Source organism: Heyndrickxia faecalis (assembly GCF_040267745.1).
In the GTDB taxonomy this organism is placed as follows: Bacteria; Bacillota; Bacilli; order Bacillales; family Bacillaceae_C; genus Weizmannia; species Weizmannia faecalis.
This window is the reverse complement of record NZ_CP158453.1, coordinates 2,421,531-2,536,873: the sequence shown is the minus strand read 5'-3', so window position 1 is coordinate 2,536,873 and position 115,343 is coordinate 2,421,531. Positions and strand designations below refer to the sequence as shown.

Below are 115,343 nucleotides of genomic sequence, written 5' to 3'. Positions count from 1 at the left end.
GTGATATCACTAATAAAATTGTTTATGGGAAGGAAAATGTAAACAAATTAGTAAAGGTAAATTGGGATGTGATTAACAAAAAACGTGCTGAATGGACAGAAAGAGCTAATAAAGAAATCGAGATCGCAAAATAACAATCTTTTACCTGCTGGCAGATGGAGGGCATCTAAAATAATTGAAACCTCCGTCTGCTAATGATTTAGCTGGTTTTCAATTTGTAACGGAAATAGGAAGGGGATGGAAAAGAAATTATGAGCTTTTTAAAGCTAGATGGGATCAGCAAAAAATTTAAAGATGTAGAAGTAGTAAAGGAACTTTCGTTGGATCTCGAAAAGGGAGAACTCGTTTCTTTCCTAGGACCCTCAGGCTGCGGCAAAACGACAACCTTAAACATGATTGCAGGGTTTTTGGAAATTGACAGCGGCGATATTCTGGTTGAAGGGAATTCTATAGGACATTTGCCACCAAATAAAAGAAATATGGGCATGGTTTTTCAGAGCTATGCACTTTTTCCTCATATGACTGTTTTTGAAAATGTTGCCTATGGTTTGAAACTGAGAAAAGTAAAAAAAGCGGAGATCAAAAAGAGAGTAGAAGAAGCGCTGAAATTGACGCAATTAATAGGTTTTGAACAAAGATATCCAAAAGAATTGTCAGGTGGACAACAGCAGCGCGTGTCAATTGCAAGAGCGATTGTGATACAACCTAAAGTGTTACTTTTAGACGAACCACTAAGTAATCTGGATGCAAAATTACGTAAACAAATGAGAGAAGATATTGTGCAAATTCAGAAAAGCATTGGCATTACGACAATTTTTGTGACCCATGATCAGGAAGAAGCATTGGCTATTTCCGATCGAATTGCTGTGATGAACAAAGGTAAAATTGAGCAAATAGGTTCTCCGTTTGAAATTTATAACCATCCAAAAACGGACTTTGTATCTGAATTTATTGGGGAAGTGAACGAGTTTAAAGGGAAAGTGATGAGGAGAACGGAAGATTTCTGTACAGTGGATATTCATGGCTTAGAATTTGCGATTCCGAATGAATTTGCAACCGGCACTGAAATATCTTTTTTTGTACGGCCTGAAAATATTCGTATTACAAAAGAAAAGCCATTGAGTCAACCATCACTTATTTCAAAGGTTGAAAGAAAAATGTTTCTTGGTTCTAAAACGAGATACACACTTTTTATTAAGGGGCAAAAAGTCATTGCCGATGTTCCCAGCAACGAAAAAGATGCGGTGGATTTAGGTAAAGGCAGTGAAGCGTATATTTACTGGAAAAATGATGAACTTTTAAATATTCGGGGGTGACAGAAATGAAACAAAATCTAACGGTAGAAATTCCGAGTCAGCCAACTTTGGTAAGAACGAAGAAACAAACCAGTAAAAAATTAGGTTTTGTCGTACTTTTACTTCCGGTTTTGTTTTTATTTCTCCTGTTCTTTTTTGCACCGATGATTGTTTTATTTATTACAAGTTTCCGGACATTTAACCAATCAATAGGAGTAGAAAATCAATGGACCATCCACAACTATGCACAGTTCATAAGCGATTCTTCCTACCTGCTTATATTATGGAGAACGTTGAGAATCGGTTTTATTACAACAATAATTTGTTTAATACTAGCTTATCCGTTTGCTTATCAGTTAGTAAAAATGCCGGATAAATTAAAACGCCTTGTAATTTTATTCGTATTATCTCCCTTGCTGATTAGTATGGTAATCAGAAGTTATGGCTGGGGCATACTCCTCGGCAATAATGGCTTTATTAATCACCTGCTTGTAAACTTAGGAATCACTCGTACGCCGCTCACTCTTATGTACACAGAGTTTAGTGTAATTTTGGGAATGGTTCATGTAGTTTTTCCTTATATGGTATTGAGCATTATGGGATCGTTGGAAAGGATTGATGACAGTTTAATCAGAGCCTCTAAAATTCTTGGTGCCGGATCTATGAGGGCGTTTTTTGGTGTAACGTTGCCATTAAGTCTGCCGGGCATTTTTGCTGGATCTGTGATGGTTTTCAGTTTAACGGTCAGTTCTTTTGTAACGCCATCTATTTTAGGAGGAGCAAAAGTGAAAGTAATGTCTTATTTAACCTATGAACAATTTACAAATACGCTGAATTGGCCATACGGAGCAGCTATCGGCTTCATTCTTGTATTCATTTCCGTTATTACATTAGTTGTTTACAGTAGAATATTAAGTTTTTCAAAAAAAGGGGTGACCATTCAGTGAAATTAAAACTTGGAAGCATTTTGCTGGCTATCTACTCGGTCGTTATTCTCTTATTTCTTTTAACGCCAATCATCGTGATTGTTTTATCATCGTTTACTGAAACAAATTTTATTGCTTTTCCTCCAGAAGGCTTCTCTTTAAAATGGTATCGGGCGATATTGGATCATCCTGAATTTATTCAATCTCTAACCTTAAGTATATATGTGGCGCTTGGAACGGCTCTCATTGCCACTTTGTTTGGAACACTTGCTGCTTTGGCACTCGTGCGTTACGAGTTTAAAGGGAAAGAAGCAATTATACAGTTGATTCAATCTCCTTTGCTGATCCCTTCCATTGTAATTGGAATTGCGTTATTACAATTTTATACATGGATTGGTATAGCTGCCAGCCCGGTTGCATTGATTATCGGCCATGTAATCCTTGCGATTCCTTTTGTTGTGAGGCTTGTAACAGCCAACCTGGTTAATTTTAATCGAACCATTGAAGATGCGGCCTACATTCTGGGCGCATCGAAAATAAATGTCTTTTTTCAAATTACGCTTCCGATCATAAAGTCGGGTGTTATTGCCGGCGGTATTTTTGCTTTTATTACTTCCTTTGACGATTTGACCGTGTCACTATTTATTGTCAGCACAGATATCGTAACACTTCCGGTGAGAATCTATACGTATATGCAATATCAATATGATCCAATTATTACATCAATTTCAACGATCATGATTGTATTAACAGTCATTCTTATTGTCGTAATTGAACGGATTATTGGAGTGGGTAAACTATTTTCTGCAAAATAGATTGTTTACTCAACTTTCGCAGAATGAAAGTTGAGACTAAACCTTACCCTTCTTTATGTTATGGCTCTTTAGATAGGTTCCTTGGCAACAGACATAATCCCAAATTACGAAAGTGTAACGATTTGGTAGGTAGAATTCGACAATCTGGAACAAAATGTAAAAATTGGAATAGTGTCGTAGGGCAATGACTGTTTGAAGGCATACTTTCCCCCTCCCCATTTTTACGGGCTTTTTAATTTCAAGTATTCAGTTCCTGTTTGTCAATCAATCATTCGCACACTTTTGATCATTTTCTCGAATGCCCTTTTATGGGCATATGTTTCGCAAATGTTAAGTGAAACGCTGCGGCTGTGATGTGTCAAAACTCCGGCTGAATAAATGATTTCTCTCCGGAATCTTCTGATGGTATAGGATTTAAATGCTGGCGGACAATGCTCTTTTTTAAAGATCTCAAATAAATTGTACGCCAGTAATTTAATCAGGAGATCCATATGGTTGGCACCAAAGGAATCCGTTGGAATCTTGTCGATGGAAAAACCATATTTAGACTCTTTGATATAGTTCTCCAGACAGGCTCTTTGATTATAGAATCTCCAAATATCCATTGGTTCCCAGTCCATAGTTGTCACAATAGCTTCATAGTCCCAAAGAAAATCAAACAATTGAAGTTGGTCTTCCTCATACTTGTCGGCTTTCCGGATCACTGCAACCCTTCTTGGCTTTTCCCAGGAAGTGGCCTGATAAAGGACTGTTTTTCCCTCTATCACAATCATTTCATCATCAACATAACGAGTCCACGGAGAATCATCGCTTTGAACAAATTTTTTCAGTCTCGAAGTCCATCTCAGTTTGCCGGCATAATCAATTTTGTGCTTTTCCCAGTGGCTGTAAAACTTTTCTCCACCAAAACCCTTATCAAAACGGGCATACCGGATAAAGTACTGTGAGGAAAGCAACCGGTAGGTTTCATCGGCAAATTCGATTACATGATCAGAGGAGTGTACATTACCCGGCCTTAGTACGCCGTTTAAACAAAAATGTGATTTCCCTTCAAATACAAGAAGGGGATGGTAACTTTTTCTTCCTGGCTTATGAGGATTTGCCCCTACTTTAGCACCTTCCTGATTTCCATAGACTGTTTCTACGCTTGAATCAAAATCCAGAATGAGGTCGGAATCCAGCCAGGGTTCAATGATGTCCATTCCCCGTTCTTTAAATTCTATGGCAGCATCTTTAACATTCTCTAGCCTTAATAAATCTTTGCTTAAAAGCGTGTAGTGCGGGCATTTTCCTCCTAGGAAAGCAGTGATCAGAGGATCTTTCTGTAAAGATTGGAAATGGAACATATGGGAACAATCTGCCATCCAACCCGTAATCAGATACAAAAATACTTTGCTTAAAGGGTATTTTGCATTGTCTTTCTTTAAACAGTCAAAATCCCGGAAAGTTTGTTCAATCTTCATCCGTTCCAGAAACTGGAGTAGTGGGAGAAGCCCACTATAATTTGTACTATTCTTTAAATTGAATGCATATTTAGGGCTTGCTGAATAAACAAAAATTCCAGATTTGACAAGGATTTTGGCCACTTTTGTCGAATATAAAGTGTAAGGATTTTATAGGAAACGTGTAAAAAACCTTGCACTTGGAGGCCGTTACGATGTACAAAAAGACCGAACATCAATTAACTTTTGTAGAAGATTTTTTTCTACCATTCGGTGGAAAATTAAATAAAGAAAATCGCTGGGTCCGTCTTGCTGAATTAATCCCTTGGTGGAAGGCTGAAGAAAAGTATGCCAAGTCCTTCAAGAAAAAATTCAAAGGCGAAAAGGCTTATTCTGTCAGAGTTGCTCTTGGGGCTCTCTATATCAAAGAACGGTATAATGGACCCATAAAACTAGACACGAAATGAGGAGATGTTAAAGTAGGTTTATGAGAAAACAATATACGCCAGAATTCAAAACTCAAGTCGTGCTAGAGGTCCTGAAAGAAGAAAAAACGATGAGCGAAATTGCTTCTGCTCATGGAATTCATGTAAACCAAATCCGCCAGTGGCGAAATGCTTTTCTTGAACAGATGCCTAAAGTCTTTGAAAAAGACAACAAAAAAGTTGATAAAATGAAAGCTGAATATGAACAGACGATTGAAAATCTCTATGCCGAAGTCGGCCGCCTAACCACGCAGCTGTCGTGGCTTAAAAAAAAATCTGGCATTAAGGAGTAGGGCTGAACGTATTGAAATGATTGACTGGCATGATGCAGAACTGCCAATAACGTCTCAAGCTGAGCTGCTGAGCCTAAACCGTTCAAGCTTGTATTACAAGCCTGTTGACCCTTCTCCCGAAGAAGTGTCGATCAAGCACCAGATTGATGAGATCTACACCAAATATCCTTTTTTTGGCTCAAGGCGTATTACGGAATGGCTAAATGCCAAAGGTGAGGCTATTAACCGGAAAGCTGTACAACGCCATATGAGGGAAATGGGAATCGCCGGAATTGCGCCCGGGCCAAACCTGAGTAAACGCAATCTTAAACACCGAATCTACCCGTATCTTCTCAGAAACTTGGCGATTACCCATCCCAATCATGTGTGGGGAATTGACATTACTTATATTCGCCTTCAAAAAAGCTGGATGTACCTCGTGGCGCTCATTGATTGGTATTCCCGCTGCGTTGTGAGCTGGGAAATGGACCAGACCCTTGAGATTGATTTTGTGTTAGAAGCAGTAAAAAGAGCAGTATCAGTTGCCAGGCCAGAGATTCTAAACAGTGATCAAGGCAGCCATTTTACAAGCCCGAAATACACGGATCTCGTGCTTCAAAATGAAATTAAAATCAGCATGGACGGCAAAAAGAGAGCCCTTGATAACATCATTACCGAAAGGCTTTGGCGGACAATTAAATACGAAGAAGTGTATTTAAAAGAATACAATTCTCCTAGAGAAGCCCGGAGAGAAATTGGAAACTTTATTCAATTTTATAATCACGAAAGACCTCATCAGTCCTTAGGCTATAAAACTCCCGCCTCCGTTTATGGCCTCTGAGTGACTCATCCTTTGGCGAGGATACTTCTCTGGGGCTGGTGTGTCAAGGGCGAGTGAAGCGAGGGCTTGCCGTACCCTTGACACACCAGCCCCAGAGAAGCAAAAATAAATCAGGATGAATCACTCCAAAAAAATATGCACCCTCCACTAAACCGCCTCCAATGAGCATCCTCACGCTCTGCCAGGTCGTGTCCATATTTGGGATCTGACCTACCTTAAAAATTTAAAATTAGTGTCTTGACGATGGGGTCCACTTTACGGCTTGGGCTATCTGACCGGGAAACAGTCGAACAGATCACGGAAAACCCGTATCTTCAGTATTTTATCGGGTTGCCTGAATTCCAGGAAAAAGCCCCATTCGATCATTCTCTGATGACTCGTTTTAGAAAACGTTTGGGTGCAAACATCATCAATGAACTGAATGAATGGATTGTTCTGGAAGAACAAGAACGCCAATCGGAAGAAGCATCTAAGGAAAATGACAACGATGATGATCACCATGATGATGACGATCATAGTAGTGGTGATCATCAACCTTCCGGTCCTGCTTCGGAAGAGAATTCAACTGGATCGGCTTCTCCTAAAACGAAGAACAAAGGAAAGCTCATTCTGGACGCAACCTGTGCACCGGCTGATATTGCTTACCCTACTGATCTGGGGCTTTTGAACGAAGCCCGTGAGAAACTGGAACATATCATTGATGTACTGCATGAACCGCACAAAGGAAAATTACCAAAGCCACGGACCTACAGAAAAAGAGCCCGCAGGGACTATCTTTCTGTCGCTAAGCAACGCAAAGCTGGAGCCCGGAAAATCCGGAAAGCTGTCGGCAAACAACTTGGATATGTGAAACGGAATCTGGAGATCATTGGAAATCTCATTTCCCAAAGCTCCCTGTCTCTTTTGAGCAAAGATGAATACCGACAACTCCTCGTGATTCATGAACTTTACCGCCAACAGGCAGAAATGTACAAAAAGAAAACACATCGGATTGACCACCGGATTGTGAGCATTTCCCAGCCGCATGTCCGTCCAATTGTGCGTGGCAAGGCAAAAGCGAACGTGGAATTCGGCTCAAAAGTCGCCCTTAGCGTTGTAGATGGCTATGCCTTGATCGAGCAACTCGACTGGGAAAATTACAATGAAGGGATCACCCTTAGAGAATCTATTGAGAACTACTACAACCGGTTCGGATTTTATCCAGAAGCGATTTTAGCAGATAAAATCTACCGAAACCGTCACAACCTGGCATACTGCAAATCTCTTGGCATTCGTCTGAGTGGGCCAAGGTTGGGACGCCCATCCAAAACGGAAGACAAAACCTTAGAACGCGTGGCAAGGCAGGATGCCTCCGAACGTAATGCCGTTGAAAGCAAATTTGGCGAAGGCAAGCGCAAGTATGGGCTAGGCCTTATTCGAGCACGCCTTCAGGAGACCAGTGAAACAGTAGTAGCCCTTCAATTCCTTATAATGAATCTGGAGCGGAAGCTCAGGGTTCTTTTTTTGAAATTTTTACACAACACTATTTTATATTTTTTTAACCGTAATTTGGCTTGTATCTGACAGAATCGGATTCGTTCAGCAAGCCCTAGATAATACGCATATTCCGCACGTAAATTTTTCCATTTTATGATTTTTTTAAAGGAATTTTCCCCTTCTTTGTAGAATTGAATGATTATCTAAACTAGGGGAAGACGAGGGAATTTTTATGTCAGATCAAATTTTAACCTTACATGTGGGGCCGTCTCAACTTTTATCTAAACTGTGTGATGAAATAGAACTCGAAAAGACCATTAATGATTTAGTTAAATGGGATTCTGTCCGTTGTCATATCTCACCTGGAACAAGGATTAAAGCCCTTGTCTTAAACATTTTATGCAGCGGCAAGCCCCTTTATAAGGTTCATGAATTCTATCAAAACCTAGATTCTGAGATGCTTTTCGATACATCGATTTCACCCGATCAATTAAATGATGATGCATTAGGAAGAGCATTAGATTACTTGTATAAAGCCGAAGCATGGAAAGTATATTCCACCCTTGCATTAAAAGCATTAAAAAAATTGAATCTTCCTATTGGTGTACTCCATAACGATACAACATCAATTTCTGTTTACGGTGAATATAAACAACCGAAGGAAGATGGACTGCAAATTACGTACGGGTATAGTAAGGCCCATAGGCCTGACTTAAAACAAATCGTTCTGGGGATGGGGGTCACACCTGAACGAATTCCTATTCTTGCAAAAGTAGAAAATGGGAATACTTCGGATAAATCTTGGAATGTGGAATTCATTCAAAAGATGAGAAAAATCCTTTCCCATGAAGATTGGAAAAATCTCATTTATCAAGCCGATTCTGCATTAATCACAACGGAAAATCTAGCGGAAATTCAACAACAAAATTTATCGTTTATTTCCCGTTTACCTGATACATTCGGTTTAAGCACAGAACTAAAGAAAGAGGCATGGTTGCTCAATAACTGGGAAAGGGTAGGCTCACTTAGCAATAAAAAAGACGCAGCTATTTACCAAATTCAAGCTTTTGAAAGACAAATTCAAAACCTTCCTTACCGGTTTCTTGTTGTCCACTCAAACAATTTAGATCAACGAAAAGAGAAAACCCTAAATCGGGCGATCGAAAAGGAAGAAATAAAATTAAAAAAAGAGATAGAAAAACTAAGTAAAGTTATCTTTCATTGTAAAGAGGACGCACTAGAAGCAATTCAATCTTTTAAGAAAAAACAAAAGGCTTCATATTTCTGTTATAAACTAAACGTCCAGATGAGTGATCAACCTATCAAACGAAAAAAGAGAGGAAGACCTAAAAAGGACGAACAGACAAAACGAGAACAAATCTATCAGATACAACTGGAATCGTTTGAAAAAGATCATGATTTTATCGAAAATAAGAAAAGAATGCTCAGCACTTTTGTTTTAATCACAAATAAATTAGACGAGGAGACACTATCCAATCAAGAAGTTTTGAGGGTTTATAAAGGACAGTCGGCCGTTGAGACCCGTTTCCGATTAATCAAAGATTCACAAATGATTGATGCCATTTACTTGAAAACCCCGGAAAGGGTTGAGGCCTTAGGGATTGTGTATGTGATGGCTTTATTAATCAAAGAACTGAAAGAAAAGAACCTATCTCTAATCTTGAAAGGAAAAAGGAAACTCTATCAACCCACAGGTCAAGCATTGTTAGAGCAATTAGAAGATATCACCGTGATCCTTATAAATCAAAATCGACAAAAATTAAGGCTCTTACCCGATAATATTGATTCACAAGCCAAAAAAATCATTGAATTATGCGGGTATGATCTATCAATATACGTGTCAAAAAATGTCGAAAACAAAGGCGAATAACACACAACAGGAGGAATTCATGAAAAGAATGTCGAATTCAATAGAACTTTATCGAAAATTCCTCAAAAATAAGAAGATATCATCCCACCAAACCATTTAAATATAGTTCATTCAAAAATTAGAATGAATTTTATTTAAGACATGCGAAATGTGGGCTATTTATTGTTTTTATGGCGTTCTTTTAGCATTTTCAAAAATTCTTTTCGAATCTTCTTACCTTCTTCGATATCTCTTTGTCTTTCTTCTTCTGATGCATAATGTTTGGTTCCTATGGAAATAGCGCTGATTTCCCCATCTTCTGTTATTCCAATTGGATCCGTCCAACGACGGTCGGAATATGGTTTATTATTTTTATCCATAGGATTTCCTCCAATTCGAATATAACTCTACCATTCATAAATTGACTGGATAAGATTTTATAAGCTGTATTACGTTTAAATAATACTTCTTGCTCCTCGTCATTAAATCCTTCTAAATCATGACCATTTTTGCTTTTTATTATAAGGTGAGATTGACCATTTACGTCGTGATCATTCTTCTGCTTTTTGATTGCAGGTACCTTTTATCTCATGATTGTTTTTTAACGCTTTCAATCATAGGCAAAAGAAAAAGTACCCAGCACAAGGTACTTAAAAATTTTTATTGTTTTCCTCCATTCTTTATTTCAGCATTTCACGTATATATCTTGTCGTTTCGATATCTTTCTGTCGTTCTTCTTCTGTTTCATAGTGCTTTGTCCCACTACTAATTGCACTTGGAGATCCATCAGATTTTAGTCCTATAGGTTCAGTCCAACGAGGAGCAGAAAATAATTTTTCTTTTTTTCCCATATTAAAATGTCTCCATTTCAAAAATAATTTTTCTATCCTTAACAGTTTGGATCGAAATTTTAAATTTGGAATTCCTAACAAATAATACTTCTTGCTCCTCGTCATTAAATCCTTCTAAATCATGACCATTTTTATAAGGTGAGATTGACCGATTACGTTATAATCATTCCTCTGCTTTTTGGTTGCAGCACCTTTTATTTCACGATTGTTTTTTAACGCCTTCAAACATAAAGACTCTTTTTAACGCCTTGCTCAGGGCGAGATAAAGAGAGTCCGCATCCCCATTCCGCCAAAATAAAAAGCAACCTGATTAGAGGAAATATCTTGCTGTCAATTCGGTTTATTTAGGGGACACATCAGTTATTTTTTCAATGTCACTTTTTCTAACGGGTATCGTCCATCATTTTCTGGTATTCCACCCTCAATAAGATAAAATCTTTTTGAGCCGTTTTTAAAAACTTCAAAAATCCATCTTTTAACCCCCACATCCAATTTTTGGGGACTCATTTATCAACCCCCCTTGCTACAGCGACGTTAGGCATGGCTGCGGGGACAATACAGGAGTTGTGCGTCCACTTGGTCTGTCAAATCCATAAAATGCCAAATTCTAATTCGTTCAGCAAGCCCTATTTAGCTGCAGGAATATGTAATACCCGGCCGCATGCTGAGGAGAATCCTCCAAAAAGCCAGGGACGCTGTTTTCCACAAAAAATGGAAACGGCAATCCGGCGCGCATTTTTTTCGGAAGCGGACGCATATTAAAAGAAAGGAGGCGATCCGTGTGAAATGGAATGAACAAGCGGCACCCAATAACCATCAGGCGTCCGCTGATTTGCTTGCGGCTCAAAGTGATGAGACAGAATTTCAATACGAAGAACTTTCAGACGGCGGTGAGCGGAATAAAGTGATACAAGAACAGAAAAAACGCCGTACGCACTTGTAATAGAGGTGGGGCGCCATGGAAATCAAAATCGGACAAGTATATAAAGAAAAGCAGCATGAAACACTTGCCATGGTGGTCGCAGTCCAAAACGAAAGCATTATGCTCGGCACCGGCAATCTGGTATCGCCGAAAACGATTGAAGACCGCTAAGTTCTTGTCCGGGATACCGAATAACGGTGCCCCGGACTATTTTTTTGCAGAAATCTTAAAAATATAGCCTACAATGGCATATCCGGTTAACAGACAAAATGAAAAAATCAGAGTCGGGATAAAGATCGCAACAGCCCCTTTTTCTGGAAGATAGTAGGCAAATATGTGGGAGATCAATTGATTAATAAAATAAGCCAGTACGAGCTCCCTTCGTTTTATTTTATATAGCGGACATGAAGACAAGGTCATCCATTTGTATGATAATGAGCCGACAACAAAGTAGCAAAAAATAAAAAAACCGGCAAAAGCCGGTTTTTAAGGGGGTATTGCTAGACAACAAAAAGGGGGGGTTGTCTAGTTGGTATAGGGTTTTGTAACTTGTCCTTGCTACAGGTATAATAGTACGGGTTTTTTCCTAAAAGATCATGAAAGAAAAATAAGTTTTTGATGAGAATTGTCGATTTTTGTTGAAACTCTACTTCTTGTCTTGATCGGCAGCATCGTTGCTGTCTGCAGCCCGCGCCTTGTATTTTTCCACGATCTGCGCGATTTCTCCTTTATCTCCTTTTGCATTCATCATTTCAAACCATCCGTTTAACCCTTCAGAAATTCTTTTATCATCGTTTTTCATGGCTTGCCTTCTTTCCTCTTTTCCAAATATTTTTTGATTTCGGGCCGGCAAATCAGGGCTGCGATGGCGGGCGGCACAGCAAACATAAAAAATACAAAGTATAACGTGTTCATCACATGGAGATAAAACCAGGTTTCCAAATCGTCCACCCCCGGGTTTGCTTCTATGTATATTTTTTCGCCCGGCCTTTTTCTTATACCGTATAAATTGGTTTTAACCTGTAAATCCTATAAGGAAAAAGAAGGGAGACGCCACAAATGTTCAAGCGCCTGTTAGATTTGTTCAAACTGGACACAACAGGGGACTGGGAAGATTGGGACCTGGACGATGAAAATTTGGAAGACGACTGGGATGAAGAGGACGATGAGGAGATGTAAAGCAGACTTACGGGCCGGGGCATCAAGATTGCGCCGGCTTTAATGCGAAAAAAAACCGGCACAATGCCGGTTGGTAAGGGGAGTTTTTTCTAGACATTAAGGGGGGTATCTAGAAACTTAAGGGTTTGTTGCTTTTTCCTTGCTACACCTAAAATATAACCCTCTTACACTAAAAAGTCATGAAGAAAAAATGAGAAAAAAATGAGAAACAAATTTGTCACATTTTATGCGGGTTCCGATATATAAACACTTAACTCAATTGAAGAAAACGGTATACTAGAATGAGAGATATTTACCTCTCCATTATGAACGGAGAGGCCATTCAAACCAATTTTATTGAGGGGGAATCACCATGCTTTTTGGCGGAGTGGAAGCAGGCGGTACAAAATTTGTTTGTGCAACGGGAGATGAAACAGGAAAAATTCAGGAAAGAGTTGAGTTCCCGACGCGCGATCCGGAAGAAACGGTGAAAGATGTAATCGCGTTTTTTTCACAGTTCGAGACAAAAGCAATCGGCATTGCCTCATTTGGTCCGATTGACGTCAATCCGGAAAGTGATACATATGGATACATTACAACAACACCGAAAACAGCCTGGCAAAATTATCCCATTAAGCAAACGATAGAGAAAGCATTGGGCGTTCCGGCCGGTTTTACGACAGATGTGAACGGGGCGGCGCTCGGGGAGTCGGTGCTTGGCGCGGCGAAAGGGCTAGACAGCTGCCTGTACATCACGGTCGGTACAGGTATCGGAGCTGGAGCCGTTGTAAAAGGCAATCTCCTTGAAGGATGGTCGCACCCGGAAATGGGGCATATTCTTTTGCGCCGCCACCCGGATGATCATTTTGAAGGGGCATGCCCTTTCCATCATGACTGCCTCGAAGGACTCGCAGCCGGGCCGGCAATCGAAGCGCGGTGGGGGCAGAAAGGAAAAGAACTCTCGGACCGTCCGGAAGTCTGGGAAATGGAGGCAGATTATCTGGCACAGGCGCTCATGCAATACATTCTAATTGTGTCGCCGAAAAAAATCATCATGGGCGGCGGCGTGATGCACCAACAGCAATTGTTCCCGCTGATACACAAAAAACTGACCGAGCTGATCAACGGTTATATCAAGCTGCCTGAACCGCTGTCCGAATATATTACGTCCCCGGGCCTTGGCAACGACGCCGGCATTACAGGGGCGATTTTGCTCGGAAAACAGGCATATGAAACAGGCAAATTATAAAACAAAATTTAGCTGAGTGCTGGCTGCTTCTCCGATTTTTCGATTTAAATCGGCATAAATCGAGGGAGTGGCTGGCGTTTTTTTATGTATATTTTCTTCATAAAGACGATGAAGTTTTATTTGGAGCCTGCATAAAGACTGAATCAAAAACTTTTGCCAGGTCCCTGTTCTGTTCGTGCCGCGCTACCAAAAAATAAATCTGAAAACCTAACAATACGGTGAGGTAGCTGAAACCTAGAGTTTTTCGACCGGAAAGAATGAATAAGTTATAATAAATATGATTCTGAATTTTCGTCTAATACAGGGGGGAGTCTTTTTGATAAAGAAACGGAAATATGTGTTAACTTTTGTTTTACTGCTATTGCTGGCTGCAGGGATCTATGCCTTTGCTTTCCGGCAATCTGCAAAGTTTTTTGGTTTTCCTATTCCTGTAAGCGCAAAGCTTGTAAAGGATAAACAGTCCGTAGAAATGTATAAATGGTGGGAAGCAAGTGAAGTGAACGGGCTCCCCTATGTTTATCGGAAGGAAATCCAGTGGTGCGGATGGAAGCAAATTGACCGGGAAGGTGCTATGACCATCTATGAAAAAAAGGGGAAAAAAGTGTCTGTCATTTCATTCGATAATACTTTTTCTGTCGCAGAAGAAGACTAATCGAAGCTGCCTTCTAGTCTTTCTGCAAGGCAAGAGAAGCACCTTGGTTCTTACCCGATATTACCCGACGTTTGGGGCAATTTTTCAATTTTGACTTCTATTTAACTTTTACAACTGAGGTTCGTCTTTAAAAAGTTTGGAAGATGAATAGTGATAGGATATAATATTTATGAGCGCATTCACGAATACTTGAAAGCGCATTCAGAAAGGAGAGGGGATTATGGCAAAACTGGATGGAAAAGTTGCGGTTGTAACAGGCGCTGCCTCTGGTATGGGCAAGGCGATTGCAGCGCTTTACGCAAAAGAAGGAGCAAAAGTGGTGGCATCCGACCTCAATTTGGAAGGTGTGCAGCAGACGGTTGCTGAAATAGAAGCTGCAGGAGGCAAAGCTCTGGCAGTCCAGGCCAATGTGGCGAGCGAAGAAGATGTGCAACATTTGATTGATACCGCCGTGAAAGAGTATGGAACACTCGATATTCTTGTCAATAATGCAGGGATCATGGATAATATGGTGCCGGCTGGGGATCTGACAGACGCCCTGTGGGAAAAAGTGTTTGCTGTCAACACAACCGGGCCGATGCGCACGATCCGGAAGTCACTCCCGATCTTTATTGAAAAAGGAAACGGCGTCATTGTCAATGTTGCTTCTGTCGGCGGGCTGAACGGATCGCGGGCTGGCGCCGCTTATACGGCGTCCAAACATGCGGTGATCGGGTTGACAAAAAACGTCGGTTTTCAATATGTACTGAAAGGCATCCGCTGCAATGCGATTGCGCCAGGCGGGGTGGAAACGAATATCGGCACAACCATGAGCGAGCCAAATGCTTTCGGGCTTGAGCGGGCAATGTCCGGGTCGGCAATCAACCCGAGGAGCGGAAAACCCGAAGAAATTGCGACTATCGCCCTGTTCCTTGCTTCAGACGATGCTTCCTTCGTAAATGGTGCCGTGATTACGGCAGATGCTGGGTGGACGGCTTATTAATTTCAAAAAAGCGGCGGGAAAATATAGAAAAACCCGCTGCTTTTTTTGAAAACACTGTTTGGCAAATGTACAAAGCCAGCTATATAACCCACATTTCGCACGTCTTAAATATAGTTCATTCTAATTTTTGAATGAACTATATTTAAATGGCTTGGTGGGATGATATCTTCTTATTTTTGAGGAATTTTCGATAAAATTCTTTTCAATTCGACATTCTTTTCATGAATTCCTCCTATTGTGTGTTATTCTCCTTTGTTTTCGACATTTTTTGACACGTATATTGATACATCATACCCGCATAATTCAATGATTTTTTTGGCTTGTGAATCAATATTATCGGGTAAGAGCCTTATTTTTTGTTGATTTTGATTTATAAGGATCACGGTAATATCTTCTAATTGCTCTAACAATGCTTGGCCTGTGGGTTGATAGAGTTTCCTTTTTCCTTTCAAGATTAGAGATAGGTTCTTTTCTTTCAGTTCTTTTCTAACTCGATATTCTAAAATTCCATAGATTAATAAAGCCATCACATACACAATACCTAAGGCCTCAACCCTTTCCGGGGTTTTTAAGTAAATGGCATCAATCATTTGTGAATCTTTGATTAATCGGAAACGGGTCTCAGCGGCCGACTGTCCTTTATAAACCCTCAAAACTTCTTGATTGGATAGTGTCTCCTCATCTAATTTATTTGTGATTAAAACAAAAGTGCTGAGCATTTTTTTCTTATTTTCGATAAAATCATGATCTTTTTCAAACGATTCCAGTTGTATTTGATAGATTTGTTCTTGTTTTGTCTGTTCGTCCTTTTTAGGTCTTCCTCTCTTTTTTCGTTTGATAGGTTGATCACTCATCTGGACGTTTAGTTTATAACAGAAATATGAAGCCTTTTGTTTTTTCTTAAAAGATTGAATTGCTTCTAGTGCGTCCTCTTTACAATGAAAGATAACTTTACTCAGTTTTTCTATCTCTTTTTTTAATTGTATTTCTTCCTTTTCGATCGCCCGATTTAGGGTTTTCTCTTTTCGTTGATCTAAATTGTTTGAGTGGACAACAAGAAACCGGTAAGGAAGGTTTTGAATTTGTCTTTCAAAAGCTTGAATTTGGTAAATAGCTGCGTCTTTTTTATTGCTAAGTGAGCCTACCCTTTCCCAGTTATTGAGCAACCATGCCTCTTTCTTTAGTTCTGTGCTTAAACCGAATGTATCAGGTAAACGGGAAATAAACGATAAATTTTGTTGTTGAATTTCCGCTAGATTTTCCGTTGTGATTAATGCAGAATCGGCTTGATAAATGAGATTTTTCCAATCTTCATGGGAAAGGATTTTTCTCATCTTTTGAATGAATTCCACATTCCAAGATTTATCCGAAGTATTCCCATTTTCTACTTTTGCAAGGATAGGAATTCGTTCAGGTGTGACCCCCATCCCCAGAACGATTTGTTTTAAGTCAGGCCTATGGGCCTTACTATACCCGTACGTAATTTGCAGTCCATCTTCCTTCGGTTGCTTATATTCTCCGTAAACAGAAATTGAGGTTGTATCGTTATGCAGTACACCAATAGGAAGATTCAATTTTTTTAGTGCTTTTAATGCAATGGTGGAATAGACTTTCCATGCTTCGGCTTCATACAAGTAATCTAATGCTCTTCCTAATGCATCATCATTTAATTGATCGGGTGAAACCGATGTATCGAAAAGCATCTCAGAATCTAGGTTTTGATAGAATTCATGAACCTTATAAAGGGGCTTGCCACTGCATAAAATGTTTAAGACAAGGGCTTTAATCCTTGTTCCGGGTGAGACATGACAACGGACAGAATCCCATTTGACTAAATCATTAATGGTCTTTTCGAGTTCTATTTCATCACACAGTTTAGATAAAAGTTGAGACGGCCCCACATGTAAGGTTAAAATTTGATCTGACATAAAAATTTCCTCATCTTCCCGTAATTAGATAATCATTCAATTCTACAAAGAAGGAGAAAATTCCTTTAAAAAAATCATAAAATGGAAAAATTTACGTGCGGAATATGCGATATAAAAATGAACTTAAATTTTTCGCACCAAAATCAGCTGAACATTGCTTCTGGCTATACATAAAGAAGTAGTAATATTAGTTCAACTTATATATAAAATGAACTTCAGTTTGCATCAAGCCCGGGCACCAATTTGCATGATGATGAGCGGTAATTTTTCTTTATATGACTGAAAATTTATAAAAACTCATCCATCAAATGGGTAGTAACAAGTCATTGAAAAAGCTGCTTTTTTAAAATGTATGGATCATCAGGGGAAATTTCCTGCAGACTTTTGAAACTTTTCCTGCCGGTTTGCGTAAGTACGAACAAAGGAGGGGAAACCATGTCCTTGGTGTTGGAACATGTAACGAAAAAATTTGGCACGTTTACAGCGGTAAACGATTTGTCGTTAATGATCCCGGAAAAGGAGCTGTTCGGGTTCTTAGGGGCAAACGGAGCAGGAAAAACGACGACTTTCCGGATGATCCTTGGTCTATTAAAGCCGAATGAAGGAAACATCACCTGGAACGGGCGCAAAATGGATTACACATTGAGCCCGGAAATCGGGTATCTGCCGGAAGAACGCGGGCTGTATCCAAAATTGAAAGTAAAAGACCAGCTTGTTTATCTTGCACGGCTGCGCGGAATGGGTAAGCAGGATGCGGTGAAAGAACTAAAATACTGGCTTGGCCGTTTTCATGTCGAAGAATATTTGGATAAACGGGTGGAAGAACTGTCAAAAGGAAACCAGCAGAAGATCCAGTTTATCGCTGCTGTTCTACATAAGCCGAAGCTGCTGATTTTAGATGAGCCCTTCAGCGGCCTTGACCCGGTCAATGTGGAAACGTTAAAAACAGCGGTCGCAGAACTGCGGGATCAGGGCGCGACCATTGTGTTTTCAAGCCACCGGATGGAACATGTTGAAGAACTTTGCGAGCATTTGTGCATTATGCATCATGGCAGCCCGGTTGTGCATGGTGAACTGAGAGCGGTCAAACGTGCATTTGGGAAACAAAATGTCGTGATCCATGCTGATTTTGATCTGGCATTTTTACGTGCCTTCCCGGGGGTCGTCCGATTTAAGAAAACGGCGCTCGGGGCGGAGCTGCAAATTGACCGGATGGAAGCGGCGCAAAAAATTTTAGATGAAATCAACGGAAAAGGTTTCATCCGTAAGTTTGCGCTTGAAGAACCATCTCTAAACGATATTTTCATAGAAAAGGTGGGGGCTTCCTATGAATAGGTTCGGCATTTTAATCGGCCATGCCTACATGTCAAAACTAAAAACAAAATCCTTCGTGATCACGACGGCTATTTTGCTCGTTGCTGTCCTGCTGATGGGAAACATAAACCGGATGATCGATATGTTTGCCGGCAGCAAGCAGAAAAAGTTTGCGGTTTTGGATGAGACGAACACGCTGTACGGGCCGCTTAAGCAGCAATTAAAAACCGTTGATAAAGATATCCGGCTTGTGCAGGCCGAAAAAAGCGAAAGTGCGTTGCGGAAAGAAGTATTAAAGGAAAAATATGAAGGGTATGTTGTTTTATCGCTTGACGCAGCTGGCATGCCGAAAGCAGTCTATAAAGCCCCGAATCTTGCCGATACCGGGACTACGGATAGTTTGGAGCAGGCGCTGCAGGCTGTAAAAAGCAATATGGCGGCAGGAAAACTGAAGCTTTCTTCTGCAGAGCTTTCACTTTTAAATAGCCCCGCATCCTTTAAGAGCATCAATCTGGAGCAAGATGCAAAATCCGAAGCAGAACTGGCGCAGGCGAGGGGGCTTGTCTATATTTTGCTGTTTGCGATTTATTTTGCGGTCATTTTTTACGCCAGTGCGGTCGGAATGGAAGTGGCGACTGAAAAAGCTTCACGGGTAATGGAAATCTTAATTTCAAGCGTCCCGCCAGTGCAGCAGATGTTTGCGAAAATCATCAGCGGCGCCCTGCTCGGTTTGACACAGATGGCGGTGCTCCTTGCCGCAGCATATGCAACCATCAAACAAAATATCGATCACTTGACGGGCGGCTTTTTTTCTGTATTTGGATTTTCGGATATAAAGGTGTCAACGATTGTGTACGCTGTGGTGTTTTTCCTGCTCGGGTATTTGCTGTATGCCACTTTGGCGGCTTTTCTCGGCTCGCTTGTCAGCCGGATTGAAGATGCCCAGCAGATGATGATGCCGATGACGTTTCTTGTCATGATCGGGTTCTTCCTTGCGATGGCCGGGCTTGGAAATCCTTCTGCCAGCTATATTACCGTTCTGTCGTACATTCCGTTTTTTACACCGATGCTCATGTTTTTGCGGGTGGGCATGCTCGACTTGCCGGTGTGGGCAGGGCTTTCGGGTGTGGCTGTCATGGTTGTCACGATTGTGTTCATGGCGATAGCAGGTGCGCGCATCTACCGCGGCGGCGTGCTGCTTTACGGCAAAAGCAATTCGTTGAAAAACATTCTGAAGGCGCTGCAAATGTCAAAAGAAGGCTAAGCCTGCCGTTTGAATTCTCCCCTTGATGGGTATACTGAATGTAACTGAAAGTCCGTGCAGAGGGGAGCGTTTTATTTTGAAATCAAAAAGAGTCGTCTTTGGTACCATTGTGCTTTTTCTTGTCGTCGTGGTGCTTGCCGGTTACTTTATTTGGTTCAGCAAATAAAGCCGTATTACATAGATGAGCAATAAAGGTCCGGGCTGCTCAAGATTTTTTATGACCCGGTGGCAAGGCTTGCGCGCGGATTGTTTGAAAGACATGATACGCACCGGAACGAACAGGCGCTTCTGCTTGTGCTAAGGCCTCATCCGGATGTGTATGCAACACTTTAAATACGCACGGAAACGGCCGCAAATTTGGGCGAATTTTCCGGAAACAGAACGCTCACAGCCGTGCTGCGAAATATGAAGACGGATGCGGTTTATCTCGTTGTAAATGGCGATTTTGATGCAGCTGGATTTGCGTAAATCATTTCGACTGCCCCGGATGCTAAATTGAAGAAAGCGGATTTCCCATTTGCAGGAAGTCCGCTTTTGCCTGTTAAATGCTCTTTTTCATCCCGCATCTCCGGCATTCACGCAAAAACACGCCATGTTTGACCGATGACTTGAAGTGGCTGTAACCACAATTATCACAGCGGCCCGGATGGACGTCGGGCATTTCTTTATAATCATAAACAATACTTGTATCATAACCTTTTGTTTCATAATCCTTTTCTTCACTCATCTGCCATCACCCCGTTTGAGTCTTTCTCGTAAAACAGCATACCATAATTTAAAAAAACTTGGGAAATGAACGGACGAAAAAACCTTCCTTACCGAACAGCGGAAAATGCAAAGGAAAAATCGCTGAACCGTGTTCCGTTTCAGAAAGGCATGCTTTTCCAAAACGCAAAATTGTCTTATCTGATTGAAAAAGGCGTATAATAAAAAAGAACTTACTGGAAAGGAAGATTTAAATGGCAAAAGAAATTACACGGGAAATGGCGGAGCGGTTTTCCCAGCAAATCCGCGAACTGCCGCAAAACAAAGTGATTCAAAATGCAATGATGAAAAACGGATTGAAGGCCGCGACAATCAACAATGATGCTGTGGTTTCTATGAATCACGTATTCTCCCACGAAATTGAAACGGGAAAAGTGTCAAATCAGAAACAAAGCGGGCGCTGCTGGATGTTTGCTGCCTTAAATACGTTTACGCATAAGTTAAATGCAAAATTCAGATTGAAAGACTTTGAGCTTTCGCAAAACTATACGAATTTCTGGGATAAATTTGAAAAATCCAATTACTTCCTGGAAACGATGATTGAAACCGCAGACGAACCTGTAGAAGGACGGCTCATTTCCTGGCTGCTTGAAACCCCGCAGCAGGACGGCGGACAGTGGGATATGCTCGTCGCGCTCATTAAAAAATACGGCGTTGTGCCAAAACAGGTTATGCCGGAAACCTTTAACAGCAGCAACTCGCGCGAACTCAATTCGCTTTTAAATGCCAAGCTCCGCGAAGATGCGGTGAAACTGAGAAAAATGCACGCAGCAGGACAGCCGGAAGAAGAATTGCGGCAGGCGAAAGAAGGCATGCTTGCAGAAGTTTACAAATTGCTGGCCTTTGCACTCGGTGAGCCGCCGAAGACATTTGATTTTGAATTCCGCGATACCGACAAACTGTTCCATCGCGAGCAAAACATTACACCACAGGCATTTTTTGAGAAATACGTCGGATTTGATCTCGACCAATACATCAGCATTATCAATGCGCCAACAAGCGACAAACCATACGGCAAAACGTATACAGTGCAGTATTTGGGCAATGTGGTTGGCGGCAAACCGGTTAAATATTTAAATGTTGATATCGAAACCTTTAAATCGCTGGCCGTAAAACAGCTGAAGGATAACCGCAGTGTCTGGTTCGGCTGTGATGTTGCCGCATCCTCAGACCGGAATAAAGGCATCATGGATACCAGCCTCTTCGATTTGGAAAAAGCTTTCGGATTTTCGTTCGGCATGACCAAAGCGGAACGGCTCGATTATAAAGACAGCGTGATGACGCACGCAATGGTATTGACCGGTGTCAACCTCGTTGACGGCAAACCGGACAGATGGAAAGTGGAAAACAGCTGGGGTGAAAAAGTGGGCAAAGACGGTTATTTTGTCATGAGTGACGCCTGGATGGATGAATATACGTACCAAATCGTCATTGACAAAAAATATTTGCCAGAGGATTTGCAAAAAGCATGGGAACAAGATCCGATTGTCCTGAAACCTTGGGATCCGATGGGGTCTCTTGCCTGGATGCATTAAACAAAAGGCGCGGTTGACATCAGCCGCGCTTTTTAAGTAGGGCTTGCTGAGGTTTCTTAACATAGACGCCCTCTATGTTAAGGAAGGCCGTCAATTTTCCGTGCTTTCTTAACGTAGACGGGCTCTATGTTAAGAAAGGCCGTCAATTTTGCGCGCTTCCTTAACGTAGACGGGCTCTATGTGAAGGAAGGGCCACATTTTTTCGTGCTTTCTTAACATAGACGGGCTCTAAGTTAAGGAAGGCCGTCAATTTTGCTTGCTTTCTTAACATAGGCGAGCTCTAAGTTAAGGAAGGCCGTCAATTTTTCGTGCTTCCTTAACGTAGACGGGCTCTAAGTTAAGGAAGGCCGTCAATTTTTCGCACTTTCTTAACGTAGACAGATCCTAAGTTAAGGAAGGCCGTCAATTTTGCTTGCTTTCTTAACATAGGCGAGCTCTAAGTTAAGGAAGGCCGTCAATTTTGCCTGCTTTCTTAACATAGACGGGCCCTAAGTTAAGGAAGGCCGTCAATTTTGCTTGCTTCCTTAACGTAGACGGGCTCTATGTGAAGGAAGGGCCACATTTTTTCGTGCTTTCTTAACATAGACGAGCTCCAAGTTAAGGAAGACCCTCAATTTTCCACGCTTCCTTAACATAGACGGGCTCAATCTGAAGGAAGAACCCAAAGTATGTAAAATGCCCCGGAAACGGACCCGTCCCACAATGAAGGCGGCATCTTCAAAATTTTAAAAATACAAATATTTCCTAGAAAGCTCCTGAAATCTGCTGTTCTAATATTGAAAAATTTTCCCCAGCCTTGTAAAATGGAAAAAAGGAGTTGTAATTGTATGAAATATAAGAATCATACGGACTTGATCAGGCGATGAAAAAAAACAATGATATTATACGAGTGTTAAAGCATTCGCCCGACTATAGAAAGTTATTGGCAACGACTACCGTTACAGGATTAACAACCTGGGGTTCCTTTATTTCAATGCTCGTCCTTTTAGGGAAAATAACGGACAACGGATTGCAGTTAGGGACGCTGTGGGCTGTAAGCGGTTTAGTGCCGATTGCGATGAGTTTTCTATTAGGCGGGCTTATTGACAGAATGGATACCAAGAAAATCATTGTAGTATCTGAACTGCTGAAATCGCCGCTATATGCCCTTTTTATACTTGTGCCCGTGTTCGACGGTTGGGCAGCTTGGATTTTTTTCTTTGTGATCAGGTTTTTTATCGGCGTTCTCTCATCTTTGACTACCGTTGCGAGACAAACCATTATTCCGGAAATCATGAAAGAAGAAGACTTGATCATCGCGAATTCATTGAACTTTTCTTTGACCAGTTTGATTCGCTTAATCGGTGCGGCATCCGGCGGGGTTTTGGTAACATTGCTCAATCTAAATGTTTTTTGGATTTTAACGTCTTTATCTTTTATTTATGCCGGCATCACCATGTGGACATTGAATTTAAAAAATTCCAAAATAAAGTCAAAGGAAAGAAACTTTCTAAGCGAACTAAAGATTGGCTTATCCGTGGTAAAAAAGCAAATTTACATCAGATATGTATTGTTTTTTGCCTTAACAGGGGGCTTAGTTATCGGGTCTTTTAACCTGATGATTCAACAAATGGTAAACCATATTTATCATGTTCCCCCTATTGGCATTAGCATGTTATACGTTGCTGAAGGTTTGACTTCTGTCATTCTGGGTCTTTGGATTGCCAATAATAAAATTTTTTTCAAAAATATTCACCGGTATGGCTATAGCTATATCTTAATGGGATTAAGCTGGGCTGTGTTTGGGCTTTCCAATAATTTGTTTGAAGGCATTGTCATTATGGTCTTCTATGCATTTGTCGGCGGATTCATTGTCCCATTCGAACGGCATGTGATGCAAACACATGTTGAAAGCAATCTTAGAGGGAGAGTTTTTGGGCTTTGGAATACTTGCAGCATGGTTTCCATGCAATTTGGCGCTTTTTTGACAGGGATTATCATTCAGTATCTTGGATTGAGGTCTGTAACGCCACTAGCTGCTTTACTGGAGATCGTGCTCGGGGTTGTGTTTTTCTTTCGATTTAGAGGGAAAAAATTAGCATTTACGAATCAAGAAAGCTTCACTTCTTCATCCTAAACACCAGCCGGAAAAATAACGGAACAGCCCGGTTATAAAACTGGTGTGATGGCGCACGCAATGGTGCTCAGTAAGTCCCATTAACGGCAACCGGCAAAAAACTGCCAGGTGAAAAAGGGGAGAGGAAGCGGTGCAGTTAACATGTTTAATTTCAATCCCGATTTTTAAAAGGCGAAACATTTCCCCGGAAAGGATTCGATCCTGAAATTTTTTACCGAGATTGTAAATATATTGGTATTTTGTGCGGCACCCTGTAAAATGGAAGAAAGAAAGGAGTTGCAAATATGAAATATAAGAATACTTGGGATCTGGATGCCGTGATTCCGGGCGGCACAAAATCGTCGGAACTGCAGGAAAAACTGCGCGGGCTGAAAGAAGAAATCGGGCAATATAAAAGCCAGCTCGACGGATGGGCATTTTCAAAAGACCCGTCTCCGGAGCCGTTTAAGGGCATCCTGAAAAAACAGGAAGAGATCGAAAAGGGGCTCAGCCAGTCTGCGACATTTGTGCAAATGTGGCATGATGCCTACATGGATGATGACTATGCAAATGTCGTGATGGGACAAATCATGGATTTGTACAGCGAGATGCAAAAACTCGGGACCACTTTCCAGAAAAAACTGGTGGCCATCCCAGACGAAGACTGGAAAAAGTTTTTACAGGACAAGGAATTGAGCGAAGTCTCCTTTGCCCTCAATGAAACGCGTGATGAAGGAAAACGGCTCTTGTCGGAAGAAGAGGAAAAGCTGATTGCCGACCTCAACCAGGACGGGCTGGCCGGCTGGAGCAGACTGTATGACACAGCCGTTTCGACCATGACCATCCCGTTTACAGATAAAGAAGGCAAGACGGTATCCTTATCCGTCGGTCAGGCGATGAACCGGATGTATGCCGATCCGGATCCGGAAGTGCGCAAACAGCTGTTTGAAAACTGGGAAGCGGCATGGGAAAAATATGCACCGGTTTTTGCCGATACGCTTAACCACTTGGACGGTTACCGGATTACGCTGCAAAAAGCTCATGGCAGGAAGTCTTTTCTGGAAGAGCCGCTTGAATACAACCGGATGTCTGAAGAAACGCTTCAAGCGATGTGGAAAGCTGTTTCTGAAAACAAGCAGCCGTTTGTCGACTTTCTCAATCAAAAAGCAAAAATTTTCGGGATGGAAAAACTCGGCTGGCAGGATGTTGATGCGCCGGTTGCACTCGGCAATATGAAACCGGCCCGATTTACATATGATGAAGCGTGCGATTTTGTCATCCAGCATTTTGCTTCTTTCGGGCCGAAACTGTCTGCATTTGCGAAACACGCCCTTGAAAACCGCTGGGTAGAGGCGGAAGACCGGCCGAATAAACGCCCGGGCGGCTATTGTACCAGTCTGCCGGAGTTTGAAGAGTCGCGGATTTTTATGACATTTACCGGCTCCACAAACGATGCAAGCACGTTGGCGCACGAACTCGGCCACGCATTTCACAGCCATGTCATGCGCGATTTGCCGCGTTTGAACCGCGAATATGCGATGAACGTGGCCGAAACTGCGAGCACCTTTGCAGAAACGATCATTGGCAATGCGACGGTTGCCAATGCAAAGTCAAAGGAAGAAAAGGTTTCTTTATTAAATGCAAAGCTTGAAAATGCAACGGCCATGTTTTTAAACATCCATGCCCGTTTCCTATTTGAAAAAAGTTTTTACGAAGAGCGTTCAAAAGGCATTGTGTCCGAACAAAGGCTCAATGAACTGATGGAAAAGGCGCAAAAAGAAGCGTATGCTGACAGCTTGTCCGGCTATCACCCGCATTTCTGGTGCAGCAAGCTTCACTTCTTTATTGACGATGTGCCGTTCTACAATTTTCCATACACATTCGGTTATTTATTCAGCCTTGGCATTTACGCCGAATTTTTGAAAAATCCGGATGGCTTTGAAGACAAATATATTGCCCTTTTGCGCGATACCGGACGAATGAAAGTGGAGGATCTTGCTAAAAAACATCTTGGCGTTGACCTGACAAAACCGGACTTCTGGGCAGCTGGCATTGACATTATGGCAGAAGATGCCCGGGAATTTATCCGGCTTTCGGACGAATTGCTCGGCAAGTAAAGGCGCAAGCCAAGAAAAACCGTACAGTTGGAAAAACTGTGCGGTTTTTCAATACAGGACATGGTATCATATATCCAAAAAAGCGGAGGGGATTTTATGGACGAAATGCAGCAGCAAATACTGGCTGAACTGAAAAGCCTGAAAACCGATGTTGCCGGTCTCAAAGAAGGCCAGGATCGGCTGGAAACAAAAATGGACAATCTTGCTCTCGAACTGCGCAATAGCTATAAATATACAAATGAAAAGATGGAAGAACACAGAAATGTTCTTGATAACGTCGCAAGAGAATTGAAAATTGCTAAAATTGATATCGACTATCTCAGCAGTAAAACTGGGATACATGATACAAAAATCAACCGGATTCTCAGCAACATCAAAGCATAAAAAAGTATCCGTCGAATCGTGCGGATGCTTTTTTTAATGGGAAAAAGGCGATTTTTCACAGAACCCGCTGCAGCCGGGGAAAAAACATGTTTTTTCTAAAATGAGATGGGTACGATAAAAAAGAGGGAGGTGTTAACCATGGCAGTAATCGGTGTAGAAGAGGCTTTGACAAATGTCCAAGAAGCCCTGCGCGATAAGGGATATGAAGTGAAAACCATTCAGAACGAATCAGATGTACAGGGTTGTGACTGCTGTGTTGTAACCGGCAGCGAGATGAACGCAATGGGAATCAATGACACGATGACGAAGGCGCCTGTCATTGATGCAAAAGGCATGTCTGCTGAAGATATTGTAAAAGAAGTGGCGAGCAGAATGTAAAAGGCCGGGGTTGTCCCGGCCTTTTACACGTGCAAAAAGCGTCCGCTTCCCGGCACTTTTTATTTTTTATTGTTCTGCGATCCATTCGTCACATTGTTCACTGCATTTGAAGTTGCATCCACAGCGTTCATCGCCACATCTTCCGTCGTTTCCAGCCCTTTATGGACAGCGTGAAAAGCGGCACCTGCCGTATTTTTTACATCTTCCGCAATGTTATTTTTGTTTTGCTGGTTGTTGTTCTTCTGATTTGCCATAAAATCACCTCCTGTACAGCCAATAGCATATGTATCCGGGAAGGTTTTATACAGCCGCTTGTCCAAATGGTGGCGGCCGACCTTTTTCTGTAAAAGGAAAAGCGAAGTGTCAAGAACATTGCGGTGTGCGCCTAAACGAGACAAGGAGCGCATCGGGCTTTCCCCCATCTTCTCCGAACCGCCTTTTCATTCGTTGACGAAATATTTCATGTCTTGGTAAAATAGTAAAAGATAACGCTTACAAAATACATCACGCAGATGGGGAGGAACTCGAGTGAAGACGGTCACAGAAGGGGCATTATTATGGCAGCCGTCAGGGGAGCGGATTGAAAAAGCAGGGGTTACCCGTTACCGTAAATGGTTGGAAAAAGAATACGGTTTGACATTTCAGCACCACCAGGATCTTTGGAAATGGTCCGTGGATCAGCTGGAACCGTTTTGGAAAAGCATTTGGGAATACTGTGGTGTCATATCCCATACGCCGTATGAACAAGTCTTGAAATCGAGGACAATGCCTGGCGCCGAATGGTTCACCGGGTCTACGCTCAACTACGCCGAGCACGTTTTCCGCAACAGCAGAAAGCACAAGCCTGCGCTCATTTTCCAATCGGAAACCGTCCGGCAAAGGGAAGTCAGCTGGCAGGAATTGAAGGAAAAAACAGCACAGACGGCGCAGTACCTGAAAAAACTTGGTGTCCAAAAAGGGGACCGGGTGGTGGCATATATGCCAAGTATGCCGGAAACGGTGATCGCTTTCCTGGCATGTGCCTCCATTGGCGCGGTCTGGTCATCGTGTTCCCCGGACTTTGGCAATGAGAGCGTCATTGAGCGGTTTAAACAAATCGAACCGGCTGTTTTATTTGCGGTTGATGGCTATTCCTATAACGGAAAAATTTTTGACAAACGAAAAAACATCACGGAACTTCAGGCGGCCCTTCCAACGTTAAAGAAAACAATCGTGGTGCCTTATATCGATTTTGACGAGATAAAACCGGACAGCAGCACGGTCTCCTTTAAGGAAGTGCTGAAAGAAGAAGCTGAACTCGCGTTTGAACCTGTACCGTTTGATCACCCGCTGTGGATTTTATTTTCATCCGGCACAACCGGTCTGCCGAAACCGATCGTCCAGGGACAGGGTGGCATCCTTCTGGAACACTTGAAAATTTTAAAAGTCGAACAAGGGGTGGAGCCAGATGATGTGTATTTTTGGTTCACCACAACCGGTTGGATGATGTGGAATCTTGTAATCGGCAACTTGCTGGCCGGGGCGACGGTTGTTCTGTACGATGGCAGCCCGGCATACCCAACTATGGATGCATTATGGGACTTGGCTGAAAAAACCGGCATGACCCACTTCGGTACAAGTGCCGGGTACATTAGTGTGTGCATGAAATCCGGCATCAAGCCGAAGGAAAAACACGATTTATCCCATCTCAAGGCAATTTTGTCAACGGGATCCCCGCTTACGGCGGAAGGTTTCATTTGGTGTTATGAAAATGTCAAGGAGGATTTATGGGTCGTTTCGACAAGCGGGGGGACGGACCTTTGCACCGCATTTGTCGGCGGCTCGCCTGTTTTGCCGGTTCATGCCGGCGAAATCCAGACGCGTGGGCTGGGTGCAAATATTCAGGCATTTGACGAGGAAGGCAAACCGGTTGTGAATGAAGTCGGGGAACTGGTAATTTGCGATCCGATGCCGTCAATGCCGCTGTATTTTTGGGGGGATGAAGGCAACAAACGTTACTTCGAAAGTTATTTTGATGTCTATCCTGGGGTATGGCGGCATGGGGACTGGATCAAAATCGACGAAAAAGGCAGCTGTGTTATTTACGGCCGCTCCGATTCCACGATTAATCGCCAGGGCGTTCGCATGGGCACGAGCGAAATTTACCGGGCGGTCGAAGGCATTGATGAAATTATCGAGAGCCTTGTCATCGACCTTGAACATCTCGGCAGGCAGTCATTCATGCCGCTATTTGTCGTCCTGAAGCAGGGTCGGCATTTAGATGAGACGTTAAAAAACCGCATCAAAACCGAAATCCGGGCGAAAGTTTCGCCACGCTTTGTCCCGGATGAAATTTATGAAGTTGAACAAATCCCAAAAACATTGAGTGGAAAGAAACTGGAAGTGCCGATCCGTAAAATTTTGCTCGGCTTTCCGGTTGATAAAGTCGTGAACAGGGGTTCAATGGCCAATCCGGAAGCACTTGACTTCTTTATTGAACTCGCCCAAACGCTAAACGATCAGAAAACTGAAACAGAGTAAAAAACCTGGATGCCTGCTTCATCAGGCATCCAGGTTTTATGTGGCGCATCTTCTCCTTATCCCGTTACACAATATGCTGAAGCACGATGCCACCATAGAGAAATGCCGCGCAAATCACAAGGGCGGGGTGGATCTTCCGGATATGCATGGCCCAGAAAGCGACGGCGGCGATGCCAAGCGACTGCCAGATGCCGATCTGGCCGAAGGAACTTTTTGCCATCTGCCATGTCAGCACCACCATCATAATGGTGATGACCGGCTGCACAAGCAGAGACATCCCTTTCACAACCGGAGACTGGCGGTATTTGTGCAATACTTTCAGCAACACAATCAATGCCACGGCAGACGGCAATATCGTTCCGGCAAGAGCCGCTAACAGTCCTGTCCACCCGCCTGCTCCATAGCCGACGAATGCGGCAATTTTTGTCGCGATCGGGCCCGGGAGTGCATTGCCGAGTGCCAGCATATTGGAAAATTCGCTGTCGTTCAGCCATCCGTAATGCGTCACAATTTCATGGTACATCAATGGAATGGAGGAAGGCCCCCCGCCGTAGCCAAGGATATTTGCAATGAAAAAACCGAGCATCAATTGGAACCAGATCATCCCGCTTCATCCCTTTTCTTCTTTTTTTCATCTCTCCTCCATTTTGCAATGAGTCGAAAGTGGATACTTCCGTACGCAAGAAAAATCAGAATGACAATAGCTGGGTGGAGATGGATCGTTTGAAGTAGGAGAAAGGAAATAACAAACATTGCGATTCCGAAAACCTTCCCAAGGCCCTTGACCGTTTTTTCCCCGAAATCGTAAGCCATTTGGCCAAGCATAACAGCAACAACCGGCATGACCCCTGCGATCATTCCGGCCACAATCTTTGAATGGCTTAATACCGATACAAGCGACAGCAACGCAATCATGGCGATGCTGCTCGGAAGAATATGGAATAAAATGGCGAACACGGCGCCGGTTGTCTTTTTCAACTTGTAACCGAGGTAAGCGGCCATTTTTGTTGCAATCGGGCCGGGGAGCGCGTTTGCGATTGCCAATGTTTCCCCGAATTCGTCGTCATCCAGCCATTTGTACCTTGTCACCGCCTCATACCGGAAAAGCGGCATGACAGACGGGCCGCCGCCATAGCCGAGAATGCCGGTCCGCAGCATCGCCATGGCAAGCTGGGCATAAGCATTTTGCTGTTTTTCCATCGTGCAACCCCCTTACAGTTTCATTCCTATTCGGCTTTTATAACGTTTGAGTAAAATCTGGCAATCGACACTCATAATGCCAGGCAAGGGATATAACCGTTCTTTAAGAAACAGTTCCATTTCCTCGTTGTCTTTAAATAAGCCGTGCATATGAAGTTTGCTGGGGCCTGACATATGATAAAGGCTTGAAACCGCCGGATCTTTGGCCAATGTTTCGGCCACTTCCTGTAAATGTTTCGGTTCTACTTCAACATTAAAAAAAGCGGACTGGTGAAGGCCGATTTTTTCAGGGTTCACGACAGCGGTAAAACATTCAATCACACCATTTTCAACGAGGGAATGGACGCGTGATTGAACAGCCACACGGGAAAGTTTGATTTCTTTTGCCAAATCTGTAAACGAAACTCTGCCATTTCCGTTTAAAAGCTGAATGATTTGGCGGTCAATTTCATCCAGCTGAACGGCAGCACCATCATATTGCCTGGGCATAGACTCCTCTCCTTTATTTCAAAATGTAAGCAAATTCTAATCTGTAAGTATCTATATATATTAATATACTGAAAAAGCGAACGAAATACAATCAATTTTGCAAAATAAGTGACAGAACGTAAAAAAGTAGTTTTGAAATTTTTACAAATTTCCATTGGTTGCGATTACAAATAAGGCTTTTCTTTCTAAACGAAATAGAATGGGGTGCGTTCCCTTCTTTTTGAAGGAAAAAAGACGGAAACATCGCGTGAGCAGAAAAAGTGAAATATTGACAAAATTTTTCATGTTATGTTTAATAACATCATAAGAAATAAAAAGAAACATAGCGAAATCTATGTAAGAAAACATTACAATACTAAAGAAAAAGGGGAGGCAGTTCATTTGAAAAAGAGGCATCCTGTTGTTTACGTTGTGTTATTTGCTTTAGGCTGGGCTTTTATGTATGCGGATCGGAATATATTGTCGCCGGTGATGGGAGTTATTCAGGATGATTGGGGTTTATCTAAAAGTGAACTGGGTTTAATGTCAACCATATTTTTTCTGGCTTATGCTGCCATGCAGCTCCCTGCAGGATTTTTAGCAGACCGTATCGGCAGGGTAAAAGTATTGGTTTCAGGCTATATTCTGTTTGGTGTTGGGACCATAATGAGCGGCGTTGCGCCGGGGCTGCTTGCTTTTCTAATGATTAGATTTGTCACCGGCTTGGGCGAAGGCACCTACTATGGGCCCCAGTACGCGATTTCATCCGTTGCCATTTCTCAAAAATACCGGGGAATCTCTTCGGCATTGATAAACAGCGGGATGGCTGTTGGGATATCGCTCGGATTTATGGCTTCCAGCTACTTTACGTTTACTCTAAAAAAAGATTGGCAGTTTTCTTTTTATGTATTTGGTATTTTGACGGTGCTCGTCGCCGTCCTAATGGGGCTGTTGATTAAAGATCCTCATCACCGTTCCAGGATCAAACCAACGGGAACAGGTGTCACGGAACCCGAAAATGTAAGGGAACTGTTTAGCAAAAATCATCTCATCACCTATGTACTCATTTTCTGTTCATTATACGGATTTTTCAGCATGATGACCTGGCTTCCTTATTATTTGCAAACAGAACGGGGGGTTCCAGGATCGCGGACAGGCGTGATCGCTTCTTTGGTTCCGTGGTCCTCGATTCCGGGTGCGCTGTTTTTCGGATATCTGTCGGACAAAATCAAAAACAAGAAAATAATGGTTTTCACACTGGCAGTCTTAGGGACGATTTGCCAATTTGTTGTTCCGTATTCCGACAGTTTTTCTTTCATGATTGCCGGATTGGTTGTTTACGGATTAATTGGAAAGCTGGCGCTTGATCCGGTTTTAATTTCTTTTATCGCAGATCATACTTCATCTGCTATGTATGCAAGGGTTTTTGGAATTTTTAATTTTGCAGGCATGTTATCTTCTATTTTCGCACCATATATAACAGGCTATTTAGCTGAAGTCACTGGAAACATGGAAATTGGTTTCTATCTGTCAGGGATATTATTGCTATTTGGCGGCTTTCTTTTCTTATTTTCTGATGGACAACCTTTTAAAGCAGCGGTTAAAAAGCAAAGACGGGCACAACGATATGAAGCCAAATTTGTTCCAGGGAGGGAAAATCCATGAAATTAAACGACTCGAAAATCGGTACAAAAACAATGATTGTCAGCCCCCACTACCTTGCCTCGGCTGCAGGTGCAAGAATCCTGGAAAAAGGAGGAAATGCCTTTGATGCAGCCGTCGCCGTTAGTGCATGTCTGGCTGTTGTTTATCCGCATATGACAGGGTTGGGCGGGGATTCCTTTTGGCTCACATGGCACCATTCTGATCGTGTGATCCGGGCATATAATGGAAGCGGCCGATCAGGCTATTGTGTCACACGGGAAAAGTATGCTAATGAGGACAAGATTCCTTTAAGAGGCGCCAGAAGTGCCATTACTGTTCCTGGAATGGTAGACAGTTGGGACGCCATTTTAAAAGAATACGGCAAGTTTACACTCAAGGAAGTGCTGGAACCGGCAATTGAATATGCATTGAACGGTTTTCCGCTGTCCCCTGACCAGTACAAAAATACAGTGATGGCCCATGACATTTTAATGAAAACAAAACGCACTTCCGACATCTATCTTCCCAATGGAAAAGTGCCGCATATCGGGCAGAAATTTGTTCAAAAAGAGTTGGGCCGCACGCTTATGAAAATAGTAGAAAAAGGGAGAGATGCTTTTTATAAAGGGCCGATTGCAAAAGAGATTGTTGCGGCAATGAAAGCGGAAGGCGGTTACTTGCTGGTTGACGATTTTGCTAGCCATTATGGAAATTGGACCGATCCGATTTTTACTCCATATCATGATTACAAAATTTATCAAGCTCCGCCAAATTCTCAAGGATTTTCAGCGTTAATGGCGCTCAATATATTGGAAAATTTTGATTTCACTATGATCGAACATGGATCTTATGAATATTACCATATTTTGATCGAAACCTTGAAAAAAGTATTTCAAGATCGGAATGAAGTTTTGACGGACCCGGAATTTTCCCCTGTTCCGCTGGAAAAATTACTCAGCAAAACATATGCAGCAAAGCTTGCAGAAGAAATCCATTGGGATCGTGCGATGGAATATAACGCGGAACCGTTAGGGAGGGACACAGCCTACGCAGCAGTAGTGGATGATGAAGGGAATGCGGTTTCTTTTATTCAAAGCCTCTATTTCGAATTCGGTTCAGCATTTGTAGCGGGTTCAACCGGTATTTTAATGCAAAACAGAGGGTCGTTTTTCTCTTTGGATGCAGGCCATGTGAATACTTTGGAACCACATAAGCGCACTTTCCATACATTAATGCCTGCGATGGCGTTTTTGGATGGGAAACCAAGCATTTTATATGGCACACAGGGAGGAGAAGGCCAGCCGCAGACCCAAACGGCCCTGATCACAAGAGTTGTTCACTATGGCATGAACCCTCAGCAGGCCGTATCTGCACCACGATGGGTTTGGGGGAGGACTTGGGGAGAACCAACGGAAGAATTAAAAATGGAAGAAAGAGTGGGCAGTGAGGTATGCAATGCGCTTTCAAAAGCCGGGCATGTGGTCCGAAAAGTTTCTGCATATGATGGCGTAATGGGGCATGCCCATATGATCCAAATTAACGAACACGGCTTTAGAATCGGCGGAACAGACCCACGCTGTGACGGGGCTGCCATTGGCTGGTAGTATATGGTTTCTGCCTTGACTTCGATAGCCGGTGCCACAATAAAACAAGGAGAAGTGCTAAAATATGGAAGATAAATGGAATGCTTTTATTGACCCGGCAGTGACATTATGGCCAAAAAGAAATGGCTTATTGGACGGCTATACTTTTGCTGTTAAAGACGTTTTTGCTGTAAAAGGCCACAGAAATGCTGCCGGAAATCCCGATTGGTATGACTTCCACCCTGCAGCCGGGGAAAATGCCCCTGTCATTGAATGGCTCTTAAATGAAGGCGCACGGCTAACTGGAATGACACATACAGACGAATTAATGTACAGCCTGAATGGAGAAAATTTTCACTACGGGACACCCGTCAATCCTGTTCTAAAAGATCGTATTCCTGGAGGATCATCCAGCGGTTCCGCAGTCGCTGTAGCAGCCGGGTGTACAGATTTTGCGATTGGGACAGACACAGGCGGGTCTGTTCGGATTCCTTCCGCCTATTGCGGGATCTTTGGTTTCCGCCCCTCTCATGGAGTGATCAAAATGAAAGGTGTTATTCCGCTGGCGCCCTCGTTTGATACAATCGGCTGGATGTCCAAGGATCCCGGTATTTTGTATAAGGTCGGGCAGGTGCTCTTCAAGCCCGATCAGGACATCCGTCCGCAATTTGAGTCTATATTTTTTGCGGAGGATGCGTGGGAGCTGGCAGGGGAAGAGACGCGAAAGCTACTTGAAAGTAAATGGCACCACTTGCTAAAAAATCGTGTACAACATGTTGTCAGAACGGCCATTGCGGATCAGACGTTAAAGTCGTGGAGCCATGCTTTCCGCCTGCTGCAAGGAAGAGAAGTTTGGAAAACACATGGTGCTTGGATTGAACATGCCCGCCCACAATTCGGCCCGGATATTGCCGAAAGATTCAAATGGGCGTCTACGATCACGGAAGACAGCCATTGGGAAAAAGCAAATCAACTTCGACTGAATATTCGAGATAAACTAAGGGGATTACTGGGTTCTTCAGGACTTCTTGTACTGCCGACAACCCCCGGCCCGGCGCCCGCAACCGGGAGATCCATGGAAGAGATAGAAAAAACGCGGGAACATACAATGCAGCTCAGCTGTATAGCTGGATTGGCCGGCCTGCCGCAACTTACAATCCCTTTTCTCACCGCAACAGGAGAACCCATCGGCCTGTCGGTAGTTGCCGGATACAGACAAGATGTAAAACTTTTGGCTTGGGTAGAAGAGCTGATGTTATCAGCGGACTGATTCTTGCAAAACGAGGATATTAAGCTACAGCTGTTAAGGTCGGAGAAAGGAGTGTGCCCCGGCCAATCAATTTCAAATATATTTAACACTTGCATTCATGGGAATTTTATGACATTATAACAATATTATAAATTTCGGTCTGCTAAACAAAAAATCTTTGGCCGAACGCTCATACAGGGATTCCTCGATAAAAAACAGAAAAAAACCAGGCACAAAAAAGCTATTTTAATGGCAGTGGGTGCCAAAATCACCGCCATTTCCAAAAACCGCTTCCCCAGACAAAAAATGCCCACAGATGTGGGGGAGAAGCTGGATTTTTAGTGTTATGTGCAGTTTTTTTTACATAAAATGATGGATATTGCATATCAAGGGTTTATCAATTGGATTAAAAATGGGGGCAATTGGTAAAGGTGAGATCACTTTTTTCCAAAAATCATTCGGTTTTTTTCTTATGGACGGGTCAGGGGATTTCCAGTATAGGATCGATCGTATACTCCATGGCACTTTCATGGTACGTTATAAATGAAACAAAGTCACCATTTGTTATGGGAACTGTTTTGTTAGTTGGGTTATTACCGAGAATTGTATTTTCAATTATTTCCGGAGTGTTTGGTGACAGAATATCCAAAAAGAAATTCATTTTATCAATAGACCTGCTTAGATTTATTATCACATTTGTTTGGGGAGTTTCTTTATTTTATCATTCTTTCAATATTGTAGAAGTATATATTTATACTTTTGTTTTGTCTCTAATTGATGCGGTATTCAATCCTATTTATAACGCCATCCTGCCCGAGGTCGCGAATACAGACAATTTATCCCGGCTGGTCTCGATTAACCAAATGGTTTTTAAAATTGCTTCCATCTTAGCGCCAACGTTTGCTGGCATAGCCATCATAAAATTGCAATTCAACCAATTTATCATCCTGAATAGCATTACTTTTTTAATTGCGGCGCTGTTTACTTTACCTATAAAATATGAGAACAAAAATCAAACGATACAAAAAAAGGCCAGCCCATTTGATCATTTGAAAAGCGGATTGAAATATTTTTGGGGAAATAAGATTATTTTTTGGTCGGTTGTTTTGATTTCTTTCGCAAATATTGCAGTAGTTAGTTATAACGTTAACCTCGTTAACATGATCCAAAATGACTTGAATTTAAGCGCAAATGTATACGGCGTAGTCCTTACTTTTTATTCAGCAGGATCTTTTTTAATCAATTTATTATTGAGCGTTTATAAAATAAAAAAGTTCCGAGGATATATTTATTTAACGAGTTTGTGTGTAGCAGGGCTGCTTTATACAACCGTATTTTTTGTTAAAACGCTTTTGCTTTATATTATCTTCTTTTTAGTAGGGAGTTCGTTTACTATTACAAGTTATATATCAACATTGATTTTGTATGAACTTTCATTGGAAGAATATAGAAGCAGGGTACTCGGAATTGCAAGCATATCCACATTTTTATCACCTGTTGGATTTTTAGTATGGGGAATAGTGGGGGATGTCATGAAGTCTTCATCGGCAATAGGATTAGCAGGCTGTATCATTATGCTGATCGCGTTTTTCGGATTTACAACTTCCATAAAAGAATATTGAAAAATACGGTCGACGAAAGGGCGAATGTTACTTTTTTTAGAGCGCAGCAGGAAGCAGGTTTTAAAATCGTAAAGGAAGGCCGTCAATTTTCCGCGTTTCCTTAACGTAGGCGCCCTCTATGTGAAGGAATGGCCACGCTTCTGCATGCTTCCTTAACATAGACGGATTAAGTCCGTATAATTGTGTAAAAAGAAGGAGTCATTTTATCAACTCTTGGCAACACTGTTTTCAACAACAATAAACAATGAAAAGAGGAGATAAAATGACTCACTTACAGTTTAACCTAAATTTGGATGTTTTAAAAGAAGCCATCATGACTTCAGATCTTGACGCGGTAATTAAATCAGCGGTTGTCCTCGTGTTAAACGAGTTTATGGAAAAGGAAAGGGATGACTATTTAAAAACGAGCCCTTATGAACGCGCTGTTGAACGCCGGGATTACCGGAACGGTTACTATGAACGCGAGCTGTTGATGAGCATCGGCAATGTTACATTAAAAGTTCCCCGGACACGTAATGGCGAATTCTCAACTACCTTATTTGAAAAGTATGCCAGATGTGACCAAGCTTTCGTCCTTTCAATGTTGGAGATGGTCATCAATGGCGTCTCTACCCGTAAGGTCACAAATGTCGTAGAACAGCTTTGCGGTAAGAATGTATCCAAGTCGTTTGTCTCTTCCCTTACGCAAAAACTGGATCCCATTGTGAATGCTTGGGCCGAGAGACCGTTGAATACAACCTACTACCCTTATGTGTTTGTGGACGCCATGTATATAAAAGTACGGGAGCACCATAAGGTCATATCAAAGGCTGTTTATATTGCGACTGCCATTACAGAGAAGAATACACGTGAAATACTGGGTTTAAGCGTTGACCATGCAGAAAGTTTGGAGAGTTGGAGTTCATTTTTTAAACAACTTAAATCACGTGGACTCCAATCACCAAAACTCGTTATTTCCGATGCTCACACGGGCCTTCAGAAAGCAATACAACGGGAATTCATTGGCACTGCTTGGCAAAGGTGCAATGTTCATTTTAAACGCAATATCATTGAAAAACTGCCCAAAAAAGATACTGCAGAAATCCGGGTGATGATTAAGCGCGTGTTTGAGGCCGTTACGATTGAGGACATACGCAAGTTTAAAGATGAATTAATAAACAAATTTGGTACAGAAGCAAGATTTGAAAAAGCCCTGGCCATTTTAGATGAAGGTTTTGAAGATACTATCCAATACATGAACTTTCCTGAGAATATCCGTATGCACATACGGAGTACTAATTCCCTCGAGCGGCTTAACCAAGAGGTTCGTAGAAGGGAAAGGGTCATTCGCATTTTTCCTAATACCCAATCTGCTTTTCGTTTGGTTGGTGCCGTTTTAATGCAGTATCAAGATACAGAATACTCGAAGAGGAAGTCACTTATGGGAAAGAATAGTTAGCAGCATTTTCAGCTTAACTTCCATCATGGATGATTTCATCTCCGGGAAGGGATGTCAAATTAAAAGGCATTTGACATCCCTTCCCGGAGATGAAGAAAAAAATCCATGGAAGTTAAGCCGAAAAAATGAAAGGGTGGTTGAAAACATTTGCCCATAAATTTACACAATAACCTGGACTTGACTCATAGACGGGTTCTATGTTAAGGAAGACCATCAATTTTCCGCACTTCCTTAACGTAGACAGGCTCTATGTGAAGGAAGGCCTTCAATTTTCTGCGTTTTCTTCACATTGACGGGCTCTATGTGAAGGAAGGTCCTTATTTTTCTGCGTTTTCTTAACGTAGCCGCCCCCTATGTGAAGGAAGACCATCATTTTCCCATGCTTCCTTAACGTAGACGGGTTCTATGTGAAGGAATACCCTCAATTTTCCGCGTTTCCTTAACGTAGACGCTCTCTATGTAAAGGAAGGCCTTCAATTTTCCACGCTTTCTTAACGTAGACGTGCCCTATGTGAAGGAATACCCTCAATTTTCCGCGCTTCCTTAACGTAGACAGGCTCTATGTGAAGGAATACCCTCAATTTTCAGCACTTCCTTAACGTAGACAGGCTCTATGTGAAGGAAGGCCTTCAATTTTCCGCGCTTCCTAACGTAGACGCCCTCTATGTGAAGGAAGGCCGTCATTTTCCCGCGCTTCCTTAACGTAGACAGGCTCTATGTGAAGGAATACCCTCAATTTTCCGCACTTCCTTAACGTAGACAGGCTCTATGTGAAGGAAGGCCTTCAATTTTCCGCGCTTCCTAACGTAGACGCCCTCTATGTGAAGGAAGGCCGTCATTTTCCCGCGCTTTCTTAACGTAGACAAGCTCTATGTGAAGGAAGGTCCTCATTTTTCCGTGATTTCTTAACGTATACGGGCTCTATGTAAAGGAATGGTCAAGTTTTAGCATGCTTTCTTAACGTAGACGCCCCCTATGTAAAGGAAGGCCTTCGTTTTTCCACGCTTCATTAACATAAGGCTTGCTGAATAAGCAAAATTCCTAGATTTGCAAGGTTGCTGACAAATTGGGTACAAACTCAGAATCGGATCCGTTCAGCAAGCCCCAGGTATGAATAATATTTGGGCAACAAATTCGTCAACAGCTTGCCTTTTTATTCAATTTGGAAAAAATAAGAAAACCCCTGAACCGTTGCGGCTCAAGGGTTTCAAGGATGATTCCGACTGGTCTCGAACCAGCGACCTCCACCCTGTCAAGGTGGCGCTCTCCCAGCTGAGCTACGGAATCGTATTCATCTCTGTCGGACAATACTTAGTATATAAGGAATGGGGTGCCTTGTCAATCAGTTTTTTAAAAAAAAGAATAGAAATCCTATCTCGAAAAAAGGGGGTTCTCCTTCATGAGGCGCACGATCATCCTTTCTTACGGGACATCGCCCTGTAGCTGGTCGGGGTGGCTTTGTAATACCTTTTGAATACTTTGCTGAAATAACTAATCTCCCGAAAGCCCAGGCTGTGCGCAATATAAGAAACCGGCAAGTCATCGTTGGCAAGCATGTCTTTTGCCAGATTCATTTTTTGACGGTTAACAAAAGAAACAAAAGTTTCGCCGGTTTCCTTTTTGAAAAGTTTGCTGAAATAGTATGGGCTTAAATACACATGGCCGGCGACTTCTTCCAAAGTGACAGGCTGGTGAATGTGTTTCTGAATATATTTAAGGGCTTGCTTTATTTCTTTCTTGGACCGTGCATGTTTTTTCGCTTGAGCGGCTGGTTCTTTCTCTGGTTTTGCTTCTTCTTCATTTAAAATGGATGACAAATAGTATTCTGCCAAAGTAGCCAGCACTTCAGCAGAAGCAGCTAATTTTTCTAAAGAAAAAACCGGAAGTTTGCTATAGGCGGCCGCAAAATCACGGTGGGAAGACAGATCAAGCGGTTTTTGCTGCAAAAACTCTTTCACTTGATTTTCATCATCTTCCAGGCGTACCTGCCCGCTAATGATAAAACCATAAAGCGTGTTTTCCCGACTTTTTACCGGAACCGCAAAATCCGCGAGGCCCGCATGGCACCTGTAAATACACGGCTGCCCGTTTTTCATTGTTTCAAAGCCGCCGCATTTCGCGCATGTTTGGCAGTGTTTCCGGAGATGCGGAACTTGCCGCATGATTTGGCAGACAGGCGGGAATTGATCATCATCCGAAATTTCTTTTCCGTCAATATCCACATAAACCGCTGTGAGGCCGGTCGCAGAAGAAAACATTTCCATTACTTTTTCGATCTGTTGTTTGTTTGTCATTTCACAAAACCCCCGTTTTCAAAAAAGCAATCATTTAAGCGGTTGCAAAATTTTGTTCAAAGCTGAACAAAAAAATACAAATGAATCATTTGCCATGCAAAAAGGCGGGAAAGCGCAAACATTGGTTTCTAGCCTCATTATAAATGAAAGCGCAACAAAAAAATATCATTTTCCGTATTTTCAACAGAATTGAATGCCGGAATAGGCAAATTTGTGACAAAGGGTTTCTTTATACTTGTATTATAAGGAAACGCATATAAATATTTGTGAAATAAATCACATGAATGATAAGTTTGTTATTTCGGAGGGATATAATATGAAAAAAATAATGGCCATTAATGCAGGCAGTTCTTCATTAAAACCTGAATCCGTGACGAAATTTCCGCTTAAAGGCAAACAAATCGCATAAAATTTAGTATAATTGGTATATCAGACAAATTAAATTCATTCCACATTCAGGTGATCTCATGAAAAAGTTTGTGATAGAACCCACAAAAGAACGAATTGTTGCCCAAGCTGGCTTAGCGATAGTAGGAAATTTACTAAATCAAACGAATTTAGTTTCCAGGTTGAATGCCTATAAACTCCCTGATATCTCCCGGTATCCGGCTTGTTCCAATGGCGATGTGGCTAAATCTTATATCGGCTTGCTTTGCCAGGGAAAAAGTGATTATGACAATATTGAAACCTTCCGTGATGATGCTTTTTTTGCACTGGCTTTGGATATCCAGAGGGTTCCTTCCAGCCCGACTCTCAGGCAACGATTGGACCAGGCCGCCTTGGTGGAAAAATGGAAAACGATCTTGCACGAAGAATCGCTGGATCTGATTCGCCATACAAATGCGGAAATCAGCCCGGTTTACGCCAAAGACAAGCCGTATATCCCGGTTGATCTGGATGTCTCCCCTTTCGATAACTCCAAGACAAAAAAGGAAGGGGTAGAAAGAACCTATAAAGGCTGTGACGGTTATGCCCCTATGTTCGCTTACATGGGACAGGAAGGTTACTGCCTGCATGTTGAGATGCGAAAGGGAAGTGTCCACTGCCAAAAAGGTACACCAAATTTCATCCAGGAAACCATTCAATCTGCCCGGAAACTAACAGATCAGCCATTGCTTTTCAGGCTTGATTCCGGAAATGACAGCCGGGATAATCTCATTATTCTCCTAGAAAACCATGCAAGCTTTATTATCAAACGCAATCCCCGTAAGGAAAAAGCTGAGGACTGGCTGAACATTGCCCGAAAATATGGGATCTGTTGTGAAGAACGGGAAGGAAAGAAGGTTTACCTTGGATCCATCCCCGAAACCATTCAAATTAAGGACCAGGAGCGAAACATCCGAAAAGTTTTTAAAGTGACCGAAAGAACCATCTCAAGAGACGGACAAATTTTTTTAATTCCCGAGTATGAATTTGAAACCTACTGGACGGACCTTGAAGTGCCGCCTCATGTGGTGATCTCTCTTTATCATAACCATGGCACTTGCGAACAGTTCCATAGTGAAATTAAATCAGAACTGGATCTCGAACGGCTGCCGTCAGGCAAATATGAAACGAATGGCCTTGTGCTCCATTTCGGTGTATTTGCGTATAACCTGCTTCGCTTGATTGGACAAGAAAGCTTGAAAAAACAAGATACGCCATTGAAAAAGAAAACAACAAGAAGAAGAATCCGAACCGTCATCCAGAATATGATCACACTGGCCTCAAAGCTGGTTTTCCGTGGCCGGCAATGGAAATTAAAAGTCGCGGAGACCAACAAATGGTTACCGGTCTTTACTCGTTTGTATCAAGCCTTTTACTAAACATCCCGATCAATAGACTACTAGGAAAAAAGAAATAAAAAAACGAAAACTTGAAAAAATGGAAATTTGCAGATTTATTTGGCGTGCACAAAAACGAATGAAACAGGGAAATTTTTACATACTGAATCACTAAAAGTGCATTTATCGAATAGTCGGACACCACTATATCCTTACTCTTGGGAAATCTACCTATTAACGGCGTTTGTTATATTTTCGTCACGGATTCAGGTAAAATTTAAAGTTTTCAATATGCCGGATGAAAGTATTTTAATTGAAGGGGTGTTTGAACGAATCGGATTCGACGCGCCTGAGGTTTCATATAAAATCAACGGTTTCCGCCAAAAAGAAAAACCGCCGATCCACGACCACCGTGACGCTGCGGATTATTTGATTGAAATTCTTTTAAAAAATCGTATTGTCGATGATTTAAATGAAATTTCAGCTGTCGGCCACCGGATCACACATGGCGGTTCTGACTTTTCGGATTCTGCCGTACTGGACCGTACAGTGATTCAAAAAATTGAAAATCTGTGCGAACTGGCGCCTTTGCATAATCCGGCTGGGTTGCTCGGAATCAGGGCCTTTATGAAAAGGCTTCCGAAAGCTTGTGCCGTAGCCGTGTTCGATACCGCTTTCCATCAAACGCTTGCACCTGAAACGTATTTGTATCCGGTGCCTTTGAAATTATACAACCAATATCATATCCGGAAATACGGCTTCCATGGAACCAATCATCAGTATGTTGCCAGTGAAGCGGCCCTGCTTCTTGAAAAACCATTGAAAGATTTGAAAATCATTTCTTGCCATTTAGGGAACGGTTCCAGCATTTGCGCAATTCAAGGCGGAAAGTCTGTCAATACTTCAATGGGCTTTACCCCGCTGGCCGGATTGATGATGGGAACGCGTTCCGGTACAATTGATCCTTCCATCCTTCCATTTATCATGAAAAAATCAGGGCACACCATTGATGAAATGATGGATATGTTCAATAGAGAGTCCGGCTTGCTCGGCATTTCCGGGATTTCAAATGATTTCCGCGACGTGGAGCTGGCAGCAAAAGCTCATAATGAGCAGGCGGAATTGGCAATCAAAATGTTTGTGAATCGTGTGACAGAATGTGTCGGCGGTTATGTTGCATTGATGGGCGGGGTGGATGCCATTGTGTTCACGGCAGGGATCGGGGAACATTCTGCCTCCGTCCGGCAAGCAGTGGTGTCCAATTTAGCCTATCTTGGGGCAAAATTGGATTTCCGGTCAAACGAAGAAAACGGGCCGTATATTCATACCCCTGATTCAAAAGTGTCTTTACTTGTCATTCCGGCAAACGAAGAATTGATGATTGCACGGGATACCTGGCGCTTAAGTGAAGGGCAAGCCGCGCGTTTGCCCGAAAAACAAACAGTGAGGGTCTGAAAAAGCAGTGATTCAAAAAGGACGATGCGGGAAATCGATCGGCGCATCGTCCTTTTTTTGCCGGAAAATAGCCTGGGCCTGCTGCCTATCCCCAAACTTCCCCGGCAATCTTCACTACATGCGATAGTTTTGCCCATTGTTCTTCCTCAGTGAGCAGATTGCCTTCTTCTGTGGAGGCGAAACCGCATTGCGGGCTGAGACAAAGCTGTTCAAGCGGGACATACTTGGAAGCTTCGCCAATTCGGCGCTTCACATCGTCCGCATTTTCAAGCTCACCGAATTTGGAAGTGACAAGGCCGAGCACAATTTGCAGGTCTTTCCTTTGCACATGGCGCAAGGGTTCGAATCCGCCGGCACGGTCACTGTCATATTCCAGGAAAAAGCCGTCGATATTGAGGCCGTTAAATAGCGTTTCGGCGACCGGTTCATAGCCGCCAGAAGCAATCCATGTCGAGCGGAAATTACCCCGGCAAATGTGCATCGTAACTGTCAAATCTTCGGGTCGTCCGCTGACTGCTTCATTGATAGTGCGTGCATAAAGTTTTTCCAGATGGTCCGGATTCAGCCCGCGGGATTTCAGCTGTTCCTTCTGTTCATCGGAGCAAAGGTATGCCCATGCTGTATCATCGAGCTGCAAATAGCGGCAGCCGGCATCGTAAAAAGCGGCAATCGCTTTTTTATAAGCTTTTCCAAGATCGTGGAAAAACAAATCTTCATCCGCCTGGTAACGCCCGTATGCAATCTTGCCGCGGAAATGCAGCATGCTAGGACTTGGAATGGTCATTTTAGGCATGTGGTCCCCGGCAATGCTATGTAAAAATTTATAATCATCAATCATCGGATGGCCGGAAAAATCCAGATCTCCGATTATCCGGATGGAATGCGATTTAGTCTGCTTTTCTTTAAATTGGATGCCGCCCCCGGATTCGTATCCTTGCACACCAGTAAGATTTTCGAGAAAATCAAAATGCCAGTAAGCCCGGCGGAATTCCCCGTCCGTTACCGACTGCAGGCCGATTTCTTTCTGCTTTGCCACAATCCTTTTGATTTCCTCATTTTCTATTTCACGCAGCGCTTCTTTTGTGATTTCGCCTGATTCTTGCCGGCGGCGGGCCTGTTTCAACTTTTCCGGCCTGAGCAGACTCCCGACATGATCGGCGCGGAATGGCGGTATTGTCTTTTTAGCCAATTGTATCCTCCCCTTTTCTTGTAAATATTTAGAATGATAGCAAAAAAAGGAAGAAAAGTAAACTGCTTTATTTTCTCTGGGATTATGAAGCCATTGTGACAACGATGGACTGGGAACCTATGGATATTTGGAGATTTTACAATCAGAGAGCCTGTCTGGAAAACTATATCAAAGAGTCTAAATATGGTTTTTCGATGGACAAGATTCCAACAGATTCTTTCGGGGCAAATCATATGGATCTTCTGATTAAATTACTGGCGTACAATTTATTCGAGATCTTTAAAAAGGACCATTGCCCGGCTGCGTTCAAGTCCTATACCATCAGGCGGTTTCGAAGAGAGTTTATTTATTCGGCCGGCGTGCTGACGTCTCACAGCCGGAGGGTCTCATTGAACATTTGTGAGACATATGCCCACAAATGGGCATTCCGGAAAATGATTCAAAGTGTGCGCATGATTGATTGAGAGACAGGAACTGAATACTGGAAATTAAAAAGCCCGCAAAGGTGGGGAGGGGGAAAGTATACCTTCAACCACCTGAAATTATAGATTTGGATTCCATATTTTACATTTACTTCCACGTGTGTGGATTTTAGCTATCAAATCGCTGCACTTTCGTAATTTGGGTTTATTTTATATATGAGGAAAGTTGTTGCCTATGAGACGAGGGCGGATGAGTTCCCCTTATTTCAAAAATTCGCGAGAAAATTTGATTTGGACATCAAGTATATTGATGATGTGTTAACCCCTGAAACGGCAATGGAAGCAAAAGGCGCTGAAGCGTGACGATCCTTGGGAATTATCCGGTCGGCTCCGGGACTTTCAAGGCTTTAAGGGATGTCGGCGTGAAGTATATCGGCCTGAGGACTGCAGGATATAATCATATCGATCAGGAAGCCGCAAAAGCATATGGCATCCGTTTTTCGAATGTGGCGTATTCGCCTTATTGCGTGGCCGATTTTGCAACGATGCTGATTTTGATGTGTGTGCGGAAAGCAAAACAGATCTTAAGCCGTGTCGAGGCACAGGATTTTTCTGTGGAAGGGATTCAGGGCAGGGAAATGCGCAACTTAACGATCGGGATTATTGGCGTCGGCAGAATCGGCAGCATTGTTGCAAAAAATTTGTCCGGTTTTGGCTGCAACCTCATTGCACACGATACTGTTGAAAGGGATGAATTGCGCGGCATCCTGAAATATGTATCTTTGGATGAACTGCTGGAGGAAAGCGATGTGATTACCATCCACACACCCTTGTTTGAAAGTACATACCATATGATTAACCAAGAACGTATTGCAAAAATAAAGGACGGCGTATGCATCATCAATTGTTCCCATGGTGCTGAAGTGGATACGGATGCGCTCATCGCCGGGATTGAGGCGGGGAAAGCCGGCGCTGCCGGGATTGATGTGCTGGAGGATGAGGAAGGAATTTTTCATTATGACCGCCGCACGGATATTTTGGCCCACCGCCAGCTGGCCGTTCTGAGATCTTTTCCCAATGTGATCGTCACGCCGCACACTGCGTTTTACACCGATCAGGCGGTTAGCGATATGGTGGAGATGGCGCTTACATCGCTTGTATCCTTTATGGAGATGGGGAAGAGCAGGTGGGAGATAAAATCATGAAGAGGATAAGCAGCTTTTTTATCATTGCAGGACAAACATAGAGATATTTAAGCACAGATTGAATGACCATTTTACAGCATTGCTGTTGGCCTGATCCGTTGAAATAATGGGGTGGAAGCTGATTTTTTGCGTTAACACTTCGATTATGGTAAACTAACCAATGAACCGTTCAAAAAAGCTGTTGAGCGTTGTCCGATTGTTCATCTGTAATGCGTTCCGTCTTTAACGGCATATAACCCGCTTTCACTATTTGAGGTATAAAGAAGATAGGTGGGGAACCAGCTGCCCGTAAAAATCTTTAGAGGCGCCTTAAGCCTCCGTTTCCTGTCCGCCTCCGCCCATTTTAAGCCCTTTTTCACTTTGCTAACTTGCACTCTTGCCCGCTATCTTCGAGTAGTTGATCAATTCTTGCACTACATATGCCTGCCATCTATTCGGTGGTTTTTCTGGAAATATTAGCAGAAATGCTGAAGTATCAACGAGTGGTTTTTAATTTCAATGATTCCCATTTCCATTCGCCTGCGGGTTTTTGAAAAAGAAAGCCAAAACAAATGACGGCTGATGAAAAAATCTTTTATCAATGTAGGTATTAAAAATGAATCTTTATAGAAGGGAAGACAGGTGCCGAAAACTATCAAATAAGGAGTAGATTTGAAAAATGGTATTTAATAAGAAAAAAATTAACATCGTTAATATTCGACAAACGAAAAAAAGCGTGTTTGCTACAGGAGTAGGAAACGCGATGGAATGGTTTGATTTTGGCTTGTATTCTTATTTAGCTGTCATTATCAGCCGGAACTTTTTTAGTGCCGTGGAGAATGACGAGCTGAAATTAATGTTTACATTTGCCACATTTGCGATTGCCTTTTTAATGCGCCCTTTAGGCGGTGTTATATTCGGCAGAATCGGAGATAAATATGGGAGAAAAGTCGTTTTAACCATCACGATTATTTTAATGGCTTTTTCCACACTCCTAATCGGTTTATTACCTACGTATGACCAAATTGGAATATGGGCCCCGGTGCTCTTATTAGTAGCCAGAATTATTCAAGGATTTTCAACTGGCGGCGAATATGCCGGCGCCATGGTCTATATTGCAGAATCTTCCCCGGACAATAAGCGTAATGTGCTTGGAAGCGGACTGGAAATTGGTACGCTTGCCGGCTATATATTAGCTTCACTCCTTGCCAGTACGCTCTTCATCACGCTAACTGACCAGCAGATGGCCACATGGGGTTGGCGAATTCCATTTTTGCTTGGCTTGCCTTTAGGGCTGGTAGGGTTTTATTTAAGAGCCCATTTAGAGGAAACCCCCATTTTCGAAAATGAACTTTCTGTGGAGGGTGTCCAGGAGGAAAGCTTCCTTTCGATTTTAAAAAACCATAAAAAAGACATTCTAGTATGTTTCGTATCTGTCGCATTCTTTAATGTTACAAACTATATGTTATTATCCTACATGCCATCGTATTTGGATGAGGTGATTGGTTTATCCAGTACGGCAGGGACGGTATTAATTACGCTGATTATGGTGATTATGGTGCCGCTCGCTTTATTGTTTGGGAAGCTCAGCGACCAAATTGGAAACAAGACGGTTTTAATCATGGGTTTAGGCGGATTAACCTTATTATCTGTCCTTGCATTTTACTTCATCCATTTGAATACAATTGCATTCGTATTTTTAGGTATTCTCATTTTAGGTATTTTGCTTTCAACTTATGAAGGCACGATGCCTGGTACTTTGCCAACCATGTTTTACACGGATATTCGGTACAGAACACTGGCTGTGACTTTTAATGTTTCTGTTTCATTATTTGGCGGCACTACCCCGCTCATCTCAACATGGCTGGTTCACCAAACCGGGAATGCCCTGGCGCCTGCTTTTTATCTGACATTCTTCAGCCTTATTGGCTTTTTCGTCATCTTGTTCTTGTTCACCAGTACTTCCGGAAAGTCTCTAAAGGGTTCGTACCCAACAGTGGCGACGAAGACGGAGTATAAGGAAGCTATAGAAAATCCAAGACATTCATTATGGTGGCTGATGGAAAAACAAGAGGAAAATAAGCGTCTGTACAATTAAACGGCTGTGCAAAATTTGTGCCGGGGATGGCAGGCTTGCCGGCCTTTCCGGATCCCAGCTCAGCCTTTAAACAGAAAAAGCGCCAAAAGATTTGGCGCTTTTTCTGTTGATAAAGTGAAAGTTTCCGCTGCTTATGGTTTTGAAAATGCCTGCAGTGCCTGGTAGCAGGCAGCGACGGGATGGTAGTCGGTTTTCGGCGGGGAGCTTTTCGGGCCGGAAACACGTTCATTTTTCCGGTTGAGCAGTTTATACCAGCCGCCGTATTGGTGGTCGATCAAGTAGTTGGAAGCATAAGAAAACAGCTGATTGTACCGCTCGGAGTAGATACTTTTTCCGGTTTTTGCGGCAAGAAGCGCAGAGGCTGCGATCGCTTCCGATATCACCCAGTAGTTTTTATCCGTATCAATGACTTCGCCTTGTGGAGAGAGTGCAAAAAAGATGCCGCCGAATGTTTCATCAGCGCCTTTCTCCCAGGCTTTTCCGTAAAGTTCTTCAGCTGTCTCAACTATCCACGGTTCAGAGAGATGGCGGTCAAGCCACATCAGCAGTTTGCAGCTCTGAAGAGTAAATTCATCAATTTTTAGATGTTTTATGATAAAATGACTTATCCACATTTAGAAAATTTTTCCATCTATTTTTTCTGCTTTCAAAGTCAAAAAGAGCCGAATTTGCAAATTTCTTTTTTAAAATTGTGGATAACTTCAAAAAAACCTTTTTTTACATCACATCCTTTGCTATAATATAACCATTAAGTAAACCTTACTTGTATTGGCTTACTTAAATGGGTGAAATCCTCGTCTGTTAAAATGCGTGTCCGAAACGATTCCAACAGATTTGAGGATTTTTCTTTTGCCGTTTTTTTGAGTGCTTTTAAGATTGACGAACCTTTTTCAAACAGCTGTCTAATAATATCTGTTATTTGAACTAATAAATAATGATTTTTCATGGCTGTGTAGTTTTGGCTATTGGCATGTTCTATATTGTAACGATTATTTTTTTGTTCGTTAAATCCTTGATTTTCAATCTTCCAGCGGCTTCTTCCTGCAGCGATGAGTCGTTCCACGTTCTTTTTCGTGATTTTAATATCCGTTATAAATACATACTCTTTCGATTTCCCATCCTCTGTTTTCATTGTGGCCTCCATCAGATTGACCGTTCTGTCTTTGTAGGCAATATCATTCACCCAAACTAATGAATTCTGATCCTTACTTTGTTCCAGCTCTTTTATTGCCTTAAACTCCGTCGAGATACTTTTAATTCTCCCTTCCTTAAATCTGCATATATATTTCCATTTGTGCGCCCTGCACAGATTAAATACCGTTTCACATGCATAGAGACTATCTCCCAAGATACAAATCGGTAGTCTTTTAAATATTTTTTTTATTTTCTTTGCCAGCCTGTCGAAGGCTTTTAATTCACAATCTTGCTTAGAAACATTTTCTGATTCATTTTCGATAAATTCGGAGGCAATACTGAAGACCATATCCCCCACGACAAGCTTGGCTTCAAGTACATGGTGCATATAAAGTACGTTCGTTTCTCCTGTTTCTTTATTTGTATATGCCCGTCTCAGGCAGTGTTTACAATGTTTCTCATGAAAGGTGTGTAATCCAGTTCCATCAATGATGACACCCCAGTACTTTCCTTCAATTCGATAAGACTCGAGAGACCTTTTTTTCAATAATTCTTTAATCATATACGTTCTAATTTTTTCTAATTCATTTACATCTAAGCCAGATAAAAAGTCGTTAATTGTATCATAATGTGGAAGTTCTTCAAGAGAATCTAAGCCTAACACCTTCCCTACATTTTTAATACATTCTTCTTTATTAAAACTCTCACTCATGTTTCTCATGGATTTTAGGCCGGTCATATTTTTCAACATCATCGTAAATAAAAGGACCTCTGGACCATAAGTGATATAGCTTTGATGTCGGTGGTCTGCTACCTTTTTTAGGTTATTCATCAGGTCTTTGAAAAAATGCTTCTGAATTTTAAGGAACTCGAAAAAATAATTTGCTTCTTTTTCACGATTTCTTTTTTCTTTTCTAGTAACCAAAATAAAAACCCCCTCAAAACAGCCAAGTTTAATTAGGGCTTGCTGAACGAATCAAATTTTAGCTTGTATTCGACTTGTCACTAAGCCATGCCAAAATATTCGTCCAGCAAGCTCTAATTATTTAAATTATTACATATTTGGCCGTATTTTTGGGGGGGATACTTAAATTATCACGAAAAATTTTTACTCCTCAGAGCTGAGCAGTTTGCTTCATTCCAGCTGATGGCCGGGAATAAAGCCGTATGGGCGGAACTCATCTTTTGTTTGGTGAAGATGATAGGTCCAATCCGGCTGCCAGTCAGGTGTGTAGTTTTCCCAGATCATTCCGCCGGATCTCTCTTTTAATGTGCGGCAGACGCTTTCTGCTAGTTTATATGCCCGGTTTAAGTATTTCTTTTCGCCGGTTGCTTCGTATGCCGTAAGCATGGCTTCACACATATGCATATTTGCGTTTTGCCCGCGGTAGGAAGAAAGTGTTGACCAGGATGCATCCCATTCATCCCGGTAGAGCCCGTCGTCCGGATCCCAGAAATGCTGCTCTGTAACATGGTACAGATCCTCGATCAGTTCCTTCGCACCCCGGATGCCGGCTTGATCAGCAATGGCGGCTGCCAACAGGGCGAATGCATGGCCGTATGTCATTTTTGCGGGATCTTTTACACTCTGCCCTTTTAATTCAAAAAAGTAGCCGCCGTATTTTTTATCACGATGGCGATTTTTCAGAAATTCAATACCGTGGGCAGCGGCCTGTGCACACCACTCCGGCCCGCCAATCAGGGAGCCAATGCTGAAATTGTAAATAAACCGGCTTGTACCGACCAGATGCTTTGTTTCCCGGTCATTGATGGAGCCATTATCGAGAAAACCGTTTATATACCCGCCGTTTTCCGTATCTATGCAGGCAGGATAATAAAATTCAAGAATTTGAATGATTTGCTGTTTTAAAACGTGAGGGTCTTTAAAGTCCATATCATCGCATCCATTTGTTCATTTGGGTGGAAGAGTTAAAAAAACTGCAGAAAAGATTTTCTGCAGTTTTTTTCCATCAGATGACATTGCCATGCCGCCGTTAACATGGATGCACTGACCGGTAATATAAGCCCCTTCATCAGAAGCTAAAAGCACATATGCCCCTGCATGGTCGGCCGGCTGTCCCGGGCGTCCGAGCGGGGTTTTAAGCCCAAAGCTTTCCACTGTCTTTTCGTCAAAAGTGGAAGGAATAAGCGGTGTCCAAATCGGTCCTGGTGCTACCATATTGACGCGTATCCCTTTTGAGGCGAGATTTTGTGCAAGGCTGCGCGTAAATCCGACAATGGCCCCTTTTGTAGCAGTATAGTCTAGGAGTTTCGGATTGCCTACATAGGGATTAATAGATGCCGTTGAAATGATGGCACTGCCTTGTTTTAAGTGCGGGACGGCATATTTGCACATATAAAAGACGGAATAAATGTTGGTACGGAAGGTTTTGTCCCATTGTTCATGGGTAATATCTTCAATCTTTTCAGTAGGGAACTGCACGCCTGCATTATTGACCAAAATATCGAGTTTTCCAAACTCTGCTACCGTTTTTTCAACGAGCTGTTTACATGTTGCTTCTTGGGAGACATCCCCCGGTAGCAGCAGACATTGGACGCCTTCTGCTTCAACAAGGCTCTTCGTTTCTTCAGCATCGTTTTGTTCATTTAAATAGTTTATGGCTACGTTCGCGCCTTCTTTTGCATAAGCGATCGCAACAGCACGTCCGATACCGCTGTCTCCACCAGTAATGAGCGCCACCCGTCCTTTTAATTTTTCACTGCCTTTATAATTCAGCGGTTGGACAGGCCGCGGATTCATCAGCGATTCAATGCCCGGTTGTTCCGGCTGGGTTTGGGCAGGTTGTCCGTTTTTTTGCTGTTCATAAATATTCATCGATGCATCCTCCTCCTTCATATTGCATACAGTATTTGTATATCCCGCAAAAAAACCAATAAACCTCAAAACAAAAACGGCAACGGTTTCAAATTTTGATGGCCAATGGACGGCAACGGTTTCTGATTTGGCCGTGTATTCGTGCCCCGGCCCGGCAGCGTGGTATTCTTTGCAAGATGCCGACTTGCCGCGCCCGCAAAAAAACATGCCGGCAGCAAAAGAGAAGAACAACTGCTGCAATTATTTTCCAATCCAGTAAAAATGACGGCATGGGCTGCAACGGAAGCGGACAAAGCCATTACCGCCTCGTAATTGTTGACCTGCTTAGAACACCTAAATACCGCGTTGAAAGAATGGCGGTATTTAGGTGAATGAAAACCAAGCAATAGGGCAAAACAATTTTATCAATCAATCGGCTTGGGAGTGTTCGTGATGCACATCGAAGGGAATGTGATTAAAGGAGAATTTGATAAGAACCGGAATGAATTTTCACTGCAGCATGTCAAACAATTTGTTACAGTATCGACCATTAATGCAAACCAGTTCAGATCCTTATATGATTATTTGAAGAAGCACCGGGATGACCATGAAGGCCAAATCTTGACCTTATATGATCAAATGCCGGTTCATTTATCCGCTGAAGATATTCATCTGTTCATTGAAGATCTTGAAAAACTGCAACCATTGTACCGTCCGGAAGGAATATAATCTTTGTAAAACCATGGATCAACTGGCCGGTTATATGATCCCTTTCTCTTTTTGAAAACCCATTTTGCCTGTCTGGTGCGGCATGGACTGGGAACCCCGGCCGATTTTGAAAGCCATCCATTTTAAGTGCCGGGGGAAATCTGCAAACGCGGTTAATTTTAAACACGTGCCTGTATGTCCGCAAAAAAACATCTCCTGTTGGCATTGCCGGAGATGTTTTTTGCCGTTCATTATCTGTGCGGGTGCTTCATTCCTATTCTGTGACCGCCAACTTCACCGTGCCAATTCCTTCAAATTTTCCGCTGTATGTTCCGGCTTCCAGCGGCTTCGGCAGGACAAATGTGCCGGATGAGACAAACATGCCCGGTTCAAGCGCTGCCTGGTGTTCGCCCAGTTTTTTCAGCAGCCATTTTACGGCATGAAGCGGATGCCCCATGACAGCTGAAGATTTGCCTTCATCGAGCACTTTACCGTTAAGGAGCAATTGGCCATGGATATCATCAATATCGCGATATGTATAATCTTTGGCTTCCCCAAAAGCCACTTTTCCGCCGACAGCCCCGTCTGCGCAAACTTGTTCTTTTGGCATTTTAGGGAACCAGTCCTTGAATCGGGAATCAGGAATTTCCAATCCCGGCGCAACTTGTGTCTTTTGGATGATTTCTGCTTCAGACGCATCTGCCGTAAGCCGCTCCTTTACAAGAAAAACCAATTCCAATTCGATCAATGGATGAAGCGTATCTTTGCTCAGGGATATATGGTTTGCCACTTGTTGATCTGTCAACTCGCCGTACAATGGTTCGCGCGCATCGAATAATGCCTGTGTTTCAGGGCTTGTCATGCTGATCTTATATCCTTTTAACGTTTCATGGTTTTCTTTTTTTGCTGCAGTAAAAGCATGCTGCATCCGGTAAGCCTCATCTAAATCGATGCCTGACGGAAAAACATCCTTGTTCAGCGCTTTTCCATTTTTGTAAGCATCATACAAAGTATTTAAAAAAGCTTCCTTTAACATCGCCAAACCACCTTCACCAAAATTTTTATATTTATATAGGGCTTGCTGAACGAATCAAATTTGGTCAGATACAAGCCAAATTCCGATTATCAAAATATAAAATAGTGTTGTGTAAAAATTTAAAAAAAAGAACCCTGAGCTTACGCTCCAGATTCAGTATGAAGAATTGAAGGGCTACTACTGTTTCGCTGGTCTCCTGAAGGCGTGCTCGAATAAGGCCCAGCCCATACTTGCGCTTGCCTTCGCCAAATTTGCCTTCAACGGCATTACGTTCAGAGGCATCCTGCCTTGCGACGCGTTCCAAGGTTTTGTCTTCCGTTCTGGATGGGCGTCCTAACCTTGGCCCACTCAGACGAATGCCAAGAGATTTGCAGTATGCCAGATTATTACGGTTTCGGTAAATTTTATCTGCCAAGATCGCTTCCGGATAAAATCCGAACCGGTTGTAGTAGTTTTCAACAGATTCCTTGAGAGTGGTCCCTTCATTGTAATTTTCCCAGTCGAGGTGCTCAATCAAGGCATAACCATCTACGACACTGATGGCGACTTTTGAACCGAACTCCACGTTCGCTTTTGCCTTGCCGCGCACAATTGGACGGACATGTGGCTGGGAAATGCTTACAATCCGGTGGTCAACCCGGTGTGTTTTCTTTTTGTACATTTCTGCCTGTTGGCGGTAAAGTTCATGAATCACGAGAAGTTGCCTGTATTCATCTTTGCTTAAAAGAGACAGAGAGCTTTGGGAAACAAGATTTTTAATGATCTCCAGATCTCGTTTCACATATCCGAGCTGTTTGCCTACAGCTTTCCGGATTTTCCGGGCGCCAGCTTTACGTTGCTTAGCGACAGAAAGATAGTCCTTGCGGGCTCTTTTTCTGTAGGTCCGTGGCTTACGTAATTTCCCTTTGTGTGGTTCATGCAGGACATCAATGATATGTTCCAATTTCTCACGGGCTTCGTTCAACAACCCGAGGTCTGTAGGGTAAGCAATATCAGCCGGTGCACAGGTTGCGTCCAAAATGAGCTTTCCTCTGTTCTTCGTTTTGGGAGAAGCCGATTCAGTTGAATGCTTTTCTGAATCGGAACCGGAAGGCTGAAGATCGCCACGATCATGATCATGATCATTACGATCTTCATCATCATGATCGTCATCGTCGTGATCCTGATCATCATTGTTGTCGTTTTCCTTAGATGCTTCTTCCAATTGGCGTTTTTGTTCTTCCAGAACGATCCATTCATTCAGTTCGTTGATGATATTTGCGCCCAAACGTTTTCTAAAACGAGTCATCAGAGAATGGTCGAATGGGGCTTTTTCCTGGAATTCAGGCAAGCCGATAAAATACTGAAGATACGGGTTTTCTGTGATCTGTTCGACTGTTTCCCGGTCAGACAGCCCAAGCCGTTCTTTGATATAAAGAGCCCCAAGAGCGATTCTGACAGAATAAGCCTTTTCGCCTTTGAATTTCTTCTTGAAGGACTTGGCATACTTTTCTTCGGCCATCCACCAAGGAATCATTTCAGCAAGACGGACCCAGCGATTTTCTTTATTTCATTTCCCACCGAATGGTAGAAAAAAATCATCTACAAAAGTTAATTGATGTTCGGTCTTTTTGTACATCGTAACAGCCTCCAAGTGCAAGGTTTTTTACGTGTTTCCTTTGAAATCCTTACACTTTATATTCGACAAAAGTAGCCAAAATCCTTGTCAAATCTGGAATTTTTGCTTATTCAGCAAGCCCTATATAATTTATCTATCATTTTAACACTTTTTGGGAGCGATAGACAAAATTTTTTTGGAATGGGCATTTTTCGGAATAAAAGGGAAATAAAGAGGGAGAGGGGGGACTTAAGCATAATAGTGGGGAAGGAAACGTTAAAAATTCCGGTTTAACCAGGGCCGGGCATTTCAAAAGTGCGGCCCTGGTTGTTAGTGTGCAAGCAGCTGCCGGTAGGACAGGGGGTCTTTTACTAAATCTTCCAGTGTATATTTGTCGAGCACGCGGAGATAAGCGATGAGGGCTTCGTTTAAAACATGCTTTAATCCGCAAACGGGGGAGATGATACAGGCGGAAGCCCCATCTTCCATACATTCGACTAATTTAAAATCATCTTCTGTTATGCGAATCAGTTTTCCGACATTAATTTCGCGGGGATGCTTGTTCAGGCATATGCCGCCTCTCCTTCCGCGCACTGTTTTGATCAGCCCGAGTTTGCTTAACTCGTATGTGATTTTCATTAAATGATTTTTTGAGATGTTGTAGGCATCCGCAATTTCTTTGATGCTGGCTAATTTTCCTTCTTCCATTGAAGCAAGATAGATTAATTCACGCAAAGCATAATCAGAGTAATGGGTTAAACGCATTTGTATCACCTGCCAACCCCATTATACCCGTTCCCATCGAAAATGGCGCTCATTTTTTCCTTTTCGGAAAATGTGACAACTTTATTAAAGATGTATTTAAAATATTGCTTTAAAAACAAAGGAGCACTATCTTAAAGATATATTTTAAATATTACTATTTGGAGAGTGGAAATCATGTTATCGCAGAAAACCATTGAGATCGTAAAATCAACTGTGCCCGTATTAAAAACACAAGGGACGGACATTACTACATACTTTTATAAAACGATGTTTGCAGCACATCCCGAGCTGCTGAATATTTTTAATCAAACGAATCAATCACGAGGAAGGCAGCAAACAGCACTCGCCAATGCCGTACTTGCGGCGGCTTCTTATATTGACCATTTGGAAACCATCTTGCCGGTTGTGGAACAAATTTCACAAAAACACCGTGGCCTGGGCGTTAAACCGGAGCATTATCCGATTGTCGGGGAATTTTTACTAAAAGCCATTAAAGAAGTATTAGGAGATGTGGCCACGGAAGAGGTTTTACAGGCTTGGGCTGAAGCATACGGGGCCATTGCTGATGTTTTCATTCAAGTCGAGAAAAAAATGTATCAAGAAGCTGAAACCCAAAGAGGGGGATGGGACGGTTTTAAACCGTTTAGAGTTGTAAAAAAGGTAAAAGAGAGCAATGTTATTACTTCCTTTTATTTAAAACCTACGGACGGGGGCCCGGTGCCATCCTATCTTCCGGGGCAGTACCTTACACTAAGAGTGAAAATTCCAGGCGAAACATATCTGTTTAACCGCCAGTACAGCCTTTCATGCGGGCCGGGGCATGAGTATTTCCGGATTTCGGTGAAACGGGAAGCAGATCATGAACCGAACGGGAAGGTGTCAACATATTTACATGATCAAGTAAAAGTGGGGGACGAGCTGGAGATCAGCGTACCGGCCGGCGTCTTCACACTTGACGATGAGGCTGCACCGATTGCCCTGATTAGTGGCGGGGTTGGCTTGACACCAATGATGAGTATGCTGGAAGCTTTAGCGGATGCCAGCTCTAAACGTGAAGTCCATTTTATTCATGCTGCCCGCAATGAAGAATTCCATGCTTTTAAAGAGGAAGCAAAGCACCATATTGAAAAGCTTGAAAACGGGCATTATTATTTTGGGTACGGGCATCCCCTTCACGAAAACAGCGGCTGCGATTTCACAGGCCATCTTTCCACAGCATTTTTGGAAAAGATTGTAACCACGCAAACGGTTTGTTATATTTGCGGACCGGTTCCGTTTTTGAGAAATGCAGTGCAGATTTTAACGGAACTTGGCGTTGCCAAAGAAAATATCCGCTATGAATTTTTTGGGCCGGCAATGGAACTGGCGCCGGCTGCAGCCGTTTAACCGAGCGGGGGAAAGAAAACTCCGTGATGAAACGCTCATTTTTTCATGCCGGCACATCGTTTGCGGCCTGAACCAGTCCCTTTTTCCCGTGATTTTAAAGCGGGAAGGGGCAGTCCCATTTTGGCTCATGCAATGAAGATCGCGAAATGCTTTTGGAAATAGTGACTTCACGATCAACCAACTGTATCGTCCTTACAAAAATAAGGGGCTCCCATCAGCCGTCTAACGACTTTTGGGACAGCCCCTTTTTCATAAAATCAGCAGCAAGCTTGCGACAATTGGAACGGCAATCATCGAAGACTTTAGCAGCGAGACGGGGGCGCGGTTTGTAAATTTGGCACCGATGTATGCGCCGGACATTGTGCCGATGACGACTTCCACAAGGAGCCCAAGATCGAGTGTCCCTTGCTGGAAGCTGGCGAGTCCGCCGCCTATTGCAATTGGGATAATGACCATCATGGTTGTGCCGGCAGCCTGGCGGACGGATAAGCCGAGAAGGATCATTAAGCCAAGCTGGATAAATGGTGTCGAGCCGATCCCGAACATCCCTGAGAGCGCGCCGGTTACGATGCCGAGCAACAGCGAGCGGGTCACAAAACGGGGCCCGAACGGAAGGGTTTTTGCCTGGATGGATTGCTTTTGCAGCAAAAACATTCTGAGCCAGAGCAGAAAGGCTGAGAACATGAGCATGCCGGCGGTGAGCCATTTTAGTTCGCCGCTTGCAATATGCGCGGAGACATGGGATCCGGCCCAGGCTCCGGCAGCGCCTATGATGCCGGTTGTAATGCCTGCTTTAATGGAGACATTGCCTTCTCGGTAATGGCTTACCGCCCCGGAAAATGAAGAAAAGATCATGGCTGTTAAAGCAGTCGCAAGCGCGGTATGGATCGAAACGCCGAATAAAATTGTCAGCAGGGAAATGATAAAGCCCGCGCCGCCTGCGCCGATAAAGCCTAAAATAAGCCCGGTTAAAAACATCGTAATCAAGATGGAAACATGCATGGGAAAAGCCTTCTTTCGCATTGTGCTACTTCCATTTTATCCGGAACCGCAGGCCTTGTCACGCTGCCGGTTTTTGAAACGGCGTGGCCCCATCCGGAAGATTCGTGCCCGCATCATATGCGGCTGGCTTTACCATATATGAACGGAATATTGCTGCTCTTTTGCCTGTAAAGCCGCCATCATGCAATGGGTGCCGGGGCTTCATGTATTAAATCAGACAATGAAAAGGCGGTTATCAGCATTCTAAAGGCCAGATCGAAAAAGCGGCGCCCATTTTGCAGCATGAAAAAAACGGCTCCATTCTTGAAGAACAGGGCCGTTTTGGGGGTTTATTGCGTAACCGGTACAGCGAGCAGCGCGCTCAGCATCCAGATGGTTTTTTCAACGTTTTCCACGAGCGTTGTCGCCATGTCAGCCGTGCCATAATCCTGATTGTCTTCGGCAAGTGCGATCAATTTTTTCAGTTCGACGGCGATCTGTTTGTAGTCTTTTACAAGAGATTCCACCATTTGTTCAGCGGTTAAGCCGGATTTTGCTTCTTCAATGGTTGCAAGTTCAAGGAATTCTTTGAAAGAAGCAGCCGGTTTTCCGCCGATCGCAAGGATGCGTTCTGCAAAATCATCGACCACCGTAGCAGCTTCGTTGTACAGTTCTTCAAATTTTACGTGCAGCGTGAAAAACAGCGGGCCTTTTACATACCAGTGGTAGTGGTGCAGTTTTGTATACAGGACGCTCCAGTTTGCAACTTGCACGTTTAACGCTGTTTCAATATACATTTTCATTCCTCCCCGGTTTTGGTCTTGCTATACTCTTATTATAATATATGTCATTTAAAAGTCAATATTAAACAATAATAATTATAAACAAGTTGCGAATGGTGGTAACTTTCCCGGCTTTATCTGGTTTAATAACGATAGCACCAGGCGGCATTCCCCCCGGCCGTCCCGGTTTTCTCCGGTTTTAAAAACGCAAAGGCAGGGACAAGGAGATTCGCTTCTTGCCCCTGCCGTCTGTTTTCAAAATTTCCCCGGGTCTATTGCCCGGTTTTTGCGCTTAAACGGCACGGTACGATCCAGAATCAGATTTTTTCCTGGAACGGTTTTTAGTTTCTGTCGGTTTTAAAGACAATCCCGTTTTGTTTCCGCGATTTTTCAATAACCGAAAGGACTTCATAACTGGACTGGCGCAAGGTTTCATACGTTTTTCTGTCATTTTGCGCGATGATATCGGCAAAATCATTGATTTCATACATCATATTTTGCGCTTCCTGCTTCCGCGAGAAGAGGACCGGCTCCTTTGTCCGCACATCGGCAAACTTCATCTTTTCCAATTCTGAGATGCCTTCAATAATAATGCTGCCTTTTTCGCCGTGGATTTCGCTCGGAATATAAGAATGGGAAATTTTTGAGCAGATCACGGTAATATTGAACCCTTCGTATTGCAGGACAAGGGTGCCAGCCCCGTCAATGCCGTTCCGCAAAAGGACCGGGAAGTACCGGCTGTCTTTCGGTGCGCCGAATAACCAGACCGCAAGCGAAAGCGGATAGACGCCAAGATCCATTAATGCCCCACCGGAGAAGTTCCGCGAGAATACGTTTGGCTCTTCACCGGCAAGGAATTTATCGTAGCGGGAAGAGTATTGTACATATTGGAAAATTCCGGTTCTGATTTGGCCAACATCCTTTAATTTTTCTTTTAAAAGGGCAGTATTCGGATAATGGATATTCCGGATTGCCTCAAATAAAAATACACCGTTCTGATCGGCAACACGAAAAGCTTCCTTAAATTCTTCCGTATTCGAAAAAATCGGTTTTTCGCAAATGACATGTTTTTTGTTTTTCAGAAAAACGAGCACTTGTTCAAAATGGAGCGCATTTGGTGACGCGATATAAATAGCATCAATGTTCTCGTTTTTTGCCATTTCTTCAAGATCCGTAAACATATTCGGTGCGCCATGTTTTTCCGCCATTTGTTCAGCGCTTTCTTTTTTGCGCGAGTAAACGGCTTCAAGGGTTAATTTTCCGGATAATTTTGCTGCTTCAATAAAAGCAGAGGTAATCCAGCTTGTTCCAACGGTTGCAAAACGCATAGCATCGCTTCCTTTTCTCATTTTATCTTGATACGTTCATTGTATCACATGTCGAAACGGTTGATAAACAGTGAGGATTCGACATAAAATTTTATAAATAAATGGATATTTTTGTTGAAAAAGATATATAGTTGAAATATATATACATAATCACAGGAATGCCCGGTCTTCATCAGACATATATTGAGCATGAAAGTTCATTTCAAAAAAAGCTTGAAATACGGATTGATAGAAAGATAGGCAGGTGCAAAAATATGGGTGTCGGAAAAATACATTATGAATTTATGGATCTCCCGCTCCGCTTTCATCTTTTTTCTGCTGTTGTCGGAATGGACGGTATTTTAAAAAGCATTTCCTCTGATATGCAGACGGTAACGGGTTTTGATGCCGGCGACTGGGTAGGAAGGCCTTTTTCTGCTTTGATGCACCACGATGACCACAACAAATGGGCAGGCATTCTAAATGGAGAGAAAGAAGAAATGGGCCTTTTCATGTACAGGATGAAATCGAAAAACGGCGATTACAAATGGGTGGAGTCGACTTATGCCATCTTTAAAGATTTAAAGTATGGCGAAAAGCCTCATATCCATTTGCTGACGAAGGATATGACGGTCGTCAAGGAATTATACGATTATCTTGTTTCATCTGAACAACTGTCCATGGTCGGACAACTTGCTGCGGGCATTGCACATGAAATCCGGAATCCGCTCACTTCGATTAAAGGTTTTTTGCAGCTGATGCAGGCTGGTGTGATTGATACAGGCAATTACCTTGATATTATGCAAAATGAAATTGAACGGATTGAAATGATTTCAAGCGAGCTGCTTTTTCTCGGCAGGCCGAAAGCATCGGATATGAAAGTTTGCTGCCTGCAAACATTGCTTGATGAAGTGCTTGTTTTAATGGAGACGCAATCGTACGGAAAAAACATCCAAATTGAGACGGTTTTTCCGTCGCAGCCCATTTTTATTTCTTGTGACGATTCAAAAATGAAGCAGGTATTTGTGAATTTAATCAAAAACGGCCTGGAGGCGATGGAAGAAGGGGGAACGCTGACCGTTGAACTTTCGGTGGCCGAGGAACGTGCAGCCGTTGCGATCCGGGATGAGGGAATCGGGATCCCACCGGAAAAATTGGAAAAAATCGGCCAGCCTTTTTATACGACAAAAGAGCGCGGCAACGGGCTTGGTTTAATGGTTTGTTACCAGATTGTAAGAGAGCATAACGGAGACATTTCCATTGATAGCAAACCCGGGGAAGGCACTGTTTTCACCGTGGTACTGCCTTGGGCGGGGCCGGACGGGGAGCAGAATGCATCCGGCAGTTTTTGATGCGCGCCTGAAGGCATCCGGCAATCCATGAAGGCAAGAAGAACCCGGCCTTTCCGGCAGATTTCTTCCATTGAGAATAAGGAAAAACTGTTGTATGCTTATGTACAGTCTCCAATGGCCGGATGATTTGTGCATTGTTTAACTGTTCATTAGAAAGGTGAGGGCCGATGTAAAAAAACGATGCAAAAATAAACCTACTCTACATGATTGAAAGGAACTGACATATGGCAGGATTTAAAGATGAAGTGTTATCAAGAAGGACTTTTGCGATTATTTCCCACCCGGACGCCGGGAAAACAACATTGACAGAGAAGCTGCTTCTGTTTGGCGGGGCCATCCGCGCTGCCGGGACGGTCAAAGGTAAAAAAACCGGGAAATTTGCGACTTCCGACTGGATGGAAATCGAGAAGCAGCGGGGCATTTCCGTTACTTCTTCCGTTATGCAGTTTGAATATGCGGGAAAACGGATCAATATTTTGGATACGCCTGGCCACCAAGATTTCAGTGAAGACACATACCGGACACTGATGGCCGTCGACAGCGCTGTGATGATCATTGATGCTGCAAAAGGGATTGAGGCACAGACGATTAAACTGTTTAAAGTGTGCCGGATGCGGGGGATTCCGATTTTTACGTTTATCAATAAACTGGATCGCCAAGGGAGGCCGCCGCTTGAGCTGTTGGCTGAACTGGAAGAAATCCTCGGCATTGAATCGTATCCGATGAACTGGCCGATCGGCATGGGCAAAGAATTTCTCGGCATTTATGACCGTTATCACCGCCGCATCGAGCAGTTCCGCGTGGAAGAAGGGGACCGGTTTCTCACGTTAAATGAAGCGGGCGAAGTGGAAGGGGATGCCCCGATCAAAGAAAACGCGCTGTATGGCCAGGCGTTGGAAGAAATCATGCTCCTCGATGAAGCGGGCAATGAATTTTCGGAGGAACGGATTGCAAACGGCACGCTGACGCCGGTCTTTTTCGGCAGTGCCCTGACAAATTTCGGCGTGCAGACATTTCTGGAAACGTATCTTCAATTTGCGCCGCCACCGCAAGGAAGAAAGACGGAAGAAGGGGTGGTGGATCCGTTAAGCGAACAGTTTTCGGGTTTTGTGTTCAAAATCCAGGCGAATATGAATCCTGCCCACCGCGATCGGATTGCGTTTATCCGCATTTGTTCGGGAAAATTTGAACGCGGCATGTCCGTCACGCTTGCAAGGACCGGAAAACAAATGAAACTGTCCCAGTCAACCCAGTTTCTTGCGGATGACAGGAGCACGGTTGAAGAAGCGGTTAGCGGCGATATTCTCGGCCTGTATGATACCGGCACATACCAGATTGGCGACACAATCTTCTCCGGGAAACAGCCGGTCCAATTTGAAAAGCTGCCGCAATTTACACCGGAACTGTTTGTAAAAGTATCGGCGAAAAACGTGATGAAACAAAAAAGTTTCCATAAAGGGATCAACCAGCTCGTTCAGGAAGGCGCGATCCAGCTGTACCGCACATGGCATACGGAAGATTATATTTTAGGGGCGGTCGGGCAGCTGCAGTTTGAAGTGTTCGAACACCGCATGAAAAATGAATATAACTCCGATGTCGTAATGGAATCGATCGGTTCCAAAATTCCGCGCTGGGTTGAGGGGGATACGGTGGACGAATCCCTTTCCAGTTCGCGCAGTCTGCTTGTGAAAGACCGTTTCGGGAAACCGTTGTTTTTATTTGAAAATGATTTTGCATTGCGCTGGTTCACGGACAAGCATCCCGACATTAAACTGTATAATCCGATGAATTAAAAAACACTGTGCGGCTTTGCCGTACAGTGTTTTTTGCATTTTTCCGGGGCATGATAAGAACACGTAAAAACGGGAGGATTATGACTAGCCAACTTCAGCTTTAAAGGGGCATGTGCATGAAAAAATTAGCACCGCTTGAGGCGATTGTTTGGAACATTGCCTTGCCAGGGTTTGCCCAGCTTTTGGCGGGCCGTTATGTGAAGGGCATCATGTTTCTTTTTATGGAGTTTCTGATTAATGTGAACAGCCGTTTTAATGAAGCGATCATGCTCAGTTTTCTCGGAAGAACAAGGGAAGCCGGCAACATTGTCGATTACGGATGGCTGATGTTTTATCCTTGTCTATACTTTTTTGCCATGTGGGATGCATATAAAATGGCCCGCGGCAATCTTCAGCCGTATAGTTATCTGCCTTTTGTGTTTGCTGCTTACTTTGTAACGCTCGGATTAATGCTCTCCCCTGCGGTTATCGTCCGGCAAAAGATGCTCGGGCCTGTTTTTTTCCCGATGCTTTGCACCATCCCTGGACTTTTGGCCGGCGGGCTGCTCCGCACAATTTTAACGCGAAAATCGCATAAAAATAGTTGACGGAAATGGACGGATCCCATATAATTAAAATAACAGAATACTTTTGACAATTGTCAAAGGGGAGTAGCGTTAAGTGTGCATGGCACACTTAAAACAAAGTCGTCATTACATGATCCGTTTCGGCGGTCATCGGCTTTGTTGGCACCATTCGGATGTCTAGCAAGACCTTTGCCTGTACAGGCAAAGGTCTTGCTTTTTGTCTTTACAGGAAATTGTCAAAAGTGGCACTTCACTTATCACGCCGGGATGCGCCTTGGGCCGGAATGCCACTTTTGATCCGTAAGGGCAATGGTTCCGGGTGCCGGCAAAGGAGGACTATGTGGAATGGATTTTACAATGCTGCTTGAATATGCATGGGTGTTATGCGTATTGGTCGGACTGGAAGGGATTTTAGCTGCAGATAATGCAGTCGTGATGGCGGTAATGGTCAAGCACTTGCCGCACGCCCAGCAGAAAAAAGCGCTCTTTTACGGGCTTCTGGGCGCGTTTGTATTCCGGTTTACTGCCCTGTTTCTCATTTCGTTTCTTGCAAACATATGGCAGATTCAGGCTGTCGGGGCCGCTTACTTGTTTTTTATTATGATCCACCATTTTGTAAAAAAGCACCGGGAAAATGGCCCGAAACTTGCCGAAGCCGCATCGAAGCCGGTTTCTTTCTGGATGACCGTTTTTAAAGTGGAACTCGCCGACATTGCGTTTGCCATTGATTCTATGCTTGCAGCTGTGGCCATGGCTGTGACGCTGTCCCCGGCCGGCTCGTTTCAAATCGGGGGAATTAACGGCGGACAGTTCAGCGTTATGTTTTTAGGCGGGGTGATCGGGCTGGTGCTAATTCGCTTTGCTGCTAACCGGTTTGTCCGCCTGCTGGAAAAATATCCGGGCCTTGAAGATGCCGCTTTTCTAATTGTCGGCTGGGTCGGGGTGAAATTACTCGTTTTCACGCTTTCACACCCGGGCGTCGGGCTGATTGATGAACATTTCCCGGAGTCCGCTTTGTGGAAACTGATTTTCTGGGCGGTGATGCTTGCGATCGCAGCGGGCGGCTATTTTTTCTCCGTCCGCAAAAAAAATCGCAATAAAGAGGCGCAATCCGCCGGGAAATCGGGTAAAAAGCAGCAACAGATGTAAAAAAACCGGCAAAGCAGGCGAATCCCGCTTTGCCGGTTTTTGTTTTATTCCGGATTTTGCCCCAAAAGGCGGGATTGTGCCTCGCGCACGAGCCGTTTTGTCATTTCTCCGCCTACCGATCCGTTTGCCCGTGATACGGTATCCGATCCGAGCTGCACGCCAAATTCTTGGGCAATTTCATACTTTACTTGGTCCATGTATGCATCAATCCCCGGTACCAACAATTTATTGCTGTTTCTCGCCATCATCATTCTCCTTTTTTTAAAAAATTGGCTCCTCTTTCTGCCGCCCGTATTGCGGCTTCAGCCTTTATGAATAGTATCGGCTTGCAGGAAAGAATTATGTTTGGAAACAGTTGTATTTGCATGCACCCTGAGCCGGTTTTGACAGATATTGCAGCCATAAGGGCGGTGGTGCGCGGGCATGCTAATGATGCAGGCAACCTGAAATGGAGGGGACGGCATGGCGAAACGAAAAGCGGAATTTGATGCAGCCGCGAAAAATAACAAAACCCCGAAAGAGAATCTGGCTGAAACAGCTTTCTCCACGGAATTTGCCCGCGGGGAAGAAGCGGTGAAAGGGGCAAACCGGAATTCAAAAAAAGGCAGGAAAGGGCGTTCATGAACCGCAGGAAACAAAATGTCCGGGAAGAAGCGGGGCTGGAATTCGGGGACATCAATGCCGGGAAGATATATGAAATCATGGCTGAAAGCGGAACCGGCAAAAAAAGAAAAAATGCAAAAAAAAATAAAAAATGAGGATGGCAGCCGCCATCCTTTTTTGCGGAAATGGCAGCAGGAATTCCCCCGTTGGACCACGAATTATCACCATATCATCCATCTTGCCAATTTCATTTGACATATCTTCTCAAAAAGAATATGTTCTTAAATAGCAGCTGGAAACCCTTATGCAGCAGACTTTTCCAGACATTTGTTGTGAACAGAAATATCATAAATTCAGGGGCATGCTTCTTATGAAGAAGGGGAGAACAAATTTGGGAACAGATCAGTTTATGAGCCAAAAGAAAAGGGGACTTGTATTAAGAGATCATGAGCAGCTTTACCGAACCCTTTTTTTGGAAGCAATGGATGCAATTGTATTTTGGGATCAAAACGGCCAGATCCTGTTGGCGAACGAAGCCGCTTTAAAAATTTTCGAGTGTACAATGGAAGAGTTTGTCGGGAAAAAGCTGAGCGATTTTGTTTATGTCGAAAACGGTGGGAATTGCCGGAAGTTCGACAGGCTAAACCAAATCCCGGCGGCCCGCGAAGAACTGCTGTTTAAAATGCCGAACGGGCAGCTGAAGCATCTCGAGTTTACATCCCGGTATATTAGCGCGGAAAATTACCATATGACCATTTTTCGCAACGTGAGCAGCCGTTACAAGATGGAACAGACGCTGCGGGACAGTGAGGAACGGTTCCGGAAAGTGTTCGAAGGATCGATCGACGGGATGGTCTTATGGAACTGGGATTTGAAAATTGTCGATATCAACCCTGCAGCTGCAAACTATTTCGACTGCAGCCGGGAAGATGCGATCGGGAAGAGAATCCAGAATTTATTGCTTACCAATGACGAAAAAATGCAAAAAGATTTTCTCCGCCATCTTTTTCAGTTAAAAGAGAACGGGACGGCAGATTATTTGTTTACTGCTTCAAAAGCCAATGAAACGAAATATTATGAGATTACGTCAAAAGGGAACCTGACGTCAAATATGAATTTAACGGTCATCCGGGATATTACTGAAAGAAGGGCGATGCAGGAGCAGCTTCGCAAATCGGATACCCTGAATATTGTCGGGGAGCTCGCGGCCGGCATTGCCCACGAAATCCGCAATCCAATGACAGCTTTGAAAGGTTTTATCCAGCTGCTGCAAAACAGCATGAAAGAGGAAGAGCATTCATTATATTTTAACGTGATTACATCGGAACTGGCGCGAATTGAAACAATTATTACCGACTTTCTGGTGCTGGCAAAGCCGCAGGCAATCCAGTTCCAAAATCATGATATCCGGAAAATCATGCGCGATACGATTGGTTTGCTGAATGCGCAAGCGCTGATGCACAATATCCAGATTTCCTGCCGCTTTGACGATGGGCTTCCGGATGTTTATTGCGAAGGCAACCAGCTTAAGCAGGTCTTTATCAATATCATTAAAAATGCAATAGAAGTCATGCCGGACGGAGGAAAAATAGATATCAAGATTTGTTACGAAAAGGAAAGAGGGCTGGTCCATACAAGCATTCGCGATGAAGGGGAAGGCATCCCGGACGATAAAATTGAAAAGCTGGGCGAGCCGTTCTATACGACAAAAGAAAGAGGAACCGGACTTGGTTTGATGATCAGTTATAAAATCATAAAGGAGCATAAAGGCTTCATTCAAGTCCAAAGCAAAGTACGGGAAGGCACAACTTTTCATATCTTTCTTCCCGTGCAGCAGGAAGCAGGTGATGAAAATGGCTTTTATTTGGCTGGAAAGCCCAATCGGACCTTTAACAGTAAGGGCTGATGAAAAAGGCATTACGGCCGTTTCTTTCGGCAAAACAGATGAAGAGGGTATGCCGGAACCCCGCCACCCGCTGCTTTTGCGCGCAGCCAGTGAACTGGAAGCGTATTTTGCAAAGAAAAGAACCCGTTTTGATGTGCCGGTTTCTGTCTCCGGCACTCCCTTTCAAATGGCGGTTTGGGAAGCGCTGAAAAAAATTCCGTATGGGGAAACGTGCTCGTATAAAGACATCGCTGAGGCTGTCGGGAACCCGAAAGCCGTGCGGGCCGTCGGGCAGGCGAACCGGAAAAATCCTGTTCCGATCCTGATCCCCTGCCACCGCGTGATTGGAAAAGACAAGTCGTTAACAGGCTATGCCGGGAGCCGGATTGATCAAAAGGCATTCCTGCTCTATCTTGAAGGGGCGATTGTCTAAAAGGGGAACGGTTGTCAAAATCCTGCGCGGCCCCGGGTTCAACTTTTATCTCTTTTGTTTTTCCATTGTAAAAATTTTTCCAAATCCGGGGTCACTTGCGTCAGAAGAAATGCAAGCACAGCGGTGTCGTCAACAAGGCCCGCGCCGGCAAGAAAATCAGGGATGATGTCAATGGGAGATACGAAATAAATAAGGCCGATTACGATCATGAGAATCGTCCGGTACGGAACGGTGCGGTATTCGCCTTTTGCCCACGCCCTGATAAGCTGGAAAAGGACGCGGATTTTATTCCACATGTTGGCAAGCGTAATTTTGTTGGAGAGCGCTTTTTTCTCCGCGCGGTTGACCAGATCGCCGGTTTTTTCCCGGTCGTTTAAATACTGTTTTGCTTTAGACCGAAATAACCACCCGGCTGCTTTGGCCAGCAGAAAATTTTTTGCCATCTGCTTCACTTCTTTCATGTCTTTTTCTCTTTTATTTTTCCACTGCATGACCAAAAAAAACATGGAGCGGTGAAAAACGGGTGGTTTTTTCGGGAGATGTGAAAATTTTTGGTGAAAATTTTGTCTAATATTGCGATTGTATTTACATTTCCGTCAAGACCTGCGATACTACTTTAGTAATGGTAAAATAAGCAGGATGGGGGCAGGGCTTTTGCGCCTTTCCGGCTTGCAGAGAACTTTTGCCACGATGCCATCATGCGGAAAACCGGCAGAATAGTCCGCCATTTTCCATGTGTAACACCTCACATTTTTTGAAGCATAATCGGGGGATAACAATCATTCAATAGAAAAAGAGAACTAAAGGAGAATTTGGAAGTGGACACGCACATGTTAGAGGAGAACAAGTATCTTTACAGAATTCAGAAAAAACGTCAGGAAATGATGGAGCTTGGGAAAAAACTGGGCCTGACGCATGAGAAAACGGTCCGGTGCAGCCAGCAGCTGGATTCGCTCATGAATGAGTATGAAGCCTATCGAAAGCAGCACAACGCCCGGTCATCCGAAATGGTGATTATCCGGGAAATGTCATTCATATTGTATGAAAAAGTGCAGCGGCTCAATCTGGCTGAAGCGAGAAAAACGTATAAAGCCATGCAGCTTGTTTAACAAACAGGGGAACTGCTTCCAACCTTTGCATCTTGGTTTTGCTCCTTTGAGTGCGGATGAATCCCTGATCAATATTCCGGATGAATATGTTTCCCGCCCGCCTTTTTATTTGGACTGGTTTTGGCCGGGGAATAAAACCCGGCTTTCTTCCGATTGATTTACAACAGCCGGGTTTGGACTGCGTTCGATCTTTTTACAAACATAAAAAACCCGGCAGATGGCCCGTGCTGTCCATCTGCCGGAATGCAAAAACCGGCATGGGCTATGTCCGCATGCCGGTTTTTGCTTTATTTTTCCGCGATGGCAATGTCACCTTCGCGGACTTCCGCTTTTAAGTTTTTGCTTTCCGGATGGTCGAGGATAAAGTCGGCAATCCGGTCTTCAATTTTTTCCTGGATAACGCGGCGGATCGGGCGGGCCCCAAATGCCGGGTCATAACCGAGTTCGGCGATTTTTTCTTTCGCTTCTGCTGTCACGTCAAGCGTAATCGCTTGTTCGTTCAGCGTTTCATTCAGTTCGCCGAGCATCAGGTCAACAATTTTAACCAAATGTTCTTTTTCAAGTGGTTTAAATTCGATAATGTTGTCGAAACGGTTCAGAAACTCCGGTTTGAAGAAGTCGCCGAGTGAATCGAGAATATTCGATTCTTTGATCGCTTCACTTTTAGCGAACCCGACTGTTTTATGCTTAAATTGGGTGCCGGCGTTGCTCGTCATAATGATGACGGTATCTTTGAAGCTGACCGTCCGCCCTTGGGCATCGGTTAAGCGCCCGTCATCGAGAATTTGCAGAAACATGTTCAAAACATCCGGGTGCGCTTTTTCAATTTCGTCGAGCAAAATAATGCTGTACGGGTTGCGGCGCACTTTTTCCGTCAGTTGGCCGGCATCTTCATAACCGACATAGCCGGCAGGTGCCCCGATCAGTTTCGAGACGCTGTGTTTTTCCATATATTCGCTCATGTCAAGCCGGATCATCGCATCTTTCGTGCCGAACAGTTCTTCCGCGAGCCGTTTTGTCAGTTCCGTTTTTCCGACGCCGGTCGGGCCGACGAACAGGAACGAACCGATCGGGCGGCTTTTCGCTTTCAGGCCGGCACGCGAACGGCGGATTGCTTTCGCCACTTTCCGGACCGCTTCATCCTGGCCGATCACTTTTTTAGCAAGGTTTTCTTCCAGATGCTGCAGTTTTTTCGCTTCATCCGCTTCGAGTTTGCCGACCGGAATACCCGTTTTCTTTTCGACAATTTCCTGAATTTGCGTGACATCGACAACCGGTTTGGCTTCAACTTGGCCGGAAGTAGCCAACTCGTTCAGTTTTTGTTCTTCTTTTTTCAATTCGGCTGCTTTTTCATAGTTTTCTGTTGCAAGCGCAGTTTGTTTTTCCTGTGCAATTTCAGCAAGCCGTTTTTGGATATCTTCTTTGCTCGGAACCGCAATCGTCAGGTTCAATTTCGAACCGGCTTCATCCATCAGGTCGATTGCCTTATCCGGCAGGAAGCGGTCCTGGATGTAGCGGTGCGACAATTTCGCACAAGCTTCAAGCGCTTCATCGGTATAGGCAACGTGATGGTAGTTTTCATACCGGTCTTTTAAGCCGCGCAAAATCATGACGGTTTCTTCAAGGGTCGGTTCATTGACTTGTACCGGTTGAAAACGCCGTTCAAGTGCGGCATCTTTTTCAATTTGCCGGTATTCTTTCAAAGTTGTCGCGCCGATCACCTGGATTTCGCCGCGGGCAAGCGCCGGTTTCAAAATGTTGCCAGCGTCCATCGAACCTTCTGCAGAACCTGCGCCGACAAGCAGGTGAATTTCGTCAATAAACAGAAGTACGTTTTTCCGTTGTTCGAGTTCGGCAATCAATTTTTTCATCCGTTCTTCAAATTGACCACGGATGCCCGTGTTTGCAACAAGTGAAGCTACATCGAGCAAGTAAACTTCTTTATGCCGCAGTTTTGCCGGAACTTGTTTTTCGGTAATTTTTAAAGCGAGCCCTTCCGCAATGGCGGTTTTCCCGACGCCAGGTTCGCCGATTAACACCGGGTTGTTTTTATTGCGCCGGTTTAAAATTTCAATGACGCGGGCGATTTCTTCATCACGGCCGATGACAGGGTCAATTTGCCCGGCCCGTGCAGCAGCGGTCAGGTTGCGGCCGAACTGGTCAAGTAGTCCGTTGCCGCCGCCTTGTGTTTGCGTTTGTACGGTTTGTTTCGCGCCGTTTGGCTGGAACCCGTTGGCATTCATTTGGTTAAAGAGGTCGTTGAATCCTCCGAATCCGAAGTTTCCAAATCCGTTATTCATAAACATGCCTCCCCAGTTGTTTTCGAATTTTGCCCGTTCTTTTTGGTAGCAGGACTGGCACAGGTTCAATGTTTTTTGGTTTCCGTTCACATTTATATGCATCCCGATCGTCGCTTCGTTTTGATGGCATTTGTCACATAACATCAAACATTCCTCCTTTGATCGGTTTGATTTTGACTATCTTTGACTAATGAGATTGAAAAACAATCAAAGCGCTTTGATTTGCTTTGACCTTAATTGGAAATCAGTATAGCTCAAAATTTCACAAGATGCAAATCTTTTGCATGCACCCCTTTGATGCATTTTGGCCTTTACAGTAGAATGGCAAAGTCATTTGTCTTGTGCTGAAAAAAGGAAAAGGCATCTGCGAGTCACCCTTTGACTATTTTTGACCTTTCTAATATCATGATACAACTGCGCGGCCCGAAAATCAAAAGATCTGCATTTGTCATTTGCGCTATCGACCAATGGCACCATCTTATATTTGACTATCTTTGACCTTTGCCTATAGTATATGACAACTTTTTTTGTTTGTAAAGGTTTTTTTGACTATTTTTGACCAATTTTTTAGCGGCGGAAATGAACCGGCCGGGCTATTTTAAGAAAGCGGGACATAGGATAGTAACGGAGCCGGCAGGTTGTCTTATTTTTTCTTAAAGGGGTGCAGGCGTTGAATAAGTGGGGCGGTGCTGTCCAAATCGCAGCCGTATATATTGGGACGGTGATCGGGGCAGGGTTTGCAACAGGGAAAGAAATTACCGTTTTTTTTACACAGTTTGGGCTGTATGGATTGCTTGCCATCTGCCTTTCAGGGTTTTTGTTTATTTTCTTTGGTACGAAAATGATGGAAAAAGCGATCGATTTGCATGCGGATTCCTATGAAACTTTAAACCGGTATTTATTTGGCAAAAAAGCGGCCGGTTTCGTGAATGTGATGATGATGGCCATGCTTTTCGGGGTTTGCGGCGTCATGCTGTCCGGTGCGGGTGCTGTTTTTGAGGAGCAGCTTCATATTGGGAGAGAAATAGGGATTTTATTGACGGTGCTTCTTGCCTTTCTTGTCATGTGTTTTGGCATCAAGGGGCTGCTTGGCGTCAATACATTTGTGGTGCCTTTGATGCTTTTGTTTAATTTTCTCCTTTTGTCGCAGTCCGTCCAGTCACCCGGATTTTTTCAAGCGCTCATGGCCCGGCCGGAAAGTGTTGATATGCCCCGTGCCCTTCTCCGCGCCCTTTCCTATGCGGCTTTGAATTTGGCGCTCGCGCAGGCGGTGCTTGTCCCGGTTGCGGCGGAAGTGAAAGATAAGGAAGTCGTCCGTGCCGGCGGGATACTGGGCGGGCTGTTTTTAACGCTCATCCTGATTTCCAGCCATTTGTCACTGGTCACGCTGCCGGACGTTGCCCAAGTGGAGATTCCGATGGCGCATATTGTGAAAGCGAGTTTTCCGGGCATTTATTTTATTTATGTTCTGCTGATTTTCGGGGAAATTTTCACTTCTATTATCGGGGATGCCTACGGGCTTGAGCGGCAAATGCAAAAATATATCCCGATGAAAAGCGGTTTGCTGTACGGGTTGATTTTTTCCGCCATTCTGCTGATCAGCAGCTTGCATTACGGCCCGCTATTATCGGTTTTATATCCCCTGTTCGGCTATTTCAGCCTTGTTTTTATGATGGCACTCGGAATAAAGACGATCCGGGGGTGACCGGTAAGGCATTCAAAACAGCTTTGCGCGGTTGTTATGCATTTGTGGCGGGCAAATGCCGAAAAAAAGCCGTCCCCATGCTTAAAAAATCGGCAGGAAGACGACAAGCAGCAAATCAAAGGTAAGATGCGACAAAATTTGTGCAGACAGGCTCCGTTTTTTTGCATACAGCAGCCCCCAGAAAATCGAACCGGCAAAAGCGGCAATGACCATGATTTTTAATCCGCAGTAAAAATAAACGGATGCGTTCAATACGGCGGAAATCAAAATCGCATATTTCGCTTCCATCATTTTCATGAGTCGGGCCTGGACAAATGAACGCCAAAAAATTTCTTCTCCGGGGATGAGAATCAGGACAAGCGCTAAGTAATGCCAGAAAGATTCGGGTGAAAAACGCCTGTATGCGCGGGCGACTTCATTGTCAAGCCCGCCCGGCAAAAAACCGAGTACTGTATTGCCAATTCTGAAAATAATATAGAGGAGAAAACCCGAAAAGATGCCATACAACAGCAATTGAAGGTACGGAAGCTTTTCGTGTTTTTCTGATTTTCCAAGAAAAACCGTGTAACTGATCAAAAACAGCATTGCGCCGGAATATAAATACCAAAAAACGGAGGTATCCCGAAACGTAATATATAGCAGAAGGTGGGCGATTAAGATACTTCCGAGAAGCTTTGTATCCACCATGTTTTTTGCCACCGCCAATGCGCTCCTTTCTTAAGTTCGCAAACCGCCGGCAAAAAAACCGGGAAGGGCCAAAAAAAGAGATCCGGCCCCGCAGTCCGGCCTTCGCGGCATTGGGTCAAACAAAAATACATTGAATATTTTAGCAGAGAAATAGGGAAAAAGGTATCCGGGAAAATAATGTTAAAAAATTCACAATCATAGAAACGGCAGTAAAAAACCGGCATGTGCCGGTTTTTTACTGCGCGGTAAGCGTTTGAATTAATGTAAAGCCGAATGGATAACCTGATAGTTTTTATGATTGACCACTGTTTTTTCATCAAGCTCCAGTTCCTGATAGTTTTCCATATAGGTTAAATCCACGATGACCGAGTTCTCGTTCACCTTTTCGACAATTCCTTGAAGCCCGTCTTTAAATTCAATAATGTCACCAATTTGTGCTTTTTTCATTGCGGTCCTCCCGTAAGAAAGTATTGTAACCAGTTTGCACTATTTTTCTGAAAAATTCAAGGCGAAAGGAACAGAAAAATACAAATCGGGCCGGTTTTAAAAAATCGCGAAAGCAAACAAGTAGGCGGCAGGAAGAATGTGGTACAATACCGGGTGGGGTGGTCGTATGTCGGAAGAAGAAATCAGACAGGAAATCAACCGGCTTCGCAACAGGGAAATCGAAGAATTATTCGTCAGCCGTGAAGATTTTATGGACTTCCGGAAAGTGCTTATTGCCGAGGAAGACTTTAAACATTTTAAGGGCATTGCCTTGCGCGGCGGGAATGTCCGCTATATTTATTTGGACGAGCCGGAAATCTGACCGGGGCATGCATAATTTTGTGCATTTTTAAGCAAAATGAAGTCAACTCTGATGATTGTTTTATTTGGAAAGGCATGTTATTCTATTACGGGGATTTTGTTTTTCCCGCACTGTGCAATATTTGTCATTTTTTTGATCCGGCCGGGGACATGCGTGTTCCCGGTTTCGGGCGAGGCGTGTTTTTGGCACGGATGGGCCGCGCGGACTTTGAGGGAGCAGCCTGCTGAATAACCGGGGATGAACGGTGTTTGCAGGTACCCGGCATCGCTGCGGTTTTTTTCAACCCCCGTTTGCAAAATTTGTCATTTGTATGAAGATGGTTGATAAATATTGACGAAAAATGTACAGTGCATTATTTTTAGAACTATATTATAGAAAAGGAGTCGTTCTACCCATGGCTGAAAAACAATTTAAAGTAACAGCAGATACAGGAATCCACGCACGTCCTGCTACATTGCTCGTACAAACGGCAAGCAAATTCGATTCAGATATCCAATTGCAGTATAAGGATAAGAAAGTGAACCTGAAATCGATCATGGGGGTTATGTCCCTTGGAATCGGCAAAGGCGCCGACATTACCATTTCTGCAGAAGGCAACGATGCACAAGATGCATTGAACGCTTTGGCTGAATTAATGAAAAAAGAGGGTCTGGGCGAATAATGTCAACCATTTTAAAAGGTATAGCAGCATCCAACGGGATTGCCATCGCAAAAGCATATCGCCTGGTAGAACCGGATTTGTCTTTTGAAAAAAGGTCTGTCCAGAATGTTTCGGATGAATTGAAACGCTTTGATACTGCTGTGTCTGAATCCAAGTCTGAACTGCAGGCGATCAGGGAGCATGCAATGAAGGCACTGGGGGCGGACAAAGCAGCGATCTTTGATGCCCATTTGCTCGTTTTGGAAGATCCGGAACTGTTGACGCCGGTCCAGGACAAAATCAGGGATGACCAGGTCAATGCGGAATACGCATTGAAAGAAGTTGCGGATATGTTCGTGACCATGTTCGAACAAATGGACAACGAATATATGCGCGAACGTGCAGCGGACATCCGCGACGTGACAAAACGGATTCTGGCTCATCTGCTGAAAGTGGATATTCCGAATCCAAGCATGATCTCGGAAGAAGTCATTGTCATTGCTGAAGACTTGACCCCTTCTGATACGGCGCAGTTGAACCGCCAGTATGTAAAAGGTTTTGCAACAAATGTCGGTGGGCGTACGTCCCACTCTGCGATTATGGCGCGTTCTTTGGAAATTCCGGCAGTCGTCGGGACGAAAACGGCGATCCAGGATATCCAAAATGGCGACCTTGTCATCGTGGACGGCAACAGCGGCGATGTCTATGTCAATCCGACACCTGAAATTGTCGATGAATACAAACAAAAGCAGGAACAGTTTGAACGGCAAAAAGCCGAATGGGCGAAGCTGGTCAATGAAAAATCCGTTTCGAAAGACGGCCATACGGTTGAACTGGTTGCCAATATCGGCACCCCGAACGATCTCGACGGCGTGATCCGGAACGGCGGGGAAGGCGTCGGCCTGTACCGTACAGAGTTCCTCTATATGGGCAGGGACGAGCTTCCGTCAGAAGAAGTGCAGTTTGAAGCCTATAAAGCGGTGCTTGAAGGCTTAAAAGGCAAGCCGGTTGTGGTCCGTACGCTTGATATCGGCGGCGACAAAAAACTGCCGTACTTGCCGCTTCCGGAAGAAATGAACCCGTTCCTCGGCTTCCGTGCGATCCGCTTGTGCCTGGACAGACAGGATATTTTCCGCACCCAGCTGCGTGCGTTGCTCCGCGCGAGCGCATACGGCAACCTGAAAATTATGTTCCCGATGATTTCCAATCTGGATGAATTCCGAAAAGCAAAAGCGATTCTTTTGGAAGAAAAAGAAAAGCTTATCCAGGAAGGCGTGCAGGTTGCAGATCATATCGAAGTCGGCATTATGGTTGAAATTCCTTCCACTGCCGTAATGGCTGATTTGTTTGCAAAAGAAGTCGATTTCTTCAGTGTCGGCACAAACGATCTGATCCAGTACACGATGGCTGCAGACCGTATGAACGAACATATTTCGTATTTGTACCAGCCGTATAACCCGGCCATATTGCGCCTTGTGAAACGCGTCATTGATGCGGCGCACAAAGAAGGCAAATGGGCCGGCATGTGCGGCGAAATGGCCGGAGACGAAATCGCCATTCCGATTCTGCTCGGCCTCGGCCTTGATGAATTTTCAATGAGCGCTTCTTCAATTTTAAGGGCCCGTTCCCAAATCAGGAACCTGAATAAGGCGGATATGGAAAAACTGGCAGAAGACGTTTTGAACTTCACAACGAATGAAGAAGTAAAGGAACACGTGAAAAAAGTTCTTTCAAAAGCATAAAAAATATTTTTCAAAAACAGGTTTAGGTGTGAAGGAAGCGGGTATATATAAACCAGCCCAGCATTAAGGGTAGTATTATTGGTATCCAGTATTGTCACAATACCGGATGTATATCGTTTCTTTCTCATTTTTCCCCCTATTTTTGCCGAGTGGCTTTTGCCATTCGGCTTTTTTTGAATTGGGCTTTGGCGGACCGCACATCAAAACGCCGGATGTTCTTTTTTGCGGGAAAATGAAGGGGAACCCGGTTTGAAGCTTTATCGTGCATGGACGGGGAAAAATCGTTTATAATGAAGACAGGCTTTTGTGAACATAAAGATACAGGGAGGGATTTTGAATGGATTTAGGGTTGAAAGGCAAAGCCGCCCTTGTTGTCGCTTCCAGCCAGGGGCTCGGGAAAGCGGTGGCCAAACAACTTGTAATGGAAGGCGCAGATGTCCTCATTACAAGCCGGAATGAAGAAAAACTGCAGGCGGCAAAAGAAGAATTATCCGCTTGCGGCACCGGGAAAGTGGCGTATATCCGGGCAGATATTACCCATCCGGAAGATATCCGCGCCATGGTGCAAAAAGCACGGGATACATTCGGCAGGCTGGATATACTGGTCAACAATGCAGGGGGACCGCCGGCCGGAAGTTTTGAAGATATGGCGGATGAAGACTGGCAAAAATCATTCGAACTGAATCTGCTTTCGTACATACGCATCATCAGGGAAGCATTGCCGCTTTTAAAGAAAAACGGCGGCCGGATTATCAACATTGCCTCTTCATCCATTAAGGAGCCGATCCCGGGGCTGATATTGTCGAATACGTTCCGGACGGGCATTGTGGGACTTTCGAAAACGCTGGCGGAAGAATTTGCCCCGTACCAAATCCTTGTGAATACGGTCGGCCCGGGCAGAATTGCAACGGACCGGATTGTACATCTTGACAAAGTGACAGCGGAGAAAACCGGAAAATCGATGGAAGAAGTCCAGGCAAAGGAACTGGAGTCGATTCCGCTCGGCAGATACGGCGAACCGGACGAATTCGGGAGGTTTGTTGCGTTTCTGGCTTCAGAAGCCAATTCCTACGTTACCGGAAGCAGCTTCCTGATCGACGGCGGAAAAGTCAAATCGATTTAATTTGCCAGGTTTAAAGCAGGGCATGCGGGGTATAAATTAGAGGAAAGATTGTTTTCTTCCTTGAACCCCCATGTTTGCTTTTGGCCTGCTGTGATGCAGGCTTTTTTGTTTATTTGCGAAAAAGGGGGAGCTAGGATGGAAAAGATCGGATTTATCGGGTTAGGCGTAATGGGCCGGAACATGGCGCAAAATTTGCGGAATGCAGGGTATCCGCTTTTTGTCTATAACCGTACAAAAGAAAAGGCAGAGCCGCTTCTCAAAGCGGGAGCCGAATGGTGCAGCACGCCGGCGGAAACGGCTGCAAAATCAGATATCGTCATTACGATGGTCGGCTATCCGCACGATGTGGAAGAAGTGTATTTCGGGGAAAACGGGCTGCTTGGCGCGGCGAAAGAAGGAACGATCCTGATCGATATGACCACTTCCACGCCGACCCTTGCCAAAAAGATTGATGAAGCGGCTAAAGCGAAACAGGTGAAGGCGCTTGATGCACCGGTTTCCGGTGGCGATATCGGGGCGCAAAAAGGCAATTTGACGATTATGGTAGGCGGCGACGAATCGGTATTTGAAGAAGTAAAACCGGTTTTTTCCGTACTCGGGGAAAATATCGTGCTGCAGGGCGGCCCGGGATCCGGCCAGCATACCAAAATGTGCAACCAGATCGCCATTGCCTCCAATATGATCGGCGTGACAGAGTCGGTTGTGTATGCGAAAAAAGCAGGACTCGATCCGGAAAAAGTGCTCAAATCTATCAGCGCCGGGGCAGCCGGGAGCTGGTCAATGTCCAATCTTGTTCCGCGCATGCTTGCGGGCGATTATTCCCCGGGCTTTTTTATCAAGCATTTTATTAAAGACATGAAAATCGCCCTTGATGAAGCGGAAAAAATGGGGCTCAACCTGCCGGGGCTTGCGCTCAGCAAAAAATTATATGAAGAACTGGCCGCAAAAGGTGAAGAAAATAGCGGCACACAAGCATTGATTAAATATTGGTCCAAGTAAAGTTTGCCCGCCGGCATATGCCGGCGGGCTTATTTTTTATGCTGGCGGGATCATCCTGGCCGGGTCATATGCCCATGTTCCAGCAAATTTTGTTAACACGGGAAGCCGTTATGGTTTAACGCAGGCTTCTCTCTTTATGGCGAACGCGGCGCCAGCAAGCCAGCAAGGAATGAAAATATATTTCATTTTCAGCATAACACCCATTGCCCATGGAATGCGGTACCGGCGGAAAAATGAAAATCAGCCGGCGCATATTTCAGGATAGATTTGCAACAAACTTTTCCATGCGCGCAAGCCCTTTTTCAAGTTGATCCATGCTGCATGCGTAAGACATCCGGAACCAGCCTTCGCCGTACTTCGAAAAAGCGCTGCCCGGGACAACCGCGACTTTTTGCTGTTTTGCCAGATCGAGCGCAAAATCGAAAGAGGACCGCTTCAACGCTTCCGGCACCTTTGCGAATACGTAAAAAGCCCCGTCCGGTTTCACATACCCGATGCCGATCTCATCCAGCCTCCTGCATACATAGTCTCTCCGCTTTTCATATTCCTTTTTCATGGCGTGCGCGTCATCGATGCCGGCTGTCAGCGCTTCAAGCGCCGCCATCTGGGAAATAGAAGGCGCGCACGACACATTATATTGGTGGACTTTTAAAATATGCTTTGTGAGCCATTCTGGCGCAAACACGAAGCCGATCCGCCAGCCGGTCATCGAGTGGGACTTTGAGACGCCGTTAATGACGATGGTCTGCTCCGGCAAAAACGAAGCAATCGAGACGTGCTGCAGATTGTACGTTAGCTCGCTGTAAATTTCATCGGCCAGAATGAAAATATCACGGCCGCGGAGCAGGTCTGCAATTTCCTGCAATTCCGCCTTTTCGAGCGTAACCCCTGTCGGATTGGAAGGGTACGGCAAAATGATGCATTTCGTTTTTGCTGTGATAGCCTGGCGGATGAGATCCGCGGTTAGCTTAAACCGGTTTGCCCTTGTGTCCACGTGCACCGGAACGGCTCCCAACAGGCGGATGGCCGGTTCATACCCCGGGTAAACGGGCCCGGGCAGGATGACTTCGGAACCGGGTGTCAATACGGTTCTGAGCGTAATATCGATCGCCTCGCTGGCGCCGATCGTGACAATGACTTCCGTTTCCGGTTTATAAGACAGATTGTATTTCGTTTTTACAAATTGTGCTGCAGCCTTGCGTAAAGCAAGGTCGCCGGCATTGTGGGTATACGTTGTCTTATTTTCTTCAATGGCGCGGATCCCTGCTTGTTTGACATGTTCCGGCGTTTTAAAATCGGGCTGGCCGATTGTAAATGAGACCATGTCTTCGATTCCGGCAACCATGTTTGAAAACTTGCGGATGCCGGATATTTCAATCTCCCGCACATGCGGGTTCAGTAAATGTTCCAAAACCGGTTTCCTCCTCTTTCACGAATTGCTTTTCATTAAATATGTATGTCCTGTTCTTCTTCATCTTACCACGCTTGCACATTTGTGAAAAAGCAATCTTTTCCGTTTGCCCTTTTAGAGGTGAAACATTCTGGTCCATCTGCCGATATAATTCATGTGGGCAAATATTGAGAATCGGGCAGTCTACAAAATGCTCCGCGCCGGATTTTCATACGTTTTAGAACGAGGGGGTGAGAAAGATGAGTCTAGAGCACGAGATTTTACTGGAAAGTGGCACAAACGAAGTAGAGATTGTAGAATTTTCTGTTGCACAAAATCATTATGGCATCAATGTCATTAAAGTAAAGGAAATTATCATGCCGGCTGCGGTCACCACCATTCCGCACGCCCATCCAAATGTTGAAGGCATTATCCAGCTGCGCGGGGAAATACTGCCGGTTGTTAATTTGCGCAAAGTGCTCGGTTATCCGCCTGAAACGGGCGAGGATGACAAATTTATCGTGACGGAGTTCAACCAGCAAAAAATTGTCTTTCATGTGGACAATGTTTCAAAAATCCACCGGTTCTCCTGGGATCAAATTGAAAAACCGTCTGGGATGTATGCGGGCACCGATACACAGGTGATCGGCGTGATCAAGAAAGAAGACATGATGATTTTGCTGCTTGATTTTGAAAAAATGATTGCGGAAATCAACCCGGAAGCCACGATCCGGGTGGAAGAAGTCAAAAAGCTTGGAAAGCGGGAGCGGAACAATAAACGGATTGTGATCGCGGAAGATTCCGGCCTGCTCAGGGAATTGCTCCGCGATACGCTGCTTGAAGCCGGGTATGAACAAATTGCGTTTTTTGAAAACGGGAAAGAAGCATTCGAATATTTATCCGGGATTGCAGAAAGCGGAAAAGAGATTAAAGATGAAGTCCAGCTTGTGATTACGGACATTGAAATGCCGCAAATGGATGGACACCATTTAACGAAAAAAATAAAAGAAGATCCTGCATTAAAAGTGCTGCCGGTTATCATCTTTTCGTCGCTGATCACGGACGCATTGAGGCATAAAGGGGAAATGGTCGGCGCCGATGCCCAAATCAGTAAACCTGAAATCAACCAGCTTATCCTTGCGATGGACGAAAAAGTGCTGTAAACGCAGAAAAGCCCCCGGCTAATCGCGGAGGGCTTTCCTGTATGGTTGCGTATCGTGATTCATCTGGAAGGGGTCTTTTACCCGGTTTTGCAAACGGATTTTCCCGTTATTTGGTTTGCGCTTGCTGCGGCTTAGAAAAAGGAGTCACCCAATTTTTTAAAAACCGGTTTGCAATTTTTCCTGCCGGTGCGGGGCTGCCCCGGATGCTGTTGTTTTTCCGTGAGCCCAGTATACTGCTCGAGCAACTGCTTAGCCTGGCTTAAAGGCATGCGGCATTTCGGGTTCCTTGTTTTATGGTCCAGGTATCCGAGATGGGGGAGGTTTTTAAAATCGTCTTTTGACGGCGGAATATGGAATGTATAATCACCGCACTTTACAAGCACATCAGACTGCTGCTGGCTGTACTTTGGATGCTCGGAAAAGTGTAGCCCGACTTTCAGTGCTTTCCCTTCCCGGATCATTTTTTCAAGCGCTTTTTTCTTTAAAAGGTAAAGAAATTTTGGATTGGTTGCGGTTTTCGCATGGCGATTGACCGTGAATACAGCATAAGAGAGGTTTTCGATTGTAGGTTGTAATGGAGCAGGTTTATGCGAATTCAAATAGAGAACTCCTTTCATTTTTAATCATATTATTTTTTAGTCAATTATACTACTTTTCGTTTATTTTGGAAAGAAAGCAACATGAAAATGTCCATTTTTTTACATACTTCTGCGGCCGTTTGTTTTATAATGGTTCAAGAGTGACGTGATCACAAGCTTGGGAGGAAACCAGTTCATGAAGCGATTGGTGCAGTTGAAATGGATTGTTGTTTTAGTATGGGCATTGATCAGCATTTTATTGGCATGGAAAGCGCCGGCAATGGAACCATTAGTCAGGGAAAAAGGCCAGATTAAGGTTCCGGAAGGTTATGCCTCGCAACGGGCGGCTGAAATCAAAAGCCGGCACCAGCAGACAGAAAACCACGGTACAAGCGTCATCATCGTGTTCCATGACCGGGTAAAAATATCCGGCCATGAGATGGGGCATATCCGGAGCACACTTGAACGGCTGGAAAAAAATAAAAAGCAATATGCGATTACGGGCTTAACAACCCATTTTCGCGAGCCGGCCCTTAAAAGTGAGCTTGTCTCCAAAGACGGAAAAACGGTGATGGCCATTGCCAGCGTGGATCCGGGCAAGAAGTCTTTTAAAACAGTGCGCGCGGCTTTGCAGAAAGCGGTAAAAACGCCGGGCGTCGAGGTGATGATGACCGGCAACAGGCTGATCAATGAAGATGTCACGGACAGCTCACAGGCGGGCTTGAAAAAAACAGAAGCGATTACGATTGTTTTCATCCTGGCCGTCCTTGTGCTCGTGTACCGTTCAATCGTCGCGCCGCTCATCCCGCTATTAACGGTCGGGCTTTCTTATCTTGTCAGCCAGTTTATCGTTGCGATACTCGTCGACAAGCTTGATTTTCCGGTTTCAAATTTTACGCAAATTTTTCTCGTTGCTGTTTTGTTCGGGATTGGTACGGATTATTGTATTTTGCTGCTCAGCCGCTTTAAGGAAGAACTGGCGGATGGCAAAGAAACATTGCCGGCCATTCTTGCGACTTACCGTTCGGCCGGGAAAACGGTGCTGTTCAGCGGCATTGCCGTCCTGATCGGTTTTGCCTCGATCGGGCTTGCCAGTTTTAAGCTGTACCAATCCGCTTCTGCCGTTGCGGTCGGGGTAGCCGTTTTGCTGCTTGCCCTGTTTTCGATTGTGCCGTTTTTTATGGCTGTGTTAAAGAAAGGGCTGTTCTGGCCTGTGCGCGGGGACATTTCCCACCATGAAAGCAAAATTTGGGAACGGGCCGGCCTTTTTGCGCTGGCAAGGCCGTTTCTTTCCCTTGCGATTGTGGCGGTGATCATGGTTCCGCTATTGATCAGCTATAACGGCAAGCTGTCTTTCAATTCTCTCGATGAACTCGGGGACAACTACGATTCCGTAAAAGCGTTCAACATCATTGCCGAAAGTTTCGGCGCCGGGAAAGCAATGCCGACCGAAGTCGTCCTCGAGAATGATGAGCCTGTTAAATCAAAAGACTATCTCGCTTTAATCGAGAAAATCAGCGCGGATCTGGATAAAGTCCCGCATGTTGCACAAGTTCAAAGCGCGACAAGGCCGGACGGTTCGGTAATGAAAGAAATTTATGTCAAAAACCAGGCCAAAACATTGGGTGAAGGGCTGGAAAAAAGCCATAACGGCATTCAGAAAATCAAATCAGGATTAACGGGGGCATCCGGTTCCCTGGAAAACGCCAAATCAAAGTTTAAAGAAGCAACCGACGGGATCGGGGAGCTGGAGGCCGGTTCAGAGAAAATCTCAGCCGGCATGGGGAATCTGTCAAACTCGCTCAGCCGGATTGAAGAAGGCATCCAGAGCGGTTCGGCGGGCGCGGACGAACTGAAAAGCGGGGTAAAAAATGCCCAGCAGCAGGCAAAGGAACTGCAGTCCGGTTTTAACCAGCTGTATGGAAAATACCAGCTCGTCCAGTCTGGCATCCGCCAGTTTATCAGCCAAACGGACCAGTTGCCGGCTGATATTCCGAAGCAGGTCAGCTCCCTGCAAGCGGCTTACCAGGCGTTTTTAAAAGATAATCCGGAAGCAGCGAATGACCCGCAATTCCAAAAAGTGCAGCAGGCGATGAATGAGCTTGGGCTCGGCACCGGTAATGACAATGATACCATTGTCAGCCTGTACCGCCAGATTGATGCCGTCACAGCAACATTGGAAAGCGTGGACGCAAAACTTTCAGCGATTTCCGCCGGGCTTGGCCGCTTTGCCGATGGGTTTACGCCGATCATCAACGGGCTTGATCAGCTTGAAAACGGTTTGAACCAGACCGCAGCAGGCCAAAACGAAGTGATCCGGAAAATCCCGGCGCTGCAAAAAGGGCTTCAGGGGATCGCGGACGGCCAGGCACAGCTGAAAACCGGCCTCACGACGTTTGGAACCCATATGAATCAGCTTTCCGATGGTCTTGATAAAAGCGCAGCAGGACTCGGGAAAATCGAATCCGGGTTGTACGATGCCGGTTCTTATCTGAATGATTTGGCGGATGAAACAAGTATGGAACAGTCCGGCATTTATATTCCGGATGCCCTGCTTTCAAATGCGGATTATCAGAAAGCGCTTGGCCATTATATTTCGAAAGACGGAAAAATGGTGACTTTTCATCTGATATTAAATGAAAACCCGTATTCCAACAGGGCAATGGCTGATATTAGTCATATCAACCGGGCATTAAAAGACGCCGTAAAGGGGACAAAATTGGAAAATGCCCACATCGGGATCGGCGGCGTGTCAAGCATCAACCGCGATTTGGATAAGATGTCGAAAGCGGATTACACGCGTACCGTTACTTTTATGCTGATCGGGGTGGCCGCCGCACTTTTGATTTTCTTGCGGTCGATCGTCATGCCGCTCTATTTGCTGGCGTCCCTTCTTATCACTTATTTTGCATCTGCCGGTTTAACGGAAATCATTTTTGTCCATCTGCTCGGCTATCCGGGTATCAGCTGGGCGGTGCCGTTCTTCGGTTTTGTCATTTTAATCGCGCTCGGTACCGACTATTCCATCTTTTTAATGGAACGGTTCAATGAATACCAGCATTTGCCTGCAAAAGAGGCGATTTTGCTTGCCATGAAAAAGATGGGGACCGTTATTCTTTCTGCAGCCATCATTCTTTCCGGCACTTTTGCGGCTATGATGCCGTCCGGCGTTTTATCATTGCTGCAAATCGCCACCCTGACACTTACCGGGCTTCTGTTTTATGCTTTGATCATGCTGCCCTTGTTTGTGCCGGTGCTTGTAAAAATGCTTGGGAAGGCAAATTGGTGGCCCTTTATCGCAAATCAGAAGTAAAAAAGGGGCAACAAGTGAGCGACGGGCGGATCACTACCGACGGAAAAAGACAAAAACCGGGAGTGGCGGGACCCGGCAAATGGATGGCCGGCCTAGAAGGAAAGCAACGGCCGCGGATTTCCCGGCCGCACTTTCCGCCCCGGTTTTTTGTATTTTAACTATGCTTTTCGTACATTTCTCTGTAAAATAGAAATATACTTTCACCTGAGTTTTTCAGCGTCAGCAAGCATTTTCTTGATCAGAAAAAGGATGATATTATGGACAAATCGAAAGCTGAAGGACAAACAAAGAAATTCCAGGAACTGCCAATCGATGTTTTTTTCAGCCGCGATTTTCTTTCCAAGCTTTCCGAGACGGTCAGTGTTTTGAAAGTGGAGAACGGGCCGGCGTTTAAGTTTGTTTATGTGAACAAAGAAGAGCAGATGGAAAAAACCGGAAAATTTCTACAGGATGTCCTCGAGGAAGAGGAAGCCGCCCGGTTTGAATATTTTTGCCAAACTGCGCTGGAAGATAACAAAGCTGTCGACTTCATCCATCATTCGGATGCAAGGCGCATCCTCCATACTTCTTTGGCCGGCATGAACGGCGGAGAGTGGGTGATTGCCATTACAAGGGATGTGACAGCACTGCTGGATGGCGAACGGATGCTTCCGGATGCACGTACATATCAGCTTGACCCTTTAACAGGCCTTTGGAACAGGCACGCTTTGCTGGATCGGTTGAACAGGAAAACGGCGGAAGCAAAAAAAGACGCGCCCCATCCGGCTGTATTATATATCGATCTTGACCGTTTTAAATATTTTAACGATATTCTTGGCCAGCATGTCGGCGATGAAATTTTAAAACGGATAGCCATCCGCCTGAAGCAGCTTCCCTTTTCGGATTACGAAGTGTACCGCCAGGGCGGCGATGAGTTTATCGTGCTTACGGCCGGGTGCTCACGGGAAGAAGTGAAACAAATGGCGGAACAGATCCTGGCGCTCTTTTATGACCCGTTCAAAATTGAAGGGGAAGATTATTTTTTGACGCCGTCCGTCGGCATCAGCCTGTTTCCGGAAGACGGCGAAAACGGGGAAACGTTAATCAAACATGCGGACACGGCTCTTTTTAAAGTGAAGGAACGGGGGAAAGGGCATTTCCTTTTTTACAGCAAAAAAATGGATGCCGACTTCCATAATTATATATTGATGGAAGCCCATCTCCGCCGCGCCATTGAAAAAAACGAGCTGGCCGTCCATTATCAGCCGCAAGTGCAGCTCGATACGGGCAAAGTTAAAAGTTTTGAAGCCTTGCTGAGATGGCGCAACCCGAAATTCGGTAATGTCCCGCCTTTGAAGTTCATTCCGCTTGCAGAAGAAACAGGGCTGATCACTTCAATCGGCGCGTGGGTGATCGATCACGTATGCGCGCAAATTGCACAGTGGCGGCAAAAAGGGTGGGCCGGTTTCCGGGTCGCTGTGAATATATCCCCGAAGCAGTTTCTTGATCCCGGCCTGGCCGGACTTATCGGAAGAACGCTTGAAAAATACAAGCTGCCTGCGTCCGTGCTTGAAATTGAAATTACAGAAGGCGCAATGGAAGATAAAGGCCATATTTTAAAAGTGCTTAGCAGTCTGAAAGAAATGGGGCTGACGATATCGGTCGATGATTTCGGAACCGGGTATTCTTCTTTGAACTATCTTAAAAAATTTCCGGTTGACATTTTAAAAATTGACCAGTCTTTTGTCCGGGAACTGGAAAACAGCCAAAAAGATGCGGCCATTACAAAAACGATCATTCACCTTGCCCACCAGCTCGGGCTTGAAGTCGTCGCGGAAGGGGTCGAGGAACAAGGACAGGTGGAGTTTTTGCAATCGGCCCGCTGCCAGAAAGCACAAGGTTACTTCTTCAGCCGGCCTGTCCCCGCCGAAGAAGTGGAAAAGCAGCTGTTTGTGTAAAATCCGTCCGGTTAAATTGCAAAAACGTATTTTCTTTTCCCCTGACTAATGGTACATTGTATGGTATGGTATAGAAAAAAGAATTTCACCAAGACGGCTCTTTCTATCGTTTTCGGTGCCAGCCGGAATCCGGGCCGCATTTTTGGACACGGAAGGAGCGTTCAAAATGAGCGAAAGAATGGACATGATTTTTATCCCGGCTGAGGCTGGATATATTAAAGTTTACGTTTTCGGTTTTTTGCGTGACAGTGCCTGGGGGCAGGCGTATGCGGAATATAACGGCCTGACGGTTGTGGTAAAAGGCTATAACCGTAAGAAAACGATCATCCGGGCATTAACGAAGCTGCATGAGTCCTTATTAAAAATAAAAAAAGATTCTTAGTTTCATACGCCCTGGAAGCACTTGGGCCGGGGCACTGGGATCGTTTGCGACGGTATCCGGCAGCTTGCCGAATCCGTTGATTTTTTTATATATAATGAATGGCTGTTCATTCATGAAAGGGGAGAAGGTTGATGAAAGAAAAAGTTGTCATCGTAACAGGCGGTTCAAGCGGAATGGGGAAGGCAATGGCGGCCAAATTTGCGCAGTCAGAAGCAAAAGTGGTCATTACAGGAAGGGATGAGGAAAAATTAAAGGCAACAAAAGCGGAACTGCTCCGTTACCATTCTGATATTCTCACGGTGCAAATGGATGTCCGGAATCCGGAAGACGTCCAGCGAATGGTGGAAGAGACAGACAAAAAATTCGGACGCATTGATTTCCTTGTCAATAATGCCGCCGGAAATTTTATCTGCCCGGCGGAAAAATTATCGGTAAACGGCTGGAATGCGGTCCTCAATATTGTCTTAAACGGGACATTCTATTGTTCACGGGCGGTTGGAAACTACTGGATAGAAAAAAAGATCAAGGGGAGCATCCTCAATATGGTCGCCACCTATGCCTGGGGGGCAGGAGCCGGCGTTGTCCATTCTGCAGCGGCAAAAGCGGGTGTGTTATCCTTAACACGTACGCTTGCGGTGGAATGGGGCAAAAAATACGGCATCCGCGTGAATGCGATCGCGCCCGGCCCGATTGAAAGAACAGGCGGTGCGGGCAAGCTGTGGGAGTCGGAAGAAGCGGCAAAAAGGACATTAGACAGTGTCCCGCTCGGACGGCTCGGAACGCCGGAAGAAATTGCCGAACTTGCTTTTTTCCTGTTCTCGTCCCATGCTGCCTATATCAATGGAGAAGTGATTACAATGGACGGCGGCCAGTGGCTGAATCAGCATCCTTTTTAAACGGCCGCGAAAGGAGCGGATCATGCAGCAACTGAAAAAAGAACATTTTATCACCCATTTTTCAGCGGAAAACAAGCCGGCTTACAAAGTCCGGCTGAACGAAACGTTTGCCGTGGAGACGTTTGATTGCTACGGCGGAAAAATCACATCGGAAACCCAGCTTAGGACGGAAGTGGACATTCCCTTTATCAACCCGGCGACAGGTCCGATTGAGATTGAAGGGGTCAAAAAAGGCGACATCCTTTGTATTAACATTCAAAATATTGAGCTGGATGAAGCCGGTGTTATGGTGCTTTACCCTGGGATGGGGGTGCTCGGCGAGGATGTAAAAGAAACCGATACGCGCATCATCCGGGTGAAAGACGGTCACATCCAGTTTAACAGCCAGCTTCAATTTCCGGCTGCCCCGATGATCGGCGTTATCGGCGTTGCCCCGGAAAAAGGCGCGGTGCTTTGTGAAACACCCGGGGACCATGGCGGCAATATGGATACGAGATGGATCACGACGGGGTCGAAATTGTACTTTCCCGTTTTCCATGACGGTGCCCTGCTTGCGCTTGGCGATCTTCACGCCGCAATGGGGGACGGGGAACTGGATGGTTCCGGCGTGGAAATTGGCGGAAAAGTCACCCTGCAATGCACGAAACTGGCCGGCGCGCCCGCCATCGGCATGCCGGTCGTTGAAACCGACCGCGCATGGTTTTTGATTTCATCGGCAGAAACCGTGGAAGCGGCGGCGAAAAAAGGGATGCGAGCGGCTGCAAACAGGTTCCGGGCTGCTTTCGGGCTTGGGTTTAATGACGCCTACAGGCTGTTGAGTGCCACATGCTCCCTTGAAATCAGCCAGATTGTAAATCCGCTTGTGACAGTCAGAATAGCCGTGCCGAAAGCTGTTTTGCCCGATTTGTTCGCGCCGGGCCCTCTGCTTTAAAAGCAGGACACTGAAAAAGTATTCAAGAAACGGTGAGACACTCTGGATGAGCGGTGTCTCGCCGTTTTTATGTTTTCTTTTCAATTTTTTGGAGCGGCTTCTTTTAAAACAGGAGTTTTTTCTCCGGGACAAATCGCAAAAATGTTACAAGGTCTTCCCCGATTTCGGATAAAATAAGGACAGAAACGGCACAAAATGAAAAAATTTGCCGCCGCTCCCTTTTCTAAGCGAAGGTTTTACTGTAAAATTCGAATGGGACAGGTTATCATTTGTGTGAATAAAAGGGTGAATGCCGGCATCCAAAACCGGTACTCACGTTCGTTGAAAGGAGTCCATTATGTCTCAATTATTAGGTATTATCCAAAGACTGCAGGCGATGCAGGAAGCAAAAGATACAGGGGAAGTCCAGCAACGGCGTTTTGAAGTGAACGGCAAGGCGCTCTGCCAGGTGAAATTTTTCCCGCAGACCGGAACGTTTGAACTGGAAGTATTCGATGGGCAAAAACACGCCAGCAAGTACCAGTTTGACGATCTGGATATTGCCGCCATCGAAATCTTTGATATCGTCCAGGAAGGCTCTGACAGTTAAAAAATTTTTTCGCCCGGCACAAAGCCGGGCGTTTTTCTTTCGTCAATCAAGTCCTGTTTATGATAAAATAGTAGTGATCCATCATGCATCAACGGCAAACGAAATAAGCATCTCCTCTTGAAGGTTTTTGTACCTGAAAATACGGAAGAAAAGGAGATTTTTGCAAGATGATTTCATTGCAGAGCCAGGAATTTCTTGAACCGAAAATCATGGATTTTATGATCCCGTCTGAAAAAGTGGCCCATGTGCAGGTTGGGAACAGCCTGGAACATGCTTTGCTCGTGCTGACGAAAAGTGGGTATGCCGCTGTTCCGGTTTTGGACGCCAGCTACCGACTGCACGGCCTGATCAGTTCCGCGATGATCACCGATTCCATTTTGGGGTTGGAACGGATTGAGTTTGAAAAACTAGGCGAGATTAAGGTGGAACAGGTCATGAAGGCGGACATTCCACGGCTGAATGTGCATGACAATTTTGAAAAAGCGTTGCGCTGGCTTGTTGACCACAATTTTTTATGTGTTGAAGACGATGAAGGATTTTTTGCCGGCATTTTTACACGGCGTTCGCTTCTGAAGGAATTGAACCATCATATTCATAAATTGAATCATTTTTAGCGGTGGCACCGCGCAAATGGCTGCGCGGTCCTTTTTTCCATAAACCAAAGAAAACGGATTGGGGTTAACATGAATTTTTCGGAGTGTCAGTTACTGTCTGTTTTAGCACAGGAGTTAAATATGCGGAAGGCGGCTGAACGGCTGTTTGTGTCGCAGCCCGCCTTGTCGCAAAGGCTGCAGTCGATTGAAAAGCAGTGGGGAGCGCAATTGTTTCTCCGCACGCAAAAAGGGTTGATCATAACGCCTGAAGGGGAACTGGTCATCCAGCTCGCCAACGAAATGCTCGAAAGGGAAGAAAATGTGCGGGAAGCCATCCGCACGCTCGACTCAAAAGTGTACGGAACATTAAAAATCGCCTGCGCCACGATCGTCGGCCAAAACTGGCTGCCGAAAGTACTGAAAACATTCGTTGAAAAATATCCGGAGGCAAAAATCTCGCTTGTTACGGGCTGGAGCAGTGAAATTTTGCGGTCCATTTACGAAGATGAAGTCCATATCGGCATTGTCCGCGGCTTGAATGAATGGAAAAGTACGAAAATCCATTTGTTTGAAGATCCGCTCTTTCTTGTAGACCAGGAAATTGACACCCTTGAAAAGCTGCCGGCTGCCGACCGGCCGTTTATCCAGTTTAAAAGCGATTCGAATTATTATCAGGAAATGATGGACTGGTGGCACCGCGAGTTTCAAACTTCCCCGAAACAAACAATCGTAGTAGACCAGATCGAAACGTGCAAGCAAATGGTTTTTAACGGTATTGGCTATGCGATTTTGCCTGCGATCACGCTGGACGGGGCGGAAATCCGCCATCTGCACAAAATTCCGCTCGAAGGGGAAGGCGGGGAGCCGCTGAAACGCGACACATGGCTGCTCGGTTATGACGCCGCGTTTCAATTGAAGCAGGTCCGCGCTTTTGTAAAAGTGGTGCGTGAATTTATTGCGGCGCAGCCCCATATCCTTTAAAATGAAACATATGCGCAAATGATCACATTTACGTGCGAATCTGCTGTCAGGAGGCATACATATGGACATGATGGATGCAAATGAAATCATTTCATTCATAGCAAACAGCAAAAAATCAACACCTGTAAAAGTATATGTAAAAGGAAATATCGAAGGCCTTGATTTCGGTGAATCAGCCCGTGTTTTTGCAGGCGGCGGCATGGCTGTCGTCTTTGGTGAATGGGAAGAGATTTCGGCCGTGCTGGAAGCAAATCGTGGCAAAATCGCGGATTATGTTGTGGAAAATGACCGTCGCAACTCGGCCATTCCGCTTCTCGATTTAAAAGGAATCAACGCCCGCATTGAACCTGGTGTCACGATCCGTGACCGTGTGGAAATCGGCAATAACGCCGTCATTATGATGGGGGCCGTAATCAATATTGGCGCCGTCATTGGAGAAGGCACGATGATCGACATGAACGCCGTTTTAGGCGGCCGTGCAACAGTCGGGAAAAACTGCCATATCGGAGCGGGCGCCGTGCTTGCCGGGGTCATTGAACCGCCTTCTGCGAACCCGGTTGTCATTGAGGATGATGTATTAATCGGGGCGAATGCTGTGATTCTGGAAGGCGTACGCGTCGGAAAAGGGGCGGTTGTGGCAGCCGGTGCGGTCGTCACACAAGATGTGCCGCCGCATACCGTTGTTGCGGGCATTCCGGCAAAAGTGATCAAAGAAATTGACGAAAAAACAAAATCCAAAACCGAAATCATGAAAGACCTCAGAAATTTGTAAGCCGGGGACGGGTGCCAAAAAAACGGTGCCCGGCCTTTTTTGCCATACCGGAAAGGAAGGACTGGATATGGAAACGAATTTGATTGCCATCAGGCGGGATCTGCACCGGATTCCCGAACTCGGATACAAGGAGCATAAAACACAGCGGTACATCCTTGATTTTATTTCGCGTTTGCCAAAAGGCCATCTTGAAGTGAAAACATGGAAAACTGGGGTGCTTGTAAAAGTAAAGGGGACCTGCCCCGAAAAAAAGATCGGTTACCGGACGGATATAGACGGCCTGCCGATCAAAGAAGAGACAGGGTTCCCGTTTCAATCGGAACACGAAGGAAACATGCATGCGTGCGGTCACGATTTTCATATGACGATTGCACTCGGGATTTTATCGCATTTTGCAAACCGGCCCGTTAAGGATGATCTGATCTTTATTTTTCAGCCGGCAGAAGAAGGGCCTGGCGGGGCGAAAGCGATGCTGGAAGAAGTGCTGCACGATGAATGGCGGCCGGACCTTGTGATGGCGCTCCACGTTGCGCCGGAATACCCGGCCGGTACGGTGGCGGTAAAAAAGGGGCTGCTGTTTGCCAATACATCTGAACTGTATATTGACCTGGAAGGAAAGGGCGGGCATGCGGCCTATCCGCAACATACAAAGGATATGGTGGTGGCGGCGGCCCATCTGGTGACCCAGCTCCAGTCCATTATCTCACGCAATATCGACCCGCTCGACAGCGCAGTGGTGACCATCGGGAAAATCACCGGCGGCACGGTTCAAAATGCAATCGCGGAACATGCGCGCCTTGAAGGGACAATCCGCACATTATCAAGTGAAGCGATGGAAAAAGTGAAGCACAGGATTGAAGCGCTCACAAACGGGCTTTCGGCCGGTTTTGAGTGCCGGGCGGAAATTGATTACGGCTGTAATTATTACCAGGTGTTCAATCATCCGGAAGAGACCGCCCGCTTTATGGATTTTGTCCGAAGCTACGGCGGGGCGCACCTGCATGAATGCAGGGAGGCTTTAACAGGGGAGGATTTCGGCTATATGTTGAAAGAAATCCCTGGCTTTATGTTCTGGCTCGGAGTCGGGTCACCATACGGGCTGCACCATGCCAAATTTGCGCCGGACGAACGTGCGCTCGAGACAGCTGCCGATTTGATGGTAGCCTATATTTTATCGTTGCAATAAAAAAGAAGGGGAACTCCCCTTCTTTTTTATTACGGCGTTATTCTTCTTTTTTGGAAAGGCAATGGTCGCATTCCAGCATGTATGATTCTGCTTGTTCTTCAATCGGCTGACCGCATTCAGGGCATTGTTTCGCAGGCAATGTTTTGAAAAATTCAACTGGGCTCATCATCATTTTTCATCCATCTCCTTTTTCGTGTTTGGAATTGTATGCTGTTATAAAACCATTCAATGATGCTGCGACAGCCGGGCCCGGGCTGGTGTCAGCAAAAGTATGTTTTATAACAACAAATAATTTATCCTTCTGTTATAATACAGTATATACCCTGAAATTTGTTTTGTACAGTATTTTTTGCAAAAAAAAATAAAAAATTCTTTTCAAACGGGTGGATAAAATTGGAAACGTTTCCTCTGCAAAACGCCGGGCGGATCGGGTACACCGGTTTGGCGCGCCTTTTTCAAACAGACATACAAAAAAGCACTATGCTAACGGGGAGGACACTGAAAAAATGTGTTTTAAATTTATTTATACAATGCAAAAAAACGGCGAGACACGATGAATGGTGGTGTCTCGCCGTTTTTCGTTTTCTTTTGGACTTTTTAAGCGGGCTTCCTGACGGGATCCCCTTTTTTAAACTTCCATAATAATCGGCATAATCATCGGCCGGCGTTTCGTTTTTTCGTATAAAAACGGCGCCAGCGTATCCGTAATTTCATTTTTGATTTCGGCCCATTGCGTCGTTTTCCGTTCCATCACTTTATTCAAGTGCTTTGTGATGATCGTTTGCGCTTCGTTAATCAAATCGCCGGATTCACGCATGTACACAAAACCCCTTGAAATGATGTCAGGGCCGGATGCAATTTTAAACTCGTTCATATTGATGGCCACAACGACAATGACGAGCCCTTCTTCAGAAAGGATGCGGCGGTCGCGCAAAACAATATTGCCGATATCGCCAATGCCGCTCCCGTCAATATAGACAGAGCCGGATGGGATTTTGCCAGCAACTTCTGCGGTGTCATGACCGAGCGCCAGCACTTCCCCGTTATCCATGATAAAGCAGTTTTCTTCCGGAACGCCACAGTCGTTGGCAAGCTTGGCATGCATCCTGAGCATCCGGTATTCACCGTGGATTGGCATAAAATATTTTGGCTTGATCAGCCGCAGCATCAATTTCTGTTCTTCCTGACCGCCATGGCCTGATGTGTGCACATTGTTCAAAGACCCGCTGATCACATCGGCGCCGGCGCGGTACAGCAAATTAATCGTCCGGTTGATGCTTGTCGTATTACCCGGAATCGGGGAGGAAGAAAAAACGACGGTGTCGCCCGGTTGGATCTGGATCTGCCGGTGCGTGCCATTTGCAATTCTGGACAGTGCCGCCATCGGTTCGCCCTGGGTACCGGTACAAAGAATGGTAACCCGGTTGGCCGGCAGACGGTTCAATTGTTGTGTGTCAATAAACGTATCTTTCGGGGCACGGATATAGCCGAGATCACGGCCAATTTCAATCGCCGCTTCCATACTGCGCCCGAACACGGCAATTTTCCGACCCGCCAAAACAGCCGCTTCCGTCATCTGCTGCAGGCGGTGGATATTGGAGGCAAAGGTTGCAAAAATAATCCGTCCGTCCACTTTCCGGAAAATATCCTGAATGCTTTCCCCGACACGTCGTTCAGACATCGTAAAATGCGGCACTTCGCTGTTTGTGCTGTCGGACAAAAGGCAAAGCACGCCTTCTTTTCCGATTTCGGCCATTTTCGTTAAGTTGGCCGGCTCACCCACTGGTGTAAAGTCAAACTTAAAGTCGCCGGTGTGCACGATATTGCCCGGCGGCGTTTTGACGACGATGCCGTAAGAATCCGGAATGCTGTGCGTCGTCCGGAAAAACGTAACAGATGTTTTCCGGAATTTAATCACATCGTCTTCTTTAATTTCAATCAGCTTTGTCTGCCGGAGAAGACCGTGCTCTTCCAGCTTGTTCCGGATAAGGCCGAGTGCAAGCTTCCCGCCGTAAATCGGGACATTGATCTGGCGCAGCAAATACGGAATGCCGCCGATATGGTCTTCATGCCCGTGCGTAATAAACAGGCCCTTAATTTTGTCCGCGTTTTTCACGAGGTAGGTATAATCCGGGATGACATAGTCGATTCCGAGCAGTTCATCTTCCGGAAATTTGATGCCTGCATCAATTAAAATGATTTCATCTTGAAATTGTACGCCATAAGTATTTTTTCCGATTTCGCCTAATCCGCCGAGGGCGAAAACCGCTGTCTGGTCATTTTTAACAAATTTCATACAGTTACTCCGTTAATTTAAAATTTTCCTGCTGCTTTTCGTATTCAAGATATTTTCCCTCAAGCAGCTGAATGTATTCAATGTTGATTCGGCGGTCTTTCAACTTTTGGCGTACTTCCCTTTCCGATCCGGCTTCAATATAGAACGTCTTCGTGTTTTCCCGGACAGGAATCTCTTCAGGATTTTCCTGGTAATACACTTTGTAAATCATGATTAATCTCTCCTTGCTCCGTTTTCAATGTAACTTTTTCTATTATATATAAATCATGGTACATATCACAACTTTTTCATGGCCTTTTTTTCATAAAGAAAAGAATAATCCCTCTGGAAAAGAGGGATTCAAAAGTTCAGGCGATTAACTTTTTGCGCAGCATATCTTTCCACTGTTTTAAAAGCTTCTTCCTCAGCTTTTTTAACATTGTGGATCAACTCCCTACTTCTATTGTAATATTTATTTGGATATTGTAAAGGCGTGCGGCTCATCTTGTCCTTTATTATATGTAGGGAAAATGCGGAACCATCACGCCAAAATATGACAATTTCCGGCATGCCGGGAAAGATTGCTGCAAAAAATGGCAGCGTTTGCAACAACGTTTCGGGCCCGCGGAACCGGTTTTCCTGAAAACCTTCTCTCGCAACGTTTCCGCTTTTATAGTACAGTTTAAATTGCATATTGATACAGTTTTCCCGGGGAGAATGATTCGGTATATTAAAAAAATATCGGATAGAAAAAGCGTTTATAATTGACGCTTTTTTATTTTTCATGTACTCTATATATGTTGAATATAGTGTTGTATTAGTCACATCCGCTTTTTTATTGATACAGCGCTTTTTTGGCAGGCCAAAAATGATTGCGGTTACTTGAAAGAATTGTCGGTTTCTGCAGTAAACACACATTTTTTAAAATCGGCGAAATTGTATATCCATATATGCGGATAAAGAAAGGATTGGTGAACGGGATGGCTTCACGCACAAACCTTGATGAAGTAAAGACGCTTCATGATATTGAAGAAAAGTTTGAAACAGTCCAAATCTTAAATGAAGAAGGGAAAATTGTAAACGATTCCCTCATGCCGGATTTAACGGATGAACAGCTTCAGGAAATGATGCGGAGAATGGTGTATACGCGCATTCTTGATCAGCGGTCCATTTCCTTGAACCGCCAAGGCCGCCTCGGGTTTTACGCGCCGACTGCCGGCCAGGAAGCTTCCCAAATTGCTTCCCATTTTGCACTTGAAAAAGAGGACTTCATTCTCCCGGGATACCGCGATGTGCCGCAGCTGATCTGGCATGGCCTTCCGCTTGAACAGGCATTTTTATGGTCGCGTGGACATGTGGACGGGATGAAGGGCATTGAAAAATTGAACATTCTCCCGCCGCAAATCATTATCGGCGCTCAGTATGTGCAGACTGCCGGCGTTGCGCTCGGCATTAAAAAACGCGGCAAAAAGGCCGTTGCCGTGACATATACAGGGGACGGCGGCAGTTCACAAGGGGACTTTTACGAAGGCATAAACTTTGCGGGTGCTTTTAAAGCCCCAGCTGTTTTTATTGTTCAAAACAACCAGTTCGCGATTTCAACGCCGCGTTCCGTGCAAACTGCGGCCAAAACACTGGCGCAAAAAGCGGTGGCTGCAGGCATCCCGGGCATTGTAGTGGACGGCATGGACCCGTTTAGTGTATATGCGGCGGTAAAACGCGCGCGCGAACGGGCGCTCGCCGGAGAAGGTCCTTCTCTGATTGAAACGATCTGCTACCGTTTCGGCCCGCATACGATGAGCGGGGACGACCCGACGCGTTATCGTACGGAAGACCTTGACAATGAATGGGCGAAAAAAGATCCGCTCGTCCGTTTCCGCAAGTTCCTCGAACAGAAAAACCTGTGGAGCGAAGAGCAGGAAAATGAAACGATCGAACAGGCGAAAGAAGATATTAAAGCTGCCATTAAGAAAGCGGACAGCGCACCTAAACAGAAAGTGACGGATCTGATCTCCGTGATGTACGAAGAACTTCCGCAAACTTTAAAGGAACAATACGAATTTTACCAAGCAAAGGAGTCGAAATAAGCCATGGCCCAACTAACGATGATACAGGCAATTACGGATGCGCTCAGGACCGAGTTGAAAAATGATGAAAATGTTTTGGTATTCGGTGAAGACGTCGGCGTAAACGGCGGCGTCTTCCGGGCAACGGAAGGGCTGCAAAAAGAGTTCGGCAAAGACCGCGTCATCGATACGCCGCTCGCCGAATCCGGCATCAACGGGCTTGCCATCGGGCTTGCGCTCCAAGGGTTCCGGCCGGTTCCTGAAATCCAGTTTTTCGGCTTTGTTTTTGAAACGATGGACTCGATCCACGGCCAGATGGCGAGATACCGGTTCCGCACCGGCGGGGATTTGAAAATGCCGATTACGATCCGCGCTCCTTTCGGCGGAGGCGTGCATACGCCGGAAATGCATGCGGACAGCCTCGAAGGACTCATGGCGCAAACACCGGGCATTAAAGTTGTAATTCCGTCCACGCCTTATGATGCGAAAGGGTTGCTTATCTCCGCGATCCGGGACAATGACCCGGTCGTTTTTCTCGAACATATGAAACTGTACCGTTCTTTCCGGGAAGAAGTGCCGGAAGAAGAATATACGATTCCGCTCGGAAAAGCCGATGTAAAACGGGAAGGAAAAGATATTTCGATTATCGCTTACGGCGCAATGGTCCATGAATCATTGAAAGCAGCGGATGAACTTGAAAAAGAAGGGTACTCCGCAGAAGTGGTTGATCTCCGTACAGTCAGCCCGCTTGATGTAGAAACGATTGTGGCGTCTGTGGAAAAAACAAACCGCGCCATTGTCGTCCAGGAAGCACAGCGCCAGGCCGGCGTTGCGGCAAACGTCGTTGCGGAAATCAACGAACGCGCGATTTTGAGCCTGGAAGCACCAGTATTGCGCGTAACAGCGCCGGATACCGTTTATCCGTTCTCGCAGGCGGAAGGCGTTTGGATTCCGACCTATAAAGATATTTTGGAAAAAGCAAAAGAGACATTGACATTCTAAACCGGTTTTTGCCGTAAACGGGTGATGGCGGCGCGTTGAACCGAGATACATTCCAATCAAGTTTTTTGCTGCACCTTGATGGGGGCGCATTTTGAAAAAAGGAGCGTGAACACCTTGTCATTTGAATTCAGGCTGCCGGATATCGGCGAAGGGATCCACGAAGGCGAGATTGTAAAATGGTTTATTAAACCGGGCGATAAAGTTTCGGAAGATGATGTGCTTTGTGAAGTGCAAAATGACAAATCGGTTGTCGAAATTCCGTCCCCTGTGGAAGGGACTGTTGAAGACATTCTTGTTGAAGAAGGGAGCGTCGCAGTTGTCGGCGACGTCCTTGTAAAATTCGATGCGCCCGGATATGAAAATCTTAAATTTAAAGGGGATCATGGGCAAGATCAGAAAGAAGAGGCGGCAGAAAGTGCAAAACCGGAACCGGCCAAACCGGAACCGGCAAAACAGGAAACAGCTGAAACTGCCAAGCCTGCTGAAAAAGAAGCAGAACATGGCTCCGAATCCGCGGATCGCCGCGTGATCGCAATGCCATCCGTACGGAAATATGCCCGGGAAAAAGGTGTCGATATCCAGCTTGTGTCCGGAACCGGAAAAAACGGCCGCGTGCTCCGCGAAGATATCGATGCGTATGTGAACGGGCCGCAGCAGCCGGAAGCGGAAACCGGCAAAACCGAAGCACAGGCACCTGCTTCCCAGAATGCTATTCCTGAAGGGGAATTCCCTGAAACACGTGAACCGATGAGCGGCATCCGCAAAGTGATTGCAAAAGCGATGGTCAACTCGAAACAAACCGCGCCGCATGTTACGCTGATGGATGATGTCGATGTGACGGCACTGGTCGCGCACCGGAAAAAATTCAAAGAGATCGCGGCAGAAAAAGGCATCAAACTGACTTTCCTGCCGTATGTCGTAAAAGCGCTCGTCAGCACGCTGCGGGAATACCCGGTTTTAAATAGTTCGATTGATGATGAAACGAATGAAATCATCCATAAGCATTATTACAATATCGGGATTGCCGCTGATACGGAGCGCGGCTTGCTTGTGCCGGTCGTCAAACACGCCGACCGCAAACCGGTATTTGCGGTTTCCAAAGAAATTAATGAACTGGCTGAAAAAGCAAGAGATGGAAAGCTTGCCCCGAACGAAATGAAAGGCGCTTCCATTACGATTTCCAATATCGGTTCCGCCGGCGGGCAATGGTTTACACCGGTTATCAACCGTCCGGAAGTGGCCATTTTAGGAATCGGCCGGATTGCAGAAAAGCCGGTCGTTAAAAACGGTGAAATTGTTGCAGCGCCTGTACTGGCGTTGTCGCTCAGTTTTGACCACCGTATCATCGATGGTGCCACCGCACAAAATGCGTTAAATCATATCAAACGTTTGTTGCATGATCCAGAACTTTTATTAATGGAGGCGTAATCTGATGGTTGTAGGAGATTTTCCAATTGAAACCGACACAATTGTAATCGGCGCAGGGCCTGGCGGATATGTCGCGGCCATCCGGGCAGCCCAGCTCGGCCAAAAAGTGACGATCGTTGAAAAGCAGTTTATCGGCGGGGTTTGCTTAAATGTAGGATGCATTCCTTCAAAAGCGCTCATTTCGGCGGCGCACCGCTATGAATACGCAACGGAATCCGAGGCGCTCGGCATTGCCGTTGAAAATGCAAAAATTGATTTTGGGAAAGTGCAGGAATGGAAATCCGGCGTCGTGAAAAAACTGACCGGAGGCGTAGAAAGCCTGTTAAAAGGCAACAAAATTGACATCGTCCGCGGGGAAGCCTATTTTGTCGATGACCATACGCTTCGTGTAATGGACGAGAAATCAGCGCAAACCTATACATTTAAAAATGCGATTCTCGCAACCGGTTCGCGACCGATTGAAATCCCTTCCTTCAAATTTTCAGAACGCGTCATTGATTCAACCGGCGCGCTGAGTTTGAAGGAAATTCCGGAAAAACTCGTCATTATCGGCGGCGGCGTCATCGGAATGGAACTCGGGACAGCCTATGCAAAATTCGGGACGAAAGTAACGATTTTGGAAGGGGCAAAAGACATTATCGGCGGCGCGTTTGAAAAACAAATGACTTCCCTCGTTGTCCGCAAGCTGAAAAAACGGGGTGTCGAAATTATCACGGAAGCGATGGCAAAAGGCGTGGAAGAGAAGGAAAACGGCGTAGTTGTCACGTATGAAGCAAAAGGCCAGGAACAAAAAGTGGAAGGCGATTATGTGCTGGTTACGGTCGGGCGCCGTCCAAACACAGATGAACTCGGCCTTGAACAGTTGAATTTAAAGATGACAGACAGGGGCATTATCGAAGTGGATAAACAGTGCCGGACAAGCGTGCCGAATATTTATGCCATCGGCGATATTGTCCCGGGCCCGCAGCTTGCCCACAAAGCCTCCTATGAAGGGAAGATTGCGGCCGAAGCCATTTCCGGGCAGCCGGCCGAAGTGGATTACCTCGGCATTCCGGTCATTGTCTTTTCTGATCCGGAACTTGCAACGGTCGGCTATACAGAACAGCAGGCAAAAGAAGAGGGCATTGATTATGCAGTCGGCAAATTTCCGTACGGCGCGAACGGGCGGGCACTTGCCCTTGAAGCCGGCGAAGGTTTCGTCAAACTGATTACACGCAAAGAAGACGGGCTGTTGATCGGTGGCCAAATCGTCGGGATCAGCGCTTCCGATATTATTTCGGAAATCGGCCTCGCAATCGAGGCGGGCATGACAGCGGAAGATATCGCGCTGACGATCCATGCCCACCCGACATTAGGGGAAATTACGATGGAAGCGGCCGAAGCGGCACTCGGCACCCCAGTCCATATTTTAAAATAATGATTCAAAGGCTTCACACCGGGAAGGCTGCCCCGGCGTGAAGCCTTTTTCCGTTTAAAGGCGCCGCTATAAGGCTATAACAGTAACAACTGCATATGGGACAGATTTTTTCGTGCTGGCAGGCAAGGTTATAACAACGAAACTGCGTGCATATTTTGAATTATGATGAAAGGTGCAGGTGGGACAATGAAATGTACGGTGGCATTTTTATTCCAGATCATGATATGGAGCGGTTTTAAACTGGCAGAGTGGTTGTCCGATCACGATCCAGTTATTTTTACCGCCGCCCTGTTCATTATTTTTTTATTCATTGCCTTTGCCCTGGCAAAATCAATTGTGCATTCGCTCCGGGCTGCATCTGTGGTAACGGTGCTGAGTCTCGCTGTATACGGGCTTGTGGAAGTGTCATTTTCAAAACTGATTTTCTAAAACAACCGCAAAATGATTTCGCTTTCAATTGTATAACATAATTTAAAATATGTTATACAAAATCCTTGATTTTTTCTCCAGTATGACATATTATAATATTACAAGCGATTACAAAAAGCGCAAAGGGGAGGAAAATCGGATGGGAATCATTGTTTGCCAATCATGCGATGCCACGATTGACCACGTTGAGGAAGAAAAAGTATCCGTGCTTTACTCAACGTGTGACCAATGTAAACACGAAGAAGAATAGTCCTGAACTGTAGCACTTGATTTTTCCAATGCATGCGTCCATTTTCTCTCGGCCGGCTTGTTGCCCGGCTTTTTTTGCGTGATGGGACAAAAAAGCAGGCGGGAAGGCCCCAGCCTGCTTTTTCAAACTTATTGAATGGCATGATGTTCTTTAATGACGCGGATCGTTTGCAATGTTTCGTCTTCAGGCCCCTGTACGGGAAGGCCGGCTTCGATGTTTTTCCGGATATAAGCAATGTTTTCTTCCGTAATAATTTCCCCCGGGATAAAAATCGGAATGCCCGGCGGATAGACCATGACAAACTCGGCAATGATCCTGCCAGCAGAACCGGAAAGCGGAATGGATTCCGTCTCGGCATAAAAGGCATCACGCGGCGAGAGGGCAAGCGATGGAATTTCGGGAAGCATCACTTTCACCCCTACCTTGCCGGACAAATGCGAGAACGTGTCGGACAAGCTGTGTAAAGCCTCAACGAGCAAGTCCAGCTCCGTTTCCGTATCCCCGGGCGTCACAATGCAAAGAATATTGTACAAATCAGAGAGTTCCACTTCTATATGGTAGGTTTCACGCAGCCATTTTTCCGCATCATGGCCGGTGATCCCCAAATCTTTTACAGAGATGATCAACTTCGCCGGATCGTAATCATATGTTGCTTTCGTTTGGAGGATCTCGCTTCCGGCGCAATACAAATGATCGATTTCGTTTATCCGCTCCCGTGTTTTTTGCGCAAGGCGGGTTGTTTCCTTGATGATCGTGCTTCCCTCGGTTGCAAGCCTTTTTCGGGCGACATCGAGCGAAGCCAGTAAAATGTAGGAAGTGGACGTGGTCGTCAGCATGCTGAAAATGCTTTGGACACGTTTTTTCGATACAAGCCCTTCCTTCAGATTCAAGATCGAACTTTGCGTCAGCGAGCCGCCAAGCTTGTGGACGCTCGTTGCGGCCATATCGGCGCCGGCCTGCATGGCGGAAACCGGCAGTTCATCGTCAAAATGAATATGGACACCGTGTGCCTCGTCCACCAGTACCGGGACATGGCAGGCATGGGATATATCCACAATGCTATTCAAATCAGCGGAAATGCCGTAATAGGTCGGATTAATGACCAGAACGGCTTTCGCATCGGGATGCTGCTTGAGCGCTTTGGAAACGGACGCCGGGGTAATGCCGTGTGAGATGCCAAGCAAAGGATCCACTTCCGGGTGGATAAAAACGGGCACGGCGCCGGAAAACACAATCGCAGACATCACCGATTTATGGACATTGCGTGGCACAATAATTTTATCGCCCGGCCCGCAGACGCTCATCACCATGGCCATAATCGCGCCGCTCGTCCCTTGTACGGAAAAAAACGTGGCATCCGCACCGAATGCTTCCGCCGCAAGCTTCTGCGCCTCCTCAATCATGCCATGGGGCTGGTGAAGATCATCGAGCGGCTCGATATTAATTAAATCCAGTTTTAATACATTGTCGCCGATGAATTTGCGAAAATCAGGATCCATCCCGCGCCCGGTTTTATGGCCGGGAATATGGAATTGGACGGGATTTCGTTCAATATGCCGGAGAAGCCCGGTGTATAACGGCGTGTGATATTGTGACAATCATTCCACCTCTTTATCTCATTGCTTGCTTTTGAAGAAAAACAAGATGAATTATAGCATTCCGGACACAGTTTTTAAATAGTTTTTCTTTGCACAGGGAAAAAAAGCCGGATGCGGGCAATGGAAAAAGATAAAGCGCATAAAGCATGGAGAAATGAGGGGAAGCTAGACGGTGAATGTACAAGGCGGGGAGCCATGGGAAACCAAACGGATGGTAGCCCTTGTATTCCGGCAGATGGCGGCATCATTGGCCAGGCGGAAGCGATTCAGGTAAAATAGAACGGGTATACAGAAGAAAAGCGAGGTGGTTTGGATGGAATATCCATATCCGATTTCAGCTGACTGGTCGACACAGGAAGTCATCGACGCCGTTCAATTTTTCGAAGCGGTGGAAGAAGCATATGAAAAAGGGGTCAACCGGGATGTGCTGCTTGCCAGGTACCGCCGTTTTAAAGAAATCGTCCCCGGGAAGGCGGATGAGCGGAATATATGCAATGAATTTGAAGAGGCGAGCGGTTATTCCCCGTACCGGGCCATCAAGAAAATGAAGGAAGAGCAGGGACCGGTCATTAAAATGGATAAAAACGGATCGCGCGATTAGCGGCACGGAAAGAAAGCAGCATCACCCGCTGATGCTGCTTTTAAATTGTCTGCAAATTACGAATCGGCACAGGAGAAAAAGCGCACCGTGTTCCGGCGCGCTTTTTTCCACTCTGCATGCTGTTTAGGCCATTTTGTAGATGGGTAATACATGTACAAAGACGTCCTCGATCGTTTTGGCCAGTTCATCCGGGGACATGCCGGCTGCTTCTTCCCGCGGGATCTCAAGCCCGCAAAGCATTTCGGCTTTTTTAACAACCTGCATCCGTCTGAAAAACGTGTTTAAAGTATGGGGATTCATACGGTCAGTGCGGATGCCACCCGGTTTTGTATGATCATCCGACCAAATGTAATGGCCGGGTATATTTTCTAAAATCGGATCAATTTTCTTTTCGAGTTTTTTTCCGATGGACGCTTTTTGCGGGCACTCATTCATGACGGCCGTGACAATGAAGAGCCGGTCTTCCCACAGCCCGATTTGAAAATGAGGAAGCATTTTGTAGCCGCGCTTGCCAGGGGAAAAGGCCACCCACGTATCTTTCGGCGGATTGACGGTACGGCGGGCGTGTTTGGCAACATGATAAAATATTTCTTCACCGGTCAGAACCGACAAAACCGGCGAAAAATATTCCCCTAATGCTTCAAGTTTCGGGCGGACGGTTGATTTCAGCTGTTCCATCCGCTGATCGAGGCCTTCGATCCGGAAAACGTCAAAATCCTGTCCGGTAAAAGCGGTGATGCCCATTTGTTCACCTCCGTTCTGTATGAACCATGGGGATATTCCTATTTTATCATCCATCAGGGAGGTTTAACAAATAAAAGCCGGTGGGTAAAAATAGGTATACACACAATTTTGTTACATCAATCGAGATTACACATAATATATATAAAGATAATATCAGAAAATTCATATCATTACCCCAGGAGGATGTGAAGAAAAATGAAACAAGTAATCTCTTCGGTGAAAAGAAAACCTTATGAAAGAAAACGGATTGCAGTATTGCGCATGGAACTGGATTACGAACTGGCTACGTTATATGAAGCGATGGAAATGAAAGATGAAGAGCAAAAAGGAAAGTCGATTAAGCGTCTGGAAAAAATCCGTGAAGAACTGCTGAAAATGAAAGCCATGTAATGGAACGAAAAGGCAGGATGTCGTTGAAAGCGGACTCCCTGTATTGGATACAGATGGGGTTCGTTTTTGTGCAGGAGAGGTTCATCTTTACTGACAAAACCGCTATGGGAAAACGATTTCGGACGCATTCTCAAAACTTGATAATTGTCTTTATTTCCTTTACGCTTAAGGGAAATGATTTGCATAGATGGAGGGCCCGACTATGGACAGATGGGAAGAAATCAATACATATGCCGTCCGGTGGATCAGGGAAGCGGGCGAGCGGATTCTTGCTTCGCAAAAACCGCTGCAAATTGAAACAAAATCGGACCGCAATGATCTGGTTACCAATATTGACAAGGAAACAGAACAATTTTTAATCGGCAAAATCCGGACAACCTTTCCGGATCACCACATTTTGGGTGAAGAAGGCTTCGGTGAGGATATTCGTGATACAGAAGGCATCCTCTGGATTGTGGATCCGATTGACGGGACGGTCAATTTTGTCCACCAAAAAGTCAATTTCATGATTTCCATTGGGGTCTACGAGAACGGAGAAGGCAAACTGGGCTATATTTATGATGTCGTCCGGAAAGAATTGTATTTTGCAGAAAAGGGCAAGGGGGCTTATTTTAACGGGGAACGGATTCCGTTACTTGCGCAAAACAGGCTGGAAGATACGATCCTTGCGCTGAATCCGTATTGCATGGTGGAAAACAGGGGTATCGACCCGGCCCGTCTGGCAGCGCTTGTCAGGGATGTGCGCGGCACAAGGAGTTACGGGTCGGCAGCGCTTGAGCTTGCTTATGTGGCAATGGGAAGGCTTGATGCTTATATTACGATGCGCCTGTCGCCGTGGGATTTTGCCGCCGGGAAAGTGATCGTGGAAGAAGTGGGCGGCGTTGTGACGGATGTTTTCGGGCGCCCGCTCGATATGCTCGGGAACAGTTCCGTGTTTGCCGGCAAGCCCGGGCTGCATGAGGAAATTTTAAAGCGGTATCTAAAAGGGCAGGAATAAGAAAAGAGGGGCTCACAGTTTCCCCTCTTCACGCATTTTTTTCTTTGTTTTAAAGCCGAATCCCATAATGACAATGAGAAGCGCGGTGCAACCGAGAATGCCGGCAACGCTTTGGGCGCCGATCGCAACGCCGATGCCGCACATGGAAAGGAATGCAGCCAGTGAAAAGAACACAAATACCCATTTGATTTCCCGCATATGATGAACCTCCCTCTCCCCTTATTTTAGCGAAAATGTTTTAATAAAGCCAGCATTGTGTTATAATATTTTAGTTAAAGGTACAGACTAACATAGATTTGCGTTTAGGCAGGAGGAAATGTTTTTGAAAAGAAGAGAAGATTTACGCAACATTGCCATTATCGCGCACGTAGACCATGGGAAGACGACACTTGTGGACCAGCTGTTGAAGCAGTCCGGTACTTTCCGTGCCAATGAGCATGTTGAAGAACGTGCAATGGATTCCAATGATTTGGAACGGGAAAGAGGCATTACGATCCTTGCCAAAAATACGGCAGTTCATTATAAAGATAAGAAAATCAATATTTTGGATACTCCGGGACATGCTGACTTTGGCGGCGAAGTCGAACGGATTATGAAAATGGTGGACGGGGTCTTGCTTGTGGTGGATGCCTATGAAGGGTGTATGCCGCAGACGCGTTTCGTGCTGAAAAAAGCGCTGGAACAAAACCTGACGCCGATTGTAGTCGTAAACAAAATTGACCGCGATTTTGCACGCCCTGAAGAAGTGGTTGATGAAGTGCTTGAATTATTTATTGAGCTGGATGCTAATGATGAACAGCTGGAATTTCCGGTTGTGTATGCTTCCGCCATCAACGGGACGGCAAGCCTCGATCCGGATCCGGCCAAACAGGAAGAAAATATGAAAGTGCTGTTTGATACGATTATCGAACATATTCCGGCACCTGTCGACAACCGCGAAGAACCGCTCCAGTTCCAGGTTGCCCTGCTTGATTACAACGATTATGTCGGGCGGATCGGCATCGGCCGCATTTTCCGCGGAAAAATGCATGTCGGCCAGCAGGTGGCATTGATGAAGCTGGACGGCAGCGTCAAGCAGTTCCGTGTCACCAAAATGTTCGGTTTCTTCGGGCTGAAGCGGGAAGAAATTGAGGAAGCATATGCCGGGGATTTAATTGCGGTATCCGGAATGGAAGACATCAATGTCGGGGAAACGGTCTGCCCGGTTGAACACCAGGAAGCACTGACGCCGCTCCGCATTGATGAGCCGACTTTGCAAATGACTTTCCTTGTCAACAACAGCCCGTTTGCCGGCCGTGAAGGAAAATTTGTGACGGCGCGGAAAATTGAAGAACGGCTCCGTTCGCAGCTGCAGACGGATGTCAGCTTGCGTGTTGAAAACACTGACTCTCCGGATGCATGGGTTGTATCTGGACGGGGGGAACTGCATTTATCCATTTTAATTGAAAATATGCGCCGTGAAGGGTTTGAACTGCAGGTTTCAAAACCGAAAGTGATCATTAAAGAAATCGACGGCGTCAAATGCGAACCGGTGGAACGTGTCCAAATCGATACACCGGAAGAACACACCGGTGCGATTATTGAGTCGCTCGGTTCCCGGAAAGGCGAAATGCTCGATATGATCAATAACGGAAATGGACAAGTCCGCCTGATTTTCAATGTCCCGGCCCGCGGATTGATCGGCTATACGACCGAATTTATGACGCTCACGAGGGGTTACGGCATTTTAAACCATACGTTTGATTCCTACCAGCCAATGCAGTCTGGTCGTGTCGGCGGCCGCAGAAACGGCGTTCTCGTCTCCATGGAAACGGGCAAAGCCACGACATACGGCATGATGCAGGTGGAAGACCGTGGCACGCTGTTTGTCGAGCCAGGCACGGACATTTATGAAGGCATGATCGTCGGGGAAAACTCCCGTGAAAATGATATTGCTGTCAATATTACGAAAGCAAAACACGCGACAAACGTCCGCTCGGCAACAAAAGATCAGACGGCGGTCATCAAAAAGCCGCGCATAATGTCGTTAGAACAGGCGCTCGAATACCTGAACGACGACGAATATTGCGAAGTGACGCCAGAATCAATCCGGCTGCGCAAAAAAATCCTGAATAAGAGCGAGCGCGAAAAAGCGCAGAAACGGGCAAAAGCAGCAGAGAATGCATAAGCAAAGAATAGGGCCGGCATGACCCTGTTCTTTCATATATTCAAAGGGGAAAAGGGGAGATAGGATGACAAGCGAGGCGGTTCACCACCAATTGTCATTTTTTGCGGCGTTGTACAAAGTGGATGAAAACCCGGAACCGGGGATGTGGGCCTTGTATCTGACCATCGTCGTTCTTTCGGTCATTGTCTACCGGCTCGGATTTGCGAGAAAGTTGCCAGTTCTGAAATCTGCTGTTATTTATGTACTGCTCCTTTTGGGATGCACGCTGCTCACGTTTTTTGCCATCTTTTTGCCCGTGGGGGAGTCGCTCTGTTTAGCGGCTGTTGTGCTCGGCGTTTACAAAATCCGCCTGTATCAGCATAAAAAAACTGAAAAAAAGGAACGTTTTCCAATGTAGCACGCTTCCGGTTCCGGAAGCTTTTTTTTGTGCCGCAAAAGAACTGGACGCGCGCAATGATTCTAACCGGACTTGCCCGTACATATACTTTAGCAGTGCCTGGTCCTTTGTCCAATCCCAGCGATGAACAGGTCACACCGCGCTCACATAAACTAACATAATCCATATGAAGCAGGGGGCATCGATTTGAAGAAAATATACGTCTTGGATACCAATGTATTGCTCCAGGATCCATATGCCATCTTTTCTTTTGAAGATAATGAAATTGTCATACCGGCTGTTGTACTGGAAGAAGTGGATTCTAAAAAACGAAATATGGACGAAATCGGCAGAAATGCGCGCCAGGTATCCAAATTAATGGACGGTTTCCGGCAAGCCGGAAAACTGCATGAGAAAATCCCGCTTGAAAACGGGGGTGTGCTCAGAATTGAGCTGAATCACCGCTCCTTTCACCAGCTGCAGGATATTTTCGTGGAAAAAACAAATGACAACCGGATCCTCGCGGTTGCGAAAAATTTATCGCTGGAAGAAGAGAGAAAAGAAAATGGCCGCCCGGTGATTCTTGTCAGCAAAGATGCGCTCGTCCGGGTAAAAGCGGACGCGCTCGGCCTGTTGGCGGAAGATTTTTTAAACGACCGTGTCGTAAGCCTCGATCATCTTTATACCGGGCAAATGGAAATGTATATCAGCCCCGATTTATTGAAACGGTTTTATGAAAAGCAGGAACTGTCGCTGAGCGAAATTGCCAACCACCCGTTCTACCCGAACCAATTTCTGATTTTGAAAGATGCGCTCGGCAGCTCGGCTTCCGCAATTGCCATTGTGGATCAGGCTGGAAAAACGGCGAAAAAGCTCTTTCATGTGCAGGATGCTGTCTGGGGAATTAAGCCGAGAAACGCCCAGCAGTGGATGGCAATGGAACTTTTGCTGCGCCCCGATATTCCGCTCGTCACCCTGACCGGAAAAGCGGGAACGGGCAAAACATTGCTTGCCCTTGCTGCAGGCCTGATGCAGACGGAAGATTTGCATGATTATAAAAAGCTTTTGGTCGCTCGTCCGATTGTTCCGTTTGGCAAAGATATCGGCTATTTGCCGGGAGAAAAAGAGGAAAAGCTGCGGCCGTGGATGCAGCCCATCTACGATAATCTTGAGTTTTTGTTTAATACGAAAAAAGCGGGAGAAATTGATGGCATATTGTCCGGCATGAGTTCGATTGAGGTGGAGGCGCTGACGTATATCCGCGGGCGCAGCATCCCGGAGCAATATATCATTATTGATGAGGCGCAAAATTTATCCAAGCATGAAGTGAAGACGATTTTAACAAGGGTAGGGGAACAGAGTAAGATCGTGTTAATGGGGGATCCGGAACAAATTGACCACCCGTATTTGGATGCTTACAATAACGGGCTGACGTACGTCGTTGAGAAATTTAAAGATGTGCCGCTCGCCGGGCATGTGCAGCTGCTTAAGGGCGAGCGCTCAAAACTCGCGCAAATCGCGGCAGACCTTTTGTAAGACCACTATATGAAAAAACCGGGAGCAGCTGTCTTAAAACGTTTATGCTGCCCCCGGCATCCGGGATTATTCAATGTGCATACCGGTTACATATTTGACCGGGTTTTCCCGGTTTGAACCGTCATCCAATAAAATGTGAAGCGGGCCGTCTTCTTTCAGCGCCCTTCCTTTAATAGAAAAGGCAGCAATTAAATGGCCAGCCATTTCAAGCGGATAAGCGACAGGCCCGTTCTTTGTTTCAAACACGATTTTTTCCGCATCTTCCAGCGGCTCCGCATTTTGAATGAACAGGCCGACCGGGATGCCAAATGTCCCAGTTTTCAAATGGTGCCGTTTAAACTTTGACTTTGTCCTTACAGCAGCCTGCGGATCGGCCCCTTCTGCCATGGCTTTGTCAAAATATTTGCCGGTTTTCTTTAAGTAGGCTTCTTCCTGGCTGGTTTCCTGCTTTTCTTCGTCGAAATATGTATCAAGATCGACTTTCCGGTCATCAAATATCCAAGTGCCGATATCTAGCGTAATCGGAAACTTCACTTTTCCCTTTATTTGCATAATCATGATTGTGGCCCCTTTCTGTCCGTCTATACAGCATTATACCTTTCACGGCTGCCCGTGTCACTTGAAAGCGTATAAAAACAGTCCGGAAAGCGTTCGGGGTCGGGGAATTGCGGAATTTCAAATTCTGTCTCCCCCGCTTGTTTACGGGATTCCGGGCGTTTATTGATTTCGTATAACTTGCAAAATCACGGTTTTAAAGGTACAATTTTTAATTAGATTGATATGTGAACGGGGGGATCAATTTGGCGTCTGAAACAAAGGTGAACCACCGGGAGAAAGCATACAGCCTGCTCAAGGCGGACGCAGAAAAGATATTAAAATTAATTCAGGTTCAAATGGATAACTTAACGATGCCCCAATGCCCTTTATACGAGGAAGTATTGGATACACAAATGTTTGGTTTATCCCGTGAAATAGATTTTGCGGTCCGGCTCGGCTTAGTGGATGCCGGTGACGGAAAGCGGCTTCTTGATTCGCTTGAACAGGAACTGTCCCTTTTGCATGATGCATATATAAAAAAATAATGTTGAAAACTCAAACGATGTTCCGGTTGTTTGAGTTTTTTATTTTTTGAATAAGGGTCAGGTAATGGCGGCCGGCGAAAAAGATGTTATAATTTAAAAATAACGGCAGGAGTTTTTTTAAAACGGTAGAATATTTTTTATCATGAATGTTGCAGTTTTTACGGATTGGAAGGTTCCTATGCTGAAAAAAATCTTAAAATCATTCGACTACTCGGTCATCGTTGTCTACCTGCTTCTTTGCTTATTCGGTTTGGTAATGATTTACAGTTCCAGCATGGTGATTGCAGTGCAGCGTTACGGGCTGGACAGCGCCTATTTTTACAACAAGCAGAAAATCAATTTGGCCCTTGCACTCCTTGCGTTTACCGTTACGGCTTTTCTCCCGTATAAACTATACGCGAGCAAAAAATTCCTTGCAGTGCTGATGTGCGGGTCGATGTTCGGGCTTTTGGCACTGTTTATTTTCGGCCATACGTCGAATAACGCGCAAAGCTGGTTCCGGCTCGGTTCCAGTTCCGTACAGCCGTCGGAATTTGTGAAAGTTGCGATTATTATTTATCTGTCCGCCGTTTATGCCAAGAAACAGGCATACATTGACATCTTTAACAAAGGGGTTGTCCCGCCGCTTATCTTTCTTATCGTTGTTTGTTTCCTGGTTGCGATCCAGCCGGATATCGGGACGGCGACCATCATTTTTGGGATTGGCTGCACGATCATCGTTGCATCCGGCATGCGCCTGAAAACCATGCTGAAGCTGGCAGGGCTCGGGCTTCTATTTTCCGTTCTGTTGTCGCCGTTTCTTTTTCTGGAAAAGGACAAAATCTTTACACCGGTTAAGATCGCACGGTTTACAGGCTATTTGAATCCTTTTCAGAACGAAGGCGGGGAAGGTCTTCAGCTCGTAAACTCCTATATTGCGATCGGGTCAGGCGGGCTGAAAGGGCAGGGACTCGGGGAAAGCATTCAAAAGCTCGGTTATCTTCCAGAGCCCCACACCGACTTTATTATGGCCATTATTGCCGAAGAACTTGGGGCTTTTGGCGTTTTGTTTGTGATCGGCGGGCTTTGCTACATTGTGCTGCGCGGCATATATATCGGCATCCATTCAAAAGACCAGTTCGGGAGCCTGCTTGCGATCGGAATTTCCGGCATGATTGCCATCCAGACATTTATCAATCTGGGCGGCGTCTGCGGCCTGATTCCAATTACGGGGGTGACGCTGCCGTTTATCAGCTACGGCGGTTCATCGCTTCTGATTTTGTCCCTTTCCCTCGGCATTCTGGTCAATGTGGGCATGTTTACAAAGTATGAGGAAAAGTATAAACACAAACAGGAAAAGCCGCAGGAAGCGGGCGGAGCAAACCGGAGGCCGTATCAGGTCTACTCAAGGCCGTAACGTTTAAAAACGGGTGCGCGGCAGAGTGAAAGCAGAGGATAAAATAAAAAGGCGCAAGGTTTTATGCCTTGCGCCTTTTCCGCCTATCTTACGTAAGCCCTTTGCTGCCTTATTTTGCACCAAGCCGCAACATGCGGTACCATTGGTTTTTCCAAACTCAGCGAACTCGGGCTTTTTTTAGCGGGAGGCTGTCTTTGCTTTTGGCAAACTGCTTCACTCGCCCGACAACAAGGTTCAAATAACATAACAGGCCGAACAGACAGGAAATGAAAAATGCGTGCAGGAGGGTGAAAGTAAGATTCATCCTCGAAAAAACGACCATGGCGCC

At 45.0% G+C, this 115,343-nt stretch carries 111 protein-coding genes, 1 tRNA gene, 4 pseudogenes and 1 riboswitch (2 of these 117 cut by a window edge); of the genes and pseudogenes, 76 read left to right on the top strand and 40 right to left on the bottom strand.

Annotated features, from left to right (window positions below; genetic code table 11):
- The 4 genes from ABR335_RS12375 to ABR335_RS12360 all read left to right on the top strand — a co-directional run.
- Positions 1-134: the final stretch of an ABC transporter substrate-binding protein gene (locus tag ABR335_RS12375; RefSeq protein WP_110133879.1), read on the top strand. The gene continues 934 nt to the left of window position 1, outside the view; only the last 134 of its 1,068 coding nucleotides appear in the window; its start codon lies off the left edge, out of view; the stop codon is at positions 132-134.
- A gap of 117 nt (positions 135-251) precedes the next feature.
- On the top strand, positions 252-1,316 hold the full coding sequence (locus ABR335_RS12370; RefSeq protein WP_061086888.1) for an ABC transporter ATP-binding protein: 1,065 nt from the start codon (positions 252-254) through the stop codon (positions 1,314-1,316).
- Between the two features lie 5 nt (positions 1,317-1,321).
- A complete protein-coding gene (locus ABR335_RS12365) occupies positions 1,322-2,242 on the top strand; it encodes an ABC transporter permease (protein WP_061086887.1) in 921 nt (306 codons plus the stop codon).
- A complete protein-coding gene (locus ABR335_RS12360) occupies positions 2,239-3,036 on the top strand; it encodes an ABC transporter permease (RefSeq protein ID WP_061086886.1) in 798 nt (265 codons plus the stop codon). Before ABR335_RS12365 ends, ABR335_RS12360 begins: the two co-directional genes overlap by 4 nt.
- Before the next feature lie 260 nt (positions 3,037-3,296).
- On the opposite strand, the gene ABR335_RS12355 is transcribed toward ABR335_RS12360, so the two are convergent.
- The gene (locus tag ABR335_RS12355) at positions 3,297-4,595 is read right to left on the bottom strand and encodes an IS1380 family transposase (RefSeq protein WP_081092965.1); all 1,299 of its coding nucleotides are present in this window, start codon (positions 4,593-4,595) and stop codon (positions 3,297-3,299) included.
- A 98-nt stretch (positions 4,596-4,693) separates the two neighbouring features.
- Between ABR335_RS12355 and ABR335_RS12350 the strand changes: the two are divergent.
- The 4 genes and pseudogenes from ABR335_RS12350 to ABR335_RS12335 all read left to right on the top strand — a co-directional run.
- Positions 4,694-4,912: pseudogene (locus ABR335_RS12350) on the top strand (IS5/IS1182 family transposase); the annotation flags it as partial.
- A gap of 53 nt (positions 4,913-4,965) precedes the next feature.
- A protein-coding gene (locus ABR335_RS12345) for an IS3 family transposase (RefSeq protein WP_204166579.1) occupies positions 4,966-6,076 on the top strand; the annotation gives its coding sequence in 2 pieces (ribosomal slippage) (positions 4,966-5,231 and positions 5,230-6,076; 1,113 coding nt in all).
- Between the two features lie 258 nt (positions 6,077-6,334).
- Positions 6,335-7,639: pseudogene (locus tag ABR335_RS12340) on the top strand (IS5-like element ISBco3 family transposase); the annotation flags it as partial.
- Between the two features lie 145 nt (positions 7,640-7,784).
- Positions 7,785-9,443, top strand: coding sequence for an IS1634 family transposase (locus ABR335_RS12335; protein WP_110133880.1), 1,659 nt, complete (start codon positions 7,785-7,787; stop codon positions 9,441-9,443).
- 155 nt (positions 9,444-9,598) lie between these two features.
- Here the strand turns inward: ABR335_RS12335 and ABR335_RS12330 are convergent, their stop codons facing one another.
- The 3 genes from ABR335_RS12330 to ABR335_RS12320 form a co-directional block, all read right to left on the bottom strand.
- Complete coding sequence (locus tag ABR335_RS12330) at positions 9,599-9,802, bottom strand: hypothetical protein (RefSeq protein WP_014095695.1); 204 nt, start codon at positions 9,800-9,802, stop codon at positions 9,599-9,601.
- 300 nt (positions 9,803-10,102) lie between these two features.
- Positions 10,103-10,273, bottom strand: coding sequence for a hypothetical protein (locus ABR335_RS12325; RefSeq protein ID WP_164931345.1), 171 nt, complete (start codon positions 10,271-10,273; stop codon positions 10,103-10,105).
- 360 nt (positions 10,274-10,633) lie between these two features.
- A complete protein-coding gene (locus ABR335_RS12320; protein ID WP_155641221.1) occupies positions 10,634-10,780 on the bottom strand; it encodes a hypothetical protein in 147 nt (48 codons plus the stop codon).
- A gap of 274 nt (positions 10,781-11,054) precedes the next feature.
- On the opposite strand from ABR335_RS12320, the gene ABR335_RS12315 reads away from it, so the two are divergent.
- Positions 11,055-11,216, top strand: a complete 162-nt coding sequence (locus tag ABR335_RS12315) for a hypothetical protein (protein WP_225620978.1) — start codon at positions 11,055-11,057, stop codon at positions 11,214-11,216.
- 15 nt (positions 11,217-11,231) lie between these two features.
- Positions 11,232-11,366, top strand: coding sequence for a hypothetical protein (locus ABR335_RS12310; protein WP_014095693.1), 135 nt, complete (start codon positions 11,232-11,234; stop codon positions 11,364-11,366).
- Positions 11,367-11,841: 475 nt separating this feature from the next.
- On the opposite strand, the gene ABR335_RS12305 is transcribed toward ABR335_RS12310, so the two are convergent.
- Positions 11,842-11,997 (bottom strand): hypothetical protein, encoded by a 156-nt coding sequence (locus ABR335_RS12305; RefSeq protein WP_014095692.1) that lies wholly within the window; start codon positions 11,995-11,997, stop codon positions 11,842-11,844.
- 729 nt (positions 11,998-12,726) lie between these two features.
- Between ABR335_RS12305 and ABR335_RS12300 the strand changes: the two genes are divergently transcribed.
- The 3 genes from ABR335_RS12300 to ABR335_RS12290 all read left to right on the top strand — a co-directional run bounded on the left by ABR335_RS12300 (position 12,727) and on the right by ABR335_RS12290 (position 15,236).
- The gene (locus ABR335_RS12300; protein ID WP_014095690.1) at positions 12,727-13,602 is read left to right on the top strand and encodes an ROK family protein; all 876 of its coding nucleotides are present in this window, start codon (positions 12,727-12,729) and stop codon (positions 13,600-13,602) included.
- A 316-nt stretch (positions 13,603-13,918) separates the two neighbouring features.
- Positions 13,919-14,254, top strand: coding sequence for a hypothetical protein (locus tag ABR335_RS12295; protein WP_014095689.1), 336 nt, complete (start codon positions 13,919-13,921; stop codon positions 14,252-14,254).
- 220 nt (positions 14,255-14,474) lie between these two features.
- Positions 14,475-15,236 carry an SDR family oxidoreductase gene (locus tag ABR335_RS12290; protein ID WP_014095688.1) on the top strand — a complete coding sequence of 254 codons (762 nt, stop codon included), beginning with the start codon at positions 14,475-14,477 and terminating at the stop codon, positions 15,234-15,236.
- A gap of 242 nt (positions 15,237-15,478) precedes the next feature.
- Here the strand turns inward: ABR335_RS12290 and ABR335_RS12285 are convergent, their stop codons facing one another.
- Positions 15,479-17,164 (bottom strand): IS1634 family transposase, encoded by a 1,686-nt coding sequence (locus ABR335_RS12285; RefSeq protein ID WP_260832243.1) that lies wholly within the window; start codon positions 17,162-17,164, stop codon positions 15,479-15,481.
- Between the two features lie 435 nt (positions 17,165-17,599).
- Between ABR335_RS12285 and ABR335_RS12280 the strand changes: the two genes are divergently transcribed.
- From ABR335_RS12280 to ABR335_RS12270, 3 genes are all read left to right on the top strand, one after another.
- Positions 17,600-18,499: an ABC transporter ATP-binding protein gene (locus ABR335_RS12280; protein ID WP_179234336.1), complete on the top strand. Its 900-nt coding sequence runs from the start codon at positions 17,600-17,602 to the stop codon at positions 18,497-18,499.
- On the top strand, positions 18,492-19,742 hold the full coding sequence (locus tag ABR335_RS12275) for an ABC transporter permease (protein ID WP_179234337.1): 1,251 nt from the start codon (positions 18,492-18,494) through the stop codon (positions 19,740-19,742). Before ABR335_RS12280 ends, ABR335_RS12275 begins: the two co-directional genes overlap by 8 nt.
- Before the next feature lie 76 nt (positions 19,743-19,818).
- Positions 19,819-19,908, top strand: a complete 90-nt coding sequence (locus tag ABR335_RS12270; protein WP_017551759.1) for an archaellin/type IV pilin N-terminal domain-containing protein — start codon at positions 19,819-19,821, stop codon at positions 19,906-19,908.
- Between the two features lie 375 nt (positions 19,909-20,283).
- Here ABR335_RS12270 and ABR335_RS12265 read toward each other — a convergent pair whose 3' ends face one another.
- Entirely contained in the window at positions 20,284-20,469 is a 186-nt protein-coding gene (locus tag ABR335_RS12265) for a hypothetical protein (protein ID WP_013858831.1), read from the bottom strand.
- A 232-nt stretch (positions 20,470-20,701) separates the two neighbouring features.
- Here ABR335_RS12265 and ABR335_RS12260 point away from each other — a divergent pair, with 232 nt between their 5' ends.
- The 5 genes from ABR335_RS12260 to ABR335_RS12240 all read left to right on the top strand — a co-directional run bounded on the left by ABR335_RS12260 (position 20,702) and on the right by ABR335_RS12240 (position 27,016).
- The gene (locus tag ABR335_RS12260; RefSeq protein ID WP_179234338.1) at positions 20,702-22,042 is read left to right on the top strand and encodes a C1 family peptidase; all 1,341 of its coding nucleotides are present in this window, start codon (positions 20,702-20,704) and stop codon (positions 22,040-22,042) included.
- 862 nt (positions 22,043-22,904) lie between these two features.
- On the top strand, positions 22,905-24,158 hold the full coding sequence (locus ABR335_RS12255) for an MFS transporter (RefSeq protein ID WP_179234339.1): 1,254 nt from the start codon (positions 22,905-22,907) through the stop codon (positions 24,156-24,158).
- Between the two features lie 284 nt (positions 24,159-24,442).
- Complete coding sequence (locus ABR335_RS12250; RefSeq protein WP_179234340.1) at positions 24,443-26,254, top strand: M3 family oligoendopeptidase; 1,812 nt, start codon at positions 24,443-24,445, stop codon at positions 26,252-26,254.
- A 96-nt stretch (positions 26,255-26,350) separates the two neighbouring features.
- Positions 26,351-26,638 (top strand): hypothetical protein, encoded by a 288-nt coding sequence (locus tag ABR335_RS12245; RefSeq protein WP_179234341.1) that lies wholly within the window; start codon positions 26,351-26,353, stop codon positions 26,636-26,638.
- Between the two features lie 138 nt (positions 26,639-26,776).
- Positions 26,777-27,016, top strand: coding sequence for a YkuS family protein (locus tag ABR335_RS12240; protein WP_013858837.1), 240 nt, complete (start codon positions 26,777-26,779; stop codon positions 27,014-27,016).
- Between the two features lie 59 nt (positions 27,017-27,075).
- Here the strand turns inward: ABR335_RS12240 and ABR335_RS12235 are convergent, their stop codons facing one another.
- Positions 27,076-27,270 (bottom strand): hypothetical protein, encoded by a 195-nt coding sequence (locus ABR335_RS12235; protein ID WP_013858838.1) that lies wholly within the window; start codon positions 27,268-27,270, stop codon positions 27,076-27,078.
- Positions 27,271-27,544: 274 nt separating this feature from the next.
- Here ABR335_RS12235 and ABR335_RS12230 point away from each other — a divergent pair, with 274 nt between their 5' ends.
- Positions 27,545-29,536: an acetoacetate--CoA ligase gene (locus ABR335_RS12230; protein WP_207368855.1), complete on the top strand. Its 1,992-nt coding sequence runs from the start codon at positions 27,545-27,547 to the stop codon at positions 29,534-29,536.
- 64 nt (positions 29,537-29,600) lie between these two features.
- Here ABR335_RS12230 and ABR335_RS12225 read toward each other — a convergent pair whose 3' ends face one another.
- From ABR335_RS12225 to ABR335_RS12215, 3 genes are read right to left on the bottom strand one after another with little or no spacing between them, the layout of a single operon-like run.
- Positions 29,601-30,140 carry a chromate transporter gene (locus tag ABR335_RS12225; RefSeq protein WP_017551752.1) on the bottom strand — a complete coding sequence of 180 codons (540 nt, stop codon included), beginning with the start codon at positions 30,138-30,140 and terminating at the stop codon, positions 29,601-29,603.
- The gene (locus tag ABR335_RS12220; RefSeq protein ID WP_207368856.1) at positions 30,137-30,736 is read right to left on the bottom strand and encodes a chromate transporter; all 600 of its coding nucleotides are present in this window, start codon (positions 30,734-30,736) and stop codon (positions 30,137-30,139) included. The genes ABR335_RS12225 and ABR335_RS12220 overlap by 4 nt, the downstream gene beginning before the upstream one ends.
- Positions 30,737-30,748: 12 nt before the next feature.
- Positions 30,749-31,225: an Lrp/AsnC family transcriptional regulator gene (locus ABR335_RS12215; RefSeq protein ID WP_350346189.1), complete on the bottom strand. Its 477-nt coding sequence runs from the start codon at positions 31,223-31,225 to the stop codon at positions 30,749-30,751.
- Between the two features lie 288 nt (positions 31,226-31,513).
- Here ABR335_RS12215 and ABR335_RS12210 point away from each other — a divergent pair, with 288 nt between their 5' ends.
- From ABR335_RS12210 to ABR335_RS12190, 5 genes are all read left to right on the top strand, one after another.
- Positions 31,514-32,869 carry an MFS transporter gene (locus ABR335_RS12210; RefSeq protein ID WP_013858843.1) on the top strand — a complete coding sequence of 452 codons (1,356 nt, stop codon included), beginning with the start codon at positions 31,514-31,516 and terminating at the stop codon, positions 32,867-32,869.
- Positions 32,866-34,452, top strand: coding sequence for a gamma-glutamyltransferase (gene ggt, locus ABR335_RS12205; RefSeq protein WP_013858844.1), 1,587 nt, complete (start codon positions 32,866-32,868; stop codon positions 34,450-34,452). Before ABR335_RS12210 ends, ggt begins: the two co-directional genes overlap by 4 nt.
- A gap of 64 nt (positions 34,453-34,516) precedes the next feature.
- Complete coding sequence (locus ABR335_RS12200; RefSeq protein WP_013858845.1) at positions 34,517-35,701, top strand: amidase; 1,185 nt, start codon at positions 34,517-34,519, stop codon at positions 35,699-35,701.
- A gap of 410 nt (positions 35,702-36,111) precedes the next feature.
- On the top strand, positions 36,112-37,302 hold the full coding sequence (locus ABR335_RS12195) for an MFS transporter (protein ID WP_350346188.1): 1,191 nt from the start codon (positions 36,112-36,114) through the stop codon (positions 37,300-37,302).
- A 262-nt stretch (positions 37,303-37,564) separates the two neighbouring features.
- A complete protein-coding gene (locus tag ABR335_RS12190; protein WP_048339800.1) occupies positions 37,565-38,740 on the top strand; it encodes an IS256 family transposase in 1,176 nt (391 codons plus the stop codon).
- A 1,214-nt stretch (positions 38,741-39,954) separates the two neighbouring features.
- Here ABR335_RS12190 and ABR335_RS12185 read toward each other — a convergent pair.
- A tRNA-Val gene (locus ABR335_RS12185) sits at positions 39,955-40,027 on the bottom strand.
- Positions 40,028-40,152: 125 nt separating this feature from the next.
- Positions 40,153-41,034, bottom strand: coding sequence for a PocR ligand-binding domain-containing protein (locus ABR335_RS12180; protein WP_017552124.1), 882 nt, complete (start codon positions 41,032-41,034; stop codon positions 40,153-40,155).
- A gap of 467 nt (positions 41,035-41,501) precedes the next feature.
- On the opposite strand from ABR335_RS12180, the gene ABR335_RS12175 reads away from it, so the two are divergent.
- Positions 41,502-42,839: an IS1380 family transposase gene (locus ABR335_RS12175; protein ID WP_350346156.1), complete on the top strand. Its 1,338-nt coding sequence runs from the start codon at positions 41,502-41,504 to the stop codon at positions 42,837-42,839.
- 207 nt (positions 42,840-43,046) lie between these two features.
- Positions 43,047-44,252, top strand: a complete 1,206-nt coding sequence (locus ABR335_RS12170; protein WP_350346728.1) for an acetate/propionate family kinase — start codon at positions 43,047-43,049, stop codon at positions 44,250-44,252.
- An 85-nt stretch (positions 44,253-44,337) separates the two neighbouring features.
- On the opposite strand, the gene ABR335_RS12165 is transcribed toward ABR335_RS12170, so the two are convergent.
- Complete coding sequence (locus tag ABR335_RS12165) at positions 44,338-45,441, bottom strand: 5-methyltetrahydropteroyltriglutamate--homocysteine S-methyltransferase (RefSeq protein WP_350346187.1); 1,104 nt, start codon at positions 45,439-45,441, stop codon at positions 44,338-44,340.
- A 62-nt stretch (positions 45,442-45,503) separates the two neighbouring features.
- Between ABR335_RS12165 and ABR335_RS12160 the strand changes: the two are divergent.
- From ABR335_RS12160 to ABR335_RS12145, 4 genes and pseudogenes are all read left to right on the top strand, one after another.
- Positions 45,504-45,905 (top strand): annotated as a pseudogene (locus ABR335_RS12160) (transposase); the annotation flags it as partial.
- A 174-nt stretch (positions 45,906-46,079) separates the two neighbouring features.
- Positions 46,080-46,226 (top strand): hypothetical protein, encoded by a 147-nt coding sequence (locus tag ABR335_RS12155; protein ID WP_017552129.1) that lies wholly within the window; start codon positions 46,080-46,082, stop codon positions 46,224-46,226.
- A complete protein-coding gene (locus ABR335_RS12150) occupies positions 46,223-47,068 on the top strand; it encodes an NAD(P)-dependent oxidoreductase (RefSeq protein WP_350346186.1) in 846 nt (281 codons plus the stop codon). The genes ABR335_RS12155 and ABR335_RS12150 overlap by 4 nt, the downstream gene beginning before the upstream one ends.
- A 658-nt stretch (positions 47,069-47,726) precedes the next feature.
- On the top strand, positions 47,727-49,145 hold the full coding sequence (locus ABR335_RS12145; RefSeq protein WP_014095657.1) for an MFS transporter: 1,419 nt from the start codon (positions 47,727-47,729) through the stop codon (positions 49,143-49,145).
- A gap of 131 nt (positions 49,146-49,276) precedes the next feature.
- Here ABR335_RS12145 and ABR335_RS12140 read toward each other — a convergent pair whose 3' ends face one another.
- The 4 genes from ABR335_RS12140 to ABR335_RS12125 all read right to left on the bottom strand — a co-directional run bounded on the left by ABR335_RS12140 (position 49,277) and on the right by ABR335_RS12125 (position 53,115).
- Positions 49,277-49,759: an AGE family epimerase/isomerase gene (locus ABR335_RS12140; RefSeq protein WP_350346185.1), complete on the bottom strand. Its 483-nt coding sequence runs from the start codon at positions 49,757-49,759 to the stop codon at positions 49,277-49,279.
- A gap of 134 nt (positions 49,760-49,893) precedes the next feature.
- Positions 49,894-51,204, bottom strand: coding sequence for a transposase family protein (locus ABR335_RS12135; protein ID WP_013858128.1), 1,311 nt, complete (start codon positions 51,202-51,204; stop codon positions 49,894-49,896).
- 210 nt (positions 51,205-51,414) lie between these two features.
- On the bottom strand, positions 51,415-52,173 hold the full coding sequence (locus tag ABR335_RS12130) for an AGE family epimerase/isomerase (protein WP_017552132.1): 759 nt from the start codon (positions 52,171-52,173) through the stop codon (positions 51,415-51,417).
- Positions 52,174-52,191: 18 nt separating this feature from the next.
- On the bottom strand, positions 52,192-53,115 hold the full coding sequence (locus tag ABR335_RS12125; protein WP_014095656.1) for an SDR family oxidoreductase: 924 nt from the start codon (positions 53,113-53,115) through the stop codon (positions 52,192-52,194).
- A gap of 432 nt (positions 53,116-53,547) precedes the next feature.
- On the opposite strand from ABR335_RS12125, the gene ABR335_RS12120 reads away from it, so the two are divergent.
- Entirely contained in the window at positions 53,548-53,823 is a 276-nt protein-coding gene (locus tag ABR335_RS12120) for a hypothetical protein (protein ID WP_350346184.1), read from the top strand.
- Between the two features lie 253 nt (positions 53,824-54,076).
- Here ABR335_RS12120 and ABR335_RS12115 read toward each other — a convergent pair whose 3' ends face one another.
- From ABR335_RS12115 to ABR335_RS12105, 3 genes and pseudogenes are all read right to left on the bottom strand, one after another.
- Positions 54,077-54,838, bottom strand: coding sequence for a 2-keto-4-pentenoate hydratase (locus tag ABR335_RS12115; RefSeq protein WP_046721188.1), 762 nt, complete (start codon positions 54,836-54,838; stop codon positions 54,077-54,079).
- A gap of 64 nt (positions 54,839-54,902) precedes the next feature.
- Positions 54,903-56,456: pseudogene (locus ABR335_RS12110) on the bottom strand (IS5 family transposase).
- Between the two features lie 309 nt (positions 56,457-56,765).
- Positions 56,766-57,200, bottom strand: coding sequence for an Rrf2 family transcriptional regulator (locus tag ABR335_RS12105; RefSeq protein WP_017552135.1), 435 nt, complete (start codon positions 57,198-57,200; stop codon positions 56,766-56,768).
- Between the two features lie 174 nt (positions 57,201-57,374).
- Between ABR335_RS12105 and hmpA the strand changes: the two genes are divergently transcribed.
- Positions 57,375-58,586 (top strand): NO-inducible flavohemoprotein, encoded by a 1,212-nt coding sequence (hmpA, locus tag ABR335_RS12100; protein WP_350346183.1) that lies wholly within the window; start codon positions 57,375-57,377, stop codon positions 58,584-58,586.
- A gap of 249 nt (positions 58,587-58,835) precedes the next feature.
- On the opposite strand, the gene ABR335_RS12095 is transcribed toward hmpA, so the two are convergent.
- From ABR335_RS12095 to ABR335_RS12085, 3 genes are all read right to left on the bottom strand, one after another.
- Positions 58,836-59,588: a sulfite exporter TauE/SafE family protein gene (locus tag ABR335_RS12095; protein WP_014095648.1), complete on the bottom strand. Its 753-nt coding sequence runs from the start codon at positions 59,586-59,588 to the stop codon at positions 58,836-58,838.
- Between the two features lie 329 nt (positions 59,589-59,917).
- Positions 59,918-60,364: a Dps family protein gene (locus tag ABR335_RS12090; protein ID WP_013858877.1), complete on the bottom strand. Its 447-nt coding sequence runs from the start codon at positions 60,362-60,364 to the stop codon at positions 59,918-59,920.
- Positions 60,365-60,690: 326 nt separating this feature from the next.
- Complete coding sequence (locus tag ABR335_RS12085) at positions 60,691-61,677, bottom strand: Gfo/Idh/MocA family protein (RefSeq protein ID WP_014095646.1); 987 nt, start codon at positions 61,675-61,677, stop codon at positions 60,691-60,693.
- 254 nt (positions 61,678-61,931) lie between these two features.
- On the opposite strand from ABR335_RS12085, the gene ABR335_RS12080 reads away from it, so the two are divergent.
- The 4 genes from ABR335_RS12080 (at position 61,932) to ABR335_RS12065 (ending at position 66,516) form a co-directional block, all read left to right on the top strand.
- Positions 61,932-63,008: an ATP-binding protein gene (locus ABR335_RS12080; protein ID WP_110133903.1), complete on the top strand. Its 1,077-nt coding sequence runs from the start codon at positions 61,932-61,934 to the stop codon at positions 63,006-63,008.
- Positions 63,009-63,232: 224 nt separating this feature from the next.
- Positions 63,233-64,801, top strand: a complete 1,569-nt coding sequence (locus ABR335_RS12075) for a peptide chain release factor 3 (protein WP_035189560.1) — start codon at positions 63,233-63,235, stop codon at positions 64,799-64,801.
- Positions 64,802-64,917: 116 nt separating this feature from the next.
- Positions 64,918-65,388: a hypothetical protein gene (locus ABR335_RS12070; RefSeq protein ID WP_035189556.1), complete on the top strand. Its 471-nt coding sequence runs from the start codon at positions 64,918-64,920 to the stop codon at positions 65,386-65,388.
- 46 nt (positions 65,389-65,434) lie between these two features.
- Positions 65,435-65,583, top strand: a riboswitch (yybP-ykoY riboswitch).
- 129 nt (positions 65,584-65,712) lie between these two features.
- On the top strand, positions 65,713-66,516 hold the full coding sequence (locus tag ABR335_RS12065; protein WP_035189554.1) for a TerC family protein: 804 nt from the start codon (positions 65,713-65,715) through the stop codon (positions 66,514-66,516).
- Positions 66,517-66,560: 44 nt separating this feature from the next.
- Here ABR335_RS12065 and ABR335_RS12060 read toward each other — a convergent pair whose 3' ends face one another.
- Complete coding sequence (locus tag ABR335_RS12060; RefSeq protein WP_350346182.1) at positions 66,561-66,761, bottom strand: alpha/beta-type small acid-soluble spore protein; 201 nt, start codon at positions 66,759-66,761, stop codon at positions 66,561-66,563.
- A gap of 217 nt (positions 66,762-66,978) precedes the next feature.
- Between ABR335_RS12060 and ABR335_RS12055 the strand changes: the two genes are divergently transcribed.
- From ABR335_RS12055 to ABR335_RS12040, 4 genes are all read left to right on the top strand, one after another.
- Entirely contained in the window at positions 66,979-67,140 is a 162-nt protein-coding gene (locus tag ABR335_RS12055) for a hypothetical protein (RefSeq protein ID WP_014095640.1), read from the top strand.
- Positions 67,137-67,274, top strand: coding sequence for a hypothetical protein (locus ABR335_RS12050; protein ID WP_014095639.1), 138 nt, complete (start codon positions 67,137-67,139; stop codon positions 67,272-67,274). Before ABR335_RS12055 ends, ABR335_RS12050 begins: the two co-directional genes overlap by 4 nt.
- Before the next feature lie 236 nt (positions 67,275-67,510).
- A complete protein-coding gene (locus ABR335_RS12045; RefSeq protein ID WP_350346181.1) occupies positions 67,511-69,025 on the top strand; it encodes a PAS domain-containing sensor histidine kinase in 1,515 nt (504 codons plus the stop codon).
- On the top strand, positions 68,967-69,437 hold the full coding sequence (locus ABR335_RS12040) for a methylated-DNA--[protein]-cysteine S-methyltransferase (protein ID WP_328229492.1): 471 nt from the start codon (positions 68,967-68,969) through the stop codon (positions 69,435-69,437). The genes ABR335_RS12045 and ABR335_RS12040 overlap by 59 nt, the downstream gene beginning before the upstream one ends.
- Positions 69,438-69,475: 38 nt before the next feature.
- On the opposite strand, the gene ABR335_RS12035 is transcribed toward ABR335_RS12040, so the two are convergent.
- Positions 69,476-69,898, bottom strand: a complete 423-nt coding sequence (locus tag ABR335_RS12035; protein WP_350346180.1) for a YkvA family protein — start codon at positions 69,896-69,898, stop codon at positions 69,476-69,478.
- A gap of 357 nt (positions 69,899-70,255) precedes the next feature.
- Between ABR335_RS12035 and ABR335_RS12030 the strand changes: the two genes are divergently transcribed.
- Positions 70,256-70,546, top strand: a complete 291-nt coding sequence (locus ABR335_RS12030) for an aspartyl-phosphate phosphatase Spo0E family protein (RefSeq protein ID WP_017552150.1) — start codon at positions 70,256-70,258, stop codon at positions 70,544-70,546.
- A 287-nt stretch (positions 70,547-70,833) separates the two neighbouring features.
- On the opposite strand, the gene ABR335_RS12025 is transcribed toward ABR335_RS12030, so the two are convergent.
- Positions 70,834-72,990: an ATP-dependent Clp protease ATP-binding subunit gene (locus tag ABR335_RS12025; protein WP_350346179.1), complete on the bottom strand. Its 2,157-nt coding sequence runs from the start codon at positions 72,988-72,990 to the stop codon at positions 70,834-70,836.
- 526 nt (positions 72,991-73,516) lie between these two features.
- Between ABR335_RS12025 and ABR335_RS12020 the strand changes: the two genes are divergently transcribed.
- The gene (locus ABR335_RS12020; RefSeq protein ID WP_348658303.1) at positions 73,517-74,551 is read left to right on the top strand and encodes a YkvI family membrane protein; all 1,035 of its coding nucleotides are present in this window, start codon (positions 73,517-73,519) and stop codon (positions 74,549-74,551) included.
- A gap of 81 nt (positions 74,552-74,632) precedes the next feature.
- Here the strand turns inward: ABR335_RS12020 and ABR335_RS12015 are convergent, their stop codons facing one another.
- Both ABR335_RS12015 and ABR335_RS12010 read right to left on the bottom strand, forming a co-directional pair.
- Positions 74,633-75,250: a CPBP family intramembrane glutamic endopeptidase gene (locus ABR335_RS12015; RefSeq protein ID WP_014095632.1), complete on the bottom strand. Its 618-nt coding sequence runs from the start codon at positions 75,248-75,250 to the stop codon at positions 74,633-74,635.
- A 246-nt stretch (positions 75,251-75,496) separates the two neighbouring features.
- Entirely contained in the window at positions 75,497-75,685 is a 189-nt protein-coding gene (locus ABR335_RS12010; RefSeq protein WP_014095631.1) for a YkvS family protein, read from the bottom strand.
- Between the two features lie 166 nt (positions 75,686-75,851).
- On the opposite strand from ABR335_RS12010, the gene ABR335_RS12005 reads away from it, so the two are divergent.
- From ABR335_RS12005 to ABR335_RS11985, 5 genes are all read left to right on the top strand, one after another.
- A complete protein-coding gene (locus tag ABR335_RS12005; protein ID WP_026104678.1) occupies positions 75,852-76,046 on the top strand; it encodes a hypothetical protein in 195 nt (64 codons plus the stop codon).
- A 394-nt stretch (positions 76,047-76,440) separates the two neighbouring features.
- Positions 76,441-76,707, top strand: coding sequence for a phosphocarrier protein HPr (locus ABR335_RS12000; protein ID WP_013858895.1), 267 nt, complete (start codon positions 76,441-76,443; stop codon positions 76,705-76,707).
- Positions 76,707-78,428, top strand: coding sequence for a phosphoenolpyruvate--protein phosphotransferase (gene ptsP / locus ABR335_RS11995; RefSeq protein WP_350346178.1), 1,722 nt, complete (start codon positions 76,707-76,709; stop codon positions 78,426-78,428). The genes ABR335_RS12000 and ptsP overlap by 1 nt, the downstream gene beginning before the upstream one ends.
- A 337-nt stretch (positions 78,429-78,765) precedes the next feature.
- On the top strand, positions 78,766-79,551 hold the full coding sequence (locus tag ABR335_RS11990; protein WP_061566264.1) for an SDR family oxidoreductase: 786 nt from the start codon (positions 78,766-78,768) through the stop codon (positions 79,549-79,551).
- A gap of 135 nt (positions 79,552-79,686) precedes the next feature.
- Positions 79,687-80,550: an NAD(P)-dependent oxidoreductase gene (locus ABR335_RS11985; protein WP_350346177.1), complete on the top strand. Its 864-nt coding sequence runs from the start codon at positions 79,687-79,689 to the stop codon at positions 80,548-80,550.
- A gap of 256 nt (positions 80,551-80,806) precedes the next feature.
- Here ABR335_RS11985 and ABR335_RS11980 read toward each other — a convergent pair whose 3' ends face one another.
- The gene (locus tag ABR335_RS11980) at positions 80,807-81,961 is read right to left on the bottom strand and encodes an aminotransferase A (RefSeq protein WP_026683822.1); all 1,155 of its coding nucleotides are present in this window, start codon (positions 81,959-81,961) and stop codon (positions 80,807-80,809) included.
- Positions 81,962-82,200: 239 nt separating this feature from the next.
- Between ABR335_RS11980 and ABR335_RS11975 the strand changes: the two genes are divergently transcribed.
- Positions 82,201-83,103, top strand: a complete 903-nt coding sequence (locus tag ABR335_RS11975) for a chemotaxis protein (protein WP_017552157.1) — start codon at positions 82,201-82,203, stop codon at positions 83,101-83,103.
- Positions 83,104-83,234: 131 nt separating this feature from the next.
- Here ABR335_RS11975 and ABR335_RS11970 read toward each other — a convergent pair whose 3' ends face one another.
- Positions 83,235-83,702: a YkyB family protein gene (locus ABR335_RS11970; RefSeq protein WP_017552159.1), complete on the bottom strand. Its 468-nt coding sequence runs from the start codon at positions 83,700-83,702 to the stop codon at positions 83,235-83,237.
- Positions 83,703-83,877: 175 nt separating this feature from the next.
- Between ABR335_RS11970 and ABR335_RS11965 the strand changes: the two genes are divergently transcribed.
- The 10 genes from ABR335_RS11965 (at position 83,878) to ABR335_RS11920 (ending at position 95,261) form a co-directional block, all read left to right on the top strand.
- Positions 83,878-86,994: an MMPL family transporter gene (locus ABR335_RS11965; protein ID WP_328221049.1), complete on the top strand. Its 3,117-nt coding sequence runs from the start codon at positions 83,878-83,880 to the stop codon at positions 86,992-86,994.
- A gap of 257 nt (positions 86,995-87,251) precedes the next feature.
- The gene (locus ABR335_RS11960) at positions 87,252-88,931 is read left to right on the top strand and encodes a putative bifunctional diguanylate cyclase/phosphodiesterase (protein WP_035189528.1); all 1,680 of its coding nucleotides are present in this window, start codon (positions 87,252-87,254) and stop codon (positions 88,929-88,931) included.
- Between the two features lie 166 nt (positions 88,932-89,097).
- On the top strand, positions 89,098-89,313 hold the full coding sequence (locus ABR335_RS11955) for a hypothetical protein (RefSeq protein WP_014095621.1): 216 nt from the start codon (positions 89,098-89,100) through the stop codon (positions 89,311-89,313).
- Between the two features lie 131 nt (positions 89,314-89,444).
- A complete protein-coding gene (fadH, locus tag ABR335_RS11950; RefSeq protein WP_035190103.1) occupies positions 89,445-90,209 on the top strand; it encodes a 2,4-dienoyl-CoA reductase in 765 nt (254 codons plus the stop codon).
- Between the two features lie 22 nt (positions 90,210-90,231).
- The gene (locus ABR335_RS11945) at positions 90,232-91,140 is read left to right on the top strand and encodes an acetamidase/formamidase family protein (RefSeq protein WP_035190105.1); all 909 of its coding nucleotides are present in this window, start codon (positions 90,232-90,234) and stop codon (positions 91,138-91,140) included.
- Between the two features lie 337 nt (positions 91,141-91,477).
- A complete protein-coding gene (locus ABR335_RS11940; protein WP_013858910.1) occupies positions 91,478-91,729 on the top strand; it encodes a YkuJ family protein in 252 nt (83 codons plus the stop codon).
- A 167-nt stretch (positions 91,730-91,896) separates the two neighbouring features.
- A complete protein-coding gene (gene cbpB / locus ABR335_RS11935) occupies positions 91,897-92,343 on the top strand; it encodes a cyclic-di-AMP-binding protein CbpB (protein WP_013858911.1) in 447 nt (148 codons plus the stop codon).
- Between the two features lie 69 nt (positions 92,344-92,412).
- A complete protein-coding gene (locus tag ABR335_RS11930; RefSeq protein WP_071646891.1) occupies positions 92,413-93,303 on the top strand; it encodes a LysR family transcriptional regulator in 891 nt (296 codons plus the stop codon).
- 61 nt (positions 93,304-93,364) lie between these two features.
- Positions 93,365-94,075, top strand: a complete 711-nt coding sequence (gene dapD / locus ABR335_RS11925; RefSeq protein WP_035190108.1) for a 2,3,4,5-tetrahydropyridine-2,6-dicarboxylate N-acetyltransferase — start codon at positions 93,365-93,367, stop codon at positions 94,073-94,075.
- A 67-nt stretch (positions 94,076-94,142) separates the two neighbouring features.
- The gene (locus ABR335_RS11920) at positions 94,143-95,261 is read left to right on the top strand and encodes an N-acetyldiaminopimelate deacetylase (protein ID WP_035190111.1); all 1,119 of its coding nucleotides are present in this window, start codon (positions 94,143-94,145) and stop codon (positions 95,259-95,261) included.
- A 37-nt stretch (positions 95,262-95,298) separates the two neighbouring features.
- Here the strand turns inward: ABR335_RS11920 and yhfH are convergent, their stop codons facing one another.
- From yhfH to ABR335_RS11900, 4 genes are all read right to left on the bottom strand, one after another.
- Positions 95,299-95,433, bottom strand: a complete 135-nt coding sequence (yhfH, locus tag ABR335_RS11915) for a protein YhfH (protein WP_013858915.1) — start codon at positions 95,431-95,433, stop codon at positions 95,299-95,301.
- A 456-nt stretch (positions 95,434-95,889) separates the two neighbouring features.
- The gene (gene rnjA / locus ABR335_RS11910) at positions 95,890-97,557 is read right to left on the bottom strand and encodes a ribonuclease J1 (protein ID WP_014095615.1); all 1,668 of its coding nucleotides are present in this window, start codon (positions 97,555-97,557) and stop codon (positions 95,890-95,892) included.
- A 4-nt stretch (positions 97,558-97,561) separates the two neighbouring features.
- A complete protein-coding gene (locus ABR335_RS11905; RefSeq protein ID WP_013858917.1) occupies positions 97,562-97,768 on the bottom strand; it encodes a DNA-dependent RNA polymerase subunit epsilon in 207 nt (68 codons plus the stop codon).
- A gap of 128 nt (positions 97,769-97,896) precedes the next feature.
- Complete coding sequence (locus ABR335_RS11900; protein ID WP_128890946.1) at positions 97,897-98,322, bottom strand: hypothetical protein; 426 nt, start codon at positions 98,320-98,322, stop codon at positions 97,897-97,899.
- Positions 98,323-98,516: 194 nt separating this feature from the next.
- Between ABR335_RS11900 and pdhA the strand changes: the two genes are divergently transcribed.
- The 6 genes from pdhA (at position 98,517) to ABR335_RS11870 (ending at position 104,128) form a co-directional block, all read left to right on the top strand.
- A complete protein-coding gene (gene pdhA / locus ABR335_RS11895; protein ID WP_014095614.1) occupies positions 98,517-99,623 on the top strand; it encodes a pyruvate dehydrogenase (acetyl-transferring) E1 component subunit alpha in 1,107 nt (368 codons plus the stop codon).
- A 3-nt stretch (positions 99,624-99,626) separates the two neighbouring features.
- Positions 99,627-100,604, top strand: a complete 978-nt coding sequence (locus ABR335_RS11890; protein WP_014095613.1) for an alpha-ketoacid dehydrogenase subunit beta — start codon at positions 99,627-99,629, stop codon at positions 100,602-100,604.
- Between the two features lie 114 nt (positions 100,605-100,718).
- A complete protein-coding gene (locus ABR335_RS11885; protein ID WP_014095612.1) occupies positions 100,719-102,032 on the top strand; it encodes a dihydrolipoamide acetyltransferase family protein in 1,314 nt (437 codons plus the stop codon).
- Positions 102,033-102,036: 4 nt separating this feature from the next.
- The gene (lpdA, locus tag ABR335_RS11880) at positions 102,037-103,449 is read left to right on the top strand and encodes a dihydrolipoyl dehydrogenase (RefSeq protein ID WP_014095611.1); all 1,413 of its coding nucleotides are present in this window, start codon (positions 102,037-102,039) and stop codon (positions 103,447-103,449) included.
- Positions 103,450-103,635: 186 nt separating this feature from the next.
- Positions 103,636-103,878 carry a hypothetical protein gene (locus tag ABR335_RS11875; protein WP_014095610.1) on the top strand — a complete coding sequence of 81 codons (243 nt, stop codon included), beginning with the start codon at positions 103,636-103,638 and terminating at the stop codon, positions 103,876-103,878.
- 139 nt (positions 103,879-104,017) lie between these two features.
- Complete coding sequence (locus ABR335_RS11870) at positions 104,018-104,128, top strand: GapA-binding peptide SR1P (protein WP_014095609.1); 111 nt, start codon at positions 104,018-104,020, stop codon at positions 104,126-104,128.
- A 128-nt stretch (positions 104,129-104,256) separates the two neighbouring features.
- Here the strand turns inward: ABR335_RS11870 and ABR335_RS11865 are convergent, their stop codons facing one another.
- Positions 104,257-105,726: an aminotransferase class I/II-fold pyridoxal phosphate-dependent enzyme gene (locus tag ABR335_RS11865; protein WP_014095608.1), complete on the bottom strand. Its 1,470-nt coding sequence runs from the start codon at positions 105,724-105,726 to the stop codon at positions 104,257-104,259.
- 120 nt (positions 105,727-105,846) lie between these two features.
- On the opposite strand from ABR335_RS11865, the gene ABR335_RS11860 reads away from it, so the two are divergent.
- Together ABR335_RS11860 and ABR335_RS11855 are read left to right on the top strand one after the other, a co-directional pair.
- Positions 105,847-106,005 carry a hypothetical protein gene (locus ABR335_RS11860; RefSeq protein ID WP_014095607.1) on the top strand — a complete coding sequence of 53 codons (159 nt, stop codon included), beginning with the start codon at positions 105,847-105,849 and terminating at the stop codon, positions 106,003-106,005.
- A 34-nt stretch (positions 106,006-106,039) separates the two neighbouring features.
- A complete protein-coding gene (locus tag ABR335_RS11855; protein ID WP_014095606.1) occupies positions 106,040-106,327 on the top strand; it encodes a UPF0223 family protein in 288 nt (95 codons plus the stop codon).
- A 123-nt stretch (positions 106,328-106,450) separates the two neighbouring features.
- Here the strand turns inward: ABR335_RS11855 and ABR335_RS11850 are convergent, their stop codons facing one another.
- Complete coding sequence (locus ABR335_RS11850) at positions 106,451-107,071, bottom strand: DUF1054 domain-containing protein (RefSeq protein ID WP_104851357.1); 621 nt, start codon at positions 107,069-107,071, stop codon at positions 106,451-106,453.
- Positions 107,072-107,266: 195 nt separating this feature from the next.
- Here ABR335_RS11850 and ABR335_RS11845 point away from each other — a divergent pair, with 195 nt between their 5' ends.
- Together ABR335_RS11845 and ABR335_RS11840 are read left to right on the top strand one after the other, a co-directional pair.
- On the top strand, positions 107,267-107,461 hold the full coding sequence (locus tag ABR335_RS11845) for a hypothetical protein (RefSeq protein ID WP_014095604.1): 195 nt from the start codon (positions 107,267-107,269) through the stop codon (positions 107,459-107,461).
- Between the two features lie 202 nt (positions 107,462-107,663).
- Positions 107,664-108,458 (top strand): inositol monophosphatase family protein, encoded by a 795-nt coding sequence (locus tag ABR335_RS11840; RefSeq protein WP_014095603.1) that lies wholly within the window; start codon positions 107,664-107,666, stop codon positions 108,456-108,458.
- A gap of 12 nt (positions 108,459-108,470) precedes the next feature.
- Here ABR335_RS11840 and ABR335_RS11835 read toward each other — a convergent pair whose 3' ends face one another.
- Positions 108,471-108,656 (bottom strand): YlaF family protein, encoded by a 186-nt coding sequence (locus tag ABR335_RS11835; protein ID WP_014095602.1) that lies wholly within the window; start codon positions 108,654-108,656, stop codon positions 108,471-108,473.
- Between the two features lie 124 nt (positions 108,657-108,780).
- On the opposite strand from ABR335_RS11835, the gene typA reads away from it, so the two are divergent.
- From typA to ABR335_RS11820, 3 genes are all read left to right on the top strand, one after another.
- Positions 108,781-110,625, top strand: a complete 1,845-nt coding sequence (gene typA / locus ABR335_RS11830) for a translational GTPase TypA (protein WP_046721199.1) — start codon at positions 108,781-108,783, stop codon at positions 110,623-110,625.
- A gap of 64 nt (positions 110,626-110,689) precedes the next feature.
- Positions 110,690-111,022, top strand: coding sequence for a YlaH-like family protein (locus tag ABR335_RS11825; RefSeq protein ID WP_014095600.1), 333 nt, complete (start codon positions 110,690-110,692; stop codon positions 111,020-111,022).
- 186 nt (positions 111,023-111,208) lie between these two features.
- Complete coding sequence (locus ABR335_RS11820) at positions 111,209-112,537, top strand: PhoH family protein (protein WP_014095599.1); 1,329 nt, start codon at positions 111,209-111,211, stop codon at positions 112,535-112,537.
- 66 nt (positions 112,538-112,603) lie between these two features.
- Here ABR335_RS11820 and ABR335_RS11815 read toward each other — a convergent pair whose 3' ends face one another.
- Positions 112,604-113,095, bottom strand: coding sequence for a peptidyl-prolyl cis-trans isomerase (locus tag ABR335_RS11815; protein ID WP_350346176.1), 492 nt, complete (start codon positions 113,093-113,095; stop codon positions 112,604-112,606).
- A 242-nt stretch (positions 113,096-113,337) separates the two neighbouring features.
- Here ABR335_RS11815 and ABR335_RS11810 point away from each other — a divergent pair, with 242 nt between their 5' ends.
- Positions 113,338-113,619, top strand: a complete 282-nt coding sequence (locus tag ABR335_RS11810) for a YlaN family protein (protein ID WP_013858935.1) — start codon at positions 113,338-113,340, stop codon at positions 113,617-113,619.
- A gap of 178 nt (positions 113,620-113,797) precedes the next feature.
- Complete coding sequence (locus ABR335_RS11805) at positions 113,798-115,015, top strand: FtsW/RodA/SpoVE family cell cycle protein (RefSeq protein ID WP_035190127.1); 1,218 nt, start codon at positions 113,798-113,800, stop codon at positions 115,013-115,015.
- 157 nt (positions 115,016-115,172) lie between these two features.
- Here the strand turns inward: ABR335_RS11805 and ABR335_RS11800 are convergent, their stop codons facing one another.
- Positions 115,173-115,343 carry the 3' portion of a COX15/CtaA family protein gene (locus tag ABR335_RS11800; protein WP_071451847.1) on the bottom strand. Its footprint extends 777 nt past the window's final position, so 171 of the gene's 948 nt are visible here — the last part of the coding sequence; the start codon falls outside the window, past its right edge; its stop codon occupies positions 115,173-115,175.

What these genes read in the sequence shown, in the direction of transcription:
- ABR335_RS12370 (WP_061086888.1), top strand. Translation starts at nt 252, where the DNA reads ATGAGCTTTTTAAAGCTAGATGGGATCAGCAAAAAATTTAAAGATGTA.
- ABR335_RS12365 (WP_061086887.1), top strand. Translation starts at nt 1,322, where the DNA reads ATGAAACAAAATCTAACGGTAGAAATTCCGAGTCAGCCAACTTTGGTA.
- ABR335_RS12335 (WP_110133880.1), top strand. Translation starts at nt 7,785, where the DNA reads ATGTCAGATCAAATTTTAACCTTACATGTGGGGCCGTCTCAACTTTTA.
- ABR335_RS12330 (WP_014095695.1), bottom strand. Translation starts at nt 9,802, where the DNA reads ATGGATAAAAATAATAAACCATATTCCGACCGTCGTTGGACGGATCCA.
- ABR335_RS12325 (WP_164931345.1), bottom strand. Translation starts at nt 10,273, where the DNA reads ATGGGAAAAAAAGAAAAATTATTTTCTGCTCCTCGTTGGACTGAACCT.
- ABR335_RS12320 (WP_155641221.1), bottom strand. Translation starts at nt 10,780, where the DNA reads ATGAGTCCCCAAAAATTGGATGTGGGGGTTAAAAGATGGATTTTTGAA.
- ABR335_RS12310 (WP_014095693.1), top strand. Translation starts at nt 11,232, where the DNA reads ATGGAAATCAAAATCGGACAAGTATATAAAGAAAAGCAGCATGAAACA.
- ABR335_RS12305 (WP_014095692.1), bottom strand. Translation starts at nt 11,997, where the DNA reads ATGAAAAACGATGATAAAAGAATTTCTGAAGGGTTAAACGGATGGTTT.
- ABR335_RS12300 (WP_014095690.1), top strand. Translation starts at nt 12,727, where the DNA reads ATGCTTTTTGGCGGAGTGGAAGCAGGCGGTACAAAATTTGTTTGTGCA.
- ABR335_RS12290 (WP_014095688.1), top strand. Translation starts at nt 14,475, where the DNA reads ATGGCAAAACTGGATGGAAAAGTTGCGGTTGTAACAGGCGCTGCCTCT.
- ABR335_RS12285 (WP_260832243.1), bottom strand. Translation starts at nt 17,164, where the DNA reads ATGTCAGATCAAATTTTAACCTTACATGTGGGGCCGTCTCAACTTTTA.
- ABR335_RS12280 (WP_179234336.1), top strand. Translation starts at nt 17,600, where the DNA reads ATGTCCTTGGTGTTGGAACATGTAACGAAAAAATTTGGCACGTTTACA.
- ABR335_RS12275 (WP_179234337.1), top strand. Translation starts at nt 18,492, where the DNA reads ATGAATAGGTTCGGCATTTTAATCGGCCATGCCTACATGTCAAAACTA.
- ABR335_RS12265 (WP_013858831.1), bottom strand. Translation starts at nt 20,469, where the DNA reads ATGAGTGAAGAAAAGGATTATGAAACAAAAGGTTATGATACAAGTATT.
- ABR335_RS12260 (WP_179234338.1), top strand. Translation starts at nt 20,702, where the DNA reads ATGGCAAAAGAAATTACACGGGAAATGGCGGAGCGGTTTTCCCAGCAA.
- ABR335_RS12255 (WP_179234339.1), top strand. Translation starts at nt 22,905, where the DNA reads ATGAAAAAAAACAATGATATTATACGAGTGTTAAAGCATTCGCCCGAC.
- ABR335_RS12250 (WP_179234340.1), top strand. Translation starts at nt 24,443, where the DNA reads ATGAAATATAAGAATACTTGGGATCTGGATGCCGTGATTCCGGGCGGC.
- ABR335_RS12245 (WP_179234341.1), top strand. Translation starts at nt 26,351, where the DNA reads ATGGACGAAATGCAGCAGCAAATACTGGCTGAACTGAAAAGCCTGAAA.
- ABR335_RS12240 (WP_013858837.1), top strand. Translation starts at nt 26,777, where the DNA reads ATGGCAGTAATCGGTGTAGAAGAGGCTTTGACAAATGTCCAAGAAGCC.
- ABR335_RS12235 (WP_013858838.1), bottom strand. Translation starts at nt 27,270, where the DNA reads ATGGCAAATCAGAAGAACAACAACCAGCAAAACAAAAATAACATTGCG.
- ABR335_RS12225 (WP_017551752.1), bottom strand. Translation starts at nt 30,140, where the DNA reads ATGATCTGGTTCCAATTGATGCTCGGTTTTTTCATTGCAAATATCCTT.
- ABR335_RS12220 (WP_207368856.1), bottom strand. Translation starts at nt 30,736, where the DNA reads ATGGAAAAACAGCAAAATGCTTATGCCCAGCTTGCCATGGCGATGCTG.
- ABR335_RS12215 (WP_350346189.1), bottom strand. Translation starts at nt 31,225, where the DNA reads ATGCCCAGGCAATATGATGGTGCTGCCGTTCAGCTGGATGAAATTGAC.
- ABR335_RS12210 (WP_013858843.1), top strand. Translation starts at nt 31,514, where the DNA reads ATGTTTAATAACATCATAAGAAATAAAAAGAAACATAGCGAAATCTAT.
- ggt (WP_013858844.1), top strand. Translation starts at nt 32,866, where the DNA reads ATGAAATTAAACGACTCGAAAATCGGTACAAAAACAATGATTGTCAGC.
- ABR335_RS12200 (WP_013858845.1), top strand. Translation starts at nt 34,517, where the DNA reads ATGGAAGATAAATGGAATGCTTTTATTGACCCGGCAGTGACATTATGG.
- ABR335_RS12190 (WP_048339800.1), top strand. Translation starts at nt 37,565, where the DNA reads ATGACTCACTTACAGTTTAACCTAAATTTGGATGTTTTAAAAGAAGCC.
- ABR335_RS12180 (WP_017552124.1), bottom strand. Translation starts at nt 41,034, where the DNA reads ATGACAAACAAACAACAGATCGAAAAAGTAATGGAAATGTTTTCTTCT.
- ABR335_RS12175 (WP_350346156.1), top strand. Translation starts at nt 41,502, where the DNA reads ATGAAAAAGTTTGTGATAGAACCCACAAAAGAACGAATTGTTGCCCAA.
- ABR335_RS12155 (WP_017552129.1), top strand. Translation starts at nt 46,080, where the DNA reads ATGAGGAAAGTTGTTGCCTATGAGACGAGGGCGGATGAGTTCCCCTTA.
- ABR335_RS12145 (WP_014095657.1), top strand. Translation starts at nt 47,727, where the DNA reads ATGGTATTTAATAAGAAAAAAATTAACATCGTTAATATTCGACAAACG.
- ABR335_RS12140 (WP_350346185.1), bottom strand. Translation starts at nt 49,759, where the DNA reads ATGTGGATAAGTCATTTTATCATAAAACATCTAAAAATTGATGAATTT.
- ABR335_RS12130 (WP_017552132.1), bottom strand. Translation starts at nt 52,173, where the DNA reads ATGGACTTTAAAGACCCTCACGTTTTAAAACAGCAAATCATTCAAATT.
- ABR335_RS12125 (WP_014095656.1), bottom strand. Translation starts at nt 53,115, where the DNA reads ATGAATATTTATGAACAGCAAAAAAACGGACAACCTGCCCAAACCCAG.
- ABR335_RS12120 (WP_350346184.1), top strand. Translation starts at nt 53,548, where the DNA reads ATGCACATCGAAGGGAATGTGATTAAAGGAGAATTTGATAAGAACCGG.
- ABR335_RS12115 (WP_046721188.1), bottom strand. Translation starts at nt 54,838, where the DNA reads ATGTTAAAGGAAGCTTTTTTAAATACTTTGTATGATGCTTACAAAAAT.
- ABR335_RS12105 (WP_017552135.1), bottom strand. Translation starts at nt 57,200, where the DNA reads ATGCGTTTAACCCATTACTCTGATTATGCTTTGCGTGAATTAATCTAT.
- hmpA (WP_350346183.1), top strand. Translation starts at nt 57,375, where the DNA reads ATGTTATCGCAGAAAACCATTGAGATCGTAAAATCAACTGTGCCCGTA.
- ABR335_RS12095 (WP_014095648.1), bottom strand. Translation starts at nt 59,588, where the DNA reads ATGCATGTTTCCATCTTGATTACGATGTTTTTAACCGGGCTTATTTTA.
- ABR335_RS12090 (WP_013858877.1), bottom strand. Translation starts at nt 60,364, where the DNA reads ATGTATATTGAAACAGCGTTAAACGTGCAAGTTGCAAACTGGAGCGTC.
- ABR335_RS12085 (WP_014095646.1), bottom strand. Translation starts at nt 61,677, where the DNA reads ATGCGTTTTGCAACCGTTGGAACAAGCTGGATTACCTCTGCTTTTATT.
- ABR335_RS12080 (WP_110133903.1), top strand. Translation starts at nt 61,932, where the DNA reads ATGGGTGTCGGAAAAATACATTATGAATTTATGGATCTCCCGCTCCGC.
- ABR335_RS12075 (WP_035189560.1), top strand. Translation starts at nt 63,233, where the DNA reads ATGGCAGGATTTAAAGATGAAGTGTTATCAAGAAGGACTTTTGCGATT.
- ABR335_RS12070 (WP_035189556.1), top strand. Translation starts at nt 64,918, where the DNA reads ATGAAAAAATTAGCACCGCTTGAGGCGATTGTTTGGAACATTGCCTTG.
- ABR335_RS12065 (WP_035189554.1), top strand. Translation starts at nt 65,713, where the DNA reads ATGGATTTTACAATGCTGCTTGAATATGCATGGGTGTTATGCGTATTG.
- ABR335_RS12060 (WP_350346182.1), bottom strand. Translation starts at nt 66,761, where the DNA reads ATGGCGAGAAACAGCAATAAATTGTTGGTACCGGGGATTGATGCATAC.
- ABR335_RS12055 (WP_014095640.1), top strand. Translation starts at nt 66,979, where the DNA reads ATGGCGAAACGAAAAGCGGAATTTGATGCAGCCGCGAAAAATAACAAA.
- ABR335_RS12050 (WP_014095639.1), top strand. Translation starts at nt 67,137, where the DNA reads ATGAACCGCAGGAAACAAAATGTCCGGGAAGAAGCGGGGCTGGAATTC.
- ABR335_RS12040 (WP_328229492.1), top strand. Translation starts at nt 68,967, where the DNA reads ATGAAAATGGCTTTTATTTGGCTGGAAAGCCCAATCGGACCTTTAACA.
- ABR335_RS12035 (WP_350346180.1), bottom strand. Translation starts at nt 69,898, where the DNA reads ATGAAAGAAGTGAAGCAGATGGCAAAAAATTTTCTGCTGGCCAAAGCA.
- ABR335_RS12025 (WP_350346179.1), bottom strand. Translation starts at nt 72,990, where the DNA reads ATGTTATGTGACAAATGCCATCAAAACGAAGCGACGATCGGGATGCAT.
- ABR335_RS12010 (WP_014095631.1), bottom strand. Translation starts at nt 75,685, where the DNA reads ATGAAAAAAGCACAAATTGGTGACATTATTGAATTTAAAGACGGGCTT.
- ABR335_RS12005 (WP_026104678.1), top strand. Translation starts at nt 75,852, where the DNA reads ATGTCGGAAGAAGAAATCAGACAGGAAATCAACCGGCTTCGCAACAGG.
- ABR335_RS12000 (WP_013858895.1), top strand. Translation starts at nt 76,441, where the DNA reads ATGGCTGAAAAACAATTTAAAGTAACAGCAGATACAGGAATCCACGCA.
- ptsP (WP_350346178.1), top strand. Translation starts at nt 76,707, where the DNA reads ATGTCAACCATTTTAAAAGGTATAGCAGCATCCAACGGGATTGCCATC.
- ABR335_RS11990 (WP_061566264.1), top strand. Translation starts at nt 78,766, where the DNA reads ATGGATTTAGGGTTGAAAGGCAAAGCCGCCCTTGTTGTCGCTTCCAGC.
- ABR335_RS11985 (WP_350346177.1), top strand. Translation starts at nt 79,687, where the DNA reads ATGGAAAAGATCGGATTTATCGGGTTAGGCGTAATGGGCCGGAACATG.
- ABR335_RS11975 (WP_017552157.1), top strand. Translation starts at nt 82,201, where the DNA reads ATGAGTCTAGAGCACGAGATTTTACTGGAAAGTGGCACAAACGAAGTA.
- ABR335_RS11965 (WP_328221049.1), top strand. Translation starts at nt 83,878, where the DNA reads ATGAAGCGATTGGTGCAGTTGAAATGGATTGTTGTTTTAGTATGGGCA.
- ABR335_RS11960 (WP_035189528.1), top strand. Translation starts at nt 87,252, where the DNA reads ATGGACAAATCGAAAGCTGAAGGACAAACAAAGAAATTCCAGGAACTG.
- ABR335_RS11955 (WP_014095621.1), top strand. Translation starts at nt 89,098, where the DNA reads ATGAGCGAAAGAATGGACATGATTTTTATCCCGGCTGAGGCTGGATAT.
- fadH (WP_035190103.1), top strand. Translation starts at nt 89,445, where the DNA reads ATGAAAGAAAAAGTTGTCATCGTAACAGGCGGTTCAAGCGGAATGGGG.
- ABR335_RS11945 (WP_035190105.1), top strand. Translation starts at nt 90,232, where the DNA reads ATGCAGCAACTGAAAAAAGAACATTTTATCACCCATTTTTCAGCGGAA.
- ABR335_RS11940 (WP_013858910.1), top strand. Translation starts at nt 91,478, where the DNA reads ATGTCTCAATTATTAGGTATTATCCAAAGACTGCAGGCGATGCAGGAA.
- cbpB (WP_013858911.1), top strand. Translation starts at nt 91,897, where the DNA reads ATGATTTCATTGCAGAGCCAGGAATTTCTTGAACCGAAAATCATGGAT.
- ABR335_RS11930 (WP_071646891.1), top strand. Translation starts at nt 92,413, where the DNA reads ATGAATTTTTCGGAGTGTCAGTTACTGTCTGTTTTAGCACAGGAGTTA.
- dapD (WP_035190108.1), top strand. Translation starts at nt 93,365, where the DNA reads ATGGACATGATGGATGCAAATGAAATCATTTCATTCATAGCAAACAGC.
- ABR335_RS11920 (WP_035190111.1), top strand. Translation starts at nt 94,143, where the DNA reads ATGGAAACGAATTTGATTGCCATCAGGCGGGATCTGCACCGGATTCCC.
- yhfH (WP_013858915.1), bottom strand. Translation starts at nt 95,433, where the DNA reads ATGATGATGAGCCCAGTTGAATTTTTCAAAACATTGCCTGCGAAACAA.
- rnjA (WP_014095615.1), bottom strand. Translation starts at nt 97,557, where the DNA reads ATGAAATTTGTTAAAAATGACCAGACAGCGGTTTTCGCCCTCGGCGGA.
- ABR335_RS11905 (WP_013858917.1), bottom strand. Translation starts at nt 97,768, where the DNA reads ATGATTTACAAAGTGTATTACCAGGAAAATCCTGAAGAGATTCCTGTC.
- ABR335_RS11900 (WP_128890946.1), bottom strand. Translation starts at nt 98,322, where the DNA reads ATGAAAAATAAAAAAGCGTCAATTATAAACGCTTTTTCTATCCGATAT.
- pdhA (WP_014095614.1), top strand. Translation starts at nt 98,517, where the DNA reads ATGGCTTCACGCACAAACCTTGATGAAGTAAAGACGCTTCATGATATT.
- ABR335_RS11890 (WP_014095613.1), top strand. Translation starts at nt 99,627, where the DNA reads ATGGCCCAACTAACGATGATACAGGCAATTACGGATGCGCTCAGGACC.
- lpdA (WP_014095611.1), top strand. Translation starts at nt 102,037, where the DNA reads ATGGTTGTAGGAGATTTTCCAATTGAAACCGACACAATTGTAATCGGC.
- ABR335_RS11875 (WP_014095610.1), top strand. Translation starts at nt 103,636, where the DNA reads ATGAAATGTACGGTGGCATTTTTATTCCAGATCATGATATGGAGCGGT.
- ABR335_RS11870 (WP_014095609.1), top strand. Translation starts at nt 104,018, where the DNA reads ATGGGAATCATTGTTTGCCAATCATGCGATGCCACGATTGACCACGTT.
- ABR335_RS11860 (WP_014095607.1), top strand. Translation starts at nt 105,847, where the DNA reads ATGGAAAAAGATAAAGCGCATAAAGCATGGAGAAATGAGGGGAAGCTA.
- ABR335_RS11855 (WP_014095606.1), top strand. Translation starts at nt 106,040, where the DNA reads ATGGAATATCCATATCCGATTTCAGCTGACTGGTCGACACAGGAAGTC.
- ABR335_RS11850 (WP_104851357.1), bottom strand. Translation starts at nt 107,071, where the DNA reads ATGGGCATCACCGCTTTTACCGGACAGGATTTTGACGTTTTCCGGATC.
- ABR335_RS11845 (WP_014095604.1), top strand. Translation starts at nt 107,267, where the DNA reads ATGAAACAAGTAATCTCTTCGGTGAAAAGAAAACCTTATGAAAGAAAA.
- ABR335_RS11840 (WP_014095603.1), top strand. Translation starts at nt 107,664, where the DNA reads ATGGACAGATGGGAAGAAATCAATACATATGCCGTCCGGTGGATCAGG.
- ABR335_RS11835 (WP_014095602.1), bottom strand. Translation starts at nt 108,656, where the DNA reads ATGCGGGAAATCAAATGGGTATTTGTGTTCTTTTCACTGGCTGCATTC.
- ABR335_RS11825 (WP_014095600.1), top strand. Translation starts at nt 110,690, where the DNA reads ATGACAAGCGAGGCGGTTCACCACCAATTGTCATTTTTTGCGGCGTTG.
- ABR335_RS11815 (WP_350346176.1), bottom strand. Translation starts at nt 113,095, where the DNA reads ATGATTATGCAAATAAAGGGAAAAGTGAAGTTTCCGATTACGCTAGAT.
- ABR335_RS11805 (WP_035190127.1), top strand. Translation starts at nt 113,798, where the DNA reads ATGCTGAAAAAAATCTTAAAATCATTCGACTACTCGGTCATCGTTGTC.